The sequence below is a fragment of the Streptomyces sp. NPDC002328 genome, assembly GCF_042890065.1.
GTDB lineage: Bacteria > Actinomycetota > Actinomycetes > Streptomycetales > Streptomycetaceae > Streptomyces.
The window spans coordinates 167437-282779 of sequence record NZ_JBIARQ010000008.1; the positions used below are offsets into that span (position 1 = coordinate 167437).

The following is a 115343-nucleotide window of genomic DNA, read 5'->3' on the forward strand; positions in this document are numbered from 1 at the left end:
CGGTGTGCGCCCGCGTCGGCCTTTGCCGGTGTCTGCGCCGGTCTGACACGTCGGCCTCCGTGGACGTCCGCCCCTGTCCGAGCTGGTCCGGCACGCCCCCGCCTGCGCCGGTGTGCGCCCGCGTCGGCCTTTGCCGGTGTCTGCGCCGGTCTGACACGTCGGCCTCCGTGGACGTCCGCCCCTGTCCGAGCTGGTCCGGCACGCCCCCGCCTGCGCGGGTGTGCGCCCGCGTCGGCCTTTGCCGGTGTCTGCGCCGGTCTGACACGTCGGCCTCCGTGGATGTCCGCTCCTGCCCCCGCCCGGTCTGACACCGCCGGTGTCCGCCCGCGCCGGTGTCCGCCCGCGCCGGTTCCCGCCCGTGCCGGCGCTCGCCGGTGTCTGCGCCGGTCTGACACGTTGGCCCCCGTGGATGTCCGCTCCTGCCTCCGCCCGGTCTGACACGGCCGGTGTCCGCCCGCGCCGGTTCCCGCCCGTGCCGGCGCTCGCCGGTGTCCGTGCCGGTCTGACACGTCGGCTGCCGCCGGTGTCCGTCTGCGCCGGGTCTGACGCGGCCGGTCCGCGCTGGTGTCCGCCCCCCGCCGCTGTCCGCCCGTACGTCGGTCTGGCACGTCGGTCTCCGTGGAGTCCGAGTCCGCCCCTGCCTGCTGCGCCGGTCCGGCAGGTGGGCCTGCGTAGAGGTCTGTTCGCCTCTGCCTGCGCCGGTCCTGAGCCGGCCGGTCCGACACGGCCGGTCCCGCACGCGCCGACGTTCGCCGCTCGCGTCGGGCCCCGCCTGGTGTCCGTGCCGGTCTGATACGGCCGGCCTCCACCGTTGTCCGCTTGTGCCGGTCTGGCACGTTGGCCCCGGTAGATGTCCGCCCCTGCCCACGCCTGGTCTGACGCGGCCGGTTCCCGCCCGCGCCGCTCTGGCATGTCGCCCCCCCCGCCCGTGCCGGTCCTCGCCGGTGTCCGTGCCGGTCTGACACGTCGGCTGCCGCCGGTGTCCGCCTGCGCCGGGTCTGGCACGGCCGGTCCGCGCTGGTGTGGCGTCCTCGCCGGTCCGCTCCGGTGTGCGCGTGCGCCGGTCAGGCACGTCGGTCCCCGCCGGAGTCAGCCCCGCGCTCCGGTCTGGCACGCGGGCCTTTGCAGAGGTCCGCTCCTGCCTGCGTCGGTCTGACGTGGCCGGCCCTTGTCCGGGTCCGTCCGTGCCGCCTCTGGCGCGGACGGACCTCATCCCGGGGGCGGTGCCCGTGCGGTGTCCGGCGGGTCCGGCTCCCGCCGGGGCGTCGGGGCTGGCGGATGGGTTGACCGGCCCCCGGCCCCTCGCCCCGGCTCTCGGCCCCCCGGGCCCTCGCCCCCGGCCCCGGCCTGGCCTGGCCCTTCGGCCCCTGGTCCTCGGTCCCTCGGTCCCTCGGTCCCCGGCCCCGGCCCCGGCCCCGGCCCCGTGGGCCTTGGCCCCGGCCCCTTGGTTTTCTGGCCCTGGCCCCCGGTCCCTTGGTCTCTGGCACCCGGTCCTCTGGCACCCGGTCCTCTGGCACCCGGTCCTCTGGCCCCGGTCCGGGCCCTGGCCCCGGTCCTTTTGGGCCCCGGCCCCCTGGCCTTCGGCCTCGGCCTTCGGCTCCGGGGCGCCCGGCCCCCTGGCACCCGCGCACCCGGTTTCCCGGCCGGGGCCCGGCTTTCGTGGCCGGGGGACTGAAGGCCAGAGGGCCGGGGGGGGCGAGGGCCGCCGGCGGGCGGTCGTGCTGCTCAGGCCGGGGCGGGCGCCTGCGCCGGTGCGGAGGCGGAGGCGGGGGCGGGGGCGGGCGCCTGCGCCGGTGCGGGGGCGGGGGTGAGGGTGAGGGTGGAGGTGAAGACGAGGGTGTCGTTCTGGCGGGCGGTCACCAGGAGGCGGGGGGCGCCGTCGGGGTGCGGGGGCAGGGAGCAGGCCTCGATGGTGCAGGGGGCGTCGAGTTCGGCGTAGCGGGCGAACTCGCCGGTGACGGCGACCGGCAGGCAGGGGCGGCCCAGGAACGCGGCCGCGGCCTGGCGGGCGGCCTCCAGCAGGACCATGCCCGGCACGTGGTCGCAGGGGTGGTCGAAGAGCACGGGGTGGCGGGTGTCCACCCGCAGCTGCCAGCGGCCCGGCCCGCCCGCGGCGGGGGACAGCACGACGTCGCTGGCGCAGACCCGCCCGACCTCGCCCGGCGCCACCGGGATCGCCGGCGCCAGCGGGACGAGGCCGTCCCCGGCGCGGGCGCGCAGGCGCCGGTAGACGGCCGGAGCGGTGCAGCTGAAGGTCGCCCCGCCGGTCGCGGCGACCTCCCCGTCGCGGCGGATCACCGCCTCGTAGTGCAGCCCCGCCAGCCGCCCGCCCCGCCGCCGGACGTCCGTGCACACCACCGTGATGTCCAGCGCCGCCGGCGTGGCCGCCACGCGCAGCTGCTCGGGCCGCACCCCGACCGTGAGGTCGAACATCAGGAACTGGTGGCCGAGCGGGACGCCGAACTCCGTGTGCGCCAGCAGGATCCCGGCCTGCCGGATCGTCTCGGCCACCAAAAGCGGGTCGTGGCAGCCCTCGACGGCGGCGAAGAACCCGTGCCGCCGGGGCCACTGCGCCGCCACCGCGAAACGGGACTCCTCCAGACGCTCCCAGCCGGTCAGCATCACCTCCGCCACACTGGCGCGGTGGACGAACTCCCTGGGCACCGTGGTGGTCAGGGACGGACCGCGCGGCGCCGTGACGAACGCCGGCGCCTCGTGGCCGTTCTCGCGGTGCGGTGTGCCGGGCGCCGGACGCTCGGCACGGAAAGTGCTCGCAGACATGGCTGTTCCCCCTGAGCCCGCATGGGGCGTGAAGTCGACGTGTGGGTCGCTCAGGCCAGTGAAGATACATACCATCCGGTTTAAATTTCCAGCGGTAGGAATCATTCCGGCTGCCCCCGTTTGCGGAGAGAACCGTTCCGCTCCGCCGCCGCCCCCGCCCGCCCCGCCGCACCGGCGGGCCGACCTCGGCCTTTGCCGCCCCACAGCAGCCGAGCACGGCCCCCGGCCGGGACCAGGACGGGATGCGGGCCACGCCCCGGACGGGTCCCGGCCGCACCCCGGGCGGGCCCCGGGGCGGGCCGGACGGGCGCCGCGTCGAGCGCGCCCAAAGCCGTCCTTGAGCCCCCTGGCCCACCGTTTCCCCAGGCCAACGACGGAAAGGACCGGACCGATGGAACACGCACGAGCCCTGCTGCGCGTGGAGCGCGGGCAGGCCCGCGAAGAGGAACTGGCCGCACTCACGGCGGTGCTGCTCGCCCTGCGGAGCCGCGCCCCGGCCGCGGAAGGCACCCGGCCGCCGGCCGCCGCCCCGCGCTGGTGGAGCCGGCCCGACGACTACGCCGCCCCCGGCAGCTGGCGCTGAACGGCGGACCCCGGCCCGCCCGCCCCACCCCACACCTGTAAACCGCGCCAGCGGTTTGTTAACATGATCTCCATGGCCGCGGCGGGACCCCTTCTCCGGCCCCCGTCCCGTCCCAGGAAGGGACCACACATGGCGAGGACGACGGCCCCCACGCCGGCCAAGACGACCACCCCCGCACGGACCCAGACGACCGCCCCTGTGCCGGCCGAGACGGCCGCCCCCGCACGGGCCGAGGCGGCGGCCCCCGCACGGGCCGAGACCATCGCCCCCGTGCCGACCGGGACGGCCGCCCCCGTACGGGCCGAGACGGTGGCCCTCGTGCCGACCGGGACGGCCGCCCCTGTACGGGCCGAGGCGGCGGCCCCCGTACGGGCCGAGACGGCGGTCCCTGCGCCGACCGGGACGCCCGCCCCCGCGCCGGCGAGAACGACCGCCCCCGCCACGGCGGGTGTGACCGCCCCCGCGCCGGACGCGCCGGGGCCGACGGAAACACCCGACGCACCGGACGCGACGAAAGCGACGGGCGCGCCGGAAACACCGGGGGCGCCCGAGATACCGGGCGCGCCGCAAACACCGGACGCGCCGCAAGCACCGGCAGCGTCCGCCCCCCGCCCGGCAGGAGCAACGTCCGCCCCCCGCCCGGCAGAAGCTCCCGCCCCCCGCCCGGCAGGAGCAGGGTCCGCCCCCCGCCCGCCGGGAGCGGCGTCCGCCCCCCGCCCGCCGGGAGCGGCGTCCGCCCCCCGCCCGCCGGGATCGTCCGGTCTGCGCGGGCGGGTGGCGCAGCTGCATGCGATCCGTGCGCAGGCGCTGGCCGGACCGGACGCGAAGGCGAGCGCGGCGCAGCACGCCCGGGGCAAGCTGACCGTGCGGGAGCGCATCGGACTGCTCCTGGACTCCGGGTCCTTCCGCGAGGTCGAGCAGCTGCGCCGGCACCGGGCGACCGGCTTCGGCCTGGAGGCCAAGAAGCCCTACACCGACGGCGTCGTCACCGGCTGGGGCACGGTCGAGGGCCGCACCGTCTTCGTCTACGCCCACGACTTCCGCATCTTCGGCGGCGCGCTGGGCGAGGCCCACGCCACGAAGATCCACAAGATCATGGACATGGCCATCGCGGCCGGCGCCCCGCTGGTCTCCCTCAACGACGGCGCCGGCGCCCGCATCCAGGAAGGCGTCTCCGCGCTGGCCGGCTACGGCGGCATCTTCCAGCGCAACACCCAGGCCTCCGGCGTCATCCCGCAGATCAGCGTGATGCTCGGCCCGTGCGCCGGCGGCGCGGCCTACAGCCCCGCCCTGACCGACTTCGTCTTCATGGTCCGCGACACCTCGCAGATGTTCATCACCGGCCCCGACGTCGTCAGGGCCGTCACCGGCGAGGAGATCACCCACAACGGCCTCGGCGGCGCCGACGTGCACGCCGAGACCTCCGGCGTGTGCCACTTCGCCTACGACGACGAGGAGACCTGCCTCGCCGAGGTCCGCTACCTGCTCACCCTCCTGCCGCAGAACAACCGCGAGAGGCCGCCGCGCGCCGACTGCGCCGACCCCGCCACCCGGCGCGGCGAGGCCTTGCTCGACCTGGTCCCGGCCGACGGCAGCCTCCCCTACGACATCACCGCCGTCATCGAGGAGATCGTCGACGACGGCGAGTACCTGGAGGTCCACGAACGCTGGGCCCGCAACATCGTCTGCGCCCTGGCCCGCCTGGACGGCGAGGTCGTCGGCATCGTCGCCAGCCAGCCCCGGGTCCTGGCCGGCGTCCTCGACACCGAGGCCGCCCAGAAAGCCGCCCGCTTCGTGCAGACGTGCGACGCGTTCAGCATCCCGCTGGTGACCCTGCTGGACGTCCCCGGCTTCCTGCCCGGCGTCGCCCAGGAACACGGCGGCATCATCCGCCACGGCGCGAAACTCCTCTACGCCTACTGCGACGCCAGCGTGCCCCGCATCTCCCTGATCCTGCGCAAGGCCTACGGCGGCGCCTACATCGTCATGGACAGCCGCTCCGTCGGCGCCGACCTCGCCTACGCCTGGCCCGCCAACGAAGTCGCCGTCATGGGCGCCGAAGGCGCCGCCGACGTCGTCTTCCGCCGTCAGATCGCCGCCGCCGAGAACCCTGAGGCCATGCGCGCCCGCATGGTCGAGGAATACCGCGCCGAGCTGATGCACCCCTACTACGCGGCCGAACGCGGCCTGGTCGACGACGTCATCGACCCCGCCGAGACCCGCGAGACACTCATCCGCTCGCTGGCGATGCTCCGGTCCAAGCACGCCGCCCGCCCCTCCCGCAAACACGGCAACCCCCCGCAGTGAACGACACCGACCGGCCCCCCGCGCCCCGCCGCACGCACCCCCGGCCCGGGAGCGCCACGGGAGCGGGAGCGGCCAGGAGACGAGCGATGGTCAAGCAGGAGCGCGCGGCCCGTACCCGGCAGGCGCTGATCCGCGCCGGGGCGCAGACGTTCGCCCAGGAGGGCTTCGCCCCCTCCTCGCTGTCCAGGATCAGCGCCCGCGCGGGCGTCAGCAACGGCGCCCTGCACTTCCACTTCGAGAGCAAGAAAGCACTGGCCCTCGCCGTCGAGGCACAGGCCCTCCACACCGTGCGCCAGATCGTCGACGACGCCCGCACCGCGGACGGCGGCCCCCTCCAGGCCCTCGTCGACGCCACCCACGCCCTGACCGCAGCCCTCGCCGACGACGTCGTCGTCCGCGCCGGCTTCGCCCTCGGCGGCGCCCCCGGCCGCGACCCCGCCCCCTCGCTGCGCGGCGAATGGCAGCGCTGGGTCGAACAGACGCTGCGGCACGCCGACGCCGACGGCTGGCTCGCCCCCGGGATCTCCCCCGACACCGCCGCCTGCGCCGTCGTGGCCGCCGTCGTCGGACTCGAAACCCTGGGCGGCCAGGACCGCACCTGGCTGTCCGAACACAAGGTCACCGCCCTGTGGAACCTCCTGCTCCCACGGCTGACCCGACGCCACACCCTGCTGACCCCCCAGGCCCGCACCACGACGTGACACAGCCGCACCACCCGCACGGCCCGCACGGGGGAGGGGGAGAGGAAAGGGGGGAGAGGACCCGCGGAAACCGCCGGACCACCGAAACAGACCGTACCGCCCGGTCTCTTTCCCCTTCCCGCCCACGGCGCCTGCGGCTCCCCTCCGGGGCCGCCCCTCCCTCTCCCGCCCGGCCCCGGCCTGGACGAAACCCCGGGAAACCGGGCGCAGTCGGGGCACCCGGGGGAGCCGTCCGAGAGCGCCCGGGAGTGCCCGGGAGTACTCGGGGTGCGGCCGGGGGAGGCTCTCGCCCAGAAAAAACAGCGGAGACGGTTTCATATTGACAAACCGCCTGGCCTGTTTTTTACTGGGGTTCATGCCGACCACGGCTCCGCCAGGACCAGACGTCAGACGGCTCACGACCCACCTCATGCACGGATAGGGGAGACGGCATGGACATCGCAGTACTGGGCGCGCTGGACGTCAGGGAGAACGGGGTGTCGGTGACGCCGACGGCGCCGAAGCCGCGCCAGGTCCTCGCGCTGCTCGCCCTGCACGCCGACCAGGTGTTACCGGTCGCCGCGCTGATCGAGGAACTCTGGGGCGAGCGCCCGCCGCGCAGCGCCCGCACCACCTTGCAGACCTATGTGCTGCAACTGCGCGAGCACATCTCCGCCGCGCTGGAGCGGGACGCGCACGGCGCCCCGGCGCGCACCGCCAAGGACGTGCTCGTCACCTCCCCGGGCGGATACCTGCTCGCCGCCTCGGGCGGCGCCAGCGACGTCCGCGAGTTCGAGCGGCTGGCCGGCCTGGGCTACCGGGCCATGGACGCCGGCGACTTCGCGGGCGCCGCCCGCCGGCTGCGCGACGCCCTCGCCCTGTGGACCGGCTCCGCGTTCGCCGACGTGCAGACCGGGACGCTGCTGGAGATGGAGAGCCGACGGCTGGAGGAGACCCGGCTGTGCGCCCTCGACCAGCGCATCGAGGCCGACCTGCGGCTCGGCCGCGACCGCGAGCTGCTGGGCGAGCTCACCGTCCTGGTCAGCCGCTACCGCACCCACGAGAACCTGCACGGCCAGTTCATGCTGGCCCTGCACCGCTGCGGCCGCCGCAGCGAAGCCCTCGACGTCTACCAGCGGCTGCGCACCGCCCTGGTCCGCGAACTCGGCCTCGAGCCCAGCGCCGGACTGCGCCGGCTCCAGCGCTCGATCCTGGTGGCCGGCCCCGAGACCCCCGACACCCCCGCCGGCGACGGCGGACGCCTCACCCGCGTCGGCTGACCCGCCCGCCGCACCAGGCGCGGGACACACTCCCCAACACCCCAGGAGGGAGGCCGCAGATGCAGGCCAGGTCGGAGAAGACGCGGCGCAGACTCATGCAGGCGGGCGCGCACATGTTCAACCAGAACGGCTACTCCAGCGCGACCCTCGGACAGATCGCCCAGGCCGCGGGCATGACCAAGGGAGCCCTCTACTTCCACTTCGCCTCCAAGGACGGCCTCGCCGACGCCGTGCAGCAACAAGGACACGACGCGCTGCGCGCCTTCGTCCGCCGCCAGCACCACGCCCGGACACCGCCGGTGCAGGCGCTCATCGACCTGACCCACTGGCTGGCACGGACCCTGTGCGAGGACCCGGTCGTCCGGGCCGCCTTCCGCATCAGCCGCGACAGCACCCGCCGCCGCCCGCCCGCCGCCGACTTCCGCCAGGCCTGGACCGACGAGGCGCTGCGCCTCATCGACCGCGCCCGCGCCACCGGAGACCTGCGCGAGCACCACACCGCCGCGCACGGCCCCGGCACCCTGCTCTCCGCCGCCCTCACCGGCATCGGAGCGCTCTGCGGCGACGGCGCCCACTGCCCCCGGCTGCGGGAGACGATCGGCGCGCTGTGGCACTGCCTGCTGCCCGCCCTCGTCCCGCAGGACCACACCGCCCGCTACGACGTCCACGCCCTCACCCTGCCCCCGCCCCAGACCTCAACGACCACGACAGCCACGACGGTTTGACGGCCTGAGCTGCCTGACGGCCTGGGCGGTGACGGTCCCGTGCCCGGGGCCCGCCCGCACCCCGCATTCCGTACCCCGCAGTCCGCCTCCCGCGGCCCGTGCTGCCCCGCCGTGCACCTTCTTCCTGCCCGTCCGCCGCGCCGGACCGTCGGCCACGGACCCTTCCCGGAGCCACGCCATGCTTTTCGACAGCCCGACGCCCGCGCCCGCAGGCCCCGCCGCGCCGTCCGCCGGCCTCCTGACCGATCTCGTGGACACGCTCGCCGCCGTGCTGCGGCTGCGGCCCGACGCGATCGACCCCGAGCAGACGTTCCGGTCGCTGGGCCTGGACTCCCTGCCCACCGTCGAGTTCGTCGCCGCCGTCAACGCCCGCCACACGACGGCGATCAAGGCCGACGCCCTCTTCGACCACCCCACCCCCCTCGCCTTCGCCCGGCACGTGGCACGTGAGCGGGGCACGCCCGGCGAAGCGCCGCCCGCCCCGACGACCCCCGCCCCCGCCCCCGCGCCCGCGCCTGCGGCGGCCCGCCCGCCGGGCCGCGCGGCGGGAGCCGTCCTGGACGTGCTGTGCGAGGAACTCGCCCGCATCGTGTGCTGCGACCCGTGGGACATCGACACCACGGCCGCCTTCCACCTCCTCGGAGTGGACTCCATCCTGGGCGCGCAGTTCGTGGCGACCGTCAACCGCCTCTACGGCCTGCGCGAACGGCCCGCCACGCTCTACGACCACGCGAACCTCACCGCGATGGCCGCCCACATCGCCGCCACCGCCCCCGCCCCCGCCCACAGTCACGTGCAGGTCCCGGCGTCCGGTGCGGCCGGCCTGGGCGACCTCCTCGACGCGGTGCGCGACGGCCGGATCTCCGTCGACGAGGCGCTCGGCCTGCTGCCCCGGCGCAGCTGAACGGCCGCAGACGATGGACGAACGCGAGATCCTCACCCGCTTCAAGGCCGGAACCCTCGACCGCGAACAGGCCACCCGCCTGCTGACACAGCCGGCGGGGGAGCGGTGCGGTGCGGGCGACGGCAGCACTGCGGGCGACGGCGCGGGCACCGGCGGCGTGACCTGCGGGCGCCGTACCGAGCCCGCACCCGGGCCTGCGCCCGCATCCGCCTACGAGCCCGCCCCTGCCCCCGCACTCGTATCCGCTCCCGAGCCCGCGGCCCCGCCCGCACCCGTACCCGCACCGGTGCCCGAGCCCGCGCCCGCCCCTGGACCCGGGCCCGCATCCGTCCCCGCTCCCGACCCCCCGTCGGACGGCGGTGTCCCCGACGACGACGGCGGCGGTTACGCCGTCGTCGGTCTCGCCGGGCGCTACCCGCTGGCGTCCGACCTGGACGCCTACCGGGACAACCTCCGCGCCGGCCGTGACACCTCCCGTCCGGGGCCGCCCGCCGACCGGCCCGGCCGGCCCGTGCTCGCCCCGGCCGAGCGCGGGCATTTCCTGGACGGCGTCGCCGAGTTCGACGCGGAGTTCTTCGGGCTCACTCCCGCCGAGGGCGCCCTGATGGACCCGCAGGAGCGGCTCTTCCTGGAGACCGCCTGGGAGGCGCTGGAGGACGCGGGCTGCACCGGAGCCCGGCTCGACGCCCTGACCGGCCCGGACGGCGTCCCGCGCGCGGTCGGGGTGTTCGTCGGGGTCAGCGCCCGCGACTACGCGCTGCTCACCGCCGACGCCTCCCGCTCCGGCGGCCCCGGCATCGCCCGGAGCGGGCACTGGAGCCTGCCCGCCAGACTGGCCGCGCTCCTGCGCCTGAGCGGCCCCGGCCAGGCCGTCGACACCGCCGAGTGCTCGGCCCTGACCGCGCTGCACCTCGCCGTCCAGGCACTGCGCCGCGGCGAGTGCGCCGCAGCCGTCGTCGGCGGCGTCGAACTGCTGCTGCACCCCTCACGGGCCCGCCCCGCGGCCGGCGAGGGCATCGGCGCGGCGGTCGTCAAACCGCTGCGCCGGGCGCTCGCCGACGGCGACCGGGTGCACGCCGTGATCCGCTCCACCTCGGCCGGCTTCACCCCGCCCCCCACCACCCCCACCCACACCCCGGTGCCCGTGCCGGTGCCTGCGGCCGGCCTGCACGAGACCCGCCCGGCGACCGTGCGCCGCATCGGCGACGCCGGAGCGGCCACCGGCATCGCCGCGCTCACCGCCGCCGTGCTCCAGCTCGGCCACGCCTTCCTCGCCCCCGCACACGACGGGGCCGCCGCCCGGCCCTGGCCCAGGCCCCGCGACGGACAGGGACGCGAACAGCCCCGCACCGCCACGGCCGAGGTGACCTGCGCCGGCTTCACCGCGCACACGCTCCTCCAGGAGCACATCCCGCCCCAGCCCCTCCCGGTGCGCCCGGCGCCGGCCGGCGGCGACACCGCCGGCCGCGAGGAACTGGTCCTGCTGTCCGCCCCCACGCCCGGCCACCTCCGCGCCACCGCCGCCCGCCTCGCCGACTGGCTCTCCCGGCCCGCACGAACCCCCGACGACAGCGACGACAGCGACGGCGACGACGGCGGCGACGACGGCGGCGAGGGCGGTCACGGCGGTGGCGATGACGGCGGCGAGGGCGGTCACGGCGGTGGCGATGACGGCGGCGGGGGCGGGGGCGGTGACGGCGGGGGAGGGCGGCTGCTCGCCGACGTCGCGCGCGCCCTGCGCACCGGCCGCGCCGCCCAGCCCTGCCGGCTCGCGCTGCTCGTCACCGACCTGCCCGCGCTGACCGCCGCCCTGCACCGGTTCACCGAAACCCCCACCCCCGACGACACCACCGCCACCGCCACCGACACCACCGATGTCGGTGATGGTGTGCGCTACGCCGACCTGCGCGGGCACGGCGGCGATCCGCTGGCCCTGGGCGCCGTGCCGGAGACCCGCCCCTACCTGGCCGCGCTGCGCCGCGGCGGACGTCTCGAACAGCTCGCCCGGCTGTGGCTGTCCGGGCTCGACGTCGACTGGGCCGCCCTGGAGCCCCGCCCCGCCCGGCCGCCGGCGGCGCCGCCGCCGTCGGTGTTCCTGCGCCGCCCGCTGTGGCTGGACGAGCCGGGCCCGGCCGCCGCCCCGCGAGCGCCGGAGCGGGCCGGATGACCGGCCCGCCCGAGCCGGTGAAACTGTGGTTCTGCCCCAACGACGCGCTCGCCCCGGGCACCGCCGCGACCCTGGCCGCGCACTGGCTGGACGAGCACGAACGCGAGATCGCGGGCCGTTTCCTCTTCGAACGCGACCGCCGCCAGTACCTCGTCGCCCACGCCCTCGTGCGGCGCGTGCTGGCGCTGGAGAGCGGCGTGCCGGAGGCGGAGGCGGTCATCTGGCGTTCCGCCCGCGGCCGACCGTTTCTGCACCGGCCGCCCCGGGGACTGCCGCGCGGCGGCCGCGACCTGGACTTCAACCTCTCCCACTCCCACGGCCACAACCTGCTCGGCGTGGTGCGCCGGCACCGGATCGGCGTGGACGTGGAACGGCTCGACCGCGGCGAGCAGGGCTTCGACGCCGTCGTGGCGTCCTTCGCCCGCGACGAGCGGCGCTGGGTGGCGCAGGCGGTGCCGGGCCGGGCCCGCGCCCGCAGGCTGCTGCGCCTGTGGACGCTGAAGGAGGCCTACTCCAAGGCCCGCGGGCTGGGCCTGGCGCTGCCCTTCGACTCGTTCTCCTTCACCCTGGCCGACGAGCGCGGGGTGACCGGTTTCCGGCCGCCCGAGGACGACGGCGAACCGCGCTGGCGCTTCGTGGAACTGGAGCCGGCGCCCGACGTGCTGGCCGCGGTGGCCGTCCTGGCCGACCCCGACGCGCCGGACGTCCTGCACCTGCACCACGGGTTCCCCTGGGGCCGGGCCGCCCCGTCGCTGCTGCCCCTGCCCGCCCCCGCCGAACGCTCCGCACCCCCGCCCGCCGGCCCCGCCGGCCCCGCCGGCCCCGCCGGCCCCGCCGGCCCCGCCGGCCCGCTGCCGGCCCCGCCCGGCCCGCCGCCCACCCGCCCCGCACGGCATGGTGAATGGTGAACGACCCGCTCCCCGCCGAGGACGCCGACCGACACCGGACCAGGGGGCGCCGGGCGGAGCGCCCCGCCAGGGCTTCCCCGGCTGCTTCGTTCACCGCGTCGGCAGCGCCGATTCCGCGTGCTGCTTGGCGAGGTTCAGGGTGGCGGTGGAGTTGCGGCCCAGTGCCTGGCGTATGTAGCGGCGGGCCTGCTCCACGGTGGCGTCCTCGCCCAGGACGGTCTTGATGGCCTCCTCCCGCAGGACGACGCTGTGCCGGGAGGTGACGGTCAGCCCCGACCCGTCGGCCACGACCGACCACCGGCCGGTGTGGGCGTGCATCAGCGCCGGCGTGGCGGTCTGCTTGTAGACGATGACGCCGGCCTCGGGGAAGCAGACACGGACCGACTCGGTGGTGTGGCAGGCCCCGTCCGCGGTACGGGTGTCCATCGACATGACCTGCACCCCGGGAGCGTCCTCGGTCACCTCCAGCCGGGTGACGTGCGGGACCAGCCGCGGCCAGTCCGCGACCCGGTGCAGGAAGTCGTAGACCGGCCCGGGCGGGCCCTCGACCCGCACGCTGTCCTCGAAGGACAGCACGAGCTCGTCCAGCCGCGCCCACTGCTGCGCGAGCTCCTTCAGACGCCCGAGCTCCGCCCGGCTGTTGGCGTCGGTGGCCCGGCCGGCCCACTCGGCGTCCTCGGCCCGGCCGTCCGCCACCGTGAAGTCGTGCAGCAGGACCAGCCGGCACGCGCCCGGCCCCCGCTGCTCGACGATCCACGCGCCGCCCATGCCCGTCAGCGGGGCGGCCGGCACCTCCTGGCGGAAGTCGACCCGCCGCCCGGCCGGGTCCAGCCGGCGGCGCGAGGTCCACGACCTGACCTCGCCGTTGGCGATCGCCCACATGCGCAGCCGCTCGTTCGTCCCGTCGAACTCCAGCCGCTCCACATGCACGTTCGGCGGGAAGAACAGCGGCCACTGCACCGTGTCCGAGATCAGCCCGTAGACGACCGCCGCGGGCGCGGCGATCTCCACGTCGTGCGATGTGCGGTGCACCTGTTCAGCCGACACCTTCGGTGTCCCTTCTGTGATGGAAGCCTGACGAAGCCTCGAGGAGGCCTGCGCTGGAAGGGGGGGAGGGGGAGCCCGGGGTCAGAAATTGCCGAGCCCGCCGCAGACGTTGAGGGCCTGCGCCGTGATCGAGGCGGCGCTCTCGGAGGAGAGGTAGCCGACCAGCCCGGCGACCTCCTCGGGGGTGGAGTAACGGCCCAGGGGGATCTTCGCCTCGAACTGCTCCTGCACCTCCTCCTCGGTGCTCTGCCAGGCGGCGGCGTACCCCTGGCGCACCCGCTGCGCCATGGGCGTCTCCACATAGCCGGGGCAGACCGCGTTGACGGTGATCCCGGCGGGGGCGAGCTCCTTGCCGAGGGCCTTGGTGAACCCGACGACGCCGTGCTTGGAGGCGCTGTAGGGGGCGCCGAGCAGCACGCCCTGCTTGCCGGCGGTGGAGGCGATGCTGATGATCCGGCCGTGCGCAACGCCGGTCAGGCCGCCGTGGTTGAGGACCTCGCGGGTGACGAGGAAGACGCTGTTGAGGTTGGTGTCGATGACGTCCTGCCACAGCTCGTCGCTGATGCCGGCGGTCGGGCCGCCGCCGCTGCGGCCGGCGTTGTTGACCAGGACGCCGATGGGGCCGAAGGCCGCCACGGCCGCCGCGACCAGCTCGGTGACCGACTCGCGCGAGCGGACGTCGGCGGCGATCCCGCCGGCCTCCAGGCCCTCCGCGCGCAGATCCCGCACCGTCTGCTCGACCCGCTGCCCGTCGCGTGCGCACAGGAAGACACGGTGGCCGCGCCGGCCCAGCTCCCGGGCCACCTCCAGGCCGATACCGCTCGTCGCGCCCGTCACGAGGGCGACCGGCTTCGTCAGTGTCGTCATCGGTTTCCTTCCCGCTGCGTAGTGCCCCCGACGGTGCCCCACCCCACTCGAGGTCGAACAGAAACCCGCTCGACCCCCCGCCCCGCCCACCCGCCGCCCCCGGCACACACCCCGCCCCGCACACCACGCCCCCCCGCGCGGGAATCGAGGCATCTTCCAACCGCGTGCGACCCGTCCCGGGCAGGGTGGCCCGCGGCCGAACCGAACGAACGGAGACACCATGACGACCGCGACGACCGCGCCCGGGCTCGAGCAGAGCCCCGCCTGGAGCGCCGCGCTGTACGCGCGGGTCCAGCAGTTCTACGCCCGCCAGATGCAGCTGCTCGACCTCGGCGAGGCCGAGCGGTGGGCGCGCACCTTCACCGAGGACGCGACGTTCGCCGTGCCCACCCTGCCCGAGCCGGCCCGCGGCCGGGCCGCCCTCGCCGCCGCCGCGCGGCGGACCGCGGCCGAACTCGCCGCGGCCGGACAGCGCCACCGGCACTTCATCGGCATGCTCGACGTCCGCCCCCGCCCCGACGGCGCCGTCGACGTCCGCTCCTACGCGATCGTCTACGCCTCGCAGACCGGCGGCGCCTCCCAGGTGCACCGCGTGTGCGTGTGCGAGGACGTCCTGCTGCACCAGGACGACGGCGAACTGCGGGTGTCCGCCCGCACGGTCACCCGCGACGACCTCGCCTGAGCACCGCTCCACCGCCGCCCGGCCGCCCCTCCACCCGGCCGGTCCAGCCTCGGCACCACCACCGCACCGCCACCGGATACCACCACTGCCACTGCCACGCACGGGCACTGCCACTGCTACGCACGGGACGGGGCGCCGCCCACCGCCGCACCCCCCTTCCCCCTTTTTTTGCGCACCGCCGCACGAACCGACTGCACACGAACCGACTGCCACCCGATGGGGGTTTTCCCGACATGACGCAGACGACGATCGCCCGACCGGGCGTCTCGGCTCTCCAGCAGGCCGTCCAGGGCGCCGCCGACCGGCTCGTCGAGGCCGGGGCCGCGGGCGTCCAGTTCCGGGTCGCCCGGGGGGAGGAGACCTTCGTGGTGACCTCCGGCATCGCGGAGCTGGGCACCGACCGCCCCGTCCCCCCCGACGGCCGCTTCCGCATCTCCTGCATCACCAAGCCGTTCGTGGCCGTCGTGGTGCTGCAACTGGCCGCCGAGGGCAGCATCGACCTCGACCGCACGGTCGAGAGCTACCTGCCGGGCCTGCTGCCCCACGGCGAGAAGATCACCGTCCGCAACCTGCTCCAGCACACCAGCGGGCTCTACAACTACATGGACTCCTTCCAAAAGCCCGGCGATCGCTTCCTGCGCGACCGCTACAAGCACTACGAGCCCGAGGACCTCATCGCCATCGCCGCCGCCAAGCCGCTGGAGTTCGAGCCCGGCACCAGGTTCGCCTACTGCAACACCAACTACTTCGTCATCGGCCTGCTCATCAAGAAGGCGACCGGCCGCTCCTACCGCGAGGAGATCACCGAGCGGGTCCTGCGGCCGCTGGGGCTGGAGGACACCGTGCTGCCCGGCGACGACCCGCACCTCCCGCAGCCGCACGCCCGCGGCTACATGCAGATCGGCGGCGAGCCCGTCGACGTCACGCTCATGAACCCCTCCGAGGCCGGCTGCGCGGGCGAGATCATCTCCACCACCGCCGACCTGGACACGTTCTTCACCGCGCTGTTCAGCGGCCGGCTGCTGAACGAGCCGGAGTTCACCGAGATGACCACGCCGCTGCCGCCCGAGATGATCGAGAACCTGCCGATGGGCATCGGCTACGGCCTGGGCATCATGAAGCTCGAGAACGACGCCGGCCTCGACCTGTGGGGCCACGGCGCCGGCATCCCCGGCTACGCCACCTTCGCGGCCACCACCCGCGACCTCAGCGCCCGGGTGCAGCTGTCGTTCACGATCGGCGACAAGGACTTCGGGCCGGACGCCGAGCAGGCCGTCATCCGCGGCGTCAACACCGCGCTGTGCTCGTGAGGCCGCGATGACGAATTACGTGGAAAACTCCGTGGGAAACCCCTTGGGAAACTCCGTGGGAAAGGCCGTCATCGTCACCGGCGGCGGCACCGGAATCGGAGCGGCGACCGCCCGTGAATTCGCCGAGGACGGCGCGCACGTCCTCATCGTCGGCCGCAGCGAATCGACGCTCAAGGAAACCGCGGACGGCCATGACCGTATTCGCATTCTCACGGCGGACATTCACGACCACGACGCGCCGGAACTCATCGTCGACACCGCGCTCCGGGAATTCGGCCGCCTCGACGTCCTGGTGAACAACGCGGCCGTCACCGGATTCGCCTCGCTCGACGCCCTGGACCGCGCCTCGGTGCGCACCCAGCTCGGCACCAACCTGATCGCCCCCCTGTTCCTGACCCAGCAGGCGCTGGACGCGCTGGAGGCCACCGGCGGAGTCGTGGTCAACGTCAGCTCCGCCGGCTCCCTCGGCCGCCGGGCCTGGCCGGAGAACTCCGTCTACGGCATGGCCAAGGTCGCCCTCGACTTCCTCACCCACACCTGGGCCGTGGAACTCGCCCCGCGCGGCATCCGCTCCGTCGGGATCGCGCCCGGCGTCGTCGACACCGGCGTCGGGGTGCGCGCCGGAATGCCGCCGCAGGCCTACGAGGCGTTCCTCGGCGAGATGGCGCAGCGCATCCCGGCGGGCAGGGTCGGCCGGCCGCAGGACATCGCCTGGTGGATCGTGCAGCTGACCCGGCCGGAGGCCGCCTACGCCAACGGCACCGTCCTCGCCGTGGACGGCGCCCTGTCCGTGACCTGACACCAAACCGGCAGCCAAGCCCGCCGGCGAAAGGGCGGCCCACCGACCCCACGGTGGCGCCGCCCACACCCACACCCCCCACCGCACCGCCCGCGTGGCCTGTGCCGCCTGCGCTGCTTGCGCCGGCTGTTGCTGCGCGCTGCCCGCGCTGCCCTCCGCGCTGCCTGCGGTGCCGTGGCCTCCGCCGGCGGCGGGGCCGTTGGCCGACGGCCGGCCACCCCGGCCATCGCGCCCCCGGCTCCGCCGGGCACCTCGCCCTGCCGTGCCCCCCGGGCCATCGGCCCCCGGCCGCCGAGCCACCGGGCCCCCGGCCCTCGGCCTTGCCGGGCCCCCGGCCCTCGGCTCTGCCGGGCGCCTTGGCCGCTGGCCGCCGGCCGCCGGGCACCCCGGCCACCGGGCCGCCGGGCCACCGGGTGGGCATCCCGGCCACCGGGCCGCCGGGCCACCGGGCCACCGGGTGGGCATCCCGGCCGCCGGGCCGCCGGGCCACCGGGCCCCGGGCGGGCCCCCGGCCCTGCCGGGCCCTCGGCTCTGCTGGGCACCTCGGCTGTCGGGCCCCCGGCCGCCGGATGCCGCCTCGGCGCCGAGCGCCCCGGCCGCCGAGTGCCGCCTCGGCCGCCGGCATCCCGGCCGTCGGACCCCCATCTCTGCCGGGCCCCCGGCAGCCGGGCACCCCGGCCGCCGGGCCACCGGGCCGCCGGATAGGCATCCCGGCCACCGGGCCCCGGGCGGGCCCTCGGCTCTGCCGGGCCCTCGGCTGTCGGGCATCCCGGCCGTCGGGGCCCCGGTCCTGCCGGGCATCCCGGCCCTCGGACCCCCGGCCCTCGGCTCTGCCGGGCACCTCGGCCGTCGGGCCCCCAGCCACCGGATGCCGCCTCGGCCACCGAGCGCCCCGGCCGTCGGGCCCCCGGGTCCTGCCGGGCCCCCGGCCGTCGGGCCCCCGGCCCCCCGGCCCCCCGGCCCCCCGGCCGCCGGGCCGCCGGCACCGGGTACCGGGCAGCGGCCGGCACCCCGGCCACCGGCCGCCCCGTTACCGGCCGCCCCCGTTACCGGCCGCCCCCGTCACCCCCCCCGTTCAGCGGGCCGCGTGGGCCGTGACGTAGCGGACCGGGACGGCTATGTGGACCAGGCCGTCGGGGCCGCGCAGGGCGTTCAGGGCCGTGGTCAGGCGGGTGCGCAGGGCGGACGCCTCCGCGGGCGGCAGGTGCCGCCACAGCAGGCGCATGCCCTGCGTGTGCGACCAGTCCACCCACGCCTCGCCGGAGCGGGCCGTCATGTCCACCGTCTCGTCGACGACACGGACCTCCTCGAAGCCCGCCCCGTGCAGCGCCGCCGTCAGATCCGCCGGGTCCTCCAGCCAGGAGTGCAGCTGCCGGTGGAGCCGCTCCGGATGCCAGGCGGGCGGCAGATGCTCCAGCAGGGACATCGGGATCAGCGGCGTGAACATCGGCGGCAGGAACGGGAAGGTGTCCCGGCTGAACACCGGGCTGGTGAACGCGATACGGCCGCCGTCGCGCAGCAGCCCCGCGTAACGGGCGAGCGCGGCCCGCGCGTCCGGCAGGAAGATCACGCTGTAGCTGCCGAGCACCAGGTCGAAGGAGCCGGCCGGCAGATCCGGGTGCTCGCCGTCCATCACCCGCACCTCGACGTTGCCGATGCCCTGGCGCGCCGCCTCCCCGGCGGCCTCACGCACCATGGCCTCGGCGATGTCGATGCCGAGCGCGCTGCCGCCCGCCCCGACCAGCCGCGCCGCCGGCAGCAGGGTGGCGCCCAGGCCGCAGCCGACGTCCAGCAGCCGCTGGCCGGGACGCGGCGCGGCCAGCTCCACCAGCCGCGCGCCCATCGGCGTGAAGAACTCCACCCCCAGCCGGTCGTAGGTCGCCGCGGCCCCGTTGAAGGCGGCCGTGACTTCGGTCTTGTAGGTCGCTGTGTCCGTGTCCATGCGCCACATGCTGAAGCCCCCGCCACGCACGCAGCCGGAGAACGCATGGAGGACCGATAGAGCGCCGGTGGACGCCCGCCGCCCGCATTCCTGGAGAGAAAAACGAGCCGGAAATACGTCCCTTGCCCGCCCCCGCCGCCGAACCCCACAATCAAGGGCAGCAGCCGCCGCCGGCGGCCGCCGGGAGGGAATTCGATGAGCAGTCAGACAGCCGCCGTACGCAAAATGATCGACGCATACAACACCGGAAACACCGACGACGTCGCGGAATACATTCACCCGGAATACCTCAACCCGGCGACGATGGAACACATGGACCTGCGCGGCCCCGACTCCTTCGCGATGGCCGTCAAATGGCTGCGCATGACGTTCTCCGAGGACGCCCACCTGGAGGAGGTGCTCCTGGAGGAGCGCGGCGACTGGGTACGGGCCCACCTCGTCCTGTACGGGCGGCACGTGGGGGACCTGGTCGGCATGGCGCCGACCGGCCGCCGCTTCTCCGGCGAGCAGATCCACCTCATCCGCTTCGTCGACGGCAAGATCCGCGACCACCGGGACTGGCCCGACTACCAGGGCACCTACCGCCAGCTCGGCTCGCCGTGGCCGCAGCCCCAGGGCTGGAGGCACTGACCGTGATCCTGGTCACCGGAGCGACCGGCAAGGTAGGCCGCGAGGCCGTCGAACAGCTCACCCGCCTGGGCCGCAAGGTCAGGGCCCTCAGCCGCAGCCCCGAGGAGGCGCACCTGCCCGACGGCGTCGACGTCGTCGCCGGCAGCCCCGCCGACCCCGCCTCGCTGGACGCCGCCTTCACGAACGTCACCGCGGCCCTGGTCGTGCTCTCCGGCGACGTGGCCGCACAGGCCCGCAACGTCGCCGCGGCCGCCGCGGCCGCCCGCGTCGAGCACATCGTGTTCCTCTCCTCGGCCGGCGTGCTGCACCCGCTGCCCCACGGCATCGCCGACGAACACCGCGCCGCAGAGGAGGCGATCACCGCCTCCGGCGCCGCCACCACGTTCCTGCGCCCCGGCCCCTTCCACGCCAACACCTCCTGGTGGACCACCACCGTCCGCGAGAGCGGCTCGGTGCGCTGCTGGATCGGCGACAACCCCGGCGCGCCGGTCGACGAGCACGACGTCGCCTCCTGCGCCGTCGCCGCGCTCACCCAGGACGGCCACCGCGGCCGGGCCTACCTCCTGACCGGCGGCGAGATCCTCACCTCCCGGCAGCAGGCGAGCATCCTCGGCGACGTCCTGGGCCGGGAACTGAGCTTCTCCGTCGCCCCCCCGGAAGAAGTCGTGGAGGTCTTCACCGGCCTCACCGGCGACCGCCCGGCGGCCGTCGCCAACGTGGCCGCCCTGCACAGCCCCCAGGTGCCCTGGGCCACGCCCACCACCACCGTGCGGGACCTCACCGGCCGCGACCCCCGTCCCTACCGCGCCTGGGCGGCCGCCAACGCCGCACTGTTCGGCTGAGAAAGGCCTATCCGACATGACGACCACCGAGACGAACGGACCGGTCCTGGTGATCGGGGCGACCGGCCTGCAAGGCGGCGCCACCGCACGCGAACTGCTGCGCCGGGGCCGCGAGACGGCCGCCCTGGTCCGCGACCCCCGCTCCCACAAGGCCCGCGAGCTCGCCGCGCTCGGCGTACGGCTGGTCACCGGGGACCTCGACGACGAGGCGTCGCTGCGCGCGGCCATGCGCGGCACGCACGGAGTGTTCTCCGTGCAGAACTTCATGACGCCCCTCGGCCTGGGCGGCGAAGTCCGCCAGGGCCGCGCGGTCGCCCGGGCGGCCAAGGCCACCGGCGTCGCCCACGTGGTGTACAGCTCGGTCGGCGGAGCCGAACGCCACAGCGGCGTCCCGCACTTCGACTCCAAGCGGCACATCGAGCGCTACCTGGCACAGCTGGACGTGCCCACGACCGTGCTGCGCCCCTCGTTCTTCATGGACAACTTCTGCGCCCACGGCCCGCGCAACGTCGACGGGACGCTGGTGGTGCAGCTCGCCCTGAAACCGGACACCCGGGTGCAGTTCATCGCCGTGGACGACATCGCCCACTTCGCCGCCCAGGCCTTCGACCGGCCGCAGGAATACCTCGGCCGCGCCGTCGAACTGGCCGGCGACGAACTGAGCGCCACCCAGGTGGCCGAGGCGTTCGCCGCCCGCAGCGGCCTGCCCGCCCGCTTCGAGGAACTCCCGCTCGACGCGGTGGCCGCCGACCCCTACATCCCCAACGCCCCCGAGATCGCCCTGATGTTCGAGTGGTTCCAGGAGCACGGCTACCGCGCGGACATCGCCGCGCTGCGCGCCGAGCACCCGGGCCTGCACACCCTCGCGTCGTTCCTGAAGAACGTCGACGTGTGACCGCCTCCCCCCACGGGATGAAAGAGAAAAAGAAAGAAAATGAGGGGCGGGGCCGCTGCCGCAGCGGCCCCGCCCCTCGCTCATGCCCCCGCGCTCTGCTCCGCCGGGGCGGCTCCGGCTAGGCGCGGCAGGCCGGCAGACCGCCGTGGTAGACGGTCATCTCCCGGAACAGCGCCGGGACGTCCAGCGGCTCGCCCGGGGCCGCGCCGTGCTCCTCCGCGTAGGCCCGGTGCAGGTTCGCCACCAGCCGTTCGGCGTCCAGCAGCCCCGCGAAGGGACCCGGCCCCGCGGCGCGGGCCAGCTCCAGCGGGCTCTGCCCCCGCGCCACCCCCCGCCGGGCCAGCTCCTGCAACCGGCGCAGGTACGCCGCGTCCGCCTCGAGGATCTGCGGGCCGCCGACCGGCCCGTGACCCGGCACGACCACCAGCGGATCCAGCGCGCGCAGGCGCTCCAGCGCGTCCAGCGAACCGCTCACCGACCCCATCACACAGAACGGCGTGACCCCCGACATCACCAGATCACCGGTGAACAGCACCCGCTGCTCGGGCAGCCACACCACGGCGTCGCCGGTGGTGTGCGCGGCCGGCCCCATGTGCAGCAGCTCCACCCGCACCCCGCCGGCGTACAGGGTGAGCGCGTCACGGAAGGTGACCTCGGGCAGCACCACCTCCACGTCGCCCCAGCACACCTGCGGCCACAGCGACGTCAGATGCAGCCCCGCCGCCGCCATGTCCCGCCGCGTCCCCTCGTGCGCGACGACCACCGCCTCGGGAAAGAAACGGTTGCCGAACGTGTGATCGCCGTGGAAATGCGTGTTCACCAGCATGCGCGGCGCCGTACCCGCACGGCGCAGCACCGCCGCCCGCAGCCGCCGCGCCCGGGCCTCGGTCGCCGCGGTGTCGACGAGGACCCCGGCGCCCCCCTCGCCGACGACCAGGCCCGCGTTGTTCAGGCACCAGCCGCCGTCGGGCTGCACGAACGCGTACACCCCGTCGGCGACCTCGGCCAGGCCGCCCGCGGGCGCGCCGGCGCTCACAGCACGTCCGCGGGGACGAACCCCAGCTCCTTGAGCATGGGCAGGTAGTTGAACACGTCGTAGTGCTCGACGATCCGGCCCGCGTCGTCGAAGCGCAGCTCCTCCAGCATGTACCAGGCGACCTTCCGGCCCGTGGGGGCCTTGCCGAAGAACTCGCCCAGGTGGGTGGCGGTCACGGTGATCCGCAGGATCACCCGGTCGCCCTCGGCGACCGCGCTCTTGACGTCCAGGTGCAGGTCGGGGAAGGCGGCCAGGCCGCCGCGCATCGCGGCGACCATCAGCTGGGTGTCGACCTCGCGGTCCTCGGAGAAGTGCCGCACGTCCGGGGCCCAGTGCCGGACGACGCCGTCCACGTCCCAGCGGTTCCAGGCGGCGGCGCAGTCGAGGGCGATCTCCTTGTTGCGCTCCTGGACGGACCGCTCGCTCAGCGTGCTGGACAGCGTGCTGGACATGATGACTTCCTCCGATGGTCGAAAGACGGCCGGACGACGGCCGGCGAAGAAGAGAGAGAGGGGGAGTAGAGGGGGGTTTCAGGGGATGAGCACGTGCTTGCCGACGGAGCGCCCCTCGAGCAGCGCGCGCAGCGCCGCCGCCGCCTCCTCCAGCGGGTGCCGGCCGGCGATCCGCGGCGTCAGCACGCCCTCGGCCAGCAGCCCGTACAGCAGGCTCAGCGCGGCGTCGAAGGCGGGACCCGGCTTGACGTAGTACATCGTCATGCGGCGCCCGCCGGTCAGCCCCAGCAGACGGGCCGCGAAGCGCCGGCCGGTGCGCAGCAGCGCCGGCACGTGCGGCCGGAACCACTGCCCCGGCCGGAATCCGGCGACCGAGGAGTCGAAGGAGACCAGCGTGCCGCCCCTGGCCAGCATCGCCCAGCCGTCGTCCAGGCCCCGCCCGCCGATGTGGTCGAAGACCGCCTGCACGCCGCCCGGCGCCAGCCGCCGCACCGCCGAGGGCAGGCCGCCGCCGCGGTAGTCCAGCGGCTCCGCGCCCAGCTCGCGCACCGCCGCGTGCTTGGCCGGCGACGCCGTGCCGATCACCCGCAGCCCGCGGTGCACGGCGAGCTGGGTGAGCAGGGTGCCCACACCGCCGCTCGCCCCGTGCACCAGGACGGTGTCGCCGGCCTTCAGCGGCAGCCGGTCCAGCATCTGGCAGGCGCTCACCCCGTTGGTGACCAGCGCGACCGCCTCGGCGGCGTCCAGCCCCTCGGGCACCGGCGCCAGATGCCGGGCCGGCGTCTGCACGTACTCCTGCCAGGCCCCGTAGCGGGGCATGGCGGCGACGCGGTCGCCCGCCCGCCAGCCGGTGACGCCCTCACCGACCTCGGTGATCCGCCCCACCAGGTCGTAGCCGGGCACGAACGGAAAACGCGGCGGGAAGGGGTGCAGATGCTGGAGCATCTGCACCTCGGCGAACGACACGCCCGCCGCCTCCACCCGCACCACGACCTTGCCGCGGCCCGCGCGGGGCACCGCCTCACGGCCGGTGACCAGCCGCTCCTCCGGCTCGCCGCTGCCCGTCATGCTGACCCGCGCACCGCGCAGCGCGGTCCGCGCCCCGGCGCTCACGCCGCCCGCTCCGCGGCCGCGGCGGCGAAGTCCCCGGCGTGGTCGGCCGCCCACCGGGCGAAACTCCGGGCGGGCACGCCCGTGACCCGCTCGACGGTGTCCACGACCGCCGGCGGGTCGAGCACCGCCTCGGCCAGATACCCCAGCACCATCTCCACCACCGGCGCGGGCATCGCCCGCCCCATCAGCACCCGCGCCTCGTCCGGCGTGACCTCCTCGAACGCGATCTCGCGCCCCGCCGCCCGGCCGATCGCCCGCACCTGGTCGGCCTGGGAGATCGCCTCCGGACCGGTCAGCACATACGCCCGGCCCGTGTGCCCGTCCTCCAGCAGCGCCGCCACCGCCACCGCGGCGACGTCCGCCTCGTGCACCAGGACACGCCGGGCATCGCCGTAGGGGGCGCGCACCACGCTCTCGGCGCGGATCGTCTCCCCCCACTTCCACAGGACGTTGGAGGCGAACTCGTCGGGACGCACGAACGTCCAGTCCAGACCGGACTCCTGCACGGCCCGCTCCACCGCACGGTGGTGCTCACCGCTGTGGTTGTCGCCGGACTCGTCCAGCACCGAGGACGACGACAGGACCACGATGCGCCGCACGCCGGCGTCCTTGGCCGCGGCGACGACCTCACGGGCCGTCTGCGGGACGGGGAAGAGATAGAGGCGCTCCACCCCGTGCAGCGCCGCGCGCAGCGTGCCGGGGCGGGTGAGGTCGCCCTCGACGACCTCGACGCCCTCCGGCAGGCCGGCGGCGGCCGCATCACGCGTCAGCGCCCGCACCGCGACGCCCGCGGCCCTGAGCCCCTCGACCACATGACGGCCGACCGATCCTGTTGCGCCTGTCACCAGAACTGTCACGCCTGCTCCACGAGTTCGTTGGCCGGTAAGTGCTCCTCCAGCGTCCAGAACGCCGCTGGAGGATGCCCGGAGAGGCGCTGGACCGCCTCCACCCCGCCTCGAGCGGCGCACGCGACCATCGGTGCGGCCACCCACACTCCCCAGGAAGGCGAGGCAGCGATTTGTCCGCTCCCCAGAGCGCCGAGCCCCGGCACACCGAGGGCCGCGGCCTGCCCGGGACCACCCCCCGGCAGACCGCGGGAACGACAGAAACGACAGGAACGACAGGAACGCCGGGAACGGCGGGAAAGAACGGAAAGAACGGAAAGAAGAAGAAGCGGTTCGAACTCAGCCGCCGGGGCCGCAGACTGACCCTGGCGATCCACGTCGTCACCTCCGTCGGCTGGGTCGGCCTGTCGCTGTCCATGGCCGTCCTGGCCCTCATGGGCTACACCACCGACGACGCGGCCGTCGCCAAGGGCGTGTACTACGCGATGTACGTGTTCGACGACACCAGCGTCACGGTGTTCAGCATCGCCGCCGCCGTCTCCGGCATCCTGCTGTCCTGCGGCACGGTGTGGGGGCTGCTGCTGCACTGGTGGATCGTCGCCAAGTGGGTCATCACCCTCTTCATGACGATCTTCGCCTGGTTCGTCATCCATCCGATCGTCATGAAGGCCAGCGAGAACACCGCCCGGGCGGGCGGCGCCCCGCCCCGCCCCGGCTGGCCCGCCGACTTCCTGGTGTGGAGCGTGCCGATGCTGTTCGTCCTGCTCACCGCCGCGGCGGTCATCTCCGTCTACAAACCCTGGGGCCGCACCTCCCGAGGCCACCGCACCCTCTCCCGCCCCCGCCGCACCTGACGTTCCAGCAGCCCCCCCTCTCCCGCCCCGGGGCGGGCCCCGCACCCCGGGGCCCGCCCCGGAGGCCTGCCCGGGGCGCGCCCGGGGGGCGGGCTCAGGCGGTGCTCAGGCGGTGCTCGGGCGGGGACGGGGGCGGGGGCGGGGTCCGGGCCGCGTCCAGGGCCGCGCACCACCGGCGGGGGGACGGCGCCCGGAGCAGGGCCGTGCCGACGAGCAGGCCGTCGAAGCCGGAGTCGAGCAGGCGTGCCGCGTCGGCGGGGGCGCTGATGCCGCTCGCGCTGACCGCGCAGCCCGCCCCGGCACGCAGCACCGCGGGCAGCAGGCCGCCGCTGCGGCCGAGGTCGCCCGCCCCCCGCTCCCGGACGGCGATGTCCTTGTTGTTGACGGCGACCACGCACTCCCGCGCCCGCGGCACGGCCGCCGCCTCCGCCGCGTCGGCGATCTCCACGAACGGGGTCAGCCCGAGACCGAGCGCATGGTCCACCAGCCGCGCCAGCACCTCGGCGGGCAGCAGCTTCACCGTCAACAGCACCGCGCAGGCCCCCAGTTCACGGCTGCGCTCCAGCTGCCGCCGGCCGGTGACGAAATCCTTGCGCAGCAGCGGCAGCCCGGTGAGCGCGGCGACCTCGCCCAGCAGCTCCTCGCCGCCGCCGAACCAGCGGCCGGTGACCACCGAGATGCACGGCGCCCCGGCCTCCTCGTAGCGGGCGACGACCTCGGCCACCGTGCGCCCCGCCATGAGGTCCGTACCGCCCGCGGACCGCCGCTTCACCTCCATGATCACCGGGCGGGCGGACGAGCGCAGCGCCTGCGTGAAACGCCCGCCGCCGCTCACCGCGTCCCCCCGGCCCCCGCCGCCCCCGCCGCCTCCGCCGCTGGACGGGATCCTTCGCGCGGCCCGCCCGGCGGCCTCCTCCAGGCGCGGACGACGGCCGCCGCGCCGGCCGGGTCGAGCAGCCCGTCCGCGCCCCGCGCCGCGGAGTCCACGTCGATGCCGAGGAAGCGGGGGTGGGCCACCGCGCCCGCGAACCGGTCCCGGTTGTCCGCGCGCAGCCCGCCCGCGAGCAGGAAGGGCCGCGCCGTCCGGTCGGCCAGCCGCCCCACCACGGCGTCCTCCACCCGCACCCCGGTACTGCCGACCCGCCCGTCCGCGCCGACCGCGTCGAGCAGGAAACAGTCCGTGCCGGCCCGCTCGTACGCGCCGATCAGCCCCGCCTCCACACAGCGGCCGCCCCGCACATGCAGGACCTTGACGATGCGCACGCCGTCCGGGACGAGCGCGCGCAGCGCGCGCACCACGGACGGCGGCTGGTAGCCGTGCAGCTGGACCCACGACGGGCCGGCGCCGCCCGTGAGAGCGGCCAGCGCCCCGGCGTCGGAGCCGAAGGTGACCAGCACGGCCTCCAGCCGCCCCGTCGCCCGCGCCTGCGCGGCCAGCTCCGCCACCCGCCGCGCGGACAGCTCCGCCCGCCCGCCGGGAACCCCGTGCCACAGCCCCACCAGGTCCGCGCCCGCCTCGGCCACGCCCCGCACCTCCGCGGCGGTCGTCGCCCCGCAGAACTTGACCAGCACTAGGCCGCCGCCTCGCCCTCGAGGGAGCCCCGCGTGAACCGGGCCCCGCCGCCCTCGCCCTCGCCCTCGAACAGCCGCGGGTGCGCCTGCCGCAGGGCGGCGATCACCCGCTCGTAGGGGAGGTCGTCGAACTCGCCGTGCTCGCGCAGGAACTCCATCTGCCGCCGGCCCGCCAGGTCGAAGGGGTGGTGCAGGCTGTCGGCGGTGCCGTCGAAGTCGAGCGGCGCCATCCGGTACAGCCGGCACAGCGCCTTGTTGAAGACCGGCGTCGCCCTCACCCAGCGTCCCTCCAGCCGCAGCGCGGTCAGCGCGTGCTGGTGGAACACGTCCCCGCCCAGCAGCCGCTTGAGCCGTTCGGAGGCGAGATGGTTGCGCACGTCGGCCAGGACCAGACGGGCCGGGATGCCCAGCGAGCGCAGCGCGGCGGCGTACAGCACCGACTTGTGCAGGCACATCCCCGAGCCGGTGCGCGCCACCCGGGAGGCGCGCAGGCCCTCGCGGGAGAGGTCGGCGCCGTAGACCTCGTAGCGGACGCCGTCCCGTACGGCGTAGTACAGGGCCACCGCCTGCGCGGTCTGCCCGGCCTGCGCGGTCTGTCCGGTGGGGGCGGGGGTGCGGGCCGTCAGGGCCCGCTGGACGAACGCCCGCACCTCGGGGCTGTCGTGGTCGAGGAACTCGGTTGCTGCCAGGGCGGTCATGGTGTGTCTTTCCGCTTGCGTCGGGTGTCGGGGGCGGTCGGGCGCCGGGGGTCAGAGGCCGAGCATCGAGGCGAGGCGGTTGCGCTGGATCTCGGAGGTGCCGGAGTAGATGGTCCCGGCGACGGAGTTGCGCAGCTCCTTCTCGATGCCGTACTCGGCCATGTAGCCGTTGCCTCCGAAGATCTGCACGGCGGCCAGCGCGGAGGCGACGTTGGCCTCGCTGGTGACGAGCTTGGCGATCGCGATGTCGCGGGTGACGTTCTCCCCGGCGGCCATCTTGCGGGCGGCCGAGTACAGCCAGTGCCGGGCGCTCTCCACCCCGATCTCCATGTCCACGATCTTGTGGGACACGGCCTGGTAGGAGCCGATCGGCTGCCCGAACTGGGTACGGGTGCGGGCGTACTGGGCGCACCGCTCGACGCGGTCGCGCATCTCGCCGGCGTTGACGGCGAAGGAGCACAGGATCTCCCAGCGCATCACATGGTCCAGGACGAGGAAGCCCCCGCCGGGCCGGCCGACGACCTGCGCGGCCGGCACCCGGCACCCGTCGAAGTGCAGCTCGCACAGCGGCGAGGTGCGCAGCCCCATCTTCGCCACCGGCCGCCCCACGGACAGGCCGGGCGTGTCGCGCTCCACGAGGAACGCGGTGACGCTCAACGGGCCGGGACGGTCGCTGGTGCGGGCGTACACGGTGATCACATCGGCGACGGGCCCGTTGCTGACGAAGGACTTGCCGCCGGTGAGGACGAAGGCGTCGCCGTCGCGTTCGGCGCGGGTGCGCATCGCCAGCGCGTCCGAACCGCTGTCGGGCTCGCTGATCGCGTGGGCCCCGATCAGGTCGCCGGAGCACAGGCCCGGCAGGTAGCGCTCCTTCAGCCGCGGCGAGCCGAAGCGGTGCAGGGGCACCCCGGTGCTGACGATGTGGCTGCCCACGGAGAAGTTCAGCCCCGCGTCACGGCAGCCCCGGCCCAGCCCCTCCAGCACGTACATCGTGGTCAGCAGGTCCTGGCCGAGCCCGCCGAACCGTTCCTCGAAGGGCAGGCCCAGGATCCCCGTCGCGCGCAGCAGGTCCCACTGCGCACGGGGGAAGGCGGCCTCGGCGTCCCGCTCGACGTGCCCGGCGTTGAGCTCCTCCAGCAGGGGCGCCAGAGCGTCGCGCAGGCTTCGCTGGTCGTCCGTCCAGGTGATCATCAGTACTGGGAGAAGCCGGGCGCGTCGAGGTTGTGGCTCTCGTCGCCGCGCAGCGCCGGGGTGAACATGCACACCAGCCGCAGGTCCTCGTCCGGGCCGGCCACCAGCCAGTGCGCGTCGTGCTGGTCGAGCGCGTACAGCGTGCCCGGCACGATGGGGTGGGAGTTGCCGCTCATGTCGACGATCTCGCCGCTCCCGGCGATGCAGTAGCAGGCCTCCAGATGACGGCGGTACTCCAGCCGTGACTTGGTGCCGGCCCGCACCAGGGTGTCGGTGACGGTGTAGCCGAGGCCGTCCGACTCGGTGAGGAAGCGGCGGCTGAGGCCGTTGCCCCAGTCGACGCAGCGGACGCTGTCGAGCCTGCGAACGATCATGTCTGGATTCCTTCGTCCGTACGGTGCTGGGTGATCGGGCGGCGCAGTTCCGCCACGAAGGAGGCGAACTCCTCGACGGGGTCGCGCCGTTGGGCCAGGGCCTGCTCGATGCGGGCCACGCCGGCGCTGCCGACGACGACGGCGTCCGCGCCCAGCTCCTCCAGCGCGGCGATGTCGGCGCGGGACCGGACGCCGAAACCGACGGCGACCGGCGCGCGAGCGGCGCGGCGCAGCGCGGCGAGCGTCCCGGCGAGCCGGTCGCGGTCGGGTGCGGCGGTGGTGCCGCTGCGGCCGTAGTGGGCGACCAGATACACGTAGGCGCGGGCGTGTGCGGCGGCCTCGGCGACGGTGGCCGGCCGGGAGGAGGCGTAGCAGGTGGTGACCAGGGGCAGCCCGGCCAGGCGGGCGGCCTCGTAGTGGGCGCTGCGCAGCCGGGGCGGCAGCCCGTGCAGCAGCAGCCCGTCACAGCCGGCGCCGGCGACGGCGCGGGCGAAGCCGGGCAGGCCGCGCTCGCGCACGGTGTGGCTCCAGTCCGCCAGGAGCGCGATCCGCAGCCGGCGCAGCCCCGGCCGCACGGCCGCCACCGCGGCCAGGACGGCCTCGCACGTGACCCCGCCGGCCAGCGCCCGGTCGGCGGAACGGCGGATCACGGGCCCGTCGGTGACGGAGCCGGGAAACGGCACGGCCAGTTCGAGACAGTCCACGCCGCTCTCGTCGAGCATCGCGGCCAGCTCCGGCAACGTCTCCAACGGCGGATCCCCGGCATTGACGAACACCGCCAGCCCCACCCGCCCCGCCCCCCGCCACCCAAAGAACCCCGCCCCCGGCCCCGGCAGAGGCACGGGCAGGTGTGCGGCTGGGGGAGTGGGGGCGAGGGTGATGGTGGGGGCGGGGGTGGGGGTGGTGGGGTCAGGCATGGGAGGTCTCCCGGGTGCGCATGCGGTCCACCAGGGCGAGCGCCGTCCCGTCGTGCAGTGTGGCGTGCGCGGCGCGCAGCGCCTCGTGCCAGTCGCCGGTCAGCCGGCCCGCCACCGCGAGCGCGGCGGCGTTCAGACACACCGTCTGCGTCGCCGCCGGGCCGCCGCGGCCCGACAGCACCTCCACGAAGAGACCCGCCGCGCCCTCCACCCCGCCCCCGGCCGGCGCCAGATCCGCCGCACGGCCCGCGCCCAGCCCCAGCGCGCCGGGAGAGAGCGTGAACTCCTCCTCCCCGCCCGACTCGTACGCCCGCACCCGGTTGACGGCGAAGCCGAGCAGCTCGTCCGCGCCGGCGTCGTTGTCGGCCAGCCACACCGTCCGGCCCGTCGCGCGCGAGACATGCCCGGCCGCGTACCGCAGCGCCTCCAGCGCCCCCGGCCGCGACACCCCGGTCACCTGCGCCCGCACCGGCACGTCGGCCAGGAACGGGCCCAGCGTGTTGACGACCGGCCCCAGCCCGCGCATGTCCAGCGGCACGACCGCCCGGGCCAGCAGCGCGATCTCCGCCGGATACACGAACGTCCCCGCGAAGGCGATGCCGTGGCGCTCCAGGTCCTCCTGGGCCCGCTCGTAGGACGCGGCCGGCTCGATGCCGAGCCGCTGGAGCAGGTCCAGGGAGCCGCAGCCGCTGCTCCAGGCCCGGGAACCGGTCTTGACGACCCGCACGCCCATCGCCGCGGCCACGAAGGCGGCCGCCGTGGAGATGTTGAAGGTGGGCGGGCCCCCGCCGGTGCCGACGATGTTGACCGCGCCGGCGAAGGCGTCCGCCGGGCGGGCCGGCCGGCGCTCGGCCAGCGAGTCCAGGAACGCGCCCAGGGTGACCCGGTCGGGCATCCGGGTGGACAGCGAGGCGAGCAGCGCCGTGGCTTCGCCCCGGCGCAGACCGCCGGCGCGCAGGTCGTCCCAGAACGACCGCCACACCGGCAGCTCCACGGGACGCTCCCGGCCGATGAGCGAGACGACGGCCTCGTGCATGGCTACGCGGCCCCCGCGCGCTCGCGCGGCGCGTCCGCGAGGAACGCGGCGATCGCCGCGACCGAGGTGAAGGACTCCGGGTCGAGGTCGACGGCGTCGGTGTCGACGCCGTAGCGGTCCTCCAGCCAGGCGATCACCTTGAGCAGGCCGAGGCTGTCGATGACGCCGCCCGCCATGAGGTCGAGGTCGTCGGCCAGCTCGTCGGCGGGCACGTCCGGCAGGAACTCCCGGACGATGAACTCCTTGACGGCCTGGGTGTGACGCATGTCAGTTCTCCTTGGTGAAGTGGGCCGAAGCGACCCGGTCGCGGTCGACCTTGCCGGTGGAGGTCCTGGGCAGCGGAGCGTCGACGATCCGCAGGTCGAAGGGGACGGCCGCGCGGGGCAGCCGGCGGGCGAGATGCCCGCGCAGCGTCAGGCTGGTGAGCTTCGAGCCGGGCGCGCGCCGCACGAGGGCGTGCAGCAGCCGTCCGGCCACCGGGTCGGGCAGCGCCAGGACGGCGGCCTCGGCGACCTCGCCGTGGCCGAGCAGGACGTGCTCCACCTCCTGGGCGTTGACCCGCACCCCGCGCACCTTGACCTGGAAGTCCGTGCGCCCCTCCAGGACGAGGGAGCCGTCCGCCCGCCGGCGGACCAGATCGCCGCTGCGGAAGTAGCGCCGGCCGTCGTCGTGCGCGGGATGCTGCACGAAGGCCGGCGCGCCGGGCGCGCCGCCCAGGTAGCCGCGCGTCTGGAACGGTGTGCGGACGAACAGCTCGCCGGCGCCGGGGCCGTCCAGCAGGGCCCCGCCGTCGGTGACGACGAACGCGTCGGCGCCCGGCAGCGGCCGGCCCAGCGGCAGCGGGCCGCCGCCCGCCGCCTCATCGGCGGACACCTCGTGCACGAAGCTGTCGTTGGTCTCGGTGCACCCGTAGACGCTGTGCAGCCGGGCGCCGGGCAGCAGAGCGGGCAGCCGGGCCAGCAGCGGCCCGGGGACGGCGTCGCCGGTGAACAGGGCGTGCCGCACGGCGGGCAGGCGCTCCCCGGCGGCGTCCGCGGCGTCGGCGAGCAGCCGGAAGAACATGGGCACGGCCTGCACCACCTGCACCCGGTGGCGCAGCAGCAGACCGAGCAGGCGCGGGCCGTCCAGGGCGTGCTCGGGGTCGACGAGGACGACCCGGCCGCCGTGCGCGAGGGTCGCCCACACGTCGAGCAGGCTCAGGTCGAAGTTGAGCGGCGCGTAGTTGAGCACCACCGTGTCCGGGCCGATGCCGAACGCGCCGGCCGCCCAGCCGGTGAACGCGTCGACGGCGTCCGCGCCGAGCGGGACGATCTTCGGCAGCCCGGTGGAGCCGGACGTGGTGAGCAGCAGCGCCGCCCGCCCCTCGCACGACACGGCAGGCACCGGGACGGCAGCTGTTGGGGTGTCCCCGCCGGCAGGCCCGGCGTCCCCGGCGGCAGGCCCGGCGTCCCCGGCGGCGTGCCCGGCGTCCCCGGCGGCGTGCCCGGCGTCCCCGGCGGCGTCCCCGGCGTCCTCGCACGGCCGCAGCACCTCGCCCACCCCGGCCCGCTCGTACAGCCGGCCCAGGGCGTCCTGCCCGAGCGTCGCGGCGGGCAGCAGCACCGGCCGCCGCTCCAGCAGACAGGCCAGCACCAGGGCGATGACCGCGGGCGACTTCACGGCGGGAACGGCCACCGGCGCGTCCCCCGGCAGCCGCGTCAGACGGGCCCGCTCACGCGCGGCACGGTGCAGCAGCGCCCCGTAGCCGATCTCCTCGTCCCGCCACACCAGCGCCGTCGCCCGCGGAGCACGCCGCGCCTGCGCCAGGACGCCGTCGAGCAGCGTACGAGGACGCGCCGTGAGGCCCCCCGGCGTACCGGACACCGTGCCTGCGCTGCCGCTCAAGTCCCCTCCCCGTCACTCGCGTTCCGCACCGTCGGTCCCGATCGTGCTGGCGCGCCCTGGAGCGTCGATGGATTACCGCTGCACCGCACACCCACCGCGCGCACACCCACCGCGCGCACCCGCGTGCGGGCTCCTGCCGCCGCACGCGCGAGGGCCCCGTCACCATCGGTGGTGACGGGGCCCCGGTACGCGTGGTCGTTCAGCCGTCGGTCAGTCGTCGGTCAGTTCCACGAGGGCGTCCGACGGGTTGCTGCGGGGCGGTCCGGACGGCCACCAGCCTTCCGGGCGCAGGCGGTAGGGGTACCACCGTCCGTCCTGTCCCAGGCGCAGCTGGACGCCCTGCTCGGTGGACGTCCAGCGGTTGTCGCGGACCTCCAGCCCGATCAGTTCCTGCGCCTCCCAGCCCGCGCGCAGCGCCGCCCGCGCCCGGGCCGTCTCCTGCGCGGACGGCGACCAGGCGTGCTCCAGCACCGTAAGTCCCGCCGCCCCGCCGGCGCGCCAGGCCGCGGCAGCGCGGTCCAGCTCCCGCGCCGGCCTGCCGCAGCTCTCACGCAGCCGCTCCGCGACTCTGGGATCGGGGTGGACGGCGGCGATGCGCACGGTGTCCTGCCACAGGCCCAGCGGCGGCGCGGGCTCGGCGGCCAGCCCCAGGGCGTACGCCAGCAGGGAGCGGGCCCGTACGGCCGCGTCGGCGACCAGCTGCTCCAGCGGGTCGGCCTCGATGCCGGTGACCGGCTCGCCGGCGCCGGCCGGGGCGGCGGGCAGCGGCGGCGGGGCGGGCAGCGGCGACGCGCTCCGGGCCCACGCGGCCACCGGGTCCACGCCCGGCAGCGGGCCGTCCGCCTCCCCGCCCCCGCCTCCGTTCCCGTCTTCGCCGTCGTCCTCCTGCTCGTCCTCGTCGTCGCTGTCGTCGTCGGCCGCGTCCGTCATGGCCCGCAGCAGCAGCTCGGACTTCAGCTCCTCCACGGCCGCCGCGGCGTCCCTGCCCCGCACGAGCATCAGCAGCCACGGGTCCGTCTCCAGCAGCCACGACACCTGGTAGCACAGGGCCGTGGCATGCGGGCACGGATGGTCCAGCGCGTCGCAGTCGCACTCCGCGTCCAGATCCCCGTAGCCGGGCAGCAGCCCCACCCGGGCGTCCTCCGCCGCCTCGAGGAGGTCCTGCGGGAGCTCACCGGCCAGCAGGGCCCGCGTCTCGGCCGGCCGGTCGGCGGTCTTCTCCCACAGCAGCTCCCACTGCGGCTCCTCCAGCTCCCGCAGCGTCACCACGGTCGTGTACGCGTCCTCGCCCCCGTAGACCTCCGCCGAGATCCGTCCCGGGCTGACGGCGATCGGGCCGATCCGTCCGGTGCGGGCGAAGGCCCGCCCCTTCTTCAGCGGTTCCTCCTCCGGCCAGGTGTCCTCCACGGCCCCCGTCCAGGCCCTGGCCCAGAACGACTGGCCGCGGGCGCGGCCTCCCTTGCGGGCGGCGAACGCGGGAAAGCCCCGGGCCCCGCTGTGCTGTGCTTCGGCCATCACGGGCTCCTCAGCTCGACCAGGGTGGCCAGCTCGTCGTCGGTCAGCTCCGTCAGCGCCTGCTCGCCGGCGCCGAGCACCGCGTCCGCCAGCTGTTTCTTCGACTCCAGCAGCGCGGCGATACGGTCCTCGACGGTGCCCTCGGCGATCAGCCGGTGCACCTGGACGGGCTTGGTCTGGCCGATGCGGTAGGCGCGGTCGGTGGCCTGGGCCTCCACCGCCGGGTTCCACCAGCGGTCGTAGTGCACGACGTGATCGGCGCGGGTCAGGTTCAGGCCGGTGCCCGCGGCCTTCAGCGACAGCAGGAAGACGGGCGCCTGGCCGTCCTGGAAGCGCTGCACCAGCTCCTCGCGCCGGGGCACGGGCGTGCCGCCGTGCAGCAGCTGGGCGACGACGCCGCGTTCGCGCAGATGCCGCTCCAGCAGGCGGGCCATGGCGACGTACTGGGTGAACACGAGCGCGGCCCCGTCCTCGGCGATGATCGTGCCCAGGAGCTCGTCGAGCAGTTCCAGCTTCCCCGAGCGTCCGGTGAGCGCGGTGTCCTGCTCCTTGAGGAACTGGGCGGGGTGGTTGCAGATCTGCTTCAGGCCGGTGAGCAGCTTGAGGACCAGGCCGTTGCGGGCGATGCCCTCGCTGCCGCGGATCTGGGCCATCACCTTGCGCACCTGCGCCTGGTACAGGGCGGACTGCTCGGCGGTGAGGGAGACCGGCCGGTCCGTCTCGGTCTTGGGCGGCAGCTCCGGCGCGATCCCGGGGTCCGACTTGCGGCGGCGCAGCAGGAAGGGACGCACGAGGCCGGCCAGCCGCCGCGCCGTGGACTCCTCCCCGACGCCCCCGACGCCCCCGGTACCCCCGACGCCCCCGGTGCCTCCGGTGCTCTCGGCGTTCTCGGTGCGCTCCGCCTCCACCGGGGCCATCCAGCGGCGGCGGAACTCGCCGTATCCGCCGAGCAGTCCGGGCGTCGTCCAGTCCAGGACCGCCCACAGCTCGGAGAGGCTGTTCTCCACCGGCGTGCCGGTGAGCGCGATCTTCGCGTCGGCGGGGATCAGCCGCAGCGCCTTCGCGGTGCCCGAGTGCGGGTTCTTCACGTGCTGGGCCTCGTCGGCGACGACCATGCTCCAGCGGTGCGCGGCCAGCCGCTCCGCGTCGAGCCGCATCGTGCCGTACGTGGTCAGCACGAACCCGTCGTCCGCGCCGTCCAGGGCGCGGCCCGTGCCGTGGTAGCGGCGCACGGCCGTGCCGGGGGCGAACCTGCCCGCCTCCCGCTGCCAGTTGCCCATCAGCGAGGCCGGGCAGACCACGAGCGTGGGACCGCTGGTGTCCTTGTGCTCCTGGCGCAGCAGATGCAGCGCGATCAGCTGGACGGTCTTGCCCAGTCCCATGTCGTCGGCGAGGCAGCCGCCCAGGCCCAGCGACGTCATCCGCTCCAGCCAGCGCAGTCCGCGCAGCTGGTAGTCGCGCAGCGTGGCGGCGAGCGCGGCGGGCGCGCGGACCGGTTCGCTGCCGCCGTCCGGGTCGGCGAGGCGGGCGCGCAGCGCCAGGAGCCACGCGGTGGGTGCCACCGGCACCTGCTCGGTCCCGGCCCGCGCCTGACCGGTCAGCGCGACGGCGAGGGCCTCGATCGCGGTGAGCGAGCCCACCTTCGGCTCGCGCGCCTTGCGGGCCAGGCCGGCCCCGACCAGGGTCCACTTCCCCCGCAGCCGTACGACGGGCCGCCCGGCGGCGACCTCGGCCCTCTCCCGGTCGCTCAGCGCCTCGCCGTCGAGGTCGAGCCGCCAGCACAGGTCGACGGTGCCGTCGCCGCCGAAGAAGGAACGCATGTCGGCGGGCGGCGCAAGGTCCGCGCCGACGACGGCGTGCGCGGTCAGCGAGCGGTGGGCGTCCTCGGGCCAGAGCACGTCGATGCCGTGGGCGCGCAGCCGGCCGGCGCCGTCGCCCAGCAGGTCGGCGACCTCCCGGTCGGACAGCTCCAGGGCCCGCGGCACGGGCAGCAGCCGCTCCAGCGGCGGCCACACGCTCGCGGCACGGCGCACCGCCAGCACGGTGTCGGCCTGCGCACGCGGCCCCAGCACGTGATCGGCGCTCTCGAACAGCTCACCCGCGTCGAGCGCCGACGTGGGATCGGCCAGACTGACAACCCGCGGCACAACCCGCACCCCAGGCCCCCCACCCGGACCCCGCCCGCCATCACCGGCGTCCGGCCCGCGCCCACCGCCCCCGGCGTCCGGCCCGCGCCCACCGTCCGGGCCGTGCCCGCCGCGCCTGCCGTCCGGGCCCTGCGGGCCGCGCCCGCCGTCCCCGGCGCCCGTCCTGCCGTCCCCGGCGCCCGTGCCGCCGAAGCCCCCGGCGCCCGTGCCGCCGGAGCCCCCGGCACCCGGGCCGTCGTCGTCGCCGGTCTGGGTGAGTTCCACGCGCAGGCAGACCCGGACTCCCGAGTCGAGTCCTGCTGAGATCTCCTCGGCCCAGGCTCGCAACTGGGGTACGTGCTGTGGTTCGACGGCGGCGAAGGCGGCCCGGCCGGTGGCCGCGTGGGCCGCCGGGGTGCGGGGCAGGGTGTCCGCGACGGCGTCCAGGAACTGCCGGACCAGGCCCTCCGGTTCGGCCATCCGCACGGCCGCGCCCCGCCCGCCCGCCAGGGCGCCCGCGTAGGCCTCGGGCGGCGCGGCGCCGGCCAGTTCACGCACCCGCCGCACGTCGTCCAGGTCCAGCGGGCCGGTCCGCCAGGCGTCGTAGCCGCCCGGCGTGACGCCCGGCAGCAGCCGCTCGCGGGCCGCCAGGTGCAGGGCGATCGCCGCCGCCCCGCCCCAGAACGCGGCGGCCGGATGGGCCCCCGAGCCCGGCCTCGCCGCGCGGGCCAGCACCCGCAGCGCGTCGGCGACCGGCAGCCGGACGGCCGCGACGGTGCGGACGACGGGGACGCCGTCCTCGACGGCGACGACGTCCACGGCGTCCACGGCGTCCGTCAGCCCGCCCGCCACCGCCACCGCCGGCGGCCGCTGCGGCCCGTCCGGCGGGTCCCAGAACACCACCGTGCCGGCCCGCGGCGGGTCGGCCGCCTCGAAGAGCACCGCGCACCGTGCGAGACCGTCGGCCTGCGCCCCCGTCACGCCCGTCATCCCTGCCATCTCCCCTGTGGATCCTCTCCGTTCACCGGCGCGGCCGGTCTCAGCGGCCGAGCCGCTGGTAGCGTCGCACGGACAGCGGGAAGAAGACCGCGATAATGATCACCGGCCACACCACGGCCATCACAATGGCCTGATCCGTCGCCCAAGTCCCGGTGTCCCAGCCGGGGTTGCCGAACAGCCGGCGCGCGGCCGTGACCGTCGCCGACAGCGGGTTCCACTCGGACAGCGCGGCGAGCCAGCCCGGCATGGTGTCGGGCGAGACGAAGGCGTTCGACAGGAACCCCAGCGGCCACACCAGGGTCTGCACGGCGGTGACGGCGGCCGTGTCCGTGAAGACCAGCCCCAGGTAGATGCCCACCCACAGCAGGGCGAAGCGCAGCAGCAGAAGCAGGCCGACGGCGCCGAGCGCCGGACCGAACCCGTTGTCCGCGCGCCAGCCGACCGCCAGACCGCACAGGATCATCACCGTCAGACCGAGGACGGAGTTGAGCATGTCGGCGATGCTGCGCCCGGTCACCACCGCCGCGGAGGAGGTGGGCATCGCACGGAACCGGTCGGTGACGCCCTTGGCGGCGTCGCTGATGACGGCCAGCATCGTCACCTCGATGCCGAAGACCATCGTCATGGCGAACATCCCCGGCACCAGGAACTCGCGGTAGTTCCCTCCGCCGGGCACCTGCATCGCCCCGCCGAACAGGTACCCGAACATCAGCACCATCATGATCGGGAAGAGCAGGCCGATGACGACCGGCGCGGGGTTGCGGGCCCAGTGGGCCAGCGAACGCCCGGTCAGGACCCAGGAGTCGGACAGGGCCCAGCGGGCGCCGCCCGTCCCGGCCGCGGGCTGCTGCGTCGTCGCGGCGCTCACACCGTCACCTCGTCCTTGTCCTTGACGTCCTCGGCGTTCCCGGCGTCGGCGTCGGCGCGGGCGCCGTCGGTGCCGGTGAGGTGCAGGAACACCTCGTCCAGGGTGGGGCGGCGCAGCTGGATGTCCTCGGCCGCCACGCCCGCCTGCCCGAGCGCGCGCACCGTCTCGGTCAGGGCGGCGACCCGGTCCTGGACCGGGGCGCCCACGCGCCGGGTCTCCGGGTCGGTGTCGCAGTCCCGGCCGGTGACGCGGCTCAGCACCGCCGCCGCCGTGCCCAGCTCGCCGCTGTCGCGGACCGTGACGTCGATCCGGTCGCCGCCGATCGCCGACTTCAGCTCGTCCGGGCTGCCCTCGGCGATCACCCGCCCGCCCGCGCCGGCCGGCGCGGCGATGACCGAGATCCGGTCGGCGAGCTGGTCCGCCTCGTCCAGGTACTGCGTGGTCAGCAGGACGGTGGTGCCGTCCTCGACCAGCGAACGCACCGCGGCCCACACCTCGTTGCGGCTGCGCGGGTCCAGGCCCGTGGTCGGCTCGTCCAGGAAGAGCACCCGCGGCGCGAGGATCAGGCTGGCCGCGAGGTCCAGCCGCCGCCGCATCCCGCCCGAGTAGTCCTTGACCTGCTTGGCCCCCGTGCCGGCGAGCCCGAACTGCTCCAGCAGCGCGTCCGCGCGCTCGCCCGCCGCCCGCCTGCCCAGGTGGTACAGCCGGCCGAACATCACCAGGTTCTGCCGGCCGCTGAGCACCTCGTCGACCGCCGCGTACTGCCCGAGCAGCCCGATCCTGGCCCGCACCTTCGCGCTGTCGCGGACCACGTCGAAACCGGCGACCTCGGCCCGCCCCCCGTCCAGCCGGGCCAGCGTGGCCAGGATGCGCACCGCGGTCGTCTTGCCCGCGCCGTTGTGGCCGAGCAGCCCGTGCACGGTGCCCTCGGGCACCCGCAGGTCGAACCCGCTCAGGGCCGGGGCGTCGCCGTAGCGCTTGCACAGGTTCTCGGCGAGGATCGCGTGTTCGGATCCCATGGATGTCCTTCCCAGGGTGGACGGCAGGTGCTGAGCAGTGTCGGACGCCCCGCTCGCTCCGCGTTCGAGTCCGGCTCGAGCCGCGGGCGCAAGCGTCTGCGGTGTCAGCGCACGTCCACCGGCCCGGAGGAACACGTGGTCACCTTCATCAACCGGTTCACGCTCACCGGTCCCCCCGACGAGTTCGAGCGGCTCTTCGAGGAGACCTCCGCCTTCTTCCGCGACCGCCCCGGGTTCCTGCGCCACCGGCTGGTGCGCCACACCGAGCAGCCCGCCGCCTACGTCAACATCGCCGACTGGGCCGACGCCGAGTCCTTCCGCGCGGCCGTCGCCCACCCCGGCTTCGCGCCGCACGCCGCCGCGCTGCGCACGCTGGCCACCAGCGAGCCGCACCTGTACGCGCCGGTCCTCGAACGCGAGGCCGCCGCCGCGGACCGCTGAACACCACCGCGGACCGCTGAACACCGCCGCGGACCGGCTGAACACCGCCGCACACCAGACATCGCACGCCGCCGCACACCGCGCGCCGCCGCGCACGGCCGTGTCACGCCCGCTCGGGCGTTCGGCGCGCCGCGCGCCTCAGGCGCCGATGGCGTCGAGCACACCTGGCTGACCTGCTCGGGGTCATCGGACATCGGCGAGTGCCCGCAGCCCTTGAGCGAGAGGTGCCGGGCACCCGGAAGCCGTCGGGCTGCCCTGAGGGCCTGGTGGGGTGGGGTCATCAAATCCCGTGTGCCCCAGCCGACCGTGACCGGGACCGGGACCTCAGGGATGAAGGCCCGCAGCCGGTAGGCGCGCACCGCACGCCGCGTCGGCTCGAAGCCGGGCGAGCGGGCCAGGTTGCGCAGCGCGCCTGCCGCCGCCTCCTCCGGGATCCGCCAGGGCCGGGCGACGAGCTGCCAGAAGGCCACGGTACGCCCGATCGGGTGGCCGGCGATCCAGCCGGGGCGTTCGGCGCAGGCCCGCGCCATGGCATGGGCGACGCGAAGCGAACCAAGAGCGCAGGCGGCTTCAGCACGCGTCCACAACCCGATCGGGGACAGCGCGACGGCGCTGCCGACCGCGCCGATACGCGCCAGTTCCAGCGCGACCGCCCCACCCAGGGAGTTCCTGCAAGATCGACGTCGTACTCGTCCAGGAGCCGCATGATCCCGCCCGGGGGGCACGATGCGAAACCAGGCAGTCCGAAGCTCATCGCCCAGGGCGCCGTGAGGCCAGGGCGGCAAACAGTCCGTAGGAATGCGACCCATAGCTGAAGCCGCCCACAGGCCGTACAACGCGGCGTGACCGCGCGAGGTCCGGCGACCCGCCGGAACAAAGGCGACACAGCCAGCAATGAGAGTAGGTCAGAAGCGGCTTGCCGTAAACCGAAGAGCAGCTCGCGGAGGGGCTCCAGCTGCGCTCATAGGGGAACGGCACGTTGGACATGTTGATGTTGCTGGAATAGGTGGAGCTGCCGTTGCGCGGCCGAGCGCCCCACCCGGAACGTATCCCCGAACGGAGCGCTCGGCACAGACGGCGCACCCGGTCGCTAGCCCGGGACCACCGTGTCGCTCATGCTCGGCTTCCCCTCACCCGACGCGTTCCAGGCGCAGACCAGGATCACGTACTCGTGACCCGCCGTGACCCCCGTGATCCTGGCGGAGCGGGCGGAGGCCGGGTAGCCGATGATCCGGGAGTGGTTCATCGGGGTGCTCTTGTCGTACACCCACACCGCGTACCGGACGATCGAGCCGCTGTGCGAGTCGGTCGGCGCCGACCAGCGCACGTCGATCGAGCCCGCGCCGGCCGTCGCGGTGAGCCCCGGCGGCCGCCCCGCCGTCGTCGGCGCCGCCTTGCCCCGGACCGCCGAGGACCACGAGGAACGGTTGGCCGCGCCGTCACCGGCGACCGCGCGGACCCGCACCTCGTAGGTGTGGCCGTCGTAGGGCTGGTCGGTGAACTGCCATGACATGTCGTAGCGCGGGGCGCTCACGCCGGGCACCACGTCCTGCCAGTCCGCGTTCGAGTCGGTGGTGACGTCACGCCACTGAACGTCGTAGGTGTGCGCGCCGAAGACCTTGTCCCAGGTGGCGGTGACGCCCTGCTGGGTGCCGTCGAACTTCATGCCGGACGGCGTGGCGAGCGACCGGCCGGGTGCGCTGTCCGGTACGTCGGGCGCGGCGGCGCCGATGCCGAACTCCTTGTGCAGCACGGTGCCGAACGCCTGGGCGATGCGGTACTCGCCGAGGGCGTTGGGGTGCAGCCCGTCGTAGGTGGTGGCGCAGGTCGTCGCCTTGGGGTCGCAGCCCATCGCCTTGTCCAGGTCGGCCAGCTCCACCGGCGAGGCGCTGGTGCTCCAGCCGGGGGCCGCCTTGGCGAGGGCGGCGTTGTAGTCGCTGATGCGCTGGGGGAGGCCGGGGTTCGCGTCGCCCAGGGTGGTCCGCTGGGGGACGTTGGCCAGGACGATCCGCACGTCCGGGTTGACCGCCCGCGCGTTGTCCACGAACTTCTTCATGGTGCCGACCAGATCGGCGCCCGCCCCGTACCAGCCGATGTCGTTGAAGCCCAGCTCGACCAGGAGCAGGTCGGGCGTCCGGCCCTTGGCCTTCAGCTCCTGCATCACCGGCTTGATGGTCGGCACGGTCCGGGTCAGTGAACGGCCCCAGAGGGCGTAGTGAGCCGAGCCGCCGGCGGAGAACCCGGCATTCACTTCGGCGGCGTACTCGCCCTGGACGCGCGGGTCGCCCGGACCTGGCTCCGCGGGCTGGCCATCGACGCTCTCGCCCAGCACCGGCGGCCGCGGCGGCTGCGCGTCGGCCTGCTGCACGGTGCCCCGGTACGGTCCGACGAAGGTGACCGGCCACTTCTTGCTCCTGGCCCAGTCCCACAGCCGGTAGCGCCAGGTGAGGTCGCCCTCGTACCCGTGGCTGAGGGAATCGCCGACCACCATGACGTCGCGGATGTCGGTGTGCGTCACGGAGTTGCGGGCGATGATCTCGTCGATGAGCTTGCCGCCGGGGAAGTCCATCATCATGACGCCCATGCGGTCCAGGTCGGACCGCCCGCCGAACCGGTCGTCGCGTCCGGCGTAGAACTCCGGGCACCGGTCCTTCTCGGCGCGCAGACACTGGATGAGGAAGTTGTTCACACCGGTCGCCGTCGGGGTGCCGCCCGCCACCGTGTAGGGGTGGACGCCGACTCCGAAGCCGCTGGCGTAGTTCAGATACAGCGCGTCCTGCTCGTACTCGTGGTCCTTCTCACCGGGGCGGCTGCCGTCCCACGTGCCGTTGGTCCGGCGCAGGTGCGCGCGGACCTTCTCCCACTTGTCGTCGATGTCGCTGATGGTGGACAGCTCGAAGTCGTCCTGCACGTACTCCTCGTTGGAGCCGCCGGACGGGTAGGGCTGCTCGAGCCCGTAGCCGCCGAAGATGCCGCCGCCGGTGTTCCGGTAGCCGAGGAGCACGACCTTGCCGCGTACCTCGCCGAGCGTCGGGACGCGGCTCGACTGGCTCTCGCCGGTGACCGAGGGGCCCCAGAACAGGTCGCGCCAGGCGGTCGACGGGTTGCTCTCGTTACCGTCCCCGGTGTATGAGCGGCCGTTCAGGTAGGAGTCGAAGATCTTCTTGCGCCACTTGTCGGTCCCGAATCCGTCGGCGTCCTTGCAGGAGAAGGTGGAGCCGGTGCACTCCGCCTTCAGGTTCATCAGGACGGTTTCGCCGGGGTGGTCGCTCAGGAAGTCGTGGGTGGCCTTCAGTACGTCGGTGAAGTTGGCGTACTGATAGGTGGCGCCGTGGTGGACGGTGAACTTCAGCCCCTCGTCCCCCTTGTCGACCCGGACCCGGATGTCGAGCGCCCGGATGCCGGCGTCGAACTGGGTGGTCAGGGTCTTCGCGCTGAAGCCGTGGTTCTCCTGCGTCTGGGTGATGCTGGTGACGATGCCCGAGCACTGGCCCGTGCCCGGGTCCGGTGTGTTCCCGCAGAGCGCGAGGCTGTCATGGGTGCCGGGCACCGAGAGCCAGGCGAGGTTGGTCCCGTCCGGGACGCGTGACATCCAGTCGACGTTGGCCGCGGAGGCTTCGGTGATGCTGCTGTAGTAGTCGTTCGCCCGGGCGGGGGCGGCGGAGAGGAAGACGCCGGAGACGGACAGCAGCAGGGCGAGGAGCACACCGAGCACGGTGCTTCTCGCCACCATCGCCGGCCGGCGCATCAGGGCTCTTCGGGACGAGCGGGTCTGGCGTATGACGGTGATCATTTCCATCCTGGGGCGGATCGGTCGGTCGACTGGAGGACCGCGCGTGCGCGCGCGAGTCGTCCGGCGAGATGTGTGATGATCCCCTTGTCGGGCTCGCCGGTTGGTGATCGCAGCCTGCCCGGGACGTCCGTCCCGGGCCAGCCCGGACGGCCGTCCCGGGACGCTGGGACGTTCCGCATCCCCTGACCAGGCGGAATGCGGCCGCAGGGGACACGGGGTGGGACGTATGGGTGGGGTGGGGACGGTGAGGGACGCCGATACGGCGGCCGGGCTGGGCGAGATGCTGCGCTCGCTGAAGGAGCGCGCGGGCCTCAGCTACGGCGCTCTCGCGGGCCGGCTGCACCTGAGTACCTCGACGTTGCACCGCTATTGCACCGGTGACTCGGTGCCGGCCGAGTTCGCCCCGGTCGAACGCTTCGGCCGGATCTGCCGGGCGGACCCCGAGGAACTGCTGGAGCTGCACCGGCGATGGGCGGTGGCGGACGAGGCGCGGCGCGGGAGGGGGGCGAGCCCGTCGGAGGGTGCGGAGGTGCCGGTGCCCGCGCCGGTACCGGTCGTCCAGAGTCCGCCGACTGTCGCGGAGCCGACGCCGCGAGCCCGCCAACTCGTCTCGCGGTACGTCCTGCTGGGGGCCGCCGTGGTCGCCCTCAGCACCTCCGGAGCGCTGGCCATCGACCGGTTCCGCGCCGAGTCGGTACCGGACCTGACGGTCCCGGCCATCATGGTGCCCGACCCGTCGATCGAGGAGGTCGGGGCGGCCGGAGGGAACGTCCCCCTCTCGGCGGCCGTCGTCCCGTCCGACGACGACTGCCCCCGGACGGACGGCACTCGGACCCGTCCCACGACGTTCCGCCTGAAGGTGCGAAGCACGGCAGAGGGCCCCGTGACCATGACCGCCATGGACGTCCGGGTACTGTCCGCCGAAGCCCCGCCCGCCGAAGTCACCTACGCGGACTGCCAAGGCACAGACGCACAGCACCCGTTCGCCGTGGACCTGGACGCCCCCGAGCCCCGGGCCGTGAGCCCGAGGCGCGGCTTCCCGTACGAGGCGTCCGCCGGGACCCCCACGGTCCTGGACGTCACCGCGCACACGTCGAAGAGCGAGGTGCGCTGGTACCTGGAACTGAGATGGACCCAGGGCCCCCGCTCGGGCACGCTACGGATCGACGACGGCGGTCACCCGTTCCGCACCGGAGCGGTGAAGTAGCGCCGCCCCCTCTCAGGTCCGCATCGCCAGGTACTGCCACCCGCCCCAAGTGCTCACGTCGTCATGTCAGGGGCGGTCTTGCCGGACCGCCCCTCCAACGAATGACACCGAGAACTGTCTGCGCGGTGATGAAGGCAGCCTCCCCGCGTGATCGACGACCTTGCCGACGCGAACCGGGACCGTGAACTCGACGACCTCTTCCTGCGCATCGGCCACCGGTTTCGGCCGGGCCGACCTGCGACGCCGCATGCGTGACTACGTCCGCGCCCTGCTCGGCCCGGTCGGCCGCAAGAACGGCTGGCAACTGGCTGAACACGCCAGCCGTGGTTGACCGCGTCGTACATCGCCCCGTGCCCTCGCCGGTGCTCGGCCGTGAGCGTCAACTCGACCAGCGACGTCACCGGGCCGTCCGAGCACAGCACCGCGTCGGTGAGCTCGAAGAGCGCATCCGCCCGCGTGTAGAGGCAGTCGTAGAACTGGACACGAAAGTGGGACAGGACACCCAACGCGGCATCAGCGGGCTGTTCAGGGGCGAGACGCTTCACCAGCGGCCGTTCCTTCACGCGACGTTGCTCGACACCTCGAAGCGTGGAGAACGGCCGCCCTGCTGTCCCGAGACGAACCAAGATCAGCGGGTCAGGTGAACGGCCGAGGTTAAAAACGCCAAGCTCAGCGGGCCGCCCGCACCGACAGCGCGTGGCGGAAGACGTCACGCGGATCCCACGTCGCCTTGACCGCCTGGAGCCGGCGGTAGTTGTCCCCGTAGTACAGCTCGTGCCACGGCACGCCGGAGGTGTTCCACCTGGGGTCGGCCATGTCGACGTCGGGGAAGTTGATGAAGCAGCCCTCGCTGCGCTCGCCCGGCGCCGGCACCCCGCCGGTGTCCCGGTAGACGCCCGCGTACAGCCGGCGCAGCCAGTCCACGTTCGCCGCGTCGTGGGCGGGGTCCTGCCAGGTGTTCATGAACAGCGCCTTCATCACCGAACCGCGGTGCGCGGACGCCGTCGCCCCCGGCCGGACCGTGTTGACCCGCCCGCCGTACGACTGCAGGGACACCGAGCTGGACTCGTTGGTGTGCTCCGTGCTGCCCAGGAAGTCGTACAGGACGTCGATCTGCCCGTCGGTGAACGCCCGCCGCAGATGCGCCGACTTGATCTTCTGGCGGCCGGTCTCGGTGTCCTGCGCGGCGGCCAGCTCCTCCACCGACGCCAGCCACGGCAGCGTCTGCGGCGGCGGAGCGTAGGCCTCGACGCCCACCCCGGCGCCGACGGCGTCGATGTGGTCCTGGAGCAGACGCGGGGCGTCGGGCAGGGTCGCGTCCAGGTGGGTGAAGGCGATGGCGGCCAGCCCCTGGTCGTTGTGTCCCTGGTGGCCCAGCAGCACCAGACCGCTGAACAGCCCGGCGTAGGGGGAGCTGGGGCCGCTGTGGCGCTCGTGCCAGCGCCCGTGGTTGCCCACCAGCGTGCGCATCGCGTTCCTGGTCATGCCCTCGCGCGGGAACATGACGCCGGCGGTGAGCACACTGGCGTGCGGGCGGGGCAGCGCCGCGCGGGGGTCGGCGCCCCGGGCGGACGGCGAACGGAACCAGTAGCGGGTGACGACCCCGAAGTTGCCGCCGCCGCCCCCGGTGTGGGCCCACCACAGCTCCCGGTGGGGATCGCGGGCGTCCCGGGTGGCGACGACCGCACGGGCCCGGCCGAAGGCGTCGACGACGACCACCTCGACGGCCAGCAGATGGTCGCTGGAGACGCCGTGCCGGCGCGACAGGGCGCCGTAGCCGCCGCCCTGCACATGGCCGCCGACGCCGACGGTCGCGCTGGCGCCGCCCGGCAGGGTCACGCCCCAGCCGTAGTACAGCCGGCGGTAGAGGTCCATGAGACGGACGCCGGCCCCGACCTCGAAGGCGCCGCGCGCCGCGTCCCAGCGGACGGTGTCCATCGCGCTCAGGTCGATGACCCGGCGCACGGACGCCTCGCCCACGAAGTTCTCGTAGCAGTGGCCGCCGCTGCGCACCGTGACGCGCTTGCCGTCCCGCACGGCCTCGCGCACGGCCCGCACCACCTGCTCGGTGGAGGCCGCCAGCAGGAAGGACTCGGGGCGGGCGGAGAACCGCTTGTTGCTGCCGCGCACGGCGAGGTCCGCGTAGCGCGGGTCCGCCGGGCCCACCTCGACCGGACCCGCCCCGGCGGCGGCCTCGGCGGCGGCCGCAGAAGCGGGGGCGGCGGGGGCGGCCGCTGCGGTGCCGGCGGTGCCGGCGGCGGCTGCGGCGGCGAGGGTCCCCGTGACGAAGCGCCTGCGGTTCGGGACAGTCATCGTCGCCCCGCTCAGACCGCCGTGCGCTCGGAGAGCGCCCGGTTGACCAGTTCGAGGTACTTGCGCGGCGTCTCGGCCTCGTCGACGGCCTCCTCGTCCAGGAGCACGTCGAAGTCCCGCTCGATGCGCCCGGTGGTCTGGAGCACCGCCAGCGAGTCGTAACCGAGTTCGGCGAACGGGACGTCCAGGATGTCGCCGTCCAGATCGACGCCTTCCTCCTCGCCGGCGCACTCGCGCAACAGGACCGTCAGATCGGTCAGTTCGAGCCGGTTCACGGCATACCTCTTTCTTCGGTTCTCGGTTCTCTTCGGTGGGGGAGGGGTGCGCCGGGCGCGGTCAGGCGCGGACGACGACGGCGGAGTTGAAGCCGCCGCGCCCGCGCGCCAGCACCAGCGCGGTCCGCAGCTCGACACCGCGGCGCGGCGCGCCGGTCACGAGGTCCAGGGGGCAGTCCGGCGCCGGGGCGCGGGTGCCGGTCGTGGGCGGGATCACCTGGTCCCGCAGCGACAGCAGGGCGGCGGCCAGGTCCAGCGAGCCGCCGCCGGCGGCGAGCCGGCCCGTCATGCTCTTCGGCGCGGTCACCGGCACCCCGCGCTCCCCGAACAGCTCGCTGATCGCGCGGGCCTCGGCGCGGTCGGCCGCTCGTTCGCCGGCGCCGTCGGCGAAGACCACGTCCACCTGGTCGGGCCGCACCCCGGCGTCGGCCAGGGCCAGCTCGGCCGCCGCGGCCAGCCGCGGGCCCCCGCCCGTGTGCGGGGCCGGATCGAAGGCGGACGCGTACCCGGCGACCGTCGCGTACACCCGGGCGCCGCGGGCGGCGGCCGCGCCGGCGTCCTCCAGGATCAGCAGGGCACCGCCCTCGCCGGGGACGTAGCCGTCCGCGTCCGCGGAGAACGGCAGGAAGGCGCCGGCGGGGTCGTCGCTGACGCTGATGCGCCCCTCGGCCAGGTGCGCCGCCCACGCCCACGGGCACAGGGCGGAGTCGACCGCGCCGGTGACGACGAGCGAGGCGCCCCTGCGCAGCTGGCGGCGGGCCTGGCCCACCGCGTCGAGGCCGCCCGCCTGCTCGGACACCAGCACCCCGCTGGCGCCGCGCAGACCGTGCCGGATGGAGATCTGGCCGGTGTTGACCGCGTAGAACCAGGCGAAGGACTGATACGCGCTGACATGCTGGCTGCCCTTGCTCCACAGCGCCTGCAACTCGCGCTGCCCGAACTCGAAGCCGCCCGCGGAACTCGCGGTGACCGCGCCCGCCGCGTACTCGGGCAGCGCGGACGCCTCGACGCCGGCGTCGGCAAGGGCCTCCTCGGCGGCCACCAGCGACAGCCGGGTCACCTGGTCGGTCTGCGCCAGCAGCCGGCTGGGCACACGGTCCTCGGCGACGAAGCCGGGCACCTCGCCCGCGAGCCGGGCCGGATAGCCGGAGGCGTCGAAACGGGTCAGCGGGCGGATGCCGCTCTCGCCGCGCAGCACCGCGGCCCACCAGGCCGTCGCGCCGAGCCCGTTGGGGGCCGCGACGCCGATGCCGGTGACCACGGCGCGGGTGCGCCCCGGTGCGGCGGCCGGGCGCTCACCGGGGCGGTCGAGGAGGGACGTGCCGGTCATGCGCTCACTCCCAGGTGCGGGCGGGTCAGGACCATGGCGCTCTGGAAGCCGCCGAAGCCGCTGCCCACGGTGAGGACCGTGTCGGTCCGCTGCTCGCGGGCCACGAGCGGCGTGTAGTCCAGGTCGCAGGCGGGGTCGGGCTCGTGCAGGTTGGCCGTCGGCGGCACGACGCCGTACTCGACGGCCAGCGCGCTGGCCGCCACTTCGAGGGACCCGATCGCGCCGAGCGAGTGCCCGATCATCGACTTGATGGAGCTGACGGGGATCTCGTGGGCGCGGGCGCCGAGACTGCGCTTGAACGCGGCCGTCTCGTGCCGGTCGTTCTGCTTGGTGCCCGAGCCGTGGGCGTTGACGTAGTCCACGGCGCCGGCGTCCAGGCGGGCCTCGTCCAGGGCGGCGGTGATGGCCTCGGCCATCTCCTTGCCGTCCGTGCGCAGACCGGTCATGTGGTAGGCGTTGCTGCGGCTGGCGAAGCCCGCGATCTCGGCGTACACGTGCGCGCCGCGGCGGCGGGCGTGCTCCAGCTCCTCCAGGACCAGCACCGCCGACCCCTCGCCGAGCACGAACCCGTTGCGGGTGCGGTCGAAGGGCCGCGAGGCCGTCTCCGGCTCGTCGTTGCGCGGCGAGGTGGCCTTGATCGCGTCGAAGCAGGCGAGGGTGATGGGGGAGATCGGCGCCTCGGTGGCCCCGGTGACCATGACCTCCGCGCTGCCCTCGCGGATCAGCTCGACCGCGTGGCCGACGGAGTCCAGGCCCGAGGTGCAGCCCGTGGACACCAGCGAGACCGGCCCCTGCGCGCCGACCGTGTGGGCGACCTCGACCGCCAGCGAGCTGGGCACGAAATAGTCGAAGAGATGGCCCACGGCCCGCGTGTGGTCGACGAGCCAGTGCGCGCCGTGCTCGCTGACCGCCGCGTACTCCACGTCCAGACCGGTGGTGCAGCCGACCGCGCTGCCGAGCGTGACCCCGGTGCGCGACGGGTCTATCAGCCCCTCCAGCCCGCTGTCGGCCAGCGCCTCGCGGGCGCTGACCACCGCGAACTGCGCCGCGCGGTCGAGGCGTTCGGCCTCGGCCGCGGTGAACCCGTGCGCCTCGGGCTCGAAGTCCACCTCCGCGGCGATCCGCGAACGGAACCCGGCCGGGTCGAACAGGGTGATGCCACGGGTGGCCGTCCGGCCCGCGGTGAGCACCGACCAGAACTCCTTGGTACCCACACCGCCCGGGGCGACCACTCCGATACCGGTGATCACGACCCGTCTCATCGGCTGTCCCTCACAGTCGTCCTCCAGGTGTCACGACGGCGGTGCGGGGCGGGCGTCAGCCGGTCGGCGACCCGACCACCCCATCGACGGTCCGAGCGTCGCCGACGCACCTGGAGAACGGCTTGAACCCACCTCCCACAGAGGCGTTGCGTCCGCCGGTCATCGAGGCGTTGCGTCTGCCGGTCATCGAGGCGTGGCGCGCGCCGGTCACCGCGGCGTGGTGCCCGCCGGTCACCGAGGCATCGCGCGCCCCGCTCACCAAGGCGTCCCGCCCGCCGCCCACCGCGGCATAGCGCGCCCCGGTCACCGCGGCGTGGGCCGCGTCGCTCACCGAGGCGGGACCCGCGCGCTCACCGAGGCGTTGCGCCCGCCGCCCACCGCAGCGTGGCACCCGCCGCCCACCGAGGCGTCGCGCCCGCCGGTCACCGAGGCATGCGCCTGCCTCCCACCGCGGCATCGCGCGCCCCGGTCACCGCGGCGTGGCCCGCGCGCTCACCGAGGCGTCGCGCCCGCCGCTCACCGCAGCGTGGCACCCGCCGCCCACCGAGGCGTGGCACCCGCCGCTCACCGAGGCGTCGCGCCCGCCGCTCACCGCAGCGTGGCACCCGCGCGCTCACCGAGGCGTTGCGCCCGCCGCTCACCGCAGCGTGGCACCCGCCGCCCACCGAGGCGTCGCGCCTGCCGCTCACCGAGGCATCGCGCGGCCCCGCTCACCGCGGCATCGCGCGCCCCGGTCACCGGGGCGTGGCCTGCGCGCTCACCCCGGGACGGGCCCGCGCGCTCACCCCGGGACGGGCCCGCGTGCTCACCCCGGGACGGGCCCGCGTGCTCACCCCGGGACGGGCCCGCGTGCTCACCCCGGGACGGGCCCGCGTGCTCACCCCGGGACGGCCCGGGCCGTGTCGGTCAGACCGAGGGCGCGGTGTACGTCCTCGGTGATGCGCAGCGTCAGTGCGGTGGGGTCGGGCTGGAAGTAGAAGTGGCCGCCGTCGAACAGGTGCAGGCCCAGGAAGGGCGTGGCCCGCTGCGCCCAGCCGGCCAGCCGCCGCGGCGGCGCCACGGCGTCGAGCCGGCCCCCGAACACCGACAGCGGCACCGGCAGCGGGCCGGTGTCGGGGGCGGGACGCCAGGTCTCCACCAGCCGCAGGTCCCCGCGGAGGGCCGGAGCGAACAGCTCCCACAGGTCCGGGTCGGCCAGGAGCTGGGCGGGCGTGCCGCCCATGGCGGCCAGCTCGCGCCGCAGATCGGGGTCGGACAGCAGATGACGCCGGGTCCCCTCGCCGTCGGGCCGGGGCGTCCCGCGCGCCGAGAGGCCCAGCCAGACGGGCGGGGTGCGCCCCTCGGCGAGCAGCGAGCGGGTCAGCTCCCAGGCGACGAGGGCGCCCATGCTGTGCCCGAACAGCGCGAACGGGCCGCGCAGTTCGCCGTCCAGCTCACGCCGGAAGTGCGCCACGAGCTGCGCGGCGTCGTCGAGCACGGGACGGTCGGACAGCAGCCCGCGGCCGGGGGCGTCCACCGGCCGAACCTCCCAGCCGGCCGGGAAACGGCCCGGCCAGTCGCGGTAGGCCAGATGGGAACCACCGGCATGGTGGAACACGAAAAGGCGCATGTCGATCGTGACTCCCTCGCGAACGGTCGTGGGGGGGGGGGGGGGGGGGGGGGGGGGGGGGGGGGGGCGGGGGGGGGCGGGGGGGGGGGGGGGGGGGGGGGGGGGGGGGGGGGGGGGGGGGGGCGTACGNNNNGGCCCGGCCCCCGCCCGGCCCGGCGGGGGTCGCCCTGTGGGCAACCCCCGCCTTGTGGCAAAACCACCCGGCGAGGGGGCGGGGCCCCCCCCCCCCGCGGGGGGGGGCGCCGCCCCGCGCCCCCCCACGGACGATATCCGCCCGGCCGCGGCCGCGGACCGCCCCCGCGAGGCCAACTCCACCGCCCGTGCAAGCGTTCTCGAGCCCCCCGCCCCCTGAAGCGAAGGCGGCCGTGGAAGGTCGCTCGAACCCGGCTGGAGACAGCGGGGGCGGTGGCGGGAACCGGGCTAGCGTGCACCACGGCCGACGGCTTTCGAGCCATCGAGGGAACTCGATCGGTACGGGGAGGAAACCGTGGAGATACAGGTTCTGGGACCGTTGAGCGCTGAGGTCAACGGAGTGTCGATCGTTCCGACCGCGGGCAAGCCGAGGCAGATCCTCGCCCTGCTCGCCTTCTACCCGAGCCGGGTGATGCCGGTGCCCACCCTCATGGAGGAGATCTGGGGCACCAACATGCCCCAGAGCGCCATGACGACCATGCAGACGTACATCCTTCAGCTCCGCCGCCGCCTGGGCACCGCGATGGGCCCCGACGCGCCCGGCACCGCCAAGGAGGTGCTGGCCACCCGGCACGGCGGCTACGTCCTGCAGATCCCGCCCGCCGGCGTCGACGTCCACCGCTACGAACAACTGGTGTCGGCCGGCCAGTCCGCCTTCGAGGAGGGCCAGGACGCGCGGGCGGCGGACCTGTTCCGGGACGCGCTGGCCATGTGGCAGGGTCCCGCCCTCGTCGACGTGCGCGTCGGCTCCATCCTGGAGATCGAGGTCATGCGGCTCGAGGAGAGCCGCCTGGTCACCGTCGAACGGCGCATCGACGCCGACCTCAGACTCGGCCGGCACACCGAACTCATCGCCGAACTCACCGACCTGACGGCCCGTCACCTCCAGCACGAGGGTCTGCACTCGCAGGCCATGGTGGCGCTCTACCGCTCCGGCCGCCAGGCCACGGCGCTGGACGTCTACCGGCGGCTGCGCACCCGCCTGATCGAGGAGCTCGGCGTGGAGCCCTCCCCGCAGCTCCAGCGGCTGCACCAGGCGATGCTCACCGTCGACCCCGCCCTCGATGTGGCGTGCGGGCCGCGCCGCACCTCCACCTTCAACCTGTACGCGGTCTGAACCCGAGCCGCGCTCCAGACCCCGGCGCGACCCTCGTGAGGCGCGGACCCCACGAGGAGGGACAGCCCATGTCCGACGGACCACCGGTGGCGCTGCACTGCTTCGCCCACGCCGGAGCCGGCGTCTCCTCCTTCCACGGCTGGCCCGCCCGCCTCGGCGCCGGCGTGACGCCCCTGCCCCACCTGCTGCCGGGCCGCGAAGGGCGGCGCCGGGAGCCCCGGGTGACCGGGCGCCGGGCGCTGCTGGCCGACCTGATGGACCGCTTCAGCGACCCGCCCGGCCCATACGTGCTCTACGGCCACAGCCTCGGCGCGCTGGTGGCCTACACCCTCACCCGGGCCCTGCACGAGGCCGGGCTGCCCGGTCCGGCGCTGCTCGCCGTGGGCGCCTGTCCGCCCCCCGACGCCGCGTCCGAACTCTCCGACGCCTGCCGGGAGTCCGACGAGCGGCTGCTGCGGCGGCTGCACGCCGTGGGCGCCGTCCCCCCGGACGCGGCCCCGGGCGGCTTCTGGCACCGCTCCGTGATGCCGGTCCTGCGCGACGACCTCGCCCTCGCCGACAGCCTGCGCGCCGCCGCCCGCACACCCGTCCCGGGCGGCCCCCTCACCGTGCCGGTCCTGGCCGTCGCGGGCGAGGACGACCCGCTGGTGCGGCCCGGCCGGATGGCGGGCTGGGGACGCTGGAGCGACGGGCCCCTGATCACCCGCACCCTGCCCGGCGACCACTTCTTCCTCCGCGGCCCCGACCTGCCCCACCTCCTGGGCCGGGCCTGCCGCACGATCCGCCGCCTCACCCCGGCCCCCGCGCCCGTGCCCGCGCCGGGTGCGCCCGCCTGGGCACGCGGCCCCGCGGGCGGCGGCACCCCGGCCGGCCGCAGCCGGCCGCACCAGGACCGGCGGGACCGGCGGGACGAAGGGCCGGCGGGAGCAGCCGCCGGCACCGGGGCCGGCCGGGCCGCCGCACCGGCGGCCGCCGAGACGTCCCGGCCGCCGACCCCGCCCGCGTCCGCGTCCGTGCCCGCGTCCGTGCCCGCGTCCGCGTCCGTGCCCGCGCCCGTGCCCGTGCCCGCGTCCGCGTCCGTGCCCGCGTCCGCGTCCGCGTCCGTGCGCGGCGCGCGCTGACGGGCGGCCGGTCATGGCCTCGCCGCGGGTGCCCGGGACGGGGCCCGTGCCCGGGACGGGGCACGCCGACGAACTGCGCACCGACGTCTGCGTGATCGGCGCCGGGCCCGCCGGGCTCGCGCTCAGCCTGATGCTGCTGCGCTCCGGCGTGCGGGTCGTCCTGCTGGAGCGCTCCATCGGACTGCGCCGCGACTTCCACGGCGAGATCCTCCAGCCCGGCGGCCAGCGGATCCTCGACGAGCTGGGCGTCCTGGCCGCCGCCCGCGCCCGGGGCGCCTGCCCGCTCGACGGCTTCCAGGTCCTCCAGGACGAACGGGTGCTGCTCGACATCGACTACCGGCGCCTGCCCGCCCCCTACGACTGCCTGCTCGCGCTGCCCCAGCGCCACCTGCTGCACGAACTCCTCGCCGCCTGCCGGGCCCTGCCCGGATTCACGCTGCTGGAGGGACACCGCCTCGGCGCGCTGCTGCGCGAGCGGGGCCGCGTCGTCGGCGTCGGGGCCCGGCACGGCGGCGGACGCCAGGTGACGGTGCGGGCCCACGTCGTGGTCGGCGCCGACGGCCGGCACTCCAGGACCCGGACGCTGGCCGGCATCGACGCGGGCCGCACCGAGGCGTTCGACCAGGACGTGGTGTGGTTCGCGCTGCCCGGGGCCGGACGCGCCACCGGCACGGTCCGCGTGCACCGCAGCGAGCACGGCGCCCTGCTGGTCCACGACTCCCACCCGGACCGGCTGCGCGTCGGCTGGACGCTGCCGCACCGCACCTGGAACCTGGCCGCGGCCCGCGGCATCGACGACATCCGCCGCGAACTCGCCGCCGCGCTCCCGCGGTTCGCGGACCTCATCCACGACCGTCTGCACGCCGTGACGGACCTGAAGCCGCTCGACGTGTTCGCCGCCCAGGCCACGGAGTGGGTCCGCGACGGGCTGATCCTCGTCGGCGACAGCGCCCATACGCACGGCCCGATCGGCGCGCAGGGCATCAACCTCGCCCTCCAGGACGCCGCCGCCGCACACCCCGTGCTGCTCGACGCGGTCCGCGCGGGCGACGCGAGCCGGGAGCGGCTGCTGCCCTACGAGCGGCGGCGCAGACCGGCGGCCGAGGCCGTGCACCGCATGCAGCGGACCCAGGCCAGAGCGCTGCTCGGCCGCGGCGGCCCCGTGACCACCCGGCTGCGCTCCGCCGCCGCCGCCCTGATCACCCGAACCCCGCTCGGCGACCGCATCACCCGCACCATCGCCTACGGCCCCACCCCCACCCCCGTACACACCAACCTCTTCACCCCCACCCCCCACCACCATCCCTGACCCCCAGGCCGGCCCCCACCCGGGGAGTGGACGGCGCCCGCGCAGGGGGAGTGGGCGCGACCCGCGCCCGGTCGCGTGCCGGGCCCGCCCCTGAACCCGTGCCATGGGCTGACCGGTTCGGCGGCCTCGCCCCGGATCGGGGCGAGACCGCGGTCATGCCCTTCCGCTCAGTCCAGTTGCTGGGCGTGCAGGCCGATGAGGCGTTTGTAGGCGTGGTCCTGGTGGGGGTAGAGGACCTGGACGTCGATGAGGAGAGCCGTTCCCGGCTCGACGGCATGTCCTGGTTTGGAGCCGAGCAGGACGGCGCCGCTGGTGCCGTCCTTGATGATCTCGCCCCAGAAGATGTCGGTGAAGCTCCTGGCCAGCGAGGTTCCTTCGGGCAGGCTGCCGAAGCCCACGGCCCACTTCATGACGCGGGTTTCCGCGGCGTGCATCGTGAGCCGGTAGGAGTAGATGTGCCCCTGACCGTCGGACCAGTCGCCCCGGAATTCCTGGTCGATGACGAGGTTTCCCTCGAAGGGGGACGCCAGGGCGGACTGGGCCTGGTCGTTCCAGGAGCCGTTGGGGCTGCCGGCCATGGGGATGGACCGCAGGTCGGCGATCGAGGTACCCGCGTCCACCGGGAGCGAGTGGCCCTGCTGGTCGGCGGCGGAGAACAGTGTGTTGTTCTCCATGGTGTTGTTGACGACGGCGCTCACCCCGTCGCCGCTGTGGTCGAACCCGTACGCGGAGAAGTCGTTGATGTGCGTGCCCACCGGGATGGCGAGGATCTTGTCGCCGCGTCCCGGGGTCTGGCCGGCGTTGAAGGCGCTGCCCCGGTAGAGGCAGAAAGTGCCCTCGGGGCATGCGTCGGCTCCCTGGCCGTAGATCAGCTTCGGTTCGTTGTCGCTCACTGCACTCCCTTGACGGTCAACGGCTGGCACGGCTGGTCCCGGCTGTCCCGAGCTGCTGGCAGACGGAGCCCGCTCCGAGTCGACACAATATGCAGTTGATTGGCTACTCAACGTGGCGACGCGGTGTATGGCGTGTCACTCCTGATCGGTGGCGTCCCGATCCCGCAGCGGCCGCAGGCCGCCGGGCAGGTGAGGGAGCTGGAAGGAGTACCGGCCGTGCATGTCGATGTGGTGCCGCACGAACGGCGAGAGGCGGGCCACGTCATCGTCCCGGACGTCGAAACCTCCCGCCCGCAGCCGGTTCACCGCGGCCTGGCGGCTGGCGACGCCGAGGGGGTGGGCGAGGTCGGCCCGGCTGGCTCCCGCGTCGCGGGCTGTTTCGATCAGGCCCGTCTCCCATCCGGCGAGCTGCTCGCGGACCTGCCGCAGCAGCATCAGAGAGGCCGGCGCCTGCTCCGGCCCGGAACCGGGGGTGTGGGGGATGTCCTTGGGCCCTTGCTGGGCGGCGCGTGGGGCGTCGTCTATGGCATCAAGGGCCGCCGCGAGGGTTGGACGGGGGTGCGCGGCCCGCGCACCCCGCAGGGACGGGCCGCCGCAGCCCCGGCGTGACAGCCGGGCTCTGGGCGGGGCCGGAGCCATGATGAAGACGGCGTTGCCCGGGACGCTGAAGCGTCCCGGGCAGTATGTGCGGGTGCCGGCCGCGAAGCCGCTTGGGCAGTTGCGGGTCTTCGGCGTCTCAGGCTGAGGCCGGCGGAGCGGATGACTCGGCGGCGCGGCGGTATTCGGCGTTGATGCGCTGGGCTTCTTCGAGCTGGTCTTCGAGGATGATGATGCGGCAGGCGGCCTCGATCGGGGTCCCGTGGTCGACGAGCTCCCGGGCCCGGGCGGCGATGCGCAGTTGGTAGCGGGAGTAGCGGCGGTGCCCGCCCGCGGAGCGAAGCGGGGTGATCAGGCTGGCTTCGCCGATGGCGCGGAGGAAACCCTGGGTGGTGCCGAGCATCTCGGCGGCCCGGCCCATGGTGTAGGCGGGGTAGTCGTCGTCGTCGAGACGGCCGAAGGTGTCGTCTGCTGTCATTGCACCTCTCTGTGGAACACGCTCGAGGGGCCCTGGTGTCGAACGACACCAGGGCCCCGAAGGAACTACACCATCCGCCGGCCCTGGTACTGCGCCGGCGTTCTGTTTCCGCTGACCCGACGGGAATGCTGTCGGGTGCGCGGGGATCGCGGTTGCTTGACCGGAGACCACCTCACTGTCGATGTCCTGCGGTACCCGGGCTCAAGACTTCCGCCCGGGCGATCCTGATGGCGCCTGGCTCCTCCGTTCTTCCCTCGATGATCAACTGTGTGCGTGGTACTGCGAACTGCTCAGCGGCCTGTGACAGCGCCACCCTCCGGCAGCCGGCTCAGAACCCCACTGCCGAACTTCCCGGTGCGCGCGTCCGCAGCCGACGCCTTCACCGAGGTACTGCTCACTGACTTCACTGCTGGGTACTGCGTCCTGCACCTACGGGTACTGCGATCAACTGCGGTACTGCACGGCGGCCCCTGACCACTGCGGGCCACCCGGTCCGGTCGCCAGTCCCGTCGCCGTCCTGCAACAACCCTGGCTTCGAAACTCCGCCACCGCACCGTCCTGCCAACTGCAACTGCGAGTACTGCTGCCCGGCAGTTCGTCTCTGCCAGGCCCTGCTGACTTCCTGGGTTACGAGAGAAACCATAACCAGACCACCACCCAATGTCTACTCCAGCCACCATAGATTTTCGTGCGTTCGACGATGAGGTAATCGAACTCGGCGATGACACGGCCTTGGGGCGCAGCGGTACGGCGGTTGACGCTAAGCCGGTGATTATGGGATCGGGGCAGGTCGTGGGCGGGCCTACCGCATCTCCGGCCTCGGGGAACAACGGAACAGCCGGTGGCGCCTACGTCATCCCCGCCACCTGAGCGGAACCGCGTCAAGCACCTGCCTCTCGGACTCGTGCCGGTACCTGATCCGAGCAGGCCCTCAGACCTGCGCCCGGACCTGCACCCCGGACCCGCGCCGGGATCTGCGCCCGGCCCGCGCCGGGGGAGTGGGCGGGACCCGCCCCCGAACCCGCGCCCGGTCCCTCCTCCGCCCCCCGGCCGGGAAAGCCGCGGACTCCTCACCGCAAGGCCGGTGTCAACCCCGCCCCCCGCCCGGGGGTCGAGTGCTCTTCCAATGTTTCTCGAGTGCTTCGGCAGAGCGTGGGAGTCGCAGTGCGGTGCTCGCCGAGATCCGGAGGAGAACGAGCCGTGCCGAAGCTGACGTACCCCGATCTCCCGGTCGACGGGCTGCTGCGCTCGGCCGCCGTGCGCGATCCCGACGGCCTCGCCGTCCGCACGGCCCACGAGGCGCTGACCTTCAGCGAACTGGACGACCGGGCCGACCGGATCGCCGCGTTCGTGCAGCGCGAGACCGGCCGCCGCCCGGGCGCGCGGGTCGGCGTCGCCAACGCCCTCGACCCCGCCTTCGCCGCCGCCTACTACGGCGTCCTGCGCGCCGGCGCCACACTGGTCCTCCTCAACCCGCTCACCGGCGAGGACGGCCTGCGGCACGTGTGCGCCGCCGCCGGCGTCGAGATCGCGCTGGCCCCCTCGGCCACCGCCGCCCTGCTGGCCAAGACACGCGCCGAACTGCCCGCGCTGCGCACCGTCGTTGCCACCGACGCGCCCCACGGCGCGGCGCCCGCCGGCTGCCTGCCCCTGCACGCCGCCCTGGCCGCCGCGCCGGACGCCCCCGAAGGCCGCCGCGCCGACCGGGACGCCGTCGCCTGCGTGCAGTTCACCACCGGCACCACCGGACGCCCCAAGGGCGTGCTGCTCACCCACCGCAACCTCGTCGCCAACGCCCGCCAGACCGCGCTCGCCCACCGCCTGCGCCCCGACTCGGTCACCCTCAACCACCTGCCGCTCTACCACGTCATGCACCTCAACTCGGCGGTCGACGCGGGCGCCTGCCAGGTCCTGTGCCAGGACCCCGACCCCCTGGTCTCGCTGGCCGTGGCCGCCGGCGCCGGCGCCACCCACTACTACGGGCTGCCCGCCCGGCTGCACCGGCTGGCCGCCGACGGCCGGCTCGCCCGCACCCCGCGCGCCGCACGCGGCGGCCACCGGCTCACGGCCGTGCTGTCCGGCGGCTCCGCGCTGCGCCCGCAGGCCGCGCACACCCTGCGCGAACTGCTGGGCGTGCCCGTCGTCCAGGGCTACGGCCTGGCCGAGCTGTCCCCGCTCACCCACAGCCAGCAGCCCGGCCGGCACCGGCCCGGCAAGGTCGGCACACCGGTCCCCGGCACGCAGTGCCGACTCGTCGACCTCGCCACCCGCCGCCCCGTCGCCGTCTGGTCCACCGGCGAGGTGCAGGTCAAAGGCCCCCAGCTGATGGCCGGCTACCTCGGCGAGAAGACCTGCGCGCGGATCGACGCGGACGGCTGGTTCTCCACCGGGGACGTCGGCTACGTCGACGACGACGGCGCCCTGGCCCTGGTGGACCGGGTCGACGACGTCTTCAAGTACGACAACGAGATCGTCTCGCCCAGCCGCGTCGAGCACATCCTCGCCGAGGACCCCAGGGTCGCCGACTGCGTGGCCGCCCCCTGGCCCGACCCCCGGCACGGCGGCCTCGTCTGGGCGGGCGTCGTCCTGCGCGACAGCGACACCCCCCAGCACGGCGAGAACGGCGAGAACGGCGAGGACGGCGAGGACGGCGAGGACGGGGTCCTCGACTCGATCGCGGCGCGGGCCAACGAACGGCTCGCCCCCTTCGAGCGGATCCGCCTCACCGAAGCCCTCGACGCCGTACCGCGCACCCCCACCGGCAAGCCGCAGCGCCGCCTGGTCCGCACCCGGCTCCAGGACCGGGCCGCCGCCGGACCGTTCGCCCGCACCCACACCGACCCCGCAAGGAGCAGACCATGGTGACCTTCGTCAACAAGCTGACGGTGCACGGCGACCTCGACGCCTTCCTCGCCGTCAAGGGCAGGCTCACCGCCTACATGGCCGCCCAGCCCGGATACGTCAGCCACCGCACCCTGCGCCACACGGGCGCGCCCGACGTCTTCCTCGAACTCGCCGTCTGGCAGGACGCCGCCGCCCACGGCAGGGCCGTGCGCAGCCCGGAGTTCCAGTCCCTGGTCCAGGGCCTGCGCCCGCTGGCCACCCCCGACCCGGGGCTGTACGAGACGGTCGAGGAGAGCGCGTGATGGCCGGCGCCGGCCGGACCCAGGCGATCGTGGTGGGCGCGGGCCCCGCCGGCCTGACCGCCGCCCACGAACTCGCCCGCAGAGGGCTGCGGGTGCGGCTGGTCGACGCCGCGGCCGGGCCCGCCCGCACCAGCCGGGCCGTGGCCGTGCACCCGCGCACCCTGGAGACGTTCACGCAGATGGGCGTCGTCGAGGCGATGCTCGGGCGGGGCCGCCAGAACCGCGCCTTCACCATGTACGCGCGCGGACGCCGCCTGGTGCGCCTGGAGGCCGACTACTCCACCATGCCCACCTCCCACCCCTACACGCTGGTCATCGCCCAGACCGAGACCGAGGCCGTGCTGCGCGAGGCGGTGGCCCGGCTCGGCGTCGAGATCGAGTGGGGCGTGCGCCTGACGGGCCTCGAACAGCGTGCCGACGGCGTGTCCGTCCGCCTGAGCGGGGCGGACGGGACCGAGCGGCGGGCCGAGACCTCGTGGCTGGTCGGCTGCGACGGCGGGCACAGCACCGTGCGCAAGCTGCTCGGCCTGGAACTGCTCGGCGAGAGCAGCGAGACCTGGATGCTCGCCGACGCGCCCGTGGAGAGCGACCTGCCGCCCGACACCATCTACTGGACCCACACCGGCGGCCAGGCCCTGATGATGGTGCCCTACGCCCGCGACGGCCACTGGCGCCTCCTCGACACCGCCCCCGCCCCCGCCCCGTCCGGCCCCTCCGGCGCCCCCGGCCCCTCCGACGCCCCCGGCACCCCCGGTGCGGACCGCGTCGCCGAGCGGCTCAGCGCCCGGCTGTCGGCCGGACTCGGCCGCCCCGTCCGGGTCGGCGAGGCCGAGTGGACGTCCGTGTTCACCTTCCAGCAGCGCATGGTGCGCCGCATGCAGGACGGCCGGGTCTTCGTGGCCGGCGACGCCGCCCACGTGCACAGCCCCGCCTCCGGACAGGGCATGAACACCGGCATCCAGGAAGCCCACAACCTGGCCTGGAAACTCGCCCAGGTGGAACAGGGCCACGCCGGAGCGGAACTCCTGGACACCTACAGCGAGGAACGGGTCCCCATCGGCGAGGCCCTCCTCGGCTCCACCCGCACCGCCACCTTCCTCGTCCAGCTGAAGAACGCCCTCGCCCCGGCCGCGCTGCCGGTCGTCTTCGCCCTCGTGCGCGCCGTGCCGGCGCTGCGCCGCGCCATCCAGCGCAAGGTCCTCGGCGGCATGTCCGGCCTGCGCATCGGCTACGGCGACTCCTCCCTGACCACCGTGGAGTCCTACGAGCACGTCGCCAGAACCGGGACCGTGATGATGGCCGTGAGCGTCCCCACCCCCCTGCCCGTCCCCGGCGAGCGCGTCACGGCCGCCCCGGTCCACGACCCGCACGCGCCCGGCTGCCGCGCCCTGCACGACGAACTGCGCGACCCCCGCTGGACGCTGCTGCTGGCCGCGGGCGGCACCGGCCCCGGCGACGGGCCCGCCGGCGTGGCCGTGACGGCCGCCGTCCAGTACGCCGAGTGGCTGTCCGTGCGCACGGTCGGCGGCGCCTCCCCCGACGGGCCCCGCCCGCTCGACGACCCCGGCGGCCGGCTGCGCACCGCGCTCGGCCTGGCCCCGGGCTGCTGGACGCTGGTGCGCCCCGACGGCTACGTCGCCGCGCGCGGCGCCCGGCTGACCCGCGCCGTGCTGGACCGGGCCCTCGCCCCGCTGCGCCTCCCCGCCCCGCTGGCCGGGGAGGCGCGGCGAGAACCCGGCATCGTCCTGGACGCGCCGAGCCGGCGCCCCGAGGAGCACTGATGCCCGGCCACGACGCCAGCGCGGTCCCGGTGGGTACGAAACGGAAGAAAGGATGTGTGGGGTGACGGAGGAGCGCGTGCACCGCACGGCGTACTCGGTGGAGGTGGCCGCGCCCGCGGCGGTCGTCTACGGGCTGGTCTCGGAGGCGGTGCAGTGGCCGCTGTTCTTCCCCTCGAACGTGCATGTGGAGCGGCTGGAGTTCGACGGCACCAACGAGCGGCTGCGCATGTGGGCCACCGCGGGCGGCCGCATCAGGTCCTGGATCTCCACCCGCGTCCAGGACCCCCAGACCCGGCGCGTGGAGTTCCGCCAGCAGCACGTCCAGCCGCCGGTGCGGACGATGGACGGCACCTGGGCCGTCGAGGAACTGCCCGGCGAAGCCTGCCTGCTGACCCTGCGCCACGCCTTCACCGTGCACGGCGACCGGGCCGAGGACGTCGCCTGGGTCGAGCGGGCCCTCGCCGTCAACTCCCGCGCCCAGCTGGACAGTCTGCGCTCGCTCGCACAGCGCTGGGCGCGCTTCGACTCGCTCGTGCTGACCTTCGAGGACTCCCTGCGCATCGACGCCCCCGCCGAGCCCGTCTACGAGTTCCTCCACCGGGCCGCCGACTGGCCCGGCGTCCTCCCGCACGTGTCGCGGCTCGAACTGACGGAGGACACCCCCGGGGTGCAGGTCATGACGATGGACACACGCACGCAGGACGGGGCGGTGCACACCACCGAGTCCGTACGGGTCTGCTTCCCCCACGCGGGCCGCATCGTCTACAAGCAGACCGCCACACCGGAGCTGATCGAGGCGCACAGCGGGGAGTGGAACGTCGTCTCCGACGCCCACGGGGTGACCGCCGTCGCCCAGCACAGCGTGGTGCTGCGCGAGGACGCCGTGCGGCGGGTCCTGGGCCCCGACGCCGGCCTCGCCCACGCCCGCCGCCACGTCCGCCAGACCCTGCGCCGCGACACCACCGCCCTCCTGCACCGGGCCCGCACCCACGCAGAATCGGCCCCCGGCACCCGCTGACCCCGGGCCCCCCGGCCCCGCCGCCCGCCGTCCAGTGCAGTTCCGGTCCGGCTCTAGCCGGGGCGTCGACAGTTGGCTGACGACGGACAGGCCGGAAGGGGAGCGGGGCAGCGGTCGTGGGCGCTCGACCCTTTCGGACGGCCGACGACCTCAAGGAGAGGCATGAGCCCCAAGAACACCACCGCGGAGAAGGCGGAGAAGAACGACGACAGGGCCCTCCAACCGTCCCAGCCGGTGCCGTGGCACCTGGCGCTGCTCAGCGGAGACGACGGCACCGCCCTCGGCGCGGGACTGGCCACTCTCAAGGCCCGCTTCACCCGGGCCCCGGCCCGCGAGGACGTCCCGGTGAGCATCCGCACCGTCAACAGCACCGAGGGCGGCCACCGCGCAGCGGTCCTGACCGGCGACGGCGTCGCCACCGAGATCGGCGCCCAGGAGACGGCCAGCACCGCCCCGGTCGCCTTCATGTTCCCCGGCCTGGGCGACCACTACGCCGACATGGGCCGCGACCTCTACCGCGACTTCCCCGTCTTCCGCACCGCGGTCGACGACTGCGCCGAAGCCCTCACCCCCGAACTCGGCCTGGACATCCGCGAGATCGTCTTCCCCGCCCCGCGGCCCGGCGCACCCCGCCCCGACGCCCCCGCCATGGACCTGCGGCGCATGCTCGGCCGCGACGACGGCCCGCAGAGCGAGAGCGAGCGCCGGCTGAACACCACCCGGCTGGCCCAGCCGGCGCTCTTCGTCGTCGAGTACGCGCTCGCCCGCCTCTGGCAGTCCTGGGGCGCCCGCCCCTCCGTCATGATCGGCTACAGCCTCGGCGAGTACGTCGCGGCCACCCTCGCCGGCGTGCTCAGCCTCCCCGACGCGCTCACCCTGGTCGCCCGGCGCGCCGCGCTCATCGAACAGCTGCCGCAGGGCGCCATGCTCGCCGTCATGCTCCCCGAGGAACAGGCGGCCGGCCTCCTCGGCGACGACGTCTCGCTCTCCGCCGTCAACGGCCCCGAGTTCTGCGTGCTGGCCGGCCCCGTCGCCGCCGTCGAGGCACTGGAGCGCACCCTCGCCGGCCGAGGCGTCGTCAGCCGCCGCGTGCGCTCCACGCACGCCTTCCACTCCTCGATGATGGAACCCGTCGCGGACCGGCTCACCGACCTCGCGCGAACCCTCACCCTCAACCCGCCGCGCATCCCCTACATCTCCAACGTCACCGGCGAGCCCATCACCGACGAGCAGGCCACCGACCCCGCCTACTGGGCCCGCCACCTGGTCGCCACCGTCCGCTTCGCCGGCGGCCTGCGCCACCTCGCCGGCGTCCCGCTGCTCCTGGAGACCGGCCCCGGCCAGACCCTCAGCAGCCTGGCCACCGTGGCCCGCGGCACCGCCGCCGGCACCATCGTCGCCTCCATGCGCCACCCCCTGGAACGCCGCTCCGACTCCGCCGTCGCCCTCAAGGCACTGGGCCGGCTGTGGCTGGCCGGCGCCGACATCGACTGGACCGGCTTCCCGGCCGCCGGACTGGACATCGTCGCCGACGCCGCCGCGAGCGCCGCCCGCGAAGCCGACGGCGACCACCCGCCCGGCGCCACCGAACGCGGCGCCACCGAACGCGAACTCGCCGCCGTGTGGGCGAGCGTGCTGAAGAACGAACAACTCCCGCACGACATCAGCTTCTTCGAACTCGGCGGCAACTCACTGCTGGCCACCCGGCTGGCCCTGCGCGTCAAACGCGCCTTCGGCGTCGACCTGGCACTGTGCGACATCTACGAACAGGCCACCCTCTCCCGCATGGCCGACGCCATCGACACCCTGCGCGCCGGCGGCACACCCGCCGCCACCGGCCAGGGCTCCTCCCACACCGGCAACTCCCTGGCCCGCCACCGGCTGCCCAACGGCCTGACGGTCTGGCACCAGAACGAAGCCGAGACCCGCCACTTCTACGAGGACATCTTCGAACACCGCACCTACGCCAAGAACGGCATCACCCTCCCCGACGGCGCCACCGTCTTCGACGTCGGCGGCAACATCGGCCTGTTCACCCTCTTCTGCCACTACGAGGCCAAGAACGTACGGGTCTTCGCCTTCGAGCCCGCCCCGCCGATGTTCGACCTGCTCAGCCGCAACGTCGCCGAACACGGCGTCGACGCCACCCTGTTCGACATCGGCGCCTCCGACACCGAGACACAGGCCGCCCTCACCTTCTACCCGCGCAGCTCCGGCATGTCCTCCTTCCACCCCGACCAGGAAGAGGAGAAGCACAACCTGCGCACCATCATCGCCAACCAGCACAAGAGCGCCGCCGACGAGGACACCGCCCGCCTGGCCGCCTCCGAGGACCTGCTCGACGTCCGCTTCGAGGCGATCGAGTTCACCGCCGCGCTGCGCCCGCTCAGCGCCGTCATCCGCGAACAGCGCATCGAACGCATCGACCTCATCAAGATCGACGTGCAGAAGAGCGAGCGCCAGGTCATCGACGGCATCGCCGACGAGGACTGGCCCAAGATCCAGCAACTGGTGCTCGAGGTGCACGACGCCGACGGCGAGGTCGCCCGGCTCGCCGACCTGCTCACCGGCCGCGGCTTCACCGTCACCGCCGAACAGGACGAGCTCTACGTCGGCACCGACATCCACAACATCTACGCCGTACGCGGCACACGCTGACGGAGCCGCCCGACATGGAATTCACGACCGTAGGAGTGGTCGGCGCCGGCGTCATGGGCGTCGGCGTCGCACAGAACCTCGCCCAGACCGGCCACCGCGTCGTCCTCGTCGACCTCCGCGAGGAGATCCTCGACACCGCACGCCGCGAACTGCGCACCGGCCTGCGCGCCCACGCCCTCTTCCACCGGGGCCCGGCCGCCGACCCGGCCGAGATCTTCGACAGGATCGAGTTCACCACCGACCACGAACTGCTCGCCGACGCCGACCTCGTCGTCGAGAACGTCACCGAGGACTGGGACGTCAAGAAGCAGGTGTACGAGCGGATCGACCGCATCGTGCGCCCCGAGGCGGTCTTCGCCGTCAACACCTCGGCGATCTCCATCACCCGCGTCGCCTCCGTCACCGGGCGCCCCGAGCGGGTCGTCGGCATGCACTTCATGAACCCGGTGCCGATGAAGCCCATGGTCGAGGTCATCCGCGGCCACCACACCACCCCCGAGACCATCGACACCGCCCGCCGCTTCCTGGCCGAGCTGGGCAAGGACTGCGTCGTCGTCGAGGACGTGCCCGGCTTCGTCTCCAACCGCGTGCTGATGCTCACCATCAACGAGGCCGTGTTCCTCGTCCAGGACAAGGTGGCGCCCCCGGCCGACATCGACCGGATCTTCCGCAGCTGCTTCGAGCACCGGATGGGCCCGCTGGAGACCGCCGACCTGATCGGCCTGGACACCATCCTGAAATCCGTCGAGGTGCTGTACGAGAGCTTCAACGACGACAAGTACCGGCCCGCCCCGCTGCTGAAGAAGATGGTCGCCGCCGGCCTGCTCGGGCGCAAGAGCGGCGAGGGCTTCCACAAGTACCGCTGACAGGACGGAAGACGAACGCCATGAGCAACGACAACAGGACCAGGATCGCCGAGTACCTCTCCCGCTTCTTCCCGGTCCACGACCTGAAGGACGACGACGACATCTTCGAACTCGGCTTCGTCAGCTCGATGTTCGCGATGCAGCTGGTGTCCTTCGTGGAGCACGAGTTCGCCATCACCGTCGAGAACGAGGACCTGGAGCTGGAGCACTTCCGCTCCATCGGCGCGCTCGACGCCTTCGTCACGCGCAAGCTGTCCGCCCCCGTACCCCAGTAGGCGAGAGCGGACACGACGACGATGACCGCAGCGCTCACCGCGGAACAGGAACAGGCCCGCACCGAGTTCAGGGCCTTCGCCGACCGCCACATCGCCCCCCATGCCGACGCCTGGCACCGCGACCAGCGCACCCCGCCGCAGACCGTGCGGCTCCTCGCCGACGCGGGCCTGCTCGGCCTGCCCGTGCCCCGCGAGTACGGCGGAGGCGGCCGCGACGCGGTCACCCTCGGCCTGCTCGCCGGCGAACTGGGCCGGGCCTGCTCCTCGGTGCGCAGCCTGCTCACCGTCCACACGATGACGGCGCACGCGATCGCCCGCTGGGGCAGCGCGCACCTGAAGCGGACCTGGCTGCCCCGGCTCGCCCGCGGCGAGCGCGTCGCCGCCCTCGCCGTCTCCGAGCCGAACGCCGGCAGCGACGCCGCCGCCGTCTCCACCCGCCTGGTCCGCGACGGCGACGACTGGATCGCCCACGGCCACAAGAAGTGGATCACCTACGGCGAGATCGCCGGCCTGTTCCTCCTCGTCGGCCGCGCCGAGGAAGGCCCCACCGCCCTCCTCGTCGAACGCGACACCCCGGGCCTGCGCACCGAGCTGATCGAGGACATGATCGGCATCCGCGCCTCGATGACCGCGAACGTCTACCTCGACGGCTGCCGGATCCCCGGCGCCAACCTGCTCGCCCGCCCCGGCCTCGGCGTCTCCCACGTCGCCGGCGCCGCCCTCGACCTCGGCCGCTACACCGTCGGCTGGGGCTGCGCCGGCATCCTCGACGCCTGCCTGGACGCCAGCGTCGACTACGCCGGCCGGCGCGAGCAGTTCGGCTCCCTCATCAAGGAGCACCAGCTGGTCCGCCGCATGATCAGCGACATGTACACCTCCGCGCGGGCGGCCCGGCTGCTGTGCCTGGAGGCCGGCCGGCTGCGCGACGAACGCCACCCCGGCGCCCTGGCCGCGGCCTCCACCGCCAAGTACTTCGCCGCCGCCGCGGCCGGCCGCGCCGCGGCGGACGCCGTGCAGCTCCACGGCGCCAACGGGTGCAGCTCCGACTACCCCGTCCAGCGCCTCCTCGGCGACTCCCGGGTCATGGAGGTCATCGAGGGCAGCGCACAGCTCCACCAAGTGGGCCTTGCCGAATACGCGTTCCAGGAGCGAGCACCGAGGAGTGCGCGATGACCACCACCACGACCGCTGCCACCACGACCGACGCTGCCACCACGACCGACGCCGCCGCCACCACGACCGACGCCGCCGCCGTCCGCGCGACCGTCAAATGCGTGATCTGGGACCTCGACGACACCGTCTGGGACGGCGTGCTGCTGGAGGACGGCGACGTCACCCCGCGCCCCGGCGTCATCGAGGCGATCCGCACGCTCGACGAGCGCGGCATCCTGCACTCCATCGCCAGCCGCAACGACCACGACACGGCCATGGCGAAACTGACGGAGCTGGGCATCGCCGAGTACTTCCTCCACCCCCAGATCGGCTGGGGCGCCAAGTCCGACTCCGTCCGGGCCGTCGCCGAGGCCCTCAACATCGGCGTCGACACCCTCGCCTTCGTCGACGACCAGCCCTACGAACGCGACGAGGTCCGCTTCGCCCACCCCGACGTGCTGTGCATCGACGCCGCCGACGCCGCACGCATCCCCGAACTGCCCCGCGCCCGGCCCCGCTTCGTCACCGCCGACTCCCGCGAGCGCCGCCACCTCTACCGCGCCGACGCCCGCCGCCGGCAGGCCGAGGACTCCCACGGCGGCACCGCCGAGGAGTTCCTCGCCTCCCTCGGCATGCGCTTCACCATCGCGCCCGCCCAGGAACGCGACCTCCAGCGCGCCGAGGAACTGACCGTGCGCACCAACCAGCTCAACGCCACCGGCTACACCTACTCCTACGAGGAACTCGACGCCTTCCGCCGCTCACCGCGCCACGACCTGCTCGTCGCCGACCTCGAGGACGCCTACGGCGCCTACGGCAAGATCGGCCTGGCCCTCGTGGAACGCGACGACGCCGTATGGACCGTGAAGCTGCTGCTGATGTCCTGCCGCGTCATGTCGCGCGGCGTCGGCACCGTCCTGCTCCACCACCTGATCCGCAGCGCCCACCGGGCGGGCGTGACCCTGCGCGCCGAGTTCATCCCCACCGACCGCAACCGCACCATGCTCGTCACCTACAAGTTCGCCGGCTTCCGCCGGACGGCCCGCCAGGGCGAGGTGAACGTGCTCGAACACGACGGCTCCCGGGTGCCGGACCTGCCGCCCTACATGGACGTCACCGCCGCCGGCTGACCCTCCCGCACGGACGTCCCGCCACCGCACTGCCGGACAGAGACGGAAGGCACAGATGAACGCCCAAGCCAACGAGGAGCGACTGCGGCGCGCGATGGCCGCCGTCCTCCAGCTCCAGCAGCGCAACGCGGAGCTGGAGAGCCGGCACAGCGAGCCCGTCGCGGTCGTCTCCATGGCCTGCCGGCTGCCGGGCGGCATCGACACCCCGGAGAAGTACTGGGACGCCCTGGCGGCCGGCGAGGACGCCATCGGCCCGCTGCCCGAGCGCTGGGACGGCCTCGACCTGTACGACCCCGACCCGGGGGCCCCGGGCAAGAGCTACGCACGCGAGGGCGGATTCCTCACCGGCCTGGAGGACTTCGACGCGGACTTCTTCGGCATCACCCCCCGCGAGGCCGTCGCGATGGACCCGCAGCAGCGCCTGGTCCTCCAGACCGCCTGGGAGGCGCTGGAACGCGCCGCCGTCGTCCCCGCCGCCCTCGGCGGCAGCCGCACCGGCGTCTATCTGGGCGCCATGCGCTCCGACTACGGAACCGGCCAGGCCGGCCTGGAGCAGCTGGACGGCTACCAGGGCACCGGCATCTCCGGCAGCGTCGTCTCCGGCCGGCTCTCCTACCTGCTGGGCCTCCAGGGCCCCGCGATCACGGTGGACACCGCCTGCTCCTCCTCCCTGGTCGCCATCCACCTGGCCTGCGCCGCGCTGCGGGCGGGGGAGTGCGACACGGCCCTGGCCGGCGGCGTCACGGTGATGAGCTCGCCCGCCCTGTTCGTCGAGTCCAGCCGGCTGGGCGCGATGTCGCCCGACGGGCGCTGCAAGAGCTTCTCGGCGCAGGCCGACGGCGGAGGCTGGTCCGAAGGCTGCGGCATGCTCCTCCTCAAGCCCCTCTCGGCGGCGCGGCGCGACGGCGACCGCGTGCTGGCCGTGATCCGCGGCTCGGCGGTCAACCAGGACGGCCGCAGCCAGGGCCTGACCGCGCCCAACGGCCCCGCCCAGCAGCAGGTCGTCCGCGCCGCCCTGCGATCCGCCCGGCTCGCCCCCGCCGACATCGACGCCGTCGACGCCCACGGCACCGGCACCCCCCTCGGCGACCCGATCGAGGCCGGCGCCCTGGCCGAGGTGTTCGCGCCGGGCCGCGCCGCCGACCGTCCGCTGCACCTGGGCTCGTCCAAGTCGAACATCGGCCACACGCAGGCCGCGGCCGGCGTCGCCGGCGTCATGAAGATGGTCCTCGCCCTGCGCGGCGAACTGCTGCCCCGGTCCCTGCACTGCGACCGGCCCAGCCCCCACATCGCCTGGCAGGACAGCGGGCTGCGGCTGCTGGACGAGGCACGGCCCTGGCCGCGGGGCGAGCGGCCACGCCGGGCCGGGGTGTCCTCCTTCGGCATCAGCGGCACCAACGCACACCTGATCCTCGAAGAAGCCCCCGCCCCGGAACCCACACCGGCCCCCGCGTCCGCCCCGGAACCGGCCCCGGCCCCCGCGTCCGCCCCCGCGTCCGCCCCGGCCCCCGCGTCCGCCCTGGCACCCGCGTCCGCCCCGGCCCCCGCGTACGCACCGGAGCCCGCCCCGGCCCCCGCGTCCGCCCCGGCCCCCGCGTCCGCCCCGGCCCCCGCGTCCGCCCCGGCCCCCGCGTCCGCACCGGAGCCCGTACCGGCGGCCGAGCCGAGTCCCGTCCCGCCGGTCGCCCGCGCCCATCCCCTCCTGGTGTCCGCCCGCGACCCCCGGGCGCTGCGCGCCCAGGCCCGCCGCTGGGCCGACTGGTTCGACGCCCACCCCTCCCAGCCGATCGCGCCGGCCGCCCGCACCGCCGCACTGGGCCGCACCCACTTCCCCGCCCGCGCCTCGGTCCTGGCCCACGACAGCCAGGAGGCCGCCCGGGCCCTGCGCGCGCTGGCCGACGGACTGCCCCACGAGAACCTGGTCGAGGCCCAGGCCGCCGCACGCGGCAAGGTCGTCTTCGTCTTCCCCGGCCACGGCAGCCAGTGGCGCGAGATGGGCCGCGCCCTGCTCACCGAATCGGCCGAGTTCGCCCGCACCGTCGACGCCTGCGACCAGGCCTTCCGCCCCTGGATCGACTGGTCGGTACGCGACCTGCTCGCCGCCGAAGACTCCCTCGGCCCGCCCTTCGAGCGCCTGGACGTCCTCCAGCCGGCGCTCTTCACCATGGCCCTGGGCCTGACCGCGGTCTGGCGCGGCCTCGGCCTCGAACCGGCCGCCGTGGTGGGCAGCAGCCAGGGCGAGGTCCCGGCCGCCGTCGTCTCCGGCGCCCTCCGCCTCGACGACGGCGCGAAGATCGTCGCCCTGCGCAGCCAGGCCCTGCTGCGCGAATGCAGCGGCCTGGGCGCCATGGCCCTGCTCGAACTGCCCGTGGGCGAGGTGCAGGAACTGATCGCCCCCTACGGCGACGCCCTGTCCGTCGCGCTCGTCAACACCCCGGCCTCCACCGTCGTCTCCGGCGACCCGCAGGCGGTGGACGCCGTGCTCGCCGCACTGGCCGGCCGCGACGTCTTCTGCCGCCGCGTCAACGCCGACGCCGCCGGCCACTGCGCGCACGTCGACCCGATCCTGCCCGCCCTGAGCGAGCACTTCGCCGACATACGCCCCCAGGACGGGACGATCCCCTTCTACTCCACGGTCACCGGCGACACCCTCCAGGGCGCCGCCCTGGACGGCACGTACTGGTGCCGCAACCTGCGCGAGACCGTCCGCATGGACCGCGCCCTGGACCGGCTCGTCGCCGACGGCTACGGCGTCTTCGTCGAGATCAGCTCCCACCCCGTCCTCGGCATGCCGCTGACCGGCGCCACCGCCGAGTCCGGCGGCATCGTGGCGGGCACCCTGCGCCGCGGCCACGGCGGCACCGCCGAGTTCCTGCGCTCCCTGGGCGCCCTGCACGCCCAGGGCCACGAGGTCCGCTGGGAACGCCTCTGGAATCCAGGCGACCGCGGCCCTTCGCCGGAACTGCCCACCTACGCCTTCCAGGGACGCCGCTACTGGTTCGACGCCCCCCACCGCACCCCCCACCGGACGGCACCGCCCGAGAACACCCCCGAGGAGACCCCCGCACCCCCCGCCGACCTGCGCGCCACGCTCGCCGCCCTGCCCGCACAGCAGGCCCTCACCCACCTCACCGACCTGGTGCGCCGGGAGACGGCCGTGCTGCTCGGCGCCGCCGAGCCCGTCCCCGCCGACCGCCCCCTCCCCGAACTCGGCCTGGACTCGATCATGGGCCTGCAACTGCGCAACCGGCTCACCGCCCTGGCCCACCTGCCCCTGCCCACCAACGTCGCCTTCGCCCACCCCACCCCCCACCGGCTCGCCGTACACCTCCTCGCACTGCTGCGCGGCGACCTGGACCCGGCCGACGACACCCCGCCGCTGGAGCGCGCCGAACAGCGCGGCGTCCACCCCGCCACCCAGGGACAGCGCCGCCTGTGGTTCCTGGAGCAGATGGAACCCGCGAGCGCCCGCTACAACGCTCCGGTCGCCCTGCGCGTCACCCGCCCCCTCGACCCCCGCCTCCTCGAACGCGCCCTCACCCACCTCATACGCCGCCACGAGGCCCTGCGCACCGGCCTGGAGACCCGCGACGGCGAACTCGTCCAGGTCGTCCACGACGACTTCGACACCCCCTTCACCCACGAGGACCTCTCCGCCGCCCCGACGGGCGAGAAGGCCGTCGCCGAACGCGTCGCCGCCGAGGAACGCGCCCCCTTCGACCTGTCCGGCCGCTCCCTGCTGCGGCTGCTCCTGCTGGACACCCCCCACGGCGCGGACGCCCCCCACGGCGAACAGATCCTGCTCCTGACCCTGCACCACGCCGTCGGCGACGGCTGGTCCCTGACCCTCATGCTGCGGGAGCTGCACGCCCTCTACCGGGACCTGGCCCGCGGGGACACACCCGACGACACGCCCGCCGCCCGCCACCTCGGCGACTACGCCCGGCGCCAGCAACACACCCTGAGCGAGGACGGCTTCGCCGGCCCGCTGCGGTACTTCACGACGGAACTCGACGGCACGAGCCGCCTGGACCTGCCCCAGCACAGCACCGAGGCGGGCGGCGGCACCGTCGCCTTCACGGTGCCCGCCCCGCTGCGCCGCGCACTGGAGGACCTCGCGGCCCGCGAGGCGGTCACCCCCTACGCCGTGCACGCCGCCGCCTTCGCGCTGCTGCTGGCCCGCAGCACCGGCAGCGACGACTTCGCCCTGGGCACCATCTGGGCCAACCGCCAGCTGCACGGCACCGAGGACCTGGTCGGATTCCTGGCGAACACCCTGCCGCTGCGCTGCGACCTGACGGGCGACCCCACGTTCCGGGAACTCCTGGCCGCCACCGCGGCCCGGATCCGCCGGCTCGCCGACCACCAGGACGTCCCCCTCACCGAGGTCGTGCGGGCGGTCCCCGGCGACCGCGCCGAGGACGACAACCCCCTCTTCCGCGCCCTGTTCAACTACCGTGCGACGGCCCTGCCCGTCCTCGGCGACGGCGACGACGCCTGGCGGCCCTCGCCCGACACGAGCGTCACCGGCACCCCGCGCGGCATCGCCAAGTCCGAACTCGGCCTGACCCTCGCACCCGACGGAGCCGCGCTGGCGGGCGAACTGGAGTACCGGCTGCGGGTCCTCGACGCCGGCGCCGCCCGGCGGATGACGGAGAACTTCCGCACCCTGCTCGCCGACCTGGTCCGCGACCCCGACCGCCCGGTCAGCCGGCTGGAACTCCTCGGCGAGGAGGAACACACCTGGTTCGAGCAGCACACCGCACCCCCCACCCCCACCCCCACCCCCGCCACCTCCACCGCCGACCCTGCCGGTTCCGCCGATCCCGCCGCCGTGCAGGACAGCGCCCTGCACCGGATCATCGCCCAGGCCCACCGCACCCCCGACGCCGTCGCCCTGATCGACGGCGACCGCCGCCTCACCTACCGGGAGACGCTCGCGCGCGCCGACGCCCTCAGCGCCCGCCTGCGCGCACGGGGAGTCGGCCACCGCTCCCTCGTGGGCATCCACCTGCCCCGCTCGGCGGACCTCGTCGTCGCCGTCCTGGCGAGCTGGCTCGCCCGCGCCGCCTACGTCCCGCTGGACCCCGCCTACCCCCAGGCCCGCCTGGACCACGTACGGCGCGACAGCGCACTGAAGACCGTCATCTCCACCGCCGAGGGCGCCGCCCGCTTCGACGGTGACGGTGACGGCGATGGCGACGGTGACGGCGTCGACGTGCTGGTCGCCGACGGCCCGCCGCCCCCCGCCGGCGCCCCCCTGCCGCAGCCCCCCGCCGGCCTCGCCCCCGGCGACCTCGCGTACGTCATCCACACCTCGGGATCCACCGGCCGGCCCAAGGGCGTCATGGTCGAGCACGACCAGTTCGCCACCTTCTGCCGGGCCATGGACGAACGGGTCGGCGGCGGACCGGGACACACCTGGCTCGCGGTGACCAGCCTGTCCTTCGACATCTCGACGCTCGAACTGCTGTGGACCCTCACCCGCGGCTACCGCGTCGTCGTCGCCGACGGCTCGACCGCCCACTGGGCACGGCACGCCCACTGGACGCCCACCCACCTCCAGTGCACGCCCTCCCTGGCCCGCATGCTGCTCGCCGACGCCGAAGGCCGCGACCTCGTACGCGGCCTCACGCACATGCTGGTCGGCGGCGAACCCCTCGACCGCACCCTGGCCCGCCGACTCACCGGACTCCTCGGCGACGGCGAACTGACCAACATGTACGGCCCGACCGAGACCACGGTGTGGTCCTCGGCCTGGACCGTGCGCCCGGGCGAGATCAGCCTCGGCGAACCGCTGCACGGCAACCGCCTGTACGTGCTGGACCGGGCGGGCCGGCGCGTGCCCCGCGGCTTCCGCGGCGAACTGCACATCGGCGGACGGGCCGTCACCCGCGGCTACCTGGGCCGCCCCGACCTCACCGCCGAACGCTTCCTCCCCGACCCCTTCGCCGGCGTCCCCGACGCCCGCATGTACCGCACCGGCGACGTCGTACGCCACCGCGCCGACGGCTCCCTGGAGTTCTGCGGCCGCGCCGACTCGCAGATCAAACTGCACGGACACCGCATCGAATTGGGGGAGATCGAATCGGTCGCCGCCGAGCACCCGGCGGTGGCCCAGTGCGCCGCCGTGCTGCGCCCCGACGCCACCGGCGAGCCCGCGCTCTTCCTGTACTGGACCGCCGCGCCCGGCGCGCCGCACGGCCAGGACCAGCCGGCCGCCCTGCTCGCCGAGCGGCTCCCCGCCTACATGACGCCCTCGCACGTGATCGCCCTGGACGAGCTGCCGCACACCCCCAACAAGAAGATCGACAAGGCCGCCCTCGCCCGCCTCGCGGCCCCCCGCCCCCAGACCGCCGACGACACCGCCGAAGGCCCCGCCGCCGGGGCCGCCCCCGTCGGCGACGAGGTGGAGCGCGCCGTCACCGACGCCTGGGCGGCGGTCCTCGGCCGCTCCCGCATCGACCCCGACAAGGGCATCTTCGACCTCGGCGCCGACTCCATGGCGGCCCTGAAGGCCCACGAGCGGATATGCGCGGCCCTGGACCGGGAGTTCCCCCTGTCCGCGCTGTTCCGGTACCCGACGGTGCGCCGGCTCGCCGCCCACCTGCGGGACACCCACACCCACACCCACACACCCACGCCCGCCCCCGCGCCCGTGCCGGCGGTGCCGGCGCGGCGCGGGCGGACATCGGACGACGCCGTCGCGATCGTCGGCCTGGCGTGCAGGCTGCCCGGCGCGGCCGACGTGGACGCCTTCTGGGACAACCTGCGCCACGGCGTCGAGTCCATCACCCGCTTCACCGACGAGGAACTCCTCGCGGCGGGCGTGACCCAGCAGGACCTCACCCACCCCGACTACGTCCGCGCCCGTGCCGTCGTGGACGGCGTCGACCTCTTCGACGCCGGGTTCTTCGACTGCTCGCCCGCCGAGGCGCGGAGCATGGACCCCCAGCACCGGCTGCTGCTGGAGGTGTCCTGGCAGGCCTTCGAGAACGCGGGCATCGTCCCGCAGGACGTCCCGGGCAAGGTGTCGGTCTTCGCGGGCTCCGGCTACGGCGGCTACGAGCCGGGCGAGAGCACCGACCTGTCGTCCTTCTACCGCACGATGATCGGCAACAGGACCGACTACCTCGCCACCCGCATCGCCCACCGCTTCGACCTGCGCGGCCCCGCCCTCACCGTCCAGACGGCGTGCTCCACCGGCCTGGTCGCCGCCCACCTGGCCCGCGAGAGCCTGCTCAGCGGCGAGTCGGACGTGTCCCTGGTGGGCGCCTCCTCCCTGACCATCCCCCTCGTCCAGGGCTTCGTCCACCAGGACGGCCTGGTGGTCTCCCCGGACGGCAGATGCCGGGCCTTCGACGAGAAGGGCAGCGGCACCGTCTTCGGCAGCGGAGTCGTCGCGCTGGTGCTGCGCCGGCTGAGCGACGCCGAAGCCGACGGCGACCGCGTCTACGCCGTGCTGCGGGGCAGCGCCGTCAACAACGACGGCGCGGACAAGGCCGGCTTCACCGCGCCCAGCGTCGACGGCCAGGCGCACGCCGTGGCCCAGGCGCAGGCCGAGGCGGGCGTCGGACCGCGCGACATCGGCTACCTGGAGGCCCACGGCACCGCGACGGCGCTCGGCGACCCCATCGAAGTCCAGGCGCTGCAGAAGGTGTTCGCCGCCGCGGACCGCGACGAGCCGTGCGCGCTGGGCTCGGTGAAGACCAACATCGGCCACGCGGACGCCACCGCCGGACTGGCCGGACTGCTCAAGGCCGCCCTCTGCGTCCACCACGGGGAACTCGTCCCCAGCCTCCACTACGAGCACCCCAACCCCGAGATGGGCCTCGACCCCCGGCTGTTCTTCGTCAACACCGAACACAGGACCTGGCGCAGCGCCGGACCGCGCCGGGCGGGCGTCTCCTCCTTCGGCATCGGCGGCACCAACGCCCACGTCGTCATCGAACAGGCCCCCCGGCCGACCCAACCGCCGCGCACCCCCGCGGACCGCACCCCCGCACCCCCCGCCCCCGCGCCCGCGCCGGTCGTCCTCTCCGGCAAGGACGCCGCCGCCCTGCGCGAACAGGCCGCCCGATGGGCCGACCGCCTGGAACAGCGGCCGCAGACCGCGGCGGCCGGCATCGCCCGCACCGCCGCCCTGCGGCGCGCCCACTTCAGCGAACGGGCCGTGGTCCACGCCGCCACCGCCGCCCACGCGGCCCAGGCGCTGCGCGCGCTGTCCGAGGACCGCGCCCACCCCGACCTGGCCCGCGCCACCGCCGCCCCCCGCGCCCGCACCGTCTTCGTCTTCCCCGGCCAGGGCGCCCAGTGGCCCGGCATGGGCCGCGCCCTGCTGGCCGGCTCACCCGCGTTCGCCGAGACGGTCGACGCCTGCGACACGGCGTTCCGGCCGCTCATCGGCCGGTCGGTGGCCGCCCTGCTGTCGGGACAGGACACCGACACCGCGCCGCAGGACACCGACACCGCGGCGCAGGACCGCCTCGACGTGCTCCAGCCGCTGATGTTCACCATGTACGTGGCGCTCGCCGCCGCCTGGAACGAACTGGGCGTGCGCCCGGACGCCGTCGTCGGCCACAGCCAGGGCGAGGTCGCCGCCGCCGTCGTCGCCGGGGCGCTCACCCTCGACGAAGGCGCCCGGATCATCGCCGTCCGCAGCCGCGCCCTGCACGGCGTCGCCGGGGTCGGCGCCATGGCCGTCGTGGAACTCCCGCTCGACGCGGTCCGCGAGCGGATCGCCCCCTACGGCGGGCGCGTCTCGGTGGCCGCCGTGAACACCCCCCGGTCCGTGGCGGTCTCCGGCGACGCCGACGCCGTCGAGGACCTGCTGCTCGCCCTCGACGACGACGACGTCGTGTGCGGCAGGCTGGAAGCGCCCGTGGCCTCGCACAGCCACCACATGGACGCCCTGCTGCCCGCCATCGAGACCGCCCTCGCCGGCCTCGAACCCCGCCCCGGCCGCGTCCCCTTCTACTCCACGGTCACCGGAACCGCCCTGGACGGCAGCGAGCTGAACGCCGGCTACTGGCTGCGCAACCTGCGCGAACCGGTCCGCCTCGACCAGGCGCAGGCACGCCTGCTGGACACCGGGCACGACGTGTTCATCGAGGTCAGCCCCCACCCCGTGCTGGCCGTGCCGCTCACCGAGGGCGACGGGCGGGCCCTGGTCGCCGGCACCCTCCAGCGCGGCCACGGCGGACGCGACCGGCTGCTGCGCAACCTCGGCCACCTGCACATCCACGGCCACCGCGTCGACTGGCCGGCCGCCCTGGCCCCGCTCGGCCCCGCCGACCTCGTGGACCTGCCCGGATACGCCTTCCAACGCCGCAGCCACTGGAGCGACCCGCCCCGCCCCGCGCCCGCCGCGAAGACCGCCGGCACCGCCTTCTGGGACGTGGTCGGCAGCGGGGAGAGCACCCGCCTCGCCGACCTCCTCGGCACCCCCGACCGGCTCCGGCACAGCGTCGAGGAGGTCCTCCCGCTGCTCACCGAATGGTGGCGCCGGCACGAGTCCGAGACCCGCCTGAGCGGCTGGCTGTACGAGGAGACCTGGCGGCCGGCGCCCCTCGCGCCCGCGTCCGCGTCCGGCCTGTGGCTGCTCGCCGACACCGGCCGCGACGCCGACGCCGCCCTGGCCGACGCCGCCGAGGAAGCCCTGCGCACGGCGGGCGCCGACGTGCGCCGCCTGCGCGCCACCGGCGACCGGCACGCCGTCGCCGAAGCCCTGACCGCGCTGGAGCGCGAACCTGCGGGCATCCTCACCCTCGGCCCCCTCGACGACACCCCCGCCGCCGGCGGACTGACCCGGGGACTCCACAGCACCCTCGCCCTGCTCCAGGGCGCCGCCGACAGCGCCACCACCGCCCCCCTGTGGGCGCTCACCTGCGGCGCCGTCGACACCGACGGCACCGAGGGCGTCCCGCACCCCGCGCGCGCCCTGGTCACCGGGCTCGGACGGGTCGCGGCCCTGGAGGACCCGCTGCGCTGGGGCGGAACCGTCGACCTCCCCGGCCGGCCGCACGACGGCTGGGCGGACCAGCTCGTCGCGGCGCTCCTCGCCCACGACCACGAGGACCAGATCGCGCTGCGCCCGGCGGGCCGGTTCGTGCGCCGCCTGCGCCCCGCCGCACCGCACCTTGGCCCCGCCGCCCCGTGGCAGACCCGCGGCACCGCCCTGATCACCGGCGGCCAGGGCGCGCTCGGCAGGCACCTGGCCCGCCGGCTCGCCGCCCGCGGCGCCCGGCGCGTCGTGCTGGCCTCACGCCGCGCCGACCCCGCCCCCGAGACCCGCCGGCTGCGCGCCGAACTCGCCGACCAGGGCGTGCGGCTCCTGGTCGAGCCGTGCGACGTCACCGACCGCACCCAGGTCGACGCCCTCCTCGCACGGATCCACGACGACGCCGTCCCCCTGACGTTCGTCGCCCACCTGGCGGGCCTCTCCCGGATGACCCCGATCCCCGCCGTCACCGCCGAGGACGCGGCCCGCGAAGCCGCCGCGAAGGTCCTGGGAGCCCGCCACCTGCACGAGGCGCTCGCCGGGCACCCGCTGGACGCCTTCGTGCTGTACGGCAGCGGCGCGAGCCTGTGGGGCGGCGCCGGCCAGGCCGTCTACGGCGCCGCCAACACCGCCCTGGAGGCGCTGGCCCGGCACCGGCGCGCCGCCGGCCTGCCGGCCACGGTGCTCCACTGGGGCGGCTGGGCGGGCGGCGGCATGGTCGACGCCGGGACGGAACGCACGGCACGCTCCCGGGGCCTGCGCTCCATGGCCCCCGCGCTGGCGCTGGACGCCCTCGAAGCCGCCCTGCGCTCGGACGCCGTGGTCCTCGGCGTGGCCGACCTCGACTGGACGCGCTTCGCCCCCGCCTACCGCGCGGCCCGCCCCCGGCCCCTCATCGACGAGATCCCGCAGGCCGCGCCCCCGGCCGAGAGCGAACCCGCCGACCCGTCGGCCGGCCGGGAACTGCGCGCGGCGCTCACCGCGCAGAGCGCGGGACAGCGGCTGGACACCCTGACCGACCTCGTCAGATCACAGGCCGCGCCCGTCCTCGGTCTGCCCCCGCACGCGCTGCCCGACCAGCGGCCGCTCCAGGAACTGGGCCTGGACTCGCTGATGGCCGTGACCCTGCGCAGGGAACTGGCGCGCCGCACCGGCCTGCCCGTGACCACCGAGATGATCCTGCGCCACGCCAGCTGCGCCGCCATCGCCGCCCGCCTGCTCGCCGACCTGCTGCCCGACCCCGCGCAGGACCCCACGCAGGACCGCGCACAGGACGCGCCCGCGCCGGGCCGCCACAGCGCCGACGACCCCTGGCTCCGCGTCCTGAAACGGTCGAGCACCCCCCGGGCGCGCGTCTTCTGCGTGGCCGGCATGGGAGGCACGACGGGCGCGTTCCTGCCGCTCGTGCGCCACCTGCCCGACGACGTCGAACTCGTCGGGATCCAGCTGCCCGGCCGCGAGGCACGCGCCCAGGAGGCCCCGGCGAGCGACATGATGGCCCTGGCCGACCAGGTCATGGCGGCCCTGTCGGCCCGGCTCGACCTCCCCTTCGTGCTGTTCGGACACAGCCAGGGCTCCTGGCTGTGCTGGGAGGTCGCCCACCGCCTCGCCCACCGGCCCGCCGTGCCCGCCGCCGCCCTCGTCGTGGCCTGCGCCCTGCCGCCCCTGGCCGAACCCACCGACGGACTGCGCCGGCTCGCCGAGCGGACCGGCGACCTGCACACCGCCGCGGCCGAGGAGTTCGCCGAGACCTTCCAGGGCCTGCTGCCCGAGGAGATCCTCCACGACCGGGAACTGCTCGCCGGCTACGTCGACCGGCTGCGCGCCGACACCGCTCTCGCCGACAGCCACCGGGCCGCCCTCGACGGCGTCCGCCGCCCCCCGCTCGCCCTGCCGGTCCTCGCCGTCGAGGCCACCGGCGACCCCGTCCTGCCCCCCGGCGCGATGCGGGTGTGGCGCGAGCTGACCACGGGAGCTTTCACGCTCGCGCACATCGACGGCTCGCACGCGGCACCGATCGTCAACGCCGGCGCCATGGCCGGCGAACTGCTCAAGGCGGTCCCACGGGCCGCCGCCACCGCTGAGGAGAACCATGCCTGAGATCGAGCGCCCGGACGGCGCACGCCTGCACTACGAGGTGCACGGCGACGGATTCCCCGTCCTGCTGCTGGCCCCCGGCGGCGCGGACAGCCGCACCGGCATGTGGGAGGCGAACTTCTACCACCCGGTCACCGAACTGTCCCGGCACTTCCGGGTGATCGCCATGGACCAGCGGCACGCCGGCCGCAGCGCCCACGCCCCCGCCCTGCCGTTCTCCTACGAACGCCAGGCGGCCGACCAGGTCGCCGTCCTCGACGCGCTCGGCATCGGCCAGGCCCACGTCGTCAGCGCCGGCGGCGGCACGGCACAGGCCTGGCGGCTGGCGCACGACGCCCCCGACCGGGTGCGCAGCGTCGTCGCGCAGGAACCCGTCGGCATCGACCCGTCCGTCAACACCCTGAGCACCTACCTGCGCCAGTTCGACGAGGCCATGCGCTTCCCCCGCGCCGAAGGCCTCCCCGCCGTCGTCGCCGCCGCCCAGCGCGACGACCGGTTCGCCCACAACCCCGCGGCGGGCCCCTTCGCCGGCCGGCTGCGCGCCGACGCCGCGTTCCGCGAGGAGATCCTCGCCCAGCGCCGCGAACGCTACATCGTCCGCCTCGTGCGCTTCCGCGACGGCCTGTGGCCCGCCGGCTCGGCGTACTTCTCCGTGCCCGAGCAGTGGATGGCCCGCTGCCCCGTGCCGCTGCTGGTCCTGCCCGGCAGCGACAGCGCCCACCCCGAACTCCTCGCCAAGCGGATCGCCGACGAAGCCCCCCGGGCGACCCTGCTGGACACCGACCACGCCTCGCCCCGCCGGCGCGCGCGCACGGTCGACGCCGTCGTCTCCTTCCTGACCACCCACACCCCGCGCTGACGAAGGGCACCGAACCATGCTGTCGCCCGACACCCTCGACATCACCGACGAACAGTCCTACGCCCGCCACGGCTACCCCTACGCGCAGTGGGACCTGCTCCGCCGCGAGGAACCCGTCTTCTGGTACGTGCGCCCCGGCTTCGAACCCTTCTGGGTACTGACCAAGCACGAGGACATCGCCTGGGTCTCCCGCAACACCAGGCTCTTCTCCAGCGCCCAGCGCGTCACCGTCGACACCCCCGACGCCGTGGAGATGCTGGAGGCCGAACTGGAGCAGCGCGCCCAGATGTTCAGCCACAGCCCCACCGACCCGCCGGCCCTGTCCTACATGGACTCCCCCCGCCACCGCCATCTGCGCCAGATCATGGCGCCGTGCTTCACCCCCAAGGCCGTCAACGCCCTGGAGGAACGCTTCACCGCCCTCGCCGAGACCTTCGTGCGGGAGTTCGCCGACCGCATCGAGCAGCACGGCAGCGCCGACGTCGCACGGCACCTGGCCGCACGGCTGCCCGTCGCCGCCGTCTGCGAACTCGTCGGCGCGCCGGTCGAGGACCGGGACGACATCTTCGACTGGACCGAGGGCACCACCGCCGCCGCCGACCCCGAGTACCGGCTCGAAGGCGAGGACGCCGAGGCCGCCTTCCGCCGCAACATCACCGCGCTCAACGGCTACGTCGCCCAGCTGGTCCAGCAGCGCATGGCCGAGGCGGACGGCACCGGGACCGACGTGCTCAGCCGGCTCGCCGTCGGCCGGATCGACGGCGCGCCGCTGGCCTTCCACGAGATCCTCTACGCCGTCTTCAACCTGCTCGTCGCCGGCATCGGCACCACCCGCAACGCGACCACCGGCGGCGTCCAGGCCCTGCTGGAACACCCCGACCAGCTGCGCCTGCTCCTCGACGACCCGTCGCTGACGGACCGCGCCGTGGAGGAGATCCTGCGCTGGACCACCATCGCCGTGCACTTCGTGCGGACCTGCACCCAGGACACCGAGATCCGGGGCCGGCGCATCCGCAAGGGCGAGACCGTCGCCCTGTGGTACCCCTCCGGCAACCGCGACGAGGACGTCTTCGACGACCCCTACCGCTTCGACATCACCCGGCCGCACAACCCGCAGATCGCCTTCGGCGGCCACGGCGAGCACGTCTGCCTCGGCTCCCACCTCGCCCGCCTGGAACTGCGGGCCGTGCTGCGCGCGGTCCTGCCCCTGCTCGCCGACCTCGAACTCGTACGCAAGCCGGACTCGAGCGTTCTTCATCTCCAGGTCGCTGAAATCAAACGACTGGTCGTGCGACGCAAGAAGTGAGACGACGCCCCACGCCGCGAGAGACGCCACCGCCGCGAATCCGGAGACACCGTGCCGAACCTTCCCACCTCCCTGCATGAGTTCGCCGCCGGCGACGAATCCGACCTCCAGATCGTCGTGCCCTGGACGGGCCCGGCCATCGACCCCGAGACCGGCGGGCTGCGCGAGCCGCTGCCCGGCTCCTACCTGGTGGCCACCTCCGTGGGCTGGCCCAAGCCCGGCCACGAGGAGGTCGGCGGACAGCTCAACGCGGCCATCCTGGACGAACTCTGGCAGCGCGACGGCCTCCTCGCGGCCACCCTCGCCATCTCGCCGCAGTCGTGGAACGCCGCCCGCAACCTGGTGGTGTGGCGCGACAAGGAAGCCCTCGACGGCTTCCTCTACTCGCAGGCCCACCTTGCCGCCGCCCGGCGCACCAAGGGGCTGATGTACGACTGGGAAGGCACCAACTGGACCGGCACATCCGCCACCGAGCTGCCCACCTTCGCCGAGGCCAGGGCCCGCCTCGACGCGGTGCGCGCCGCCGGCCGCAGCCACTACCACTCACCCGGCTGACCCCGGCCGCGCACGACCACCCAGAAAGGACCGCCGGCACATGACGCAGAGCACCCTCACCCCGGTACCGCAGGCCGTGGGCCGCCACCTCGTCCAGGCGCTCGACGTGGGCTACGACCTGGTGCTCGCCCTCACCGAGGGCTTCGACGACGACAGCGCGCTCCAGGCGCCCGACGGGCACAAGCCCCTGGTGTGGTTCCTGGGCCATCTCGCCTGCGCCAAGGACTACTTCTCCACCCTCCACCAGGGCACCCCGAAGGCCGTGACCGAGGAGTTCTCCGACAACTTCGCCGACGGCGCCGACACCGACTTCACCCACGTGCCGCCGCTGACCGAGATGATCGCGATCTACCGTTCGGCCCACCAGCGCATCCGCGACTTCGTCACCGGCCTCGCCCCGCAGGACTTCTCCCGCCGCTCCGCCCTGTTCCCCGACGAGAACATGGGGGAGTACGCCGAGCAGTTCGCCACCCTCGGCAAGGCGCTCGCCCTGACCCAGATGCACGACTCCTTCCACGCCGGCCAGATGGCGCACCTGCGCCTCGCGCTCGGCATGGAATCCCCGGTCTGACCGACACCACCGAACCGACGAAGGATGGTTGTCATGGACGCTCTGTCCGAGGCCGTCAGGCGGGGGGCACCCGCCGACGAACTGGCGGGCCTGCCGGTCCCCGAGACCTACCTGGCCGCACACACGCGCGTCGAGGACACCGGCATGTTCCACGGCGTGCAGGACAAGGACGTACGCAAGTCGCTGCACGTCGGCGAGGTGCCGATGCCGCAACTCGCGCCGGACGAGGTGCTGGTGGCCGTCATGGCCAGCTCCATCAACTACAACACCGTCTGGTCCGCGACCTTCGAGCCCCTGCCGACGTTCGACTTCCTCAAGGCCTACGGCAGACGAGGCCGCTGGGAGGCGCGCCACGACCAGCCCTACCACGTGCTCGGCTCCGACGCCGCGGGCGTCATCGTCCGCATCGGCGAGGGCGTGCGGCGCTGGCGCGTCGGCGACCACGTCGGCGTGAGCCCCATCCAGGTCGACGACCAGGAGCCCGCCACCCACGACGACGGCATGCTCGGCGAAGGCCAGAAAGCCTGGGGATACGAGACCAACTTCGGCGGACTGGCGCACTACGCGGTCGTACGGGCCAGCCAGCTCGTGCCCAAACCCGCCCACCTGACCTGGGAGGAAGCCGCCTCCACCACCGCCTGCGCGGGCACCGCCTACCGCATGCTCGTCAGCGACCGCGGCGCCCGCATGAAACAGGGCGACGTCGTCCTCATCTGGGGCGCCGCCGGCGGCCTCGGCGTCTACGCCGTGCAGCTGGTCAAGCACGGCGGCGGCATCGCCGTCGGCGTGGTGGGCTCCGAGGAGAAGGCCGACCTGCTGCGCAAGATCGGCTGCGACGTCGTGATCAACCGCTCCGAACTGGGCATCGGCGACGACGACGGAACCGACCCCGCCCAGGTCGTCGAGGCCGGCAAACGACTGGGCCGCATCATCCGCCGGGAGACCGGCGAGGACCCGCACATCGTCTTCGACTACGTGGGCCAGGCCACCTTCGGCATCTCGATGTTCGTCCTGCGCCGCGGCGGCGCCATCGTCACCTGCGGCTCCAGCACCGGCTACCACCACCGCTACGACAACCGCTACCTGTGGATGAAGCTCAAGCGCGTGATCGGCTGCCACGCCGCCAACCTCCAGGAGCAGTGGGAGAGCAACCGGCTGATCGACATGGGCCGCGTCATGCCGATGGTCTCGCGCACCTACCCGCTGGCTCAGACCGGCGAGGCGGCCCGGCTGGTGCAGGACAACCAGCACGTCGGCAAGATCGGCGTGCTGTGCCTGGCCCCGGCGGCGGGCCTCGGCGTCACCGACCCCGCAAAACGCGCACGGATCGGCGAGGACCGGCTCAACCCGCTCAGGGACCAGCGATGACGGGCCGCCCCATCGGGATCCTCGGCACCGGCTCCGAGGTGCCCGGCACCGAACTGGGCAACGCCGAACTCGCCGCGCGCTTCGGCGTGACCACCGACTGGATCGAGCACAAGACCCGCATCCGGACCCGCCGCCACGCCGCCGACGGCCAGAAACCGTCCGACCTCGCCCTGACCGCCGCCCGCCGCGCCCTGGAAGCCGCCGGCCTGCCCGCCGACCGCGTCGACTTCCTCATCGTCACCACCACCACCGGCGACAGCCCCATGCCGCCGGTGTCCTGCCGGGTGCAGGCCGCTCTCGGCGCACACCGGGCGGCCTGCTTCGACCTCAACATCGGATGCAGCGGCTTCGTCCACGGCCTCGCCGTCGCCCGGGCCCTGCTGTCCGCCCGCCCCCAGGGCCACGCCCTGGTGATCGGCGCCGACGCCTGGTCCCGCTTCACCGACCCGCTGGACCGCAGCACCGCGGTCCTGCTCGCCGACGCCGCCGGCGCGGCCGTGCTCGGGACCGTGCAGGAGCCCTACGGCATCCTGGACTGCGACCTGATCGGCCACGGCGACCAGGCCGACCTCCTCGTCATCGAGGCCGGCGGCAGCGCCCTGCCCGCCTCCCACGAGAGCGTCGACGCCCGGCAGCACTACCTGCGCATGAACGGGCGCGGCGTCAGCGAGTTCGTGCTCGGCCAGGTGCCCCCTTCCGTGAAGGAACTCCTCGGCCGCACGGGCGTCCAGCCGGACCGGATCGACCACTTCGTGCCGCACCAGGCCAACGGCGTCCTGCTCGCCACCCTCGCCCAGGAGACCGGCCTGCACCGCGCGCAGGTGCACACCACCCTGGAGCGGTTCGGGAACTCGGGCGCCGCGTCCCTGCCCGTGACCCTGGACCACGCCGCGCGGGCCGGGCGGCTGCACACCGGCGACCTGGTGCTGCTGTGCGGCTTCGGCGGCGGCATGGCGGTCGGCACCAGCCTGGTGCGCTGGCACGCCGAAGGCCCCTCGTGAACGCCGCGGACCGCCCCGCGCCCGTCACCCGGGTCGGCGTGGTGGGTTGCGGAGTGATGGGGGCGGGCCTGGCCGAAGTGTGCGCCCGCCCCGGCCGCGAGGTCCTCGTCGCCGTCGCCTCGCACCGCTCCCTGACCGCCGGACGGGCACGGCTGACCGGCTCCCTCGACCGGGCCGTCGCCAAGGGAAGACTCACCGGCCTCGAACGCGAAGCGATCCTGGACCGGATCTCCTTCACCCTGCGCCTCACCGACCTCGCCGACCGCGACCTCGTCATCGAAGCCGTCTCCGAGGACGAGCAGACCAAACTGAAACTGTTCAGCGAACTCGACGGCATCGCCCGCGACCCCGCCACCGTGCTCGCCTCGAACACCTCCTCGCTGCCCGTCGCCAAACTGGCCATGGCCACCGCCCGCCCCCAACGGGTCATCGGCATGCACTTCTTCAACCCGGTCCCCACCCTCCCCCTCGTGGAGATCACCGGCTCGCTCCTCAGCGAGGAGCACACCCTCGCCCGCGCCGAACTGTTCGTACGGGACGTCCTCGGCAAAGAGGTCATCCGCAGCAGGGACCGGGCCGGCTTCGTCGTCAACGCGCTCCTCGTGCCCTACCTGCTGTCCGCGATCAGAATGCTGGAATCCGGCCATGCCCGCGCCGAGGACATCGACAAAGGCATGGTGCTCGGCTGCGCCCACCCCATGGGGCCGCTGCGGCTGGCCGACCTGGTCGGCCTCGACACCCTCGCGGCAGTGGCCGCCGGACTTTACGAGGAGACGAAGGAACAGCTTTTCTCCGCGCCCGCCCTGCTCTCCCGGATGGTCGAGAGCGGACTGCACGGGAAGAAGAACGGAAGGGGATTCTACAGTTATCGCTGAGAGAGGGCCCCGACATCGGCCGAAAACAGCCGGAACGAATGGGTTCGAGTGGACGCGGAAGTTCCGAGCGGGATACTTTTCGGGGCCTTGCTCCATGTGAAACGAGTTCAGTCGAAGGAGACTCTATGGCGCACATCGCATTCTTCAACTTCCCGGCGGTCGGCCATGTCAACCCGACCCTGGGTCTGCTGAACGAACTGGTCGCGCGGGGACACCGGGTGACCAGCACCGTCACCGACCACTTCGTTCCCGCGGTCGAGGCGGCCGGCGCGGAAGCGGTGCGCTACGAGTCCGTCTTCGGCGATTTCTACCGCAGCCCCTACACCGCCGAGGCACTCGAAGGCGAAGGCCTGAGGTGTCTCGCCGAAGCCACTTCCCTGGCCGACTTCGTGGAGAAGCACTATCAGGACGACAAGCCCGACCTGATCGTCCACGATTTCATGGCCTGGGGCGCCCGGTTCTACGCCTCCCGGCACGACATTCCGACCGTCCGGCTCTTTCCCACCTACGGCGTCCACGAGAAATTCAACATCACCGAGAAGTACCCGCTGGCGAAATTCACCGACGCCAAGGTCATGGAAATGATCGGGAAGCTCGCCGAGGTCCTTCCCGCATTCGGCCTCTCACCCGACCCGATGGCCTTCTTCCAGGACGTCGCACCGCACAACATCGTCTTCCTGCCCCGCGACTTCCACTACGAGGGCGACAGCTTCGACGAGCGCTTCGTGTTCGCCGGGCCCAGCCTCGCCGACCGCAGCGCCTACCAGGGCAGCTGGCAGCCCGCCTCCCCGGACCGCCCGGTCCTGCTGATCTCCCTGGGCACCGCCGCCACCGGATGGCCGGAGTTCTTCCGGACCGCGATCGAGGCCTTCACCGGCTCCGAATGGGACGTCGTCATGGCCGTCGGCGACCACCTCGACCTCGCCGAACTGGGCGACGTCCCGCCCAACTTCAGCGTGAGCCGGCACGTCCCCCAGCTCGACGTGCTCCGCCACGCGAGCCTGTTCGTCACCCACGGCGGCATGAACAGCACCATGGAGTCGCTCTACCACGGCGTGCCGATGGTGGTCATCCCGCAGATGAACGAGCAGAAGGCCAACGGCATGCGGGTCCAGGAACTCGGCCTCGGCCGCCACCTGGCCGCCGACGACACCACCGCCGACGCCCTGCGCCGGGCCGTCCGCGAGGTGGCCGGCTCCGACGAGACGGCCGCCGCCGTCCAGCGGATGCAGAGCGCCCTGCGCGCCGTCGACGGCCCCCGGGTGGCCGCGGACGCCGTCGAATCCTGCCTGACGCCCGCCGGCTGACCCACCACCCCGCACCCTCCCCGGCCGCCGCCCCCTCCCCAGGGCCCGCGTCCCCGGCCCCACCGCCGAGGACGCGGGCCCGCGCGCGTGCACCCGGCGACAGGCCCGCTCGAGCCTGCCTCCAGCCCCCGTCACGACAGTGGACGAGCACGACAGTGGACGAGCACGACAGTGGACGAGCGGCCCCCCATGCCGGAACCCGGAAGAGACGGAGCGACAGGTGCCCCACACGCAGTCCCCCCCGATCGAACTCCCCACCCGACGCCCCTCCGCCTTCGACCCGCCCGCCGCACTCGGACGACTCCGCCAGGACGACCCCGTCACCCCCCTGGCCTTCCCCGACGGCCACGTCGGCTGGCTGGTCACCAACTTCTCCGCCGCACGCACCGTCCTGGCCGACCCCCGCTTCAGCGCCCGCCAGGAACTGCACCACCACGCCCCCTTCGACCACCCCTTCGGCAGCGAGCCCATCGCCCCCGCCGCACCCGGCTTCTTCATCGGCATGGACCCCCCGGACCACAGCCGCTACCGCAAGCTGCTCACCGGACAGTTCACCGCACACCGCGTGAAGCAGCTCGTCCCCAGGATCGAGGAGATCGTCGACGACCGCCTCGACGCCCTCCAGACCGCCGGCCCGGGCTCCGACCTGGTGGAGCACTTCGCGGTGCCCATCCCCACGATGATGATCTGCGAACTGCTCGGCGTCCCCTACACCGAACGGGACATGTTCCGCCACGACGCGGCGACCTTCTTCCGCCTGGACTCCACCCAGGAACAGGCCGAGGGCGCCTACGCCCGCATGCTGCGCTACCTCGGCGGCCTCATCCCCCGCAAACGCGCCGAACCCGCCGGCGACGACGTGCTCAGCGGCCTCCTCGAAAGCGGCGGACTGTCCGACGAGGAGATCGCCGTCGTCGCCCTCGTGGTCCTCATCGCCGGCCACGAGACCACCGCCAACATGCTCGGCCTCGGCGCCTTCACCCTCCTCAGCAACCCCGACCAGATGGCCGCGCTGCGCACCGACCCCTCGCTCGCCGAAGGCGCGGTCGAGGAGATGCTGCGCTACCTGCCGCTCTTCCGCTCCGGCCTGATGCGCACCGCGCTGGTCGACCTCGAACTCGAAGGCCGCCCGATCAAGGCCGGCGACTGCATGGTGGTGCACCTGGCCGCCGCCAACCGCGACCCCGCCCGCTTCGACGGCGACCTCGACCGCCTCGACCTGCGGCGCAAATCCGTCGGACACCTCGCCTTCGGACACGGCGTGCACCAGTGCCTGGGCCACCAACTGGCCCGCGTCGAACTCCAGATCGCCTACACCGGCCTGCTGCGCCGCTTCCCCCGACTGCGCCTGGCCGTCACCGCCGACGAGGTGCCCCTGCGCGACGACATGGCCATCTACGGCGTGCACAGCCTGCCCGTCACCTGGTAGCCGCCCCCGCCGGCCGGCACCGAAGAACCCCACGGCAAGGAGACGACATGACCTTCGGAGTGAGCGCCCTCGGCTACCAGCTCGGCGAACAAGTGCCCGTCCTGGACGTGGCAGCCGAGTACACCGACGACATCGAACGCGTACGCACCTACGCCAGCCGCTACATGCACCGCTGCCCGCCCGGCGTCGGCCTGACCGACCTGTCCCACGAAGCCGCCCGCAAGGCACTGGACGCCGCGCACCTGCCGCCCCGCCGGATCGACCTGCTCGTCCTGGCGGTGACCGACCTCACCGAGCACCTGTACTGGGACGCGGCGGCCGCCCTGCTGCACCGCCTGGGAGCCGACGGCGCCGAAGCGGTCCTGCTGACCCAGGCGTGCTCGTCCGGCGTCGCCGCGTTCGACCTGGTGGCCGGGAAGTTCGCCACCCACCCCGAATACCGCACCGCCGTCGTCGTCGCGGCCAGCCGCGTCGCCGAACCCTACTGGAACCGGCTGGAGACGGGCGCCGGCTGCTTCTCCGACGGAGCCGCGGCCGCGGTCCTCCAGCGCGGCCACCACGAACTGCGCTGGCGCGCCGGCGAGATCACCACCGACGGAACCCACGCCGACTTCTTCCGCCTCGAAGCCGGCGGCGCCGCCCTGCCCTTCGGCACCCCCGCAGCCGCCGCCGCGCCCCCGCGCGTGGCCGGCATCGAGGACGTCAAGGCCCACTTCGCCCACGACACCCAGAAGATCGCCGCCTTCGGCGCACACGCCCGCGACCAGTACCGGCTGGTGATCGAACGCGCCTGCAAACGCGCCGGGATCGGCTTCACCGACCTGCACCGGCTCCTGCTGCCCTTCGACAACCAGCCCGCCATGAGCGGCCTCATCACCGCGCTGGGCTTCCCGCCCGACCGCACCAACCTCGCCCTCGCCGAGGACTACGGCCATCTCGGCGCCGCCGACCCGCTGTTCGCCCTGGCCCGCGAGGCCGAGACCGGCACGCTCCACCCCGGCGACCACATCGCGCTCGCCGCGGTCGGCCGCGGAATGAGCTGGGCCTGCGCCCTCCTCGAAGCCTGAGAAACCTGAGAAGGAGGGCGACCGGAGACGCCTCACGTCACCGACAGCCCACCGTCCACGGCCTGCACGACACCGTTCGCGTACGCTCCCTCCGCCCGGCACAGCCGCACGATCCACCACGCGATGTCCCGCGCCCCGCCCACCCGGCGGCACGGCACATGCCCCGCCACCGACGCCAAGAACTCCTCGTAGCCCTCCTCCGGCATGCCCGAACGGACCGCGAAACCGGTGTCGACGACACCGGGCGCCACCCCCACACACCGGATCCCGCGCGGCGCCAGCTCGACCGCCCACGTCCGGGTGAGGAAGTCCAGCGCCGCCTTGCTCAGCCCGTAGACGGCGTTGTGCGGCCACGCCCGCCGCCCCAGCGAACCGGCCGAACCGACGTTGACCACCGTCCCCCCACAGGCCTCCAGGGCGTCCAGCGCCTCCCGCACGAGGAAGAGCGGCGCCAGCAGGTTCGTCTCCAACTGCGCGGCGACAGCCGCCCGGTCGAGCGTGCCCAGCGCACCGAACCGCTGCTGCGCGGCGTTGTTCACCAGCACGTCCAGCCGCCCGAACGCGCTCAGCGCCGCCCCCACCACCGCCCGCGGCGCGCCCTCGTCCCGCAGATCGGCCACCAGCACCCTGATGCGCTCCGAAGCCGCCGCCGTCGCCTCCAGCGCGGCAGCCGAGCGCCCCACCACCAGCACCCGGTCACCGGCCTCGGCGAACGCCTCAGCGGTGGCCCGCCCGATGCCCGAACCTCCGCCGGTGACCACGACCGCCCTGCGCACAGCACCCATCGCCCCGCCCGTCCCCTCGCCTCGTCCTCGGATACCCCACCAACGGTGCGCGCCCCCTCTCCAGGACCGCTGGAGGCCGGTTCGAGCAGCCGTCGAGCGGCCGCCGCCACGGTGGCGCGTGCGGGGGACCGCCCTCACACCTCACGCGGTGCGACCCGTGCCTCATCCCACCACTCACCTGGAAGGCACCGTGAAGCGACTTCTGAAGACCGCCGGCGCCGCCGTGGCACTGAGCCTGCTGGCACCCGTCGCAGCGGCCGACACCACCTCCGCCGCCCCCGCCGCGGACCGGCACCACGCCACCGGCTTCTCCCGCATCGGATCCCTGACCGCCCCCTCGGGCAAAGGCGGCTTCCGCTTCGGCGTGGCCAGCTCCGCCACACAGATCGAGGACCGCAACCCCCACACCGACTGGTACAAGTGGACCCAGCCCGCCCCCGAAGGACTCGGCAAAAGCCCCTTCGTCGGAGAAGGCGTCAAGGGCTACACCAAAGCCATCGAGGACATCGGCCTGCTCGAGGACCTCAACGTCGACTCCTACCGCTTCGGCATCGAATGGGCCCGCATAGAACCCCAGCGCAACCGGATCGACGAGGCCGCACTCGACCACTACGGCAGACAGCTCGACGCGCTCATCGCCCGCGGCATCCGGCCGATGATCGTCATCCACCACTTCGCCAACCCCGTCTGGGCGGACAACCCCGAAGACCCGGGCTGCGCCCACGGCCCCTCCGACACCAACCTCTGCGGCCTCGACCACCCCCAGGGCGGCCCCCTCCTCGTCAAGGAGATGGCCCAGCACGCCAGACTCCTCGCCGAACGGTTCGGCGACCGGGTCGACGAATGGGCCACGGTCAACGAACCCATGGTCTACATGCTGTTCTCGCACGCCTTCGGCGCCGGCCCGCCCGGCAAAGCAGACCTGCCCACCAACTTCTCCACCAAGTTCGTGCCGGCCATCCGCCAGTACATCAACGCCCACGCCGCCATGTACAAGGCCGTCAAACGCCACGACCGCGTCGACGCCGACCGCGACGGCCGCCCCAGCGCCGTCGGCCTGACCGCCAGCGTCAAGCAGTACGTCGCCGTCCGCGACGGCAAGATCAGCACCGAGCCCCGCGACATCGCCGCCCGCGACCGCTTCCGCCGCTTCTTCGAGCTGAACTTCCTCGACTCGCTCGCCAAAGGCAGCTTCGACGCCGACTTCGACGGCGCCCCCGACGAGGCCCACCCCGAGTGGAAGGGCACGATGGACTGGCTCGGCATCCAGCTCTACGACCGCACCGGCGTCTTCGACCCCGGCACCGCCCCACCCTCCCTGCCCGCCCCCGTCAACGCCGGCGTGTGCGGCACCGCACCCTGCCTGCCGCTGCTCGACCCCTCCTACTTCGTCCCGCTCATGGGCTACGAGAGCGACCCGGACGGCCTCTACCCCGTCCTGAAGGACTTCGCCGCCCGCTACCCCACCACCCCGCTCGTCGTCAGCGAGTCCGGCATCGCCAGCGCCTCCGGCACCCGCCGCGCCGAGTTCACCGTGCGCGCGCTCCAGCAGATCGAACGGGTCCGCGCCGAGGGCGCCGACGTCCGCGGCTACTACCACTGGAGCCTGCTGGACAACTTCGAGTGGCTCATGGGCTACAGCGCCCGCTTCGGCCTCTACCACGTCGACCGCACCACCATGCGGCGCACCCCGACCGAAGCCGCGACCGTCTACTCCGGCATCGCCCGCGTCCGCGCCCTGCTGCCCGCGATCCGCGAGACCTACGGCCGCAGCGGCCCGCTGACCCCCGAACCCGAACCCGGCGGCGACACCACCCCCGCCGCCCCCGCAGCCCCCGCGCCCCTCACGGCGGGCAGCCGCAGACACTGACCCACCGGCCCCGGCCCGCCCCCCGCACACAGGGGGGCGCGCCGCCCCGGGCCGCCGCAGAGCGCCCATCCTTCGCTTCAACGAGCCTCGAGGACGAGCAGATGAGCCATGCCCAGGTGAACACCGGCGAGGACCAGGCGCCGTCGACCGAGGACCAGGCACCGTCGACCACCGCGCACCTCACCGCCTTCCTGCGCACAACGGCGGCCGAACTGCTCGACACCCCACCGCACCGCCTCGACACCGACCGGCCACTGCGCGACCTCGGACTGGACTCCGCGCAGATCATGGCCCTCCTCGCCGCCCTCTCCCAACACCTCGGACGCCCCGTCCCCAGCTGGACGGCGTGGCAGCACCCCACCCTCACCGCCCTCGCGGCCCACCTCACCGGCACCACCCCCACACCCGCCGCCCCCGCCGCACCGGCCGGCCGCGACCGGCCCGCCGACAACGAACCCATCGCCGTCGTCGGCCTCGGCTGCCGCCTGCCCGGCGGCGTCGAAAACCCCCAGGACCTCTGGCAGGCCCTGTCCACCGGCCTCGACGCGATCCGCGAAGTCCCCGCCGACCGCTGGAACGCCCGGCAATGGCTCGACCCCGACCCCCGCGCCCCCGGCAAGATGACCACCCGCTGGGGCGGCTTCCTCGACGACGTCACCCGCTTCGACGCCGACCTGTTCCGCATCTCACCCGCCGAAGCCCGCCACATGGACCCCCAGCAGCGCATGGCGCTCGAAGTCTCCTGGGCCGCCCTCGAAGACGCCCGCATCGTCCCCGCCACCCTCGACGGCACCCGCACCGGCGTGTTCCTCGGCGCCATGGCCCAGGAATACCACCTCGCCACCGGCGCCGACCCCGACACCATCGGCACCCACTCCGCCGTCGGCTGGGACAACTCCGTCATCCCCGCCCGCATCGCCTACAGCCTCGGCCTCCAGGGCCCGGCCATGGCCGTCGCCACCGCATGCAGCTCCTCCCTCACCGCCACCCACCTCGCCGTACGGAGCCTGCGCAGCGGCGAGAGCGACCTCGCCCTCACCGGCGGCGTCAACGTCATGCTCCACCCCCACACCACCGTCGCCATGACCAAGTTCGGCGGCATGAACCCCGACGGCCAGTGCCGCGCCTTCGACGCCGCCGCGGCCGGCTACGTCCGCGGCGAAGGCTGCGCCGTCCTCGTCCTGCGCCGCCTGTCCGACGCCCTCGCCGCCGGCGACCGCGTCTACGCCGTCATCCGCGGCAGCGCCGTCAACAACGACGGCGCCTCCAACGGCCTGACCGCACCCAACCCGCAGGCCCAGGCCGACGTCCTGCGCACCGCCTGGCAGGACGCCGGCATCGACCCCAAGGACGTCTCCTACGTCGAGGCGCACGGCACCGGCACCCTCCTCGGCGACCCCGTCGAAGCCCGGGCGCTCGGCACGGTCTTCGCACCCGGACGCACCGAACCCCTGCGCCTGGGCTCGGCCAAGACCAACTTCGGCCACCTGGAGCCCGCGGCGGGCGCCGTCGGCCTGCTCAAGACCGCGCTCGCCCTCCACCACGGCGAACTCCCCGCCAGCCTCCACTTCGACGAGCCCAACCCGCACATCGACTTCCAGCGCTCCCGCCTGCGCGTCGTCTCACACCGGCAGCCCTGGCCCGCCTCCCGCCGCCGCTACGCCGGCGTCAGCGGCTTCGGCTTCGGCGGCACCAACGCCCACATCGCCCTGGAAGAAGCCCCCCACCACCGCCGCCGCCTCATCCCCCTGACCGCCGACGGCGAACAGGCCCTCAACGACACCCTCGGACAGCTCACCGCGTCCGCCGCCGCCGCGCCGCCCGCCCCCGACGAGAACGCCCCCCACCGCGCCGTCGCCGCCCTCACCGGCTCCGCCGCCGCCCTCGTCGCCGGCCCCGAACACACCCGAGAACGCCCCCCGCTCGCCTTCTTCTTCTCCGGCCACGGCTCGCAATGGCCCGGCATGTGCCGGGACCTGCTCGCCGAACCCGCCTTCCGCACCGCCCTCGACTCCTGCGACCACGCCGTACGCACACTCACCGGCTGGTCGGTCACCGACGAACTCCTCGCCGACGGGACCCGCTCCCGACTGCACCGCACCGACGTCCTCCAGCCCGTCCTGTTCTGCGTCCAGATCGCCCTCGCCCACACCCTGACCGCCTGGGGCCTGGAACCCGACACCGTCTTCGGCCAGAGCGTCGGCGAGGCCGCCGCGGCCGTCGTCGCCGGAGCCCTCCCCCTCGACGAGGGCGCACGGCTGATCACCACCTGGTCCGCGCTCGTCGCCGAACGCGCCTGCGGCCACGGCGCCCTCACCGTGTGCGACCTCACCGACGACGAGGCCCGCGAACTGACCCACGACGACACCCGCGACATCTCCCTCGCCGGACACCTCGCCCCCGGCCAGCTCTGCCTGTCCGGCCCCACCGACGCCATAGCCGCCCTGGAACGGGAACTCTCCCGACGCGGCACACGCACCCTGCGCGTCAACATCGACTACGCCCCCCACAGCACCGCGCTGCGCGACCTCGCCCCCGAACTCGTCCGCCGCCTCGGCTCCCTGCGCACCGCCACGACCTCCGTCCCCCTGTGGTCGACCGTGCTCGGACGGCAGGTCGACGGCGCCGACCTGGACGCCGCCTACTGGGCCCGCAACATGTGCGAGCCGATGCTCCTCGCCCAGACGGCCACCGCACTCGCCCGCACCGGCCCCGCCGCCGCCCGCGGACTGCGCCTCGTCGAGATCGCCCCCCACCCCGTCGCCCAGCACTCCTTCGAGCGCACCTTCGCCGCCCTCGGCGACACCCGCTCCGCCGCCCTGGCCGCCGTCCGCCGAGACAGCCCCGCCCGCCGCAGCCTGGAGGACCTGACCGCCCGGCTCTGGTGCGAGGGACACGGCGTCGACTGGGCCGCCGTCCACGGCCACCGGGACCGCGGCACCACCCCCAGAACACCCCTCACCCTCACCGTCTCCGGCAAGACCGAACCCGCCCGCGCCCGCAACGCCGCCCGGCTCGCGGACCACCTCGACGGCAGGTCCGCACACGACCTCCTCGACGTCGCGTTCACAGCCGCCCACCACCGGACGCATTTCGAGCACCGGGCGAGCGCGACGGTCGCCTCGGCCGCCCAGGCGGTCCAGGCGCTGCGAGCCCTGGCCGAGGGCAAGGCACATCCGGACCTGGTGGAGGGAGCGGCCGTTCCCGGGGAGACGGCGCTGCTGTTCACCGGCCAGGGCAGCCAGCGGCTGGGGATGGGCCGGGGCCTGTATGCGGCGTTCCCGGTGTTCCGGCAGGCGTTCGACGAGGTGTGCGCGGCCTTGGATCCGCATCTGCGGGTGCCGCTGGCGGCGGTGCTGTTCGCCGCGCAGGACAGCGTGGACGCCGGACTGGTGCAGCAGACGGAGTTCGCCCAGCCCGCGTTGTTCGCCGTTGAGGTGGCGCTGTTCCGCCTGTGGCAGGCGTGGGGCGTGCAGCCGGCCGCGGTGGCGGGGCACTCGGTGGGCGAGCTGGCGGCGGCGCACGCGGCGGGGGTGCTGGAACTGCCGGACGCGGCACGGCTGGTGGCCGCGCGGGGCCGGCTGATGCAGGCCTGCGAGCCGGACGGGGCGATGGCCTCGGTGGAGGCGTCCGAGGCGGAAGTGCTCGAAGCACTGACGACGGTGACCGGCCGGGTGTCGGTGGCCGCCGTGAACGGCCCCGCGCAGACAGTGATCAGCGGGGATGCGGCCGCGGTCGACGCACTGACCGGCCACTTCGCTGCCTCGGGGCGGCGCACCCGGCGGCTGGAGGTCTCGCACGCCTTCCATTCCCCGCACATGGAGCCGATGCTCGCCGCCTTCGAAGAGGTCGCCGCCACCTGCACGTTCCACGCTCCCCGCATCCGCCTGGCCTCCACGGTCACCGGCACCTGGGCGGACCCGGAGGAGCTGGCCGACCCCGGCTACTGGGTACGGCAGGTGCGCGAGACCGTGCGCTTCCTGGACGCCGTGCGCACCCTGGAGCAGGCCGGTGTGCGCCGCTACCTGGAGTGCGGCCCGGCAGCGGTGCTGTCCGCCACGGGCGCCGACTGCGTACAGGACGAAGCCGTCTTCATCGCCTCCCAGCGCTCCCCGGGCCGCGCCGGCGAGCCGGTGGACGAGGCACACACCCTGATCCAGGCACTGGGCCGACTGCACGCCACCGGACAGGACATCGCCTTCGACCGCGCGCTGACCGGCGGCACACCCGTCGACCTGCCCCCCTACGCCTTCCAGCAGGAACACCACTGGATCGAACCCGCAGCCGGGAAACACCACCCCCGCGAACACTCTCCGACCGAGGACGCACTCTGGGAAGCCGTCGCCCACGGCGAGACCCAGCGGGTCTCCGAACTGCTCGGCACCGCCGACGACACCGCCGTCGCCGCCGTCGCCACCGTTCTGCCCCACCTCGCCGCCTGGCGCGAACAACAGGACCGCGCGGGACAAACGGCCGACCTCCTCCACGAAGAGACCTGGAACCCCGCCGCCCTCCCGCACACCGCACCCGCCCCCCACGGCCACTGGCTGATCGCCGCCCCGCCGGCAGCCGCGCGACTCGCCGACCATCTGGCCGCGGCACTGGCCGACGCGGGCGCCACCCCCCACCTCCTCACCCCCGACACCGACCGCACCGCCTGCGCCGCCCGCATCACCGCCCTCACGCACGACCTCGCCGGCGAACCCCTGAACGGCGTCCTCGCGCTCACCGCCCTCGACACCGCCCCCCACCCCGACCACAGTGCCGTGACCCGCGGCGCCGCCCAGAGCCTCACCCTCCTCCAGGCACTGTCGGACACCCCCCTACGAGCCCCCCTGTGGTTCCTCACCAGCGGAGCCGTCGCCGCCCACCCCACCGACCCCGCCCCGGACCCCGCCCAGGCCCTGGTCTGGGGCCTCGGCCACGTCGCCGCCCTCGAACACCCCGCCCTGTGGGGCGGCCTCATCGACCTGCCCGCCGACCCCACCGACCCCACCACCGCCCCGCAACTGCTCGCCACCCTCGCCGCGCACGGCGCCCCCACCGCCGAAGAACACCTCGCGCTGCGCCCCACCGGACGCCTCGCCCGCAGACTGCGCCGCACCGAACCCGCCCCCGCCCGGCCCTGGACACCCCACGGCACCGTCCTGATCACCGGCGGCAGCGGCGCCCTCGCCCGGCACCTCGCCCGCCGCCTCGCCCGACGCGGCGCCGAACACCTGGTCCTCGTCTCCCGGCGCGGCCCCGAAGCCGACGGCGCCCGCGAACTCGCCGCCGAACTCGAGAGCACCGGCACCCGCGTCACCCTCGCCGCCTGCGACGTCACCGACCCACGGCAACTGCGGGAGCTCATCGCCGGCCTCGACCGCGACGAGGCCCGGCTGCGCGCCGTCTTCCACACGGCGGGCGTCCTCGACGACCGGCTGCTCGACCGCCAGGACGCCGCGACCCTCGCGGCCGCCGCCGCACCCAAGCTGGCCGCGGCCACCCACCTGCACCGGCTCACCCGCGACCACGACCTCGACGCCTTCGTCCTGTACTCCTCCGTTGTCGGCGTCCTCGGCAACGTCGGCCAGGCCAACTACGCCGCCGCGAACGCCGCCCTCGACGCCCTGGCCGCCCGGCGCAGGGCCGAGGGCCTGCCCGCCGTCTCCATCGCCTGGGGACCCTGGGCGGACGGCGGCATGACCCACGGCGCCGCCGAGACCCGGCTGCGCCGCGCCGGCCTGGAACCGATGCCCGCCCAGCAGGCCCTGGACGCTCTCGACGCCGCACTCGCCCACGGCCGCACCACCGTCGTCGCCCGCATCGACTGGACCCGGGCCGCCCCCGCCTACACCGAAGGCCGAAACCGCCCCTTCCTGCGCGAGATCCCCGACGCCGCACGGGCCGTCGCGGACGCCGCCGCCACCGCCACCGAGCAGGGCACACCCCTGCGCACCACCCTGCTCGACCTCCCCGAGAACGCCCGCGAAGGCCACGTACGCCGGCTGCTGGCCACCGAGGCCGCCGCCGTGCTCGGCGCCCGCGACCCCGACGCCCTCCCCCCGGAGCGCGGCTTCAAGGACCTCGGCTTCGACTCGATGATGTCCGTCGACTTCAGCGCCCGCGTCCAGCGCCGCACCGGCGTCACCACCCCGAAGACCCTCGCCTTCGACCACCCCGACCTGGCCGCCGCCGCCCGCTGGCTCCTCGGCGAACTCCTCGGCCGACCCACCCCCACCGCCCACCGCACCCCCGCCGGTCATCACACCGCCGCCGCCCGCCGCGCCGCCGCCGACGAACCGCTCGCCGTCGTCGGCGCGGGCCTGCGCATGCCCGGCGGCGCCCACGACCTCGACGGCCTCTGGACCGTCCTCGCCGAAGGCCGCGACACCCTCACCACCGTCCCCGCCGACCGCTTCGACATCGACGCCCACTACGACCCCGCCCCGGACGCCGACGGCCGCACCCGCACCCGCCACGCCTCGTTCCTCGACGACGTCGCCCACTTCGACGCCGCCTTCTTCGGCATCAGCCCACGCGAGGCCGAACCCATGGACCCCCAGCACCGGCTGCTCCTCGAAGCGGCCTGGGCCTCCCTGGAGAACGCCGGCATCCGCCCGCGCGACCTGCGCGACTCCCGCACCGGCGTCTTCGTCGGCGCGGGCGTCGGCGAGTACGGCAAACACCGCCAGGCAGGCCCCGCCGACACCTACACCCTCACCGGCACACTGCCCAGCTTCAACGCGGGCCGCCTCTCCTACCACCTCGGCCTCCAAGGCCCCGCCCTGTCCGTCGACACCGCCTGCTCGTCGTCCCTGGTCGCCCTGCACCTGGCCTGCGAGACACTGCGCCACGGCGAGTGCGAACTCGCCCTCGCGGGCGGCGTGCAAGTCCTCGCCGACCCGGGCGCGTTCGTGGCACTCAGCCGCTCCCACGCACTCGCACCGGACGGCCGCAGCAAGACGTTCTCCGCCGCCGCGGACGGCTACGGACGCGGCGAGGGCGTCGGCGTCCTCGCCGTCATGCGCCTGTCCGACGCCCTCGCCCAGAACCGCACCGTGCTCGGAGTCGTCCGCGGCACCGCCGTCAACCACGACGGCGCCAGCAGCGGCATCACCGCCCCCAACGGCTCCTCCCAGCAGAAGGTCCTCAACGCCGCCCTCGACTCGGCCGGCCTGTCTCCCGCCGACGTCGACTACGTCGAATGCCACGGCACCGGCACCTCGCTGGGCGACCCGATCGAGGTCCAGGCCCTGGCCGCCGTCTACGGCCAGGACCGCGACCCCGCCCGCCCCCTCGGCCTCGGCACCGCCAAAAGCGTCATCGGCCACCTGGAATCGGCCGCCGGCATCGCCGGCGTCTGCAAGGTCCTCGCCTCCTTCAGCAACGACGCGCTGCCCGCGACCCTGCGCAGCACCCCCCGCAATCCGAACATCGCCTGGGACGACCTGCCCGTACGGGTCGTCGACCGACTCGAGCCGTGGCAGCGGGACGCGTCCCGGCCGCGCCGGGCGGGAGTGTCGTCGTTCGGCCTGAGCGGCACCAACGCCCATGTGGTGCTGGAGGAGCCGCCCGTTTCGCCGTCTGCGGGCACGTCGGCCGAGGTGGCCGGTCCCGTGCCAGTGCCGGTGCCGGTGCCGGTGGTGGTGTCGGGCCGGGACGAGGGGGCGGTGCGGGAGCAGGCGGGGCGCTGGGCGTCCTGGCTGTCGGCGCGGCCGGACGTCCCGCTCGCCGATGTGGCGGTGACGGCGGCCCGGCACCGCACGCATTTCGAGCACCGGGCGAGCGTCGTGGCGGCTGATACGGCCGCTCTGGTGAAGGCGCTGGAGGCGCTGGCCGCCGGTGAGACGCACGACGCCGTGGTCACCGGGACGGCCGAGCAACGGGGCAAGGTGGTGTTCGTCTACCCCGGTCAGGGCTCGCAATGGGTCGGCATGGGCCGTGAACTCCTCGCCACGAGTGGGGTGTTCAGGGATGCGGTCGAGGCGTGCGATGCGGCGCTGCGGCCGTTCACGGGCTGGTCCGTCCGCGAGGTACTGGCGGGGGAGGAGGGGGAGCATCCGCCCTTCGACCGGGTGGACGTGGTGCAGCCCGCGCTGTTCGCCATGGGCGTCGGTCTCTCCGCGCTGTGGCGCTCTCTGGGCGTCGAGCCGTCGGCCGTGGTGGGGCATTCGCAGGGTGAGGTGGTGGCTGCGGTCGTCTCCGGTGCGCTGACGCTGGAGCAGGGCGCGCAGATCGTGGCGCGCCGCTCCCAGGCGGTGCTGGCCTGCGCCGGTCAGGGCGGGATGGCGTTGATCGAGCGCCCGGTGGCGGAGGTGGAGGAGTTCCTCGCCCCGTACGGGGAGGCGTTGTCGGTCGCGGCGGTGAACACGGCCGGTTCTACGGTCATCTCCGGTAAGGCGGAGGCGATCGCCCGGATCGTGTCCGAGTTGCAGGCGGGGGAGGTGTACGCCCGCAAGATCAACGTGGATTATGCGTCGCACAACGCCCAGATGGACCCGCTCCTGCCCGATCTGGCCGACCACTTCGCGCAGTTGACTCCACAAGAAGCAGACATCGCGTTCTACTCGACGGTGACCGGTGAGGTGGCCGCCGGCCCGGAGCTGGACGGCGCCTACTGGTGCCGGAATCTGCGGGAGCCGGTCCGTTTCGACCGCGCGCTGGGCAGGCTGCTCGGCGACGGCCACACCGTGTTCGTCGAGATCTCCGCGCATCCGGTGCTGTCGATGCCGTTGACCGACGGCAGCAGCGAGCACGGCGGGATCGTCGTCGGCTCCCTCAGCCGTCGTGCGGGCGGCATGGCGCAGATGTTCCGCAACCTGGGCCTGCTGCACGTCCAGGGCCATGAGCCGGACTGGGACGAGGCCCTCGGCGAAAGCGCGGGCACGGTCGTGCCGCTGCCGACGTACGCCTTCCAGCGCGAGCGCTACTGGACGGACGTCCCCCGGGCGGCGGGCGACGCCGGATCGTTCGGCCTCGATGCCTCGCCGCATCCGTGGATCGGCGCCGTGACCGCCCTCGCGAACGGCGAGGGGCATCTCGTCACGGGCCGCCTGTCGGCGGCCGAGCAGCCGTGGCTGAAGGACCACACCGTGTTCGGCTCGGTCATCGTGCCGGGCACCGGCCTGCTGGAACTGGCCACCGCCGCCGCACACGAGGTCGGCGCGGCCGGGGTCGTCCAACTGACCCTGGCCGAACCGCTGGTGATCGACAACCCGGTACGGCTACAGATCATGGTCGGCCCGCCCGACGCCACGGGCCGCCGCACGGTCGCGATCCACAGCAGCCCCGAGGACACGCCCGCCGACTGGACCCGGCACGCGAGCGGCGAACTGCGGGACGCGACACCGCCGGAAACCGCCCCCGCCCCCACCCTCGACCCCACCCCCAGTGCCGACGCCGACCCCGCCTTCGCCGAGCTGCGCGGCTGGCCGGTGCCCGGGGCGGAACGGGTCGGACTCGACGGCTTCTACGAGCGGTTCGCCGCCCAGGGCATCGCCTACGGTCCCGTCTTCCGGAGCCTGGTCGAACTGTGGCGCAAGGACGACACCGCCTACGGCGTCGTACGCCTGCCCGCGGCCGTCCCGGCCGGGGAGTTCCTCCTGCACCCGGCGCTGCTCGACACGGCGCTGCACGTCCTCAAGGGCGTCACCGCCGCCTCCGGCGAGGAGGAGCCGCAGGGCGCCCTGCTGCCCTTCGAGTGGAGCGACGTCGACCTGCACGCCGCGGCCGGCGGCGAACTGCGCGTCCGTGTCGACGTCCGGGGCGAGGGCTCCGATTCCGGTACGGAGATCAGGCTGTGGGCCTGTGACACGGCGGGCGAACCCGTCGTCCGCGTCGGGGCGCTCCACCTGCGCCGGGCGACCGCCGAGCAGTTGCGCGCCGCCCGGGACACCACGGCCGACGGCCTGCACCGCCTGGAATTCCGGCCGCTGCCGGCCGTCACCGTCCCCCGCGGCGCGGTCGCGGACGCCGTGCTCGGCGGCACGGGACGGCTCGCCGGACTCCTCGGCGTGCCCGCCCTCGCCGACGCGGCGGAGCTGTCCGCCCTGCTCGCCACGGGCACGGGCACGGGCACGGGAGCGGGAGCGGGGCCGGACGCCCCGGCCCGTATCGTCCTCGACGTCACCGGCCGGCAGCCGTTCGAGAGCGCGCCCGAGGCCGCCTACCGGGCCACCGAATACGTGCTCGCCCAGCTTCAGGCGCTGCTCGCCGACGAGCGGCTCGCGGCGACGGAACTCGTCTGGGTGACCCGCGGCGCCGTCGCCGCCGCCCCCGACGACCGGCTCGACGGACTGCCCCACGCACCGCTCTGGGGCCTGCTGCGGTCCGCGCGCGCCGAGCACCCCGAACGCGGCCTCCGGCTGATCGACCTCGACCTCGGGGGTGACGGCGTCGCCGCACGGGACGGGCTCGTCCGGGCCCTCGCCGTCACCGGGGAGCCCGAACTCGCCGTCCGCGCGGGCGCGATACGCGCCGCCCGCCTGACCCGCGTCACCGGCAGGCCCGACGCGTCCGCCGTACGGCCCCTCGACCCCGAGGGCACCGTCCTGATCACCGGCGGCACCGGCGAACTCGGCCGGGAGACCGCCCGCCACCTCGTCCGCCACCACCGCGTACGCCACCTGGTGCTGACCTCGCGACGCGGGGCCGACGCGCCCGGGGCCCCCGAACTGATCCGTGAACTCGAGGAAGAAGGTGCCCAGTGCGTACGAGTGGTGGCCTGTGATGTCGCTCGGCGGGATGACGTGGCGAAGGTGCTCGGTCTTGCTGAGAAGGACCGTCCGTGGACTGCGGTCCTCCACCTCGCGGGCGTCCTGGACGACGGTGTCGTCCTGGGGCAGGACGCGCGGCGGCTCTCCCGTGTGATGGCGCCGAAGGCCACCGGCGTCCACCACCTCGACGACCTCACCCGCGGACTCGACCTCGCGGCCTTCGTCCTGTTCTCCTCCGCCGCCGGCACCTTCGGCACCGCCGGCCAGAGCCTCTACGGCGCCGCCAACACCTACCTCGACGCCTTCGCCGCCCGCCGGCGCGCCGAGGGCCGCCCGGTCACCAGCCTCGCCTGGGGCCTGTGGCACCAGGCGGGCGTGGGCATGACCTCCCACCTGGGCCCGGTGGAACTCGAACGCATGCGCCGCCAGGGCATCGCCCCCCTGCCGTTCGAGCAGGGTCTCGCCCTCCTCGACGCGGCGCTGGCCCGCCCGGCGGACACCTTCGTCCCCGTCCGGCTCGACCTGCGGGCCGCCCAGCGGGAGGCGGACCAGGGCGACGACGCCCCCGCCCTGTTCCGCGCCCTCGTACGGCCCCGGCTGCGCCGCGCGGGCGGCCCGGCCGCCGCCACCGCGGACCCCGCCGGCCCCGCCGGGCTGCGCGAACGGCTGCTGGCCGCCACCGACGACCGGCGCGCGGACCTCGTCACGGAGCTGGTCCTGCGCGAGGTCGCCTCCGTGCTCGGCGTGTCCGAGGCGGCCTCGCTCGCCCCGCAGCAGATCCTCAAGGACCTGGGCCTCGACTCGCTCATGGCGGTCGAGCTGCGCCGCCGCCTCTCGGCCGCGAGCGGACTGCCGCTGCCGGCCACCCTCGCCTTCGACCACCCGACCCCCGGACACATCGCCCGGCTGATCCTGAAGCGGATGGACCTGCCCGCGTCCACCCCGGCGACCGCAGCCGGCGCCACGGCGACGAACGACCCCGCCTCCCGGCTGGGCTGGGCCCTCGAACGGCTCTCCGCCGACCGGATCCACCGCAGCGGCCTGCTGGACCGGCTGCTGGAACTGGCCCGCGAGGAGACTCCAACGCCGACGGGAGCCCCGGCGGCCCCCGCGAGCGCCGTGCCGCCGGCCGCCGACGCGCACTCGGCCGCCGACGCGCACTCGGCCGCCGACGAGCACTCGGGCGGCGACGAGCGCTCGGTGGACGACATCAACGCCGAGCTCAACGCGCTGCTGGAGGCATCGGGACTCGACCTCGACTGATCTACGGGGGGCTGGGGCCGGGGCCGGCCCCCCAGGACACGTCGACCGGCGCTCGAGTCGCCATCGGTTGGCTGGTGAGGTCCCTGATCTGTCCCTCCGGGACGCCGTTCGCTCACGGTGGCCGTGCAGAGAAGAGGCTCGAAGGTGTCGATGACGAACCAGGACCGGATGGAAGCCGCCCTTCCCGCGATCCGCGCCTTGCAGAAGCGTGCGGCGGACCTGGAGGAGCGTCAGGCACGGCTCCACGAACCGATCGCGGTCGTCTCGATGGCGTGCCGGCTGCCGGGCGGCATCGACACCCCGGAGGCGTTCTGGGAGTTGCTGGCCGCCGGCGGCGACGCGGTCGGCGGACTGCCGTCGCGCTGGGACCGGCTGGGCGTCTACGACCCCGATCCGGAGGCGGTGGGCAAGAGCTACGCCCGCGAGGGCGGGTTCCTCCAGGACGTGGAGGGCTTCGACCCCACCTTCTTCGGGATCTCGCCGCGCGAGGCCATGTCGATGGACCCCCAGCAGCGGATCGTCCTGGAGACCTCCTGGGAGGCCCTGGAACGGGCCGGCATCCGCCCCGGGGCGCTGGGGGAGAGCCGGACGGGCGTCTATCTGGGCACGATGAGCTCGGACTACGGGGACCTGGGACACGACCTGGACGCGCTCGACGGCTACGTCAGCACCGGCAAGGCGTCGAGTGTGGTCTCGGGCCGGGTCTCCTACACCCTCGGCCTCCAGGGTCCGGCGATCACGGTGGACACCGCGTGCTCCTCCTCGCTGGTGGCGGTGCACTTGGCGGTCCAGGCGCTGCGGGGCGGTGAATGCGAACTGGCCCTGGCGGGCGGGGTGACGGTGATGAGCGCGCCGTCGCTGTTCGTGGAGTTCTCCCGGCTGAAGGGCATGGCGGCGGACGGCCGCTGCAAGTCCTTCTCGGCCGGCGCCGACGGTGCGGGCTGGGCCGAGGGCGCGGGCGTGCTGGTGCTGAAGCGGCTGTCGGCGGCGGAACGGGACGGCGACCGGGTGTTGGCGGTGATCCGCGGCTCCGCGGTGAACCAGGACGGCCGCAGCCAGGGCCTGACGGCGCCGAACGGGCCGTCGCAACAGCGAGTGATCCAGGACGCGTTGACCGCCTCCCGCCTGTCCCCGGCGGACATCGACGCGATCGAGGCACACGGCACGGGGACCCCGCTCGGGGATCCGATCGAGGCGGGTGCGCTGGCGGAGGTGTTCGGCCCGGATCGGGCCGGGGAGCGGCCGGTGTGGCTGGGGTCGTCGAAGTCGAACATCGGGCATGCGCAAGCCGCCGCGGGCGTCGTCGGCGTCATCAAGATGGTGCTGGCCCTGGAGCACGGACTGCTGCCCAGGACCCTGCACGCGGAGCAACCGAGCCCGCTGATCGACTGGGCGGACAGCGGTCTCGCGTTGGTGCAGGAGACGCGGGCGTGGGAGCGGGATGAGTCCCGGCCGCGCCGGGCGGGGGTGTCGTCGTTCGGCCTGAGCGGCACGAATGCCCATGTGGTGCTGGAGGAGCCGCCTGCTTCGCCGTCTGCGGGGGCGTCGGCCGAGGTGGCCGGTCCCGTACCGGTGCCGGTGCCGGTGGTGGTGTCGGGCCGGGACGAGGGGGCGGTGCGGGAGCAGGCGGGGCGCTGGGCGTCCTGGCTGTCGGCGCGGCCGGACGTCCCGCTCGCCGATGTGGCGGTGACGGCGGCCCGGCACCGCACGCATTTCGAGCATCGGGCGAGTGTGGTGGCGGCTGATACGGCCGCTCTGGTGGGGGCGTTGGAGGCGCTGGCCGCCGGTGAGGCGCACGACGCCGTGGTCACCGGGACGGCCGAGCAACGGGGCAAGGTGGTGTTCGTCTATCCCGGTCAGGGTTCGCAGTGGGTGGGCATGGGCCGTGAACTCCTCGCCACGAGTGGGGTGTTCAGGGATGCGGTCGAGGCGTGCGATGTGGCGCTGCGGCCGTTCACGGGCTGGTCGGTGCGTGAGGTGCTGGCGGGGGAGGAGGGGGAGCATCCGCCGTTCGACCGGGTGGACGTGGTGCAGCCCGCGCTGTTCGCCATGGGGGTCGGCCTCTCGGCGCTGTGGCGCTCTCTGGGCGTCGAGCCGTCGGCCGTGGTGGGGCATTCGCAGGGTGAGGTGGTGGCTGCGGTCGTCTCCGGTGCGCTGACGCTGGAGCAGGGCGCGCAGATCGTGGCGTGCCGCTCCCAGGCGGTGTTGGCGTGTGCCGGTCAGGGCGGGATGGCGTTGGTCGAGCGTCCGGTGGCGGAGGTGGAGGAGTTCCTCGCCCCGTACGGGGATGCTCTCTCCGTCGCGGCGGTGAACACGGCCGGTTCTACTGTGATTTCGGGTGCGGCGGAGGCGATCGAGCGCATCGTGTCCGAGTTGCAGGCGGGGGAGGTGTACGCCCGCAAGATCAACGTGGATTATGCGTCGCACAACGCCCAGATGGACCCGCTCCTGCCCGGTCTGGCCGACCACTTTGCGCAGTTGACTCCGAAGGAAGCGGACATCGCGTTCTACTCGACGGTGACCGGTGAGGTGGCCGCCGGCCCGGAGCTGGACGGCGGGTACTGGTGCCGGAATCTGCGGGAGCCGGTCCGTTTCGACCGCGCGCTGGGCAGGCTGCTCGGCGACGGTCACACCGTGTTCGTGGAGATCTCCGCGCATCCGGTGCTGTCGATGCCGTTGACCGACGGCAGTAGCGAGCACGGCGGGATCGTCGTCGGCTCCCTCACCCGCGACCAGGGCGGTCGAGCCCAACTCCTGCGCAACCTGGGCCTGTTGCACGTCCAGGGCCATGAACCGGACTGGACCAAGACCCTCGGCGAAAACACGGGCGATGACGCGGCCACCGGCGCGGTCGTCCCGCTCCCCACCTACGCCTTCCAGCGCGAGCCCTACTGGCTGGACTCCCTGAAGTCGTCCGGCGATGTGCGTTCCGTCGGTCTCCGGGCGTCGGAGCATCCGTGGCTCGGTGCGGTGACGGCGACGGCTGCCGACGACGGGTATCTGTTCACCGGCCGGCTGTCGCTGTCCGAGCAGCCGTGGCTGGCGGAGCACGCCGCGTTCGGCACGGTCCTCGTGCCCGGCACGGGTCTGCTGGAGCTGGCCCTGACCGCCGCGCACCACGTGGGTCTGGAGCGGGTGGAGGAGCTGACGCTCCTCGAACCGCTGGTGCTGTCCGAGGACGGTGCCGTGCGCCTTCAGGTGGTCGTGGGCGCGCCCGGAGCAGAGGGCCGTCGTCCGATCGCGCTGTACAGCCGGCGTGAGGACGCTCCCGACGAGACGGCCTGGCGTCAGCACGCCACCGGCGAACTGACCGAGCCGACCGGGACGGCGGCGGCCCCTACAAGCTTCCCGGACTCACAACAGTGGCCCGCGCCCGGCGCGGAGCGGGTCGAACTGGACGGTTTCTACGAGGACTTCGCCGCCCGCGGCTTGGTCTACGGCCCCGCCTTCCAGGGCCTGGCCGAGCTGTGGCGCAAGGACAACACCGCCTACGGCGTCGTACGCCTCCCCGAAGCCCTGAAGCCGGACGGGTTCGGCGTTCACCCCGCCCTGCTGGACGCCGCCCTGCACACCCTCGTCAGCGTCCGCAGCGCGGACCCGGCGCTCGCGGGCACCGCCCTCCTGCCGTTCGAGTGGACCGGTGTGGAGCTGCACGCGTCGGGGGCCACCGAAGTGCGCGTGGCCGTCGAGCTGGACGACGCGGCCGACACCGTGCGGGTGACGGTGACGGATCCCGCCGGACGGCCCGTGATCCGCGCCGAGGCGCTGCGGCTGCGCGCGGCCACGGCGGAGCAGGTACGGGCCGGTGAGCAGGCCGAGCATCTGTACCGGGTGGAGTTCCAGACGCCGCGCGCGCTGGAGGACGGCCCCGAGTCCGAGACCTGGGTCCTGGGCCCGGACGACGACCTGGACGACTTGTCCGCACGGCTGGAGGAAGCCGTACCCGGGCGGGTCGTGGTGGACGCGACGGCCGACGGCGCGGAGCCGCTGCGGGCAGCCGCTCGGGCCTTGGCGGCGGCACGGCGTCTGCTGACCGAACCCCGCCTGGAACACGCCGAGTTGGTATGGGTCACCCGTGGTGAGATCGCTCAGGCGCCGGTGTGGGGCCTGATCCGGACCGTGCGGGCCGAGTACCCGGAGCGGTCGATCCGGCTGATCGGTGTGGAGGACCTGGCGGAGGATCTCGAACGGGCGCTGGCGGTGGCCGGCGAACCGGAAATCGTCGTCCGCGACGGGGAGATACGCGTCGCCCGGCTGGTCCGTGCCACACCGACCGGCGGCGAGAACCGGTGGGCCGGATTCGCCGCGAACGGCCGGGTGCTGGTCACCGGCGGCACGGGCGAGCTGGGCCGTGCCCTGGCCGGGCATCTGGTGCGCGAGCACGGCGTACGGCACCTGGTGCTCACCTCCCGGCGCGGCTCCGACGCCCCCGGCGTCGAGGACCTCGTCGCCGAGCTGACCGCGGCCGGCGCGGACAGCGTGCGGCTGGCCGCGTGCGATGTGACCGACCGCGAGCAGCTGCGGACGCTCCTGACGGACGGCGACCGCCCCTGGACCGGGATCTTCCACCTGGCCGCCGTACTCGACGACGGCGTCGTCACGGCACAGACCCCCGACCGCCTCGCCACGGTCTGGGGCCCGAAGGCGGCAGCCGCCGGCCACCTGGACGACCTGTCCCGCGAACTCGGCCTGGATCTGGGGGCGTTCGTGCTGTTCTCGTCGGCGGCCGGCACCCTGGGTTCCCCCGGCCAGGCCAACTACGCCGCCGCCAACGCCCACGTCGACGCACTCGCCGTACGCAGACGCGCCGACGGCCTGCCGGGCGTGAGCCTGTCGTGGGGCCTGTGGCAGCAGGCCGGCACCGGTCTGACCGCCGCCCTCGGCCAGGCGGAACTGGCCCGTATGCGCCGCTCCGGCGTCGGGGCGCTGACCCGGCGGCAGGCGCTCGCCGCCCTCGACGCCGCCCTGACCCTGCCCCACGCCCACCTCGTGCCCGTGAAGCTCGAACTCACCGCAATGCAGCGCCAGACGGACGACGTGCCGGGTCTGCTGCGCGGTCTCGTCCGCCCCGCGCGTCGGCATGCGGGCGAGGCCGCCACGGAACCCTCGGGACTGCGCGCGCGGCTGCTCGCCCTCCCCGAAGCCGACCGGATCACCGAACTGACCGGCCTGGTGCGGCGGGAGGCAGCCGTCGTGCTCGGCGCGGGCAACGCCGACGCCATCGGCGCGCGGCAGGTCCTCAAGGAACTCGGCATCGACTCGCTGATGGCCGTCGAACTGCGCCGCCGCCTGTCCGCCGAGACCGGGCTGAGCCTGCCCTCCACCCTGGCCTTCGACTACCCGACCCCCACGGCCATCGCCGGTCTGCTGCTGGAAAGGCTCGCCCTGGCGCAGACCACCGCCCGCCCCAGGCCGTCCACGACGGCACGCCGCCGCACGACACCGGCCGACGAGCCGATCGCGGTCGTCTCGATGGCGTGCCGGCTGCCGGGCGGCATCGACACCCCGGAGGCGTTCTGGGAGTTGCTGGCCGCCGGCGGTGACGCGGTCGGCGGCCTGCCGTCGCGCTGGGACCGCCTGGGCGTGTACGACCCGGACCCGGAGGCGGTGGGCAAGAGCTACGCCCGCGAGGGCGGGTTCATCGAGGACGTGGAGGGCTTCGACCCGGCCTTCTTCGGGATCTCGCCGCGCGAGGCGGTGTCGATGGATCCCCAGCAGCGGATCGTCCTGGAGACCGCGTGGGAGGCCCTCGAACGGGCGGGCGTCCGACCCGACTCGCTCGGCGGCAGCAACACCGGCGTCTACCTCGGAGCCATGACCTCCGACTACGGCCACCAGGGCCACGACCTCGACGCCCTCGACGGCTACACCAGCACCGGCTACGCCGGCAGCGTCGTCTCCGGCCGCGTGTCCTACACTCTCGGCCTCCAGGGCCCGGCGATCACGGTCGACACCGCGTGCTCCTCCTCCCTGGTCGCCCTGCACCTCGCGGCCAACGCACTGCGCCAGGGCGAATGCGACATCGCCCTCGCGGGCGGCGTGACGGTCATGAACACCCCTGCTCTGTTCGTGGAGTTCTCCCGGCTGAAGGGCATGGCGGCGGACGGCCGCTGCAAGTCCTTCTCGGCCGGTGCCGACGGTGCGGGCTGGGCCGAGGGCGCGGGCGTGCTGGTGCTGAAGCGGCTGTCGGCGGCGGAACGGGACGGCGACCGGGTGCTGGCGGTGATCCGCGGCTCCGCGGTGAACCAGGACGGCCGCAGCCAGGGCCTGACAGCCCCCAACGGCCCCTCCCAGCAACGCGTCGTCCAGGCCGCGCTCGACGCCTCCCGCCTGTCCCCGGCGGACATCGACGCGATCGAGGCACACGGCACGGGAACCTCACTGGGCGATCCCATCGAGGCGGGAGCGCTGGCCGAGGTGTTCGGCCCGGATCGGGCCGGGGAGCGGCCGGTGTGGCTGGGCTCGTCGAAGTCGAACATCGGACACGCGCAAGCCGCCGCGGGCGTCGTCGGCGTGATGAAGATGGTCCTCGCGCTCCAGCACGACACCCTGCCCAAGACCCTGCACGCCGAGGAACCCAGTCCCCTGATCGGCTGGGACGGGAGCGGGCTTGCGCTGCTGCAAGAGGCGCGGACCTGGCAGCGGGACGCGTCCCGGCCACGCCGGGCGGGGGTGTCGTCGTTCGGCCTGAGCGGCACCAACGCCCACGTGATCGTGGAGGAACCGCCGGCCGCAGTGGAGTCGGCCACCCCGGTGACTGCCGGCCCGGTGCCGGTCGTCGTGTCCGGACAGAGCGAGGACGCGCTGCGCGCCCAGGCGGAGCGATGGACCGCATGGCTCGACGAGCAGCCGAACGTCCCGCTCGCCGATGTGGCGGTGACGGCGGCCCGGCACCGCACGCATTTCGAGCACCGGGCGAGCATCACCGCCGATGACACGGCCGCCCTCGTCGAGGCATTGCGGGCGCTGGCTGCCGGCGAGGCCCATGACGCGGTGGTCTCGGGGGTGGCCGAGCAGCGGGGCAAGGTGGTGTTCGTCTATCCCGGTCAGGGTTCGCAGTGGGTGGGCATGGGCCGTGAACTCCTCGCCACGAGTGGGGTGTTCAGGAAGGCGGTCGAGGCGTGTGATGCGGCGCTGCGGCCGTTCACGGGCTGGTCGGTGCGTGAGGTACTGGCGGGGGAGGAGGGGGAGCATCCGCCGTTCGACCGGGTGGACGTGGTCCAGCCCGCGCTGTTCGCCATGGGTATTGCTCTCTCCGCCCTGTGGCGCTCTCTGGGCGTCGAGCCGTCTGCCGTGGTGGGGCATTCGCAGGGCGAGGTCGTCGCGGGTGTGGTCAGTGGAGCCCTGTCGCTGGAGCAGGGCGCGCAGATCGTGGCGTGCCGCTCCCGGGCGGTGCTGGCGTGTGCCGGTCAGGGCGGGATGGCGTTGGTCGAGCGTCCGGTGGGGGAGGTGGAGGAGTTCCTCGCCCCGTACGGGGAGGCGTTGTCGGTCGCGGCGGTGAACACGGCCGGTTCTACTGTGATTTCGGGTGCGGCGGAGGCGATCGCCCGGATCGTGGCCGAGTTGCAGGCCCGAGAGGTGTACGCCCGCAAGATCAACGTGGACTACGCGTCGCACAACGCCCAGATGGACCCGCTCCTGCCTGATCTGGCCGACCACTTCGCGCAGTTGACTCCACAAGAAGCGGACATCGCGTTCTACTCGACGGTGACCGGTGAGGTGGCCGCCGGCCCGGAGCTGGACGGCGCCTACTGGTGCCGGAATCTGCGGGAGCCGGTCCGTTTCGACCGCGCACTGGGCAGGCTGCTCGGCGACGGCCACACCGTGTTCGTCGAGATCTCCGCGCATCCGGTGCTGTCGATGCCGTTGACCGACGGCAGCGCGGAGCACGGCGGCATCGTCGTCGGCTCCCTCACCCGCGACCAGGGCGGACCAGCCCAACTCCTCCGCAACCTGGGCCTGTTGCACGTGCAGGGATACGAACCGAACTGGACCAAGACCCTCGACGAAAACACGGGCAATGACGCGGCCACCGGCGCGGTCGTCCCCCTCCCCACCTACGCCTTCCAACGCGAGCCCTACTGGCTGGAGACGACCAACTCGTCCGGCGACATGCGCTCCGTCGGCCTGGACGCGGCCGAGCACCCCTGGCTGGGCGCGGTGACGGCGACGGCCGACGACGACGGGTATCTGTTCACCGGCCGGCTGTCGCTGTCCGAGCAGCCGTGGCTGGCGGAGCACGCCGCGTTCGGCACGGTCCTCGTGCCCGGCACGGCTCTGCTGGAACTCGCCCTGACCGCCGCGCACCACGCGGGAGCGGAACGAGTCGAGGAACTCACCCTCCTCGAACCGCTTGTCCTCGGCGAGGACGCGCCGGTCCGACTCCAGGTCGTCGTCGGAGCCTCCCACGCCGAAGGCCGTCGTCCGATCGCGCTGTACAGCCGGCGTGAGGATGCTCCCGACGAGACGGCCTGGCGTC

At 74.4% G+C, this 115343-nt stretch carries 75 protein-coding genes and 4 pseudogenes (1 of these 79 running past the window's edge); 44 read left to right on the top strand and 35 right to left on the bottom strand.

Annotation, left to right across the window (positions count from 1 at the left end; all coding sequences use genetic code 11):
- Nucleotides 1-1725: 1725 nt before the first annotated feature.
- A complete protein-coding gene (locus ACFYX4_RS21805) occupies nucleotides 1726-2781 on the bottom strand; it encodes a ScbA/BarX family gamma-butyrolactone biosynthesis protein (protein WP_389335584.1) in 1056 nt (351 codons plus the stop codon).
- A gap of 391 nt (nucleotides 2782-3172) precedes the next feature.
- Here ACFYX4_RS21805 and ACFYX4_RS21810 point away from each other — a divergent pair, with 391 nt between their 5' ends.
- The 8 genes from ACFYX4_RS21810 to ACFYX4_RS21845 all read left to right on the top strand — a co-directional run bounded on the left by ACFYX4_RS21810 (nucleotide 3173) and on the right by ACFYX4_RS21845 (nucleotide 12335).
- Nucleotides 3173-3364 (top strand): acyl-CoA carboxylase epsilon subunit, encoded by a 192-nt coding sequence (locus ACFYX4_RS21810; RefSeq protein WP_389335587.1) that lies wholly within the window; start codon nucleotides 3173-3175, stop codon nucleotides 3362-3364.
- A gap of 774 nt (nucleotides 3365-4138) precedes the next feature.
- Nucleotides 4139-5671, top strand: coding sequence for an acyl-CoA carboxylase subunit beta (locus ACFYX4_RS21815; RefSeq protein ID WP_389335937.1), 1533 nt, complete (start codon nucleotides 4139-4141; stop codon nucleotides 5669-5671).
- Between the two features lie 86 nt (nucleotides 5672-5757).
- A complete protein-coding gene (locus ACFYX4_RS21820; RefSeq protein WP_389335590.1) occupies nucleotides 5758-6372 on the top strand; it encodes a ScbR family autoregulator-binding transcription factor in 615 nt (204 codons plus the stop codon).
- Nucleotides 6373-6803: 431 nt separating this feature from the next.
- Nucleotides 6804-7631, top strand: a complete 828-nt coding sequence (locus ACFYX4_RS21825) for a BTAD domain-containing putative transcriptional regulator (RefSeq protein ID WP_389335593.1) — start codon at nucleotides 6804-6806, stop codon at nucleotides 7629-7631.
- A gap of 59 nt (nucleotides 7632-7690) precedes the next feature.
- Nucleotides 7691-8356 (top strand): ScbR family autoregulator-binding transcription factor, encoded by a 666-nt coding sequence (locus ACFYX4_RS21830; RefSeq protein WP_389335596.1) that lies wholly within the window; start codon nucleotides 7691-7693, stop codon nucleotides 8354-8356.
- Between the two features lie 178 nt (nucleotides 8357-8534).
- Complete coding sequence (locus ACFYX4_RS21835; RefSeq protein ID WP_389335599.1) at nucleotides 8535-9260, top strand: phosphopantetheine-binding protein; 726 nt, start codon at nucleotides 8535-8537, stop codon at nucleotides 9258-9260.
- A gap of 13 nt (nucleotides 9261-9273) precedes the next feature.
- Nucleotides 9274-11427, top strand: coding sequence for a beta-ketoacyl synthase N-terminal-like domain-containing protein (locus tag ACFYX4_RS21840; RefSeq protein ID WP_389335602.1), 2154 nt, complete (start codon nucleotides 9274-9276; stop codon nucleotides 11425-11427).
- On the top strand, nucleotides 11424-12335 hold the full coding sequence (locus ACFYX4_RS21845; protein WP_389335605.1) for a 4'-phosphopantetheinyl transferase family protein: 912 nt from the start codon (nucleotides 11424-11426) through the stop codon (nucleotides 12333-12335). The genes ACFYX4_RS21840 and ACFYX4_RS21845 overlap by 4 nt, the downstream gene beginning before the upstream one ends.
- 90 nt (nucleotides 12336-12425) lie before the next feature.
- Here ACFYX4_RS21845 and ACFYX4_RS21850 read toward each other — a convergent pair whose 3' ends face one another.
- A complete protein-coding gene (locus ACFYX4_RS21850) occupies nucleotides 12426-13382 on the bottom strand; it encodes an aromatase/cyclase (RefSeq protein WP_389335608.1) in 957 nt (318 codons plus the stop codon).
- Nucleotides 13383-13463: 81 nt separating this feature from the next.
- On the bottom strand, nucleotides 13464-14249 hold the full coding sequence (fabG, locus tag ACFYX4_RS21855) for a 3-oxoacyl-ACP reductase FabG (RefSeq protein ID WP_389335611.1): 786 nt from the start codon (nucleotides 14247-14249) through the stop codon (nucleotides 13464-13466).
- Nucleotides 14250-14469: 220 nt separating this feature from the next.
- On the opposite strand from fabG, the gene ACFYX4_RS21860 reads away from it, so the two are divergent.
- The 3 genes from ACFYX4_RS21860 (at nucleotide 14470) to ACFYX4_RS21870 (ending at nucleotide 17040) form a co-directional block, all read left to right on the top strand.
- Nucleotides 14470-14931: a nuclear transport factor 2 family protein gene (locus ACFYX4_RS21860; RefSeq protein ID WP_389335614.1), complete on the top strand. Its 462-nt coding sequence runs from the start codon at nucleotides 14470-14472 to the stop codon at nucleotides 14929-14931.
- 233 nt (nucleotides 14932-15164) lie between these two features.
- Nucleotides 15165-16241: a serine hydrolase domain-containing protein gene (locus ACFYX4_RS21865; RefSeq protein WP_389335617.1), complete on the top strand. Its 1077-nt coding sequence runs from the start codon at nucleotides 15165-15167 to the stop codon at nucleotides 16239-16241.
- Nucleotides 16242-16248: 7 nt separating this feature from the next.
- Nucleotides 16249-17040 carry an SDR family NAD(P)-dependent oxidoreductase gene (locus tag ACFYX4_RS21870; RefSeq protein WP_389335620.1) on the top strand — a complete coding sequence of 264 codons (792 nt, stop codon included), beginning with the start codon at nucleotides 16249-16251 and terminating at the stop codon, nucleotides 17038-17040.
- A gap of 1075 nt (nucleotides 17041-18115) precedes the next feature.
- On the opposite strand, the gene ACFYX4_RS21875 is transcribed toward ACFYX4_RS21870, so the two are convergent.
- Nucleotides 18116-18982: a class I SAM-dependent methyltransferase gene (locus ACFYX4_RS21875; RefSeq protein ID WP_389335623.1), complete on the bottom strand. Its 867-nt coding sequence runs from the start codon at nucleotides 18980-18982 to the stop codon at nucleotides 18116-18118.
- Between the two features lie 195 nt (nucleotides 18983-19177).
- Between ACFYX4_RS21875 and ACFYX4_RS21880 the strand changes: the two genes are divergently transcribed.
- The 3 genes from ACFYX4_RS21880 to ACFYX4_RS21890 are packed head-to-tail and all read left to right on the top strand — an operon-like array spanning nucleotide 19178 to nucleotide 21349.
- Nucleotides 19178-19612, top strand: a complete 435-nt coding sequence (locus tag ACFYX4_RS21880) for a SnoaL/DnrD family polyketide biosynthesis methyl ester cyclase (RefSeq protein WP_389335626.1) — start codon at nucleotides 19178-19180, stop codon at nucleotides 19610-19612.
- Nucleotides 19582-20454 carry an NAD(P)H-binding protein gene (locus tag ACFYX4_RS21885; RefSeq protein WP_389335629.1) on the top strand — a complete coding sequence of 291 codons (873 nt, stop codon included), beginning with the start codon at nucleotides 19582-19584 and terminating at the stop codon, nucleotides 20452-20454. Before ACFYX4_RS21880 ends, ACFYX4_RS21885 begins: the two co-directional genes overlap by 31 nt.
- A gap of 16 nt (nucleotides 20455-20470) precedes the next feature.
- A complete protein-coding gene (locus ACFYX4_RS21890; protein ID WP_389335632.1) occupies nucleotides 20471-21349 on the top strand; it encodes an NmrA/HSCARG family protein in 879 nt (292 codons plus the stop codon).
- Between the two features lie 118 nt (nucleotides 21350-21467).
- Here ACFYX4_RS21890 and ACFYX4_RS21895 read toward each other — a convergent pair whose 3' ends face one another.
- The 5 genes from ACFYX4_RS21895 to ACFYX4_RS21915 all read right to left on the bottom strand — a co-directional run bounded on the left by ACFYX4_RS21895 (nucleotide 21468) and on the right by ACFYX4_RS21915 (nucleotide 24938).
- Nucleotides 21468-22385 (bottom strand): MBL fold metallo-hydrolase, encoded by a 918-nt coding sequence (locus ACFYX4_RS21895; protein WP_389335635.1) that lies wholly within the window; start codon nucleotides 22383-22385, stop codon nucleotides 21468-21470.
- Nucleotides 22382-22837 (bottom strand): ester cyclase, encoded by a 456-nt coding sequence (locus ACFYX4_RS21900; RefSeq protein ID WP_389335638.1) that lies wholly within the window; start codon nucleotides 22835-22837, stop codon nucleotides 22382-22384. Before ACFYX4_RS21900 ends, ACFYX4_RS21895 begins: the two co-directional genes overlap by 4 nt.
- A 78-nt stretch (nucleotides 22838-22915) precedes the next feature.
- On the bottom strand, nucleotides 22916-23950 hold the full coding sequence (locus ACFYX4_RS21905; protein WP_389335641.1) for an alcohol dehydrogenase catalytic domain-containing protein: 1035 nt from the start codon (nucleotides 23948-23950) through the stop codon (nucleotides 22916-22918).
- Nucleotides 23947-24807: an NAD(P)H-binding protein gene (locus ACFYX4_RS21910; protein WP_389335644.1), complete on the bottom strand. Its 861-nt coding sequence runs from the start codon at nucleotides 24805-24807 to the stop codon at nucleotides 23947-23949. Before ACFYX4_RS21910 ends, ACFYX4_RS21905 begins: the two co-directional genes overlap by 4 nt.
- Nucleotides 24804-24938 carry a hypothetical protein gene (locus ACFYX4_RS21915; RefSeq protein WP_389335647.1) on the bottom strand — a complete coding sequence of 45 codons (135 nt, stop codon included), beginning with the start codon at nucleotides 24936-24938 and terminating at the stop codon, nucleotides 24804-24806. The genes ACFYX4_RS21910 and ACFYX4_RS21915 overlap by 4 nt, the downstream gene beginning before the upstream one ends.
- 30 nt (nucleotides 24939-24968) lie before the next feature.
- On the opposite strand from ACFYX4_RS21915, the gene ACFYX4_RS21920 reads away from it, so the two are divergent.
- Nucleotides 24969-25649: a hypothetical protein gene (locus ACFYX4_RS21920; RefSeq protein ID WP_389335650.1), complete on the top strand. Its 681-nt coding sequence runs from the start codon at nucleotides 24969-24971 to the stop codon at nucleotides 25647-25649.
- A gap of 94 nt (nucleotides 25650-25743) precedes the next feature.
- Here the strand turns inward: ACFYX4_RS21920 and ACFYX4_RS21925 are convergent, their stop codons facing one another.
- The 13 genes from ACFYX4_RS21925 to ACFYX4_RS21985 all read right to left on the bottom strand — a co-directional run bounded on the left by ACFYX4_RS21925 (nucleotide 25744) and on the right by ACFYX4_RS21985 (nucleotide 39848).
- Nucleotides 25744-26484, bottom strand: a complete 741-nt coding sequence (locus ACFYX4_RS21925) for an indole-3-glycerol-phosphate synthase (RefSeq protein ID WP_389335652.1) — start codon at nucleotides 26482-26484, stop codon at nucleotides 25744-25746.
- A complete protein-coding gene (locus tag ACFYX4_RS21930) occupies nucleotides 26481-27221 on the bottom strand; it encodes an N-(5'-phosphoribosyl)anthranilate isomerase (protein WP_389335655.1) in 741 nt (246 codons plus the stop codon). The genes ACFYX4_RS21925 and ACFYX4_RS21930 overlap by 4 nt, the downstream gene beginning before the upstream one ends.
- Nucleotides 27221-27919, bottom strand: coding sequence for a transglutaminase family protein (locus tag ACFYX4_RS21935; RefSeq protein WP_389335658.1), 699 nt, complete (start codon nucleotides 27917-27919; stop codon nucleotides 27221-27223). The genes ACFYX4_RS21930 and ACFYX4_RS21935 overlap by 1 nt, the downstream gene beginning before the upstream one ends.
- A gap of 51 nt (nucleotides 27920-27970) precedes the next feature.
- Nucleotides 27971-29110 (bottom strand): acyl-CoA dehydrogenase family protein, encoded by a 1140-nt coding sequence (locus ACFYX4_RS21940; RefSeq protein WP_389335661.1) that lies wholly within the window; start codon nucleotides 29108-29110, stop codon nucleotides 27971-27973.
- Nucleotides 29110-29484 (bottom strand): ectoine synthase, encoded by a 375-nt coding sequence (locus tag ACFYX4_RS21945; RefSeq protein WP_389335664.1) that lies wholly within the window; start codon nucleotides 29482-29484, stop codon nucleotides 29110-29112. The genes ACFYX4_RS21940 and ACFYX4_RS21945 overlap by 1 nt, the downstream gene beginning before the upstream one ends.
- Entirely contained in the window at nucleotides 29481-30401 is a 921-nt protein-coding gene (trpA, locus tag ACFYX4_RS21950) for a tryptophan synthase subunit alpha (protein ID WP_389335667.1), read from the bottom strand. The genes ACFYX4_RS21945 and trpA overlap by 4 nt, the downstream gene beginning before the upstream one ends.
- Nucleotides 30394-31437 (bottom strand): anthranilate phosphoribosyltransferase, encoded by a 1044-nt coding sequence (locus tag ACFYX4_RS21955; protein WP_389335671.1) that lies wholly within the window; start codon nucleotides 31435-31437, stop codon nucleotides 30394-30396. The genes trpA and ACFYX4_RS21955 overlap by 8 nt, the downstream gene beginning before the upstream one ends.
- A gap of 2 nt (nucleotides 31438-31439) precedes the next feature.
- Complete coding sequence (locus ACFYX4_RS21960; protein WP_389335674.1) at nucleotides 31440-31703, bottom strand: acyl carrier protein; 264 nt, start codon at nucleotides 31701-31703, stop codon at nucleotides 31440-31442.
- 1 nt (nucleotide 31704) lies between these two features.
- A complete protein-coding gene (locus ACFYX4_RS21965) occupies nucleotides 31705-33321 on the bottom strand; it encodes an AMP-binding protein (RefSeq protein WP_389335677.1) in 1617 nt (538 codons plus the stop codon).
- Between the two features lie 210 nt (nucleotides 33322-33531).
- Entirely contained in the window at nucleotides 33532-34836 is a 1305-nt protein-coding gene (locus ACFYX4_RS21970; protein WP_389335680.1) for a hypothetical protein, read from the bottom strand.
- Complete coding sequence (locus tag ACFYX4_RS21975; RefSeq protein WP_389335940.1) at nucleotides 34836-37952, bottom strand: DEAD/DEAH box helicase; 3117 nt, start codon at nucleotides 37950-37952, stop codon at nucleotides 34836-34838. The genes ACFYX4_RS21970 and ACFYX4_RS21975 overlap by 1 nt, the downstream gene beginning before the upstream one ends.
- Nucleotides 37953-38001: 49 nt before the next feature.
- The gene (locus ACFYX4_RS21980; protein ID WP_389335683.1) at nucleotides 38002-38829 is read right to left on the bottom strand and encodes an ABC transporter permease; all 828 of its coding nucleotides are present in this window, start codon (nucleotides 38827-38829) and stop codon (nucleotides 38002-38004) included.
- Nucleotides 38826-39848, bottom strand: a complete 1023-nt coding sequence (locus ACFYX4_RS21985) for an ATP-binding cassette domain-containing protein (protein WP_389335686.1) — start codon at nucleotides 39846-39848, stop codon at nucleotides 38826-38828. Before ACFYX4_RS21985 ends, ACFYX4_RS21980 begins: the two co-directional genes overlap by 4 nt.
- A 135-nt stretch (nucleotides 39849-39983) precedes the next feature.
- Here ACFYX4_RS21985 and ACFYX4_RS21990 point away from each other — a divergent pair, with 135 nt between their 5' ends.
- The gene (locus ACFYX4_RS21990; protein WP_389335689.1) at nucleotides 39984-40289 is read left to right on the top strand and encodes an antibiotic biosynthesis monooxygenase family protein; all 306 of its coding nucleotides are present in this window, start codon (nucleotides 39984-39986) and stop codon (nucleotides 40287-40289) included.
- 224 nt (nucleotides 40290-40513) lie between these two features.
- On the opposite strand, the pseudogene ACFYX4_RS21995 reads toward ACFYX4_RS21990, so the two are convergent.
- From ACFYX4_RS21995 to ACFYX4_RS22005, 3 genes and pseudogenes are all read right to left on the bottom strand, one after another.
- Nucleotides 40514-40951: pseudogene (locus ACFYX4_RS21995) on the bottom strand (alpha/beta fold hydrolase); the annotation flags it as partial.
- A pseudogene (locus ACFYX4_RS22000) lies at nucleotides 40936-41046 on the bottom strand (bifunctional 5,10-methylene-tetrahydrofolate dehydrogenase/5,10-methylene-tetrahydrofolate cyclohydrolase); the annotation flags it as partial. The pseudogenes ACFYX4_RS22000 and ACFYX4_RS21995, both read right to left, overlap by 16 nt.
- 333 nt (nucleotides 41047-41379) lie before the next feature.
- Nucleotides 41380-44082: a phosphatidylinositol-specific phospholipase C domain-containing protein gene (locus tag ACFYX4_RS22005; protein WP_389335692.1), complete on the bottom strand. Its 2703-nt coding sequence runs from the start codon at nucleotides 44080-44082 to the stop codon at nucleotides 41380-41382.
- A gap of 244 nt (nucleotides 44083-44326) precedes the next feature.
- On the opposite strand from ACFYX4_RS22005, the gene ACFYX4_RS22010 reads away from it, so the two are divergent.
- Nucleotides 44327-45289 carry a helix-turn-helix domain-containing protein gene (locus ACFYX4_RS22010; RefSeq protein WP_389335695.1) on the top strand — a complete coding sequence of 321 codons (963 nt, stop codon included), beginning with the start codon at nucleotides 44327-44329 and terminating at the stop codon, nucleotides 45287-45289.
- A 320-nt stretch (nucleotides 45290-45609) separates the two neighbouring features.
- Here ACFYX4_RS22010 and ACFYX4_RS22015 read toward each other — a convergent pair.
- From ACFYX4_RS22015 to ACFYX4_RS22035, 5 genes and pseudogenes are all read right to left on the bottom strand, one after another.
- Nucleotides 45610-45795, bottom strand: a pseudogene (locus ACFYX4_RS22015) (transposase); the annotation flags it as partial.
- A 163-nt stretch (nucleotides 45796-45958) separates the two neighbouring features.
- A complete protein-coding gene (locus ACFYX4_RS22020; RefSeq protein ID WP_389335698.1) occupies nucleotides 45959-47602 on the bottom strand; it encodes an FAD-binding oxidoreductase in 1644 nt (547 codons plus the stop codon).
- An 11-nt stretch (nucleotides 47603-47613) separates the two neighbouring features.
- A complete protein-coding gene (locus ACFYX4_RS22025) occupies nucleotides 47614-47877 on the bottom strand; it encodes an acyl carrier protein (RefSeq protein WP_389335701.1) in 264 nt (87 codons plus the stop codon).
- Between the two features lie 61 nt (nucleotides 47878-47938).
- The gene (locus ACFYX4_RS22030; RefSeq protein WP_389335704.1) at nucleotides 47939-49207 is read right to left on the bottom strand and encodes a ketosynthase chain-length factor; all 1269 of its coding nucleotides are present in this window, start codon (nucleotides 49205-49207) and stop codon (nucleotides 47939-47941) included.
- Nucleotides 49204-50469 (bottom strand): beta-ketoacyl-[acyl-carrier-protein] synthase family protein, encoded by a 1266-nt coding sequence (locus tag ACFYX4_RS22035; protein ID WP_389335707.1) that lies wholly within the window; start codon nucleotides 50467-50469, stop codon nucleotides 49204-49206. Before ACFYX4_RS22035 ends, ACFYX4_RS22030 begins: the two co-directional genes overlap by 4 nt.
- Before the next feature lie 122 nt (nucleotides 50470-50591).
- Here ACFYX4_RS22035 and ACFYX4_RS22040 point away from each other — a divergent pair, with 122 nt between their 5' ends.
- Nucleotides 50592-50762, top strand: a complete 171-nt coding sequence (locus ACFYX4_RS22040) for a hypothetical protein (RefSeq protein WP_389335710.1) — start codon at nucleotides 50592-50594, stop codon at nucleotides 50760-50762.
- Nucleotides 50763-51346: 584 nt separating this feature from the next.
- Here the strand turns inward: ACFYX4_RS22040 and ACFYX4_RS22045 are convergent.
- Nucleotides 51347-52078, bottom strand: coding sequence for a thioesterase II family protein (locus ACFYX4_RS22045; protein ID WP_389335713.1), 732 nt, complete (start codon nucleotides 52076-52078; stop codon nucleotides 51347-51349).
- Between the two features lie 487 nt (nucleotides 52079-52565).
- Between ACFYX4_RS22045 and ACFYX4_RS22050 the strand changes: the two genes are divergently transcribed.
- From ACFYX4_RS22050 to ACFYX4_RS22060, 3 genes are all read left to right on the top strand, one after another.
- Nucleotides 52566-53387, top strand: a complete 822-nt coding sequence (locus tag ACFYX4_RS22050; RefSeq protein WP_389335716.1) for a BTAD domain-containing putative transcriptional regulator — start codon at nucleotides 52566-52568, stop codon at nucleotides 53385-53387.
- Nucleotides 53388-53455: 68 nt separating this feature from the next.
- Nucleotides 53456-54508 (top strand): thioesterase II family protein, encoded by a 1053-nt coding sequence (locus tag ACFYX4_RS22055; protein WP_389335719.1) that lies wholly within the window; start codon nucleotides 53456-53458, stop codon nucleotides 54506-54508.
- Between the two features lie 46 nt (nucleotides 54509-54554).
- Nucleotides 54555-55817, top strand: coding sequence for an FAD-dependent monooxygenase (locus ACFYX4_RS22060; protein WP_389335722.1), 1263 nt, complete (start codon nucleotides 54555-54557; stop codon nucleotides 55815-55817).
- Nucleotides 55818-55984: 167 nt separating this feature from the next.
- On the opposite strand, the gene ACFYX4_RS22065 is transcribed toward ACFYX4_RS22060, so the two are convergent.
- The 3 genes and pseudogenes from ACFYX4_RS22065 to ACFYX4_RS22075 all read right to left on the bottom strand — a co-directional run bounded on the left by ACFYX4_RS22065 (nucleotide 55985) and on the right by ACFYX4_RS22075 (nucleotide 57785).
- Complete coding sequence (locus tag ACFYX4_RS22065; RefSeq protein ID WP_389335725.1) at nucleotides 55985-56710, bottom strand: hypothetical protein; 726 nt, start codon at nucleotides 56708-56710, stop codon at nucleotides 55985-55987.
- Nucleotides 56711-56995: 285 nt separating this feature from the next.
- Nucleotides 56996-57349, bottom strand: a pseudogene (locus tag ACFYX4_RS22070) (hypothetical protein); the annotation flags it as partial.
- A gap of 97 nt (nucleotides 57350-57446) precedes the next feature.
- On the bottom strand, nucleotides 57447-57785 hold the full coding sequence (locus ACFYX4_RS22075; protein WP_389335728.1) for a MerR family transcriptional regulator: 339 nt from the start codon (nucleotides 57783-57785) through the stop codon (nucleotides 57447-57449).
- 1200 nt (nucleotides 57786-58985) lie between these two features.
- Between ACFYX4_RS22075 and ACFYX4_RS22080 the strand changes: the two genes are divergently transcribed.
- The 20 genes from ACFYX4_RS22080 (at nucleotide 58986) to ACFYX4_RS22175 (ending at nucleotide 92246) form a co-directional block, all read left to right on the top strand.
- Nucleotides 58986-60650 (top strand): class I adenylate-forming enzyme family protein, encoded by a 1665-nt coding sequence (locus ACFYX4_RS22080; RefSeq protein ID WP_389335731.1) that lies wholly within the window; start codon nucleotides 58986-58988, stop codon nucleotides 60648-60650.
- A complete protein-coding gene (locus ACFYX4_RS22085) occupies nucleotides 60644-60931 on the top strand; it encodes an antibiotic biosynthesis monooxygenase family protein (protein ID WP_389335734.1) in 288 nt (95 codons plus the stop codon). The genes ACFYX4_RS22080 and ACFYX4_RS22085 overlap by 7 nt, the downstream gene beginning before the upstream one ends.
- The gene (locus tag ACFYX4_RS22090) at nucleotides 60931-62712 is read left to right on the top strand and encodes an FAD-dependent oxidoreductase (RefSeq protein WP_389335737.1); all 1782 of its coding nucleotides are present in this window, start codon (nucleotides 60931-60933) and stop codon (nucleotides 62710-62712) included. Before ACFYX4_RS22085 ends, ACFYX4_RS22090 begins: the two co-directional genes overlap by 1 nt.
- A 52-nt stretch (nucleotides 62713-62764) precedes the next feature.
- On the top strand, nucleotides 62765-63730 hold the full coding sequence (locus ACFYX4_RS22095) for an aromatase/cyclase (RefSeq protein ID WP_389335740.1): 966 nt from the start codon (nucleotides 62765-62767) through the stop codon (nucleotides 63728-63730).
- A gap of 162 nt (nucleotides 63731-63892) precedes the next feature.
- A complete protein-coding gene (locus tag ACFYX4_RS22100; protein ID WP_389335743.1) occupies nucleotides 63893-66388 on the top strand; it encodes an FkbM family methyltransferase in 2496 nt (831 codons plus the stop codon).
- Nucleotides 66389-66402: 14 nt separating this feature from the next.
- Nucleotides 66403-67254 carry a 3-hydroxyacyl-CoA dehydrogenase family protein gene (locus ACFYX4_RS22105; RefSeq protein WP_389335746.1) on the top strand — a complete coding sequence of 284 codons (852 nt, stop codon included), beginning with the start codon at nucleotides 66403-66405 and terminating at the stop codon, nucleotides 67252-67254.
- 20 nt (nucleotides 67255-67274) lie between these two features.
- Nucleotides 67275-67529 (top strand): phosphopantetheine-binding protein, encoded by a 255-nt coding sequence (locus ACFYX4_RS22110; RefSeq protein WP_389335749.1) that lies wholly within the window; start codon nucleotides 67275-67277, stop codon nucleotides 67527-67529.
- 21 nt (nucleotides 67530-67550) lie between these two features.
- Entirely contained in the window at nucleotides 67551-68702 is a 1152-nt protein-coding gene (locus tag ACFYX4_RS22115) for an acyl-CoA dehydrogenase family protein (RefSeq protein ID WP_389335752.1), read from the top strand.
- Nucleotides 68699-69811, top strand: a complete 1113-nt coding sequence (locus ACFYX4_RS22120; RefSeq protein WP_389335755.1) for an HAD-IIIC family phosphatase — start codon at nucleotides 68699-68701, stop codon at nucleotides 69809-69811. The genes ACFYX4_RS22115 and ACFYX4_RS22120 overlap by 4 nt, the downstream gene beginning before the upstream one ends.
- 55 nt (nucleotides 69812-69866) lie before the next feature.
- A complete protein-coding gene (locus ACFYX4_RS22125; RefSeq protein ID WP_389335758.1) occupies nucleotides 69867-81911 on the top strand; it encodes an amino acid adenylation domain-containing protein in 12045 nt (4014 codons plus the stop codon).
- The gene (locus ACFYX4_RS22130) at nucleotides 81904-82767 is read left to right on the top strand and encodes an alpha/beta fold hydrolase (RefSeq protein WP_389335761.1); all 864 of its coding nucleotides are present in this window, start codon (nucleotides 81904-81906) and stop codon (nucleotides 82765-82767) included. The genes ACFYX4_RS22125 and ACFYX4_RS22130 overlap by 8 nt, the downstream gene beginning before the upstream one ends.
- Nucleotides 82768-82783: 16 nt before the next feature.
- Nucleotides 82784-84073 (top strand): cytochrome P450, encoded by a 1290-nt coding sequence (locus tag ACFYX4_RS22135; protein ID WP_389335764.1) that lies wholly within the window; start codon nucleotides 82784-82786, stop codon nucleotides 84071-84073.
- A gap of 51 nt (nucleotides 84074-84124) precedes the next feature.
- Nucleotides 84125-84628, top strand: a complete 504-nt coding sequence (locus tag ACFYX4_RS22140; RefSeq protein WP_389335767.1) for a DUF3291 domain-containing protein — start codon at nucleotides 84125-84127, stop codon at nucleotides 84626-84628.
- A 40-nt stretch (nucleotides 84629-84668) separates the two neighbouring features.
- Complete coding sequence (locus ACFYX4_RS22145) at nucleotides 84669-85199, top strand: DinB family protein (protein ID WP_389335770.1); 531 nt, start codon at nucleotides 84669-84671, stop codon at nucleotides 85197-85199.
- A 33-nt stretch (nucleotides 85200-85232) separates the two neighbouring features.
- Nucleotides 85233-86567: a crotonyl-CoA carboxylase/reductase gene (ccrA, locus tag ACFYX4_RS22150; RefSeq protein WP_389335773.1), complete on the top strand. Its 1335-nt coding sequence runs from the start codon at nucleotides 85233-85235 to the stop codon at nucleotides 86565-86567.
- On the top strand, nucleotides 86564-87568 hold the full coding sequence (locus ACFYX4_RS22155) for a 3-oxoacyl-ACP synthase III family protein (RefSeq protein WP_389335776.1): 1005 nt from the start codon (nucleotides 86564-86566) through the stop codon (nucleotides 87566-87568). Before ccrA ends, ACFYX4_RS22155 begins: the two co-directional genes overlap by 4 nt.
- Nucleotides 87565-88443: a 3-hydroxybutyryl-CoA dehydrogenase gene (locus tag ACFYX4_RS22160; RefSeq protein ID WP_389335779.1), complete on the top strand. Its 879-nt coding sequence runs from the start codon at nucleotides 87565-87567 to the stop codon at nucleotides 88441-88443. Before ACFYX4_RS22155 ends, ACFYX4_RS22160 begins: the two co-directional genes overlap by 4 nt.
- 125 nt (nucleotides 88444-88568) lie before the next feature.
- The gene (locus ACFYX4_RS22165) at nucleotides 88569-89750 is read left to right on the top strand and encodes a macrolide family glycosyltransferase (protein WP_389335782.1); all 1182 of its coding nucleotides are present in this window, start codon (nucleotides 88569-88571) and stop codon (nucleotides 89748-89750) included.
- A 220-nt stretch (nucleotides 89751-89970) separates the two neighbouring features.
- Nucleotides 89971-91179 carry a cytochrome P450 gene (locus tag ACFYX4_RS22170; protein WP_389335785.1) on the top strand — a complete coding sequence of 403 codons (1209 nt, stop codon included), beginning with the start codon at nucleotides 89971-89973 and terminating at the stop codon, nucleotides 91177-91179.
- 47 nt (nucleotides 91180-91226) lie between these two features.
- On the top strand, nucleotides 91227-92246 hold the full coding sequence (locus tag ACFYX4_RS22175) for a 3-oxoacyl-ACP synthase III family protein (RefSeq protein ID WP_389335788.1): 1020 nt from the start codon (nucleotides 91227-91229) through the stop codon (nucleotides 92244-92246).
- Between the two features lie 32 nt (nucleotides 92247-92278).
- On the opposite strand, the gene ACFYX4_RS22180 is transcribed toward ACFYX4_RS22175, so the two are convergent.
- Nucleotides 92279-93031 carry an SDR family NAD(P)-dependent oxidoreductase gene (locus tag ACFYX4_RS22180; RefSeq protein WP_389335791.1) on the bottom strand — a complete coding sequence of 251 codons (753 nt, stop codon included), beginning with the start codon at nucleotides 93029-93031 and terminating at the stop codon, nucleotides 92279-92281.
- 190 nt (nucleotides 93032-93221) lie between these two features.
- On the opposite strand from ACFYX4_RS22180, the gene ACFYX4_RS22185 reads away from it, so the two are divergent.
- The 3 genes from ACFYX4_RS22185 to ACFYX4_RS22195 form a co-directional block, all read left to right on the top strand.
- A complete protein-coding gene (locus ACFYX4_RS22185) occupies nucleotides 93222-94901 on the top strand; it encodes a glycoside hydrolase family 1 protein (RefSeq protein WP_389335794.1) in 1680 nt (559 codons plus the stop codon).
- 101 nt (nucleotides 94902-95002) lie between these two features.
- A complete protein-coding gene (locus ACFYX4_RS22190) occupies nucleotides 95003-106864 on the top strand; it encodes an SDR family NAD(P)-dependent oxidoreductase (RefSeq protein ID WP_389335797.1) in 11862 nt (3953 codons plus the stop codon).
- A gap of 150 nt (nucleotides 106865-107014) precedes the next feature.
- On the top strand, nucleotides 107015-115343 hold the 5' portion of the coding sequence (locus ACFYX4_RS22195; protein WP_389335800.1) for a type I polyketide synthase. Its footprint extends 2549 nt past the window's final position; 8329 of the gene's 10878 nt are visible here — the first part of the coding sequence; its start codon is at nucleotides 107015-107017; its stop codon lies off the right edge, out of view.

Coding starts and splice junctions, on each gene's coding strand:
- ACFYX4_RS22180 (WP_389335791.1), bottom strand. CDS start 93,031: ATGGGTGCTGTGCGCAGGGCGGTCGTGGTCACCGGCGGAGGTTCGGGC.
- ACFYX4_RS22020 (WP_389335698.1), bottom strand. CDS start 47,602: ATGACTGTCCCGAACCGCAGGCGCTTCGTCACGGGGACCCTCGCCGCC.
- ACFYX4_RS22105 (WP_389335746.1), top strand. CDS start 66,403: ATGGAATTCACGACCGTAGGAGTGGTCGGCGCCGGCGTCATGGGCGTC.
- ACFYX4_RS21975 (WP_389335940.1), bottom strand. CDS start 37,952: ATGACGGGCGTGACGGGGGCGCAGGCCGACGGTCTCGCACGGTGCGCG.
- ACFYX4_RS21805 (WP_389335584.1), bottom strand. CDS start 2,781: ATGTCTGCGAGCACTTTCCGTGCCGAGCGTCCGGCGCCCGGCACACCG.
- ACFYX4_RS21845 (WP_389335605.1), top strand. CDS start 11,424: ATGACCGGCCCGCCCGAGCCGGTGAAACTGTGGTTCTGCCCCAACGAC.
- ACFYX4_RS21890 (WP_389335632.1), top strand. CDS start 20,471: ATGACGACCACCGAGACGAACGGACCGGTCCTGGTGATCGGGGCGACC.
- ACFYX4_RS22085 (WP_389335734.1), top strand. CDS start 60,644: ATGGTGACCTTCGTCAACAAGCTGACGGTGCACGGCGACCTCGACGCC.
- ACFYX4_RS22135 (WP_389335764.1), top strand. CDS start 82,784: ATGCTGTCGCCCGACACCCTCGACATCACCGACGAACAGTCCTACGCC.
- ACFYX4_RS22075 (WP_389335728.1), bottom strand. CDS start 57,785: ATGACAGCAGACGACACCTTCGGCCGTCTCGACGACGACGACTACCCC.
- ACFYX4_RS22125 (WP_389335758.1), top strand. CDS start 69,867: ATGAACGCCCAAGCCAACGAGGAGCGACTGCGGCGCGCGATGGCCGCC.
- ACFYX4_RS21945 (WP_389335664.1), bottom strand. CDS start 29,484: ATGATCGTTCGCAGGCTCGACAGCGTCCGCTGCGTCGACTGGGGCAAC.
- ACFYX4_RS21935 (WP_389335658.1), bottom strand. CDS start 27,919: ATGACCGCCCTGGCAGCAACCGAGTTCCTCGACCACGACAGCCCCGAG.
- ACFYX4_RS21985 (WP_389335686.1), bottom strand. CDS start 39,848: ATGGGATCCGAACACGCGATCCTCGCCGAGAACCTGTGCAAGCGCTAC.
- ACFYX4_RS21820 (WP_389335590.1), top strand. CDS start 5,758: ATGGTCAAGCAGGAGCGCGCGGCCCGTACCCGGCAGGCGCTGATCCGC.
- ACFYX4_RS22005 (WP_389335692.1), bottom strand. CDS start 44,082: ATGATCACCGTCATACGCCAGACCCGCTCGTCCCGAAGAGCCCTGATG.
- ACFYX4_RS22120 (WP_389335755.1), top strand. CDS start 68,699: ATGACCACCACCACGACCGCTGCCACCACGACCGACGCTGCCACCACG.
- ACFYX4_RS21940 (WP_389335661.1), bottom strand. CDS start 29,110: ATGATCACCTGGACGGACGACCAGCGAAGCCTGCGCGACGCTCTGGCG.
- ACFYX4_RS21875 (WP_389335623.1), bottom strand. CDS start 18,982: ATGGACACGGACACAGCGACCTACAAGACCGAAGTCACGGCCGCCTTC.
- ACFYX4_RS21835 (WP_389335599.1), top strand. CDS start 8,535: ATGCTTTTCGACAGCCCGACGCCCGCGCCCGCAGGCCCCGCCGCGCCG.
- ACFYX4_RS22045 (WP_389335713.1), bottom strand. CDS start 52,078: ATGCGCCTTTTCGTGTTCCACCATGCCGGTGGTTCCCATCTGGCCTAC.
- ACFYX4_RS21970 (WP_389335680.1), bottom strand. CDS start 34,836: ATGGCCGAAGCACAGCACAGCGGGGCCCGGGGCTTTCCCGCGTTCGCC.
- ACFYX4_RS22110 (WP_389335749.1), top strand. CDS start 67,275: ATGAGCAACGACAACAGGACCAGGATCGCCGAGTACCTCTCCCGCTTC.
- ACFYX4_RS21870 (WP_389335620.1), top strand. CDS start 16,249: ATGACGAATTACGTGGAAAACTCCGTGGGAAACCCCTTGGGAAACTCC.
- ACFYX4_RS21865 (WP_389335617.1), top strand. CDS start 15,165: ATGACGCAGACGACGATCGCCCGACCGGGCGTCTCGGCTCTCCAGCAG.
- ACFYX4_RS22090 (WP_389335737.1), top strand. CDS start 60,931: ATGGCCGGCGCCGGCCGGACCCAGGCGATCGTGGTGGGCGCGGGCCCC.
- ACFYX4_RS21830 (WP_389335596.1), top strand. CDS start 7,691: ATGCAGGCCAGGTCGGAGAAGACGCGGCGCAGACTCATGCAGGCGGGC.
- ACFYX4_RS21810 (WP_389335587.1), top strand. CDS start 3,173: ATGGAACACGCACGAGCCCTGCTGCGCGTGGAGCGCGGGCAGGCCCGC.
- ACFYX4_RS22055 (WP_389335719.1), top strand. CDS start 53,456: ATGTCCGACGGACCACCGGTGGCGCTGCACTGCTTCGCCCACGCCGGA.
- ACFYX4_RS22145 (WP_389335770.1), top strand. CDS start 84,669: ATGACGCAGAGCACCCTCACCCCGGTACCGCAGGCCGTGGGCCGCCAC.
- ACFYX4_RS22100 (WP_389335743.1), top strand. CDS start 63,893: ATGAGCCCCAAGAACACCACCGCGGAGAAGGCGGAGAAGAACGACGAC.
- trpA (WP_389335667.1), bottom strand. CDS start 30,401: ATGCCTGACCCCACCACCCCCACCCCCGCCCCCACCATCACCCTCGCC.
- ACFYX4_RS21860 (WP_389335614.1), top strand. CDS start 14,470: ATGACGACCGCGACGACCGCGCCCGGGCTCGAGCAGAGCCCCGCCTGG.
- ACFYX4_RS21880 (WP_389335626.1), top strand. CDS start 19,178: ATGAGCAGTCAGACAGCCGCCGTACGCAAAATGATCGACGCATACAAC.
- ACFYX4_RS21825 (WP_389335593.1), top strand. CDS start 6,804: ATGGACATCGCAGTACTGGGCGCGCTGGACGTCAGGGAGAACGGGGTG.
- ACFYX4_RS21960 (WP_389335674.1), bottom strand. CDS start 31,703: ATGCGTCACACCCAGGCCGTCAAGGAGTTCATCGTCCGGGAGTTCCTG.
- ACFYX4_RS22165 (WP_389335782.1), top strand. CDS start 88,569: ATGGCGCACATCGCATTCTTCAACTTCCCGGCGGTCGGCCATGTCAAC.
- ACFYX4_RS21840 (WP_389335602.1), top strand. CDS start 9,274: ATGGACGAACGCGAGATCCTCACCCGCTTCAAGGCCGGAACCCTCGAC.
- ACFYX4_RS22035 (WP_389335707.1), bottom strand. CDS start 50,469: ATGAGACGGGTCGTGATCACCGGTATCGGAGTGGTCGCCCCGGGCGGT.
- ACFYX4_RS21900 (WP_389335638.1), bottom strand. CDS start 22,837: ATGTCCAGCACGCTGTCCAGCACGCTGAGCGAGCGGTCCGTCCAGGAG.
- ACFYX4_RS22095 (WP_389335740.1), top strand. CDS start 62,765: ATGTGTGGGGTGACGGAGGAGCGCGTGCACCGCACGGCGTACTCGGTG.
- ACFYX4_RS22030 (WP_389335704.1), bottom strand. CDS start 49,207: ATGACCGGCACGTCCCTCCTCGACCGCCCCGGTGAGCGCCCGGCCGCC.
- ACFYX4_RS21955 (WP_389335671.1), bottom strand. CDS start 31,437: ATGCACGAGGCCGTCGTCTCGCTCATCGGCCGGGAGCGTCCCGTGGAG.
- ACFYX4_RS22115 (WP_389335752.1), top strand. CDS start 67,551: ATGACCGCAGCGCTCACCGCGGAACAGGAACAGGCCCGCACCGAGTTC.
- ACFYX4_RS22130 (WP_389335761.1), top strand. CDS start 81,904: ATGCCTGAGATCGAGCGCCCGGACGGCGCACGCCTGCACTACGAGGTG.
- ACFYX4_RS22155 (WP_389335776.1), top strand. CDS start 86,564: ATGACGGGCCGCCCCATCGGGATCCTCGGCACCGGCTCCGAGGTGCCC.
- fabG (WP_389335611.1), bottom strand. CDS start 14,249: ATGACGACACTGACGAAGCCGGTCGCCCTCGTGACGGGCGCGACGAGC.
- ACFYX4_RS22175 (WP_389335788.1), top strand. CDS start 91,227: ATGACCTTCGGAGTGAGCGCCCTCGGCTACCAGCTCGGCGAACAAGTG.
- ACFYX4_RS22190 (WP_389335797.1), top strand. CDS start 95,003: ATGAGCCATGCCCAGGTGAACACCGGCGAGGACCAGGCGCCGTCGACC.
- ccrA (WP_389335773.1), top strand. CDS start 85,233: ATGGACGCTCTGTCCGAGGCCGTCAGGCGGGGGGCACCCGCCGACGAA.